This is a genomic window from Pseudomonas paraversuta (genome assembly GCF_904067025.1).
Taxonomy (GTDB): Bacteria; Pseudomonadota; Gammaproteobacteria; order Pseudomonadales; family Pseudomonadaceae; genus Aquipseudomonas; species Aquipseudomonas paraversuta.
In genome coordinates, this window is record NZ_CAJFDA010000001.1 from 225,926 (window position 1) to 337,845 (window position 111,920).

110 protein-coding genes and 1 riboswitch (2 of these 111 running past the window's edge) are annotated in these 111,920 nt (G+C 59.9%); of the genes, 56 read left to right on the plus strand and 54 right to left on the minus strand.

What is annotated here, in order from left to right:
• The 9 genes from JQ848_RS01075 to JQ848_RS01115 form a co-directional block, all read left to right on the plus strand.
• Positions 1–671 carry the 3' end of an OprD family porin gene (locus tag JQ848_RS01075; RefSeq protein WP_003444596.1) on the plus strand. 691 nt of this gene lie to the left of the window's left edge, so 671 of the gene's 1,362 nt are visible here — the last part of the coding sequence; its start codon lies beyond the left edge, outside the window; the stop codon is at positions 669–671.
• Between the two features lie 294 nt (positions 672–965).
• On the plus strand, positions 966–1,604 hold the full coding sequence (locus tag JQ848_RS01080) for a peroxiredoxin (RefSeq protein ID WP_003444594.1): 639 nt from the start codon (positions 966–968) through the stop codon (positions 1,602–1,604).
• Positions 1,605–1,872: 268 nt separating this feature from the next.
• On the plus strand, positions 1,873–2,466 hold the full coding sequence (gene ssuE, locus JQ848_RS01085) for an NADPH-dependent FMN reductase (RefSeq protein WP_003444592.1): 594 nt from the start codon (positions 1,873–1,875) through the stop codon (positions 2,464–2,466).
• A gap of 204 nt (positions 2,467–2,670) precedes the next feature.
• On the plus strand, positions 2,671–3,636 hold the full coding sequence (locus JQ848_RS01090; protein ID WP_003444589.1) for a sulfonate ABC transporter substrate-binding protein: 966 nt from the start codon (positions 2,671–2,673) through the stop codon (positions 3,634–3,636).
• Between the two features lie 31 nt (positions 3,637–3,667).
• Positions 3,668–4,816 carry an FMNH2-dependent alkanesulfonate monooxygenase gene (gene ssuD / locus JQ848_RS01095; RefSeq protein ID WP_003444587.1) on the plus strand — a complete coding sequence of 383 codons (1,149 nt, stop codon included), beginning with the start codon at positions 3,668–3,670 and terminating at the stop codon, positions 4,814–4,816.
• A gap of 7 nt (positions 4,817–4,823) precedes the next feature.
• Positions 4,824–5,630: an aliphatic sulfonate ABC transporter permease SsuC gene (gene ssuC, locus JQ848_RS01100; RefSeq protein WP_161719855.1), complete on the plus strand. Its 807-nt coding sequence runs from the start codon at positions 4,824–4,826 to the stop codon at positions 5,628–5,630.
• Positions 5,627–6,433 (plus strand): aliphatic sulfonates ABC transporter ATP-binding protein, encoded by an 807-nt coding sequence (gene ssuB, locus JQ848_RS01105; protein WP_003444583.1) that lies wholly within the window; start codon positions 5,627–5,629, stop codon positions 6,431–6,433. Before ssuC ends, ssuB begins: the two co-directional genes overlap by 4 nt.
• 35 nt (positions 6,434–6,468) lie before the next feature.
• Positions 6,469–6,684 (plus strand): TOBE domain-containing protein, encoded by a 216-nt coding sequence (locus tag JQ848_RS01110; RefSeq protein WP_003444581.1) that lies wholly within the window; start codon positions 6,469–6,471, stop codon positions 6,682–6,684.
• A 205-nt stretch (positions 6,685–6,889) separates the two neighbouring features.
• Positions 6,890–7,348: an REP-associated tyrosine transposase gene (locus JQ848_RS01115; RefSeq protein WP_039736989.1), complete on the plus strand. Its 459-nt coding sequence runs from the start codon at positions 6,890–6,892 to the stop codon at positions 7,346–7,348.
• Positions 7,349–7,393: 45 nt separating this feature from the next.
• Here JQ848_RS01115 and JQ848_RS01120 read toward each other — a convergent pair whose 3' ends face one another.
• From JQ848_RS01120 to JQ848_RS01150, 7 genes are all read right to left on the minus strand, one after another.
• Positions 7,394–8,020 (minus strand): class I SAM-dependent methyltransferase, encoded by a 627-nt coding sequence (locus JQ848_RS01120; protein ID WP_010657390.1) that lies wholly within the window; start codon positions 8,018–8,020, stop codon positions 7,394–7,396.
• A 40-nt stretch (positions 8,021–8,060) separates the two neighbouring features.
• The gene (locus JQ848_RS01125; protein ID WP_003444575.1) at positions 8,061–8,705 is read right to left on the minus strand and encodes a methionine ABC transporter permease; all 645 of its coding nucleotides are present in this window, start codon (positions 8,703–8,705) and stop codon (positions 8,061–8,063) included.
• On the minus strand, positions 8,695–9,816 hold the full coding sequence (locus JQ848_RS01130; RefSeq protein ID WP_202210192.1) for a methionine ABC transporter ATP-binding protein: 1,122 nt from the start codon (positions 9,814–9,816) through the stop codon (positions 8,695–8,697). Before JQ848_RS01130 ends, JQ848_RS01125 begins: the two co-directional genes overlap by 11 nt.
• 2 nt (positions 9,817–9,818) lie before the next feature.
• Positions 9,819–10,616 carry a MetQ/NlpA family ABC transporter substrate-binding protein gene (locus tag JQ848_RS01135; RefSeq protein ID WP_003444573.1) on the minus strand — a complete coding sequence of 266 codons (798 nt, stop codon included), beginning with the start codon at positions 10,614–10,616 and terminating at the stop codon, positions 9,819–9,821.
• 94 nt (positions 10,617–10,710) lie between these two features.
• Positions 10,711–12,072 carry an LLM class flavin-dependent oxidoreductase gene (locus tag JQ848_RS01140; RefSeq protein WP_202210193.1) on the minus strand — a complete coding sequence of 454 codons (1,362 nt, stop codon included), beginning with the start codon at positions 12,070–12,072 and terminating at the stop codon, positions 10,711–10,713.
• Positions 12,072–13,268, minus strand: coding sequence for an SfnB family sulfur acquisition oxidoreductase (locus JQ848_RS01145; protein WP_003444569.1), 1,197 nt, complete (start codon positions 13,266–13,268; stop codon positions 12,072–12,074). Before JQ848_RS01145 ends, JQ848_RS01140 begins: the two co-directional genes overlap by 1 nt.
• A gap of 14 nt (positions 13,269–13,282) precedes the next feature.
• Positions 13,283–14,524, minus strand: a complete 1,242-nt coding sequence (locus JQ848_RS01150) for an SfnB family sulfur acquisition oxidoreductase (RefSeq protein WP_161719852.1) — start codon at positions 14,522–14,524, stop codon at positions 13,283–13,285.
• A gap of 969 nt (positions 14,525–15,493) precedes the next feature.
• On the opposite strand from JQ848_RS01150, the gene JQ848_RS01155 reads away from it, so the two are divergent.
• Both JQ848_RS01155 and JQ848_RS01160 read left to right on the plus strand, forming a co-directional pair.
• Positions 15,494–16,426 (plus strand): SdiA-regulated domain-containing protein, encoded by a 933-nt coding sequence (locus JQ848_RS01155; protein ID WP_003444565.1) that lies wholly within the window; start codon positions 15,494–15,496, stop codon positions 16,424–16,426.
• 92 nt (positions 16,427–16,518) lie between these two features.
• Entirely contained in the window at positions 16,519–17,418 is a 900-nt protein-coding gene (locus JQ848_RS01160) for an SdiA-regulated domain-containing protein (RefSeq protein ID WP_202210194.1), read from the plus strand.
• 82 nt (positions 17,419–17,500) lie between these two features.
• Here the strand turns inward: JQ848_RS01160 and rpiA are convergent, their stop codons facing one another.
• Positions 17,501–18,172: a ribose-5-phosphate isomerase RpiA gene (rpiA, locus tag JQ848_RS01165; protein WP_003444561.1), complete on the minus strand. Its 672-nt coding sequence runs from the start codon at positions 18,170–18,172 to the stop codon at positions 17,501–17,503.
• 220 nt (positions 18,173–18,392) lie between these two features.
• On the opposite strand from rpiA, the gene ilvA reads away from it, so the two are divergent.
• A complete protein-coding gene (gene ilvA / locus JQ848_RS01170; RefSeq protein ID WP_003444559.1) occupies positions 18,393–19,910 on the plus strand; it encodes a threonine ammonia-lyase, biosynthetic in 1,518 nt (505 codons plus the stop codon).
• Between the two features lie 37 nt (positions 19,911–19,947).
• Positions 19,948–20,376, plus strand: coding sequence for a DUF2269 family protein (locus JQ848_RS01175; RefSeq protein WP_003444557.1), 429 nt, complete (start codon positions 19,948–19,950; stop codon positions 20,374–20,376).
• A gap of 61 nt (positions 20,377–20,437) precedes the next feature.
• Here JQ848_RS01175 and JQ848_RS01180 read toward each other — a convergent pair whose 3' ends face one another.
• Positions 20,438–21,094, minus strand: a complete 657-nt coding sequence (locus JQ848_RS01180) for a histidinol-phosphatase (protein ID WP_003444554.1) — start codon at positions 21,092–21,094, stop codon at positions 20,438–20,440.
• 143 nt (positions 21,095–21,237) lie between these two features.
• Here JQ848_RS01180 and JQ848_RS01185 point away from each other — a divergent pair, with 143 nt between their 5' ends.
• Positions 21,238–21,717 (plus strand): RNA pyrophosphohydrolase, encoded by a 480-nt coding sequence (locus tag JQ848_RS01185; RefSeq protein ID WP_003444551.1) that lies wholly within the window; start codon positions 21,238–21,240, stop codon positions 21,715–21,717.
• A gap of 21 nt (positions 21,718–21,738) precedes the next feature.
• Positions 21,739–24,018 (plus strand): phosphoenolpyruvate--protein phosphotransferase, encoded by a 2,280-nt coding sequence (gene ptsP, locus JQ848_RS01190; protein WP_003444550.1) that lies wholly within the window; start codon positions 21,739–21,741, stop codon positions 24,016–24,018.
• A 63-nt stretch (positions 24,019–24,081) separates the two neighbouring features.
• Here ptsP and JQ848_RS01195 read toward each other — a convergent pair whose 3' ends face one another.
• The gene (locus JQ848_RS01195; protein ID WP_003444548.1) at positions 24,082–24,828 is read right to left on the minus strand and encodes an NRDE family protein; all 747 of its coding nucleotides are present in this window, start codon (positions 24,826–24,828) and stop codon (positions 24,082–24,084) included.
• A gap of 167 nt (positions 24,829–24,995) precedes the next feature.
• Between JQ848_RS01195 and lgt the strand changes: the two genes are divergently transcribed.
• Positions 24,996–25,799: a prolipoprotein diacylglyceryl transferase gene (gene lgt / locus JQ848_RS01200; protein ID WP_010657386.1), complete on the plus strand. Its 804-nt coding sequence runs from the start codon at positions 24,996–24,998 to the stop codon at positions 25,797–25,799.
• 53 nt (positions 25,800–25,852) lie between these two features.
• Positions 25,853–26,824, plus strand: coding sequence for a thymidylate synthase (locus JQ848_RS01205; protein WP_003444545.1), 972 nt, complete (start codon positions 25,853–25,855; stop codon positions 26,822–26,824).
• Positions 26,825–26,945: 121 nt separating this feature from the next.
• Here the strand turns inward: JQ848_RS01205 and cadR are convergent, their stop codons facing one another.
• Positions 26,946–27,395 (minus strand): Cd(II)/Pb(II)-responsive transcriptional regulator, encoded by a 450-nt coding sequence (cadR, locus tag JQ848_RS01210; RefSeq protein WP_161719850.1) that lies wholly within the window; start codon positions 27,393–27,395, stop codon positions 26,946–26,948.
• Positions 27,396–27,443: 48 nt separating this feature from the next.
• On the minus strand, positions 27,444–27,638 hold the full coding sequence (locus JQ848_RS22685; protein ID WP_235972383.1) for a hypothetical protein: 195 nt from the start codon (positions 27,636–27,638) through the stop codon (positions 27,444–27,446).
• Between the two features lie 45 nt (positions 27,639–27,683).
• Between JQ848_RS22685 and JQ848_RS01215 the strand changes: the two genes are divergently transcribed.
• From JQ848_RS01215 to JQ848_RS01245, 7 genes are all read left to right on the plus strand, one after another.
• Complete coding sequence (locus tag JQ848_RS01215) at positions 27,684–29,816, plus strand: heavy metal translocating P-type ATPase (protein WP_039736990.1); 2,133 nt, start codon at positions 27,684–27,686, stop codon at positions 29,814–29,816.
• Positions 29,817–29,832: 16 nt separating this feature from the next.
• Positions 29,833–30,696 (plus strand): LysR family transcriptional regulator, encoded by an 864-nt coding sequence (locus JQ848_RS01220; protein WP_003444538.1) that lies wholly within the window; start codon positions 29,833–29,835, stop codon positions 30,694–30,696.
• Positions 30,697–30,926: 230 nt separating this feature from the next.
• The gene (locus tag JQ848_RS01225) at positions 30,927–32,003 is read left to right on the plus strand and encodes a putative 2-aminoethylphosphonate ABC transporter ATP-binding protein (RefSeq protein ID WP_003444536.1); all 1,077 of its coding nucleotides are present in this window, start codon (positions 30,927–30,929) and stop codon (positions 32,001–32,003) included.
• Between the two features lies 1 nt (position 32,004).
• Positions 32,005–33,729, plus strand: a complete 1,725-nt coding sequence (locus JQ848_RS01230) for a putative 2-aminoethylphosphonate ABC transporter permease subunit (RefSeq protein WP_202210196.1) — start codon at positions 32,005–32,007, stop codon at positions 33,727–33,729.
• Between the two features lie 47 nt (positions 33,730–33,776).
• Positions 33,777–34,799, plus strand: a complete 1,023-nt coding sequence (locus JQ848_RS01235; protein ID WP_003444532.1) for a putative 2-aminoethylphosphonate ABC transporter substrate-binding protein — start codon at positions 33,777–33,779, stop codon at positions 34,797–34,799.
• Between the two features lie 130 nt (positions 34,800–34,929).
• The gene (locus tag JQ848_RS01240) at positions 34,930–36,057 is read left to right on the plus strand and encodes a TIGR03364 family FAD-dependent oxidoreductase (RefSeq protein ID WP_202210197.1); all 1,128 of its coding nucleotides are present in this window, start codon (positions 34,930–34,932) and stop codon (positions 36,055–36,057) included.
• The gene (locus tag JQ848_RS01245) at positions 36,057–36,614 is read left to right on the plus strand and encodes a phosphonate degradation HD-domain oxygenase (protein ID WP_003444530.1); all 558 of its coding nucleotides are present in this window, start codon (positions 36,057–36,059) and stop codon (positions 36,612–36,614) included. The genes JQ848_RS01240 and JQ848_RS01245 overlap by 1 nt, the downstream gene beginning before the upstream one ends.
• Before the next feature lie 135 nt (positions 36,615–36,749).
• On the opposite strand, the gene JQ848_RS01250 is transcribed toward JQ848_RS01245, so the two are convergent.
• Both JQ848_RS01250 and JQ848_RS01255 read right to left on the minus strand, forming a co-directional pair.
• Complete coding sequence (locus JQ848_RS01250) at positions 36,750–38,114, minus strand: GTPase/DUF3482 domain-containing protein (protein ID WP_003444529.1); 1,365 nt, start codon at positions 38,112–38,114, stop codon at positions 36,750–36,752.
• Complete coding sequence (locus JQ848_RS01255; protein WP_202210198.1) at positions 38,107–39,486, minus strand: DUF2868 domain-containing protein; 1,380 nt, start codon at positions 39,484–39,486, stop codon at positions 38,107–38,109. The genes JQ848_RS01250 and JQ848_RS01255 overlap by 8 nt, the downstream gene beginning before the upstream one ends.
• Positions 39,487–39,577: 91 nt before the next feature.
• On the opposite strand from JQ848_RS01255, the gene JQ848_RS01260 reads away from it, so the two are divergent.
• Positions 39,578–40,090: a dihydrofolate reductase gene (locus JQ848_RS01260; protein WP_003444527.1), complete on the plus strand. Its 513-nt coding sequence runs from the start codon at positions 39,578–39,580 to the stop codon at positions 40,088–40,090.
• Positions 40,091–40,140: 50 nt separating this feature from the next.
• Here JQ848_RS01260 and JQ848_RS01265 read toward each other — a convergent pair whose 3' ends face one another.
• On the minus strand, positions 40,141–41,532 hold the full coding sequence (locus tag JQ848_RS01265) for an L-cystine transporter (RefSeq protein ID WP_003444526.1): 1,392 nt from the start codon (positions 41,530–41,532) through the stop codon (positions 40,141–40,143).
• Between the two features lie 218 nt (positions 41,533–41,750).
• On the opposite strand from JQ848_RS01265, the gene JQ848_RS01270 reads away from it, so the two are divergent.
• Positions 41,751–42,806, plus strand: a complete 1,056-nt coding sequence (locus tag JQ848_RS01270) for an HAD family hydrolase (protein ID WP_003444524.1) — start codon at positions 41,751–41,753, stop codon at positions 42,804–42,806.
• Positions 42,807–43,627: 821 nt separating this feature from the next.
• On the opposite strand, the gene ilvD is transcribed toward JQ848_RS01270, so the two are convergent.
• Positions 43,628–45,475, minus strand: coding sequence for a dihydroxy-acid dehydratase (gene ilvD / locus JQ848_RS01275; protein WP_004419765.1), 1,848 nt, complete (start codon positions 45,473–45,475; stop codon positions 43,628–43,630).
• 317 nt (positions 45,476–45,792) lie between these two features.
• Here ilvD and JQ848_RS01280 point away from each other — a divergent pair, with 317 nt between their 5' ends.
• Positions 45,793–47,487, plus strand: a complete 1,695-nt coding sequence (locus JQ848_RS01280) for a DUF4153 domain-containing protein (RefSeq protein WP_202210199.1) — start codon at positions 45,793–45,795, stop codon at positions 47,485–47,487.
• Between the two features lie 147 nt (positions 47,488–47,634).
• Here JQ848_RS01280 and JQ848_RS01285 read toward each other — a convergent pair whose 3' ends face one another.
• Entirely contained in the window at positions 47,635–48,831 is a 1,197-nt protein-coding gene (locus JQ848_RS01285) for a class I SAM-dependent rRNA methyltransferase (RefSeq protein ID WP_004419762.1), read from the minus strand.
• Between the two features lie 201 nt (positions 48,832–49,032).
• On the opposite strand from JQ848_RS01285, the gene JQ848_RS01290 reads away from it, so the two are divergent.
• Together JQ848_RS01290 and mutM are read left to right on the plus strand one after the other, a co-directional pair.
• On the plus strand, positions 49,033–49,845 hold the full coding sequence (locus JQ848_RS01290; protein WP_177412988.1) for an HDOD domain-containing protein: 813 nt from the start codon (positions 49,033–49,035) through the stop codon (positions 49,843–49,845).
• A 17-nt stretch (positions 49,846–49,862) separates the two neighbouring features.
• The gene (mutM, locus tag JQ848_RS01295) at positions 49,863–50,675 is read left to right on the plus strand and encodes a bifunctional DNA-formamidopyrimidine glycosylase/DNA-(apurinic or apyrimidinic site) lyase (protein WP_160626567.1); all 813 of its coding nucleotides are present in this window, start codon (positions 49,863–49,865) and stop codon (positions 50,673–50,675) included.
• Between the two features lie 108 nt (positions 50,676–50,783).
• Here the strand turns inward: mutM and JQ848_RS01300 are convergent, their stop codons facing one another.
• From JQ848_RS01300 to JQ848_RS01320, 5 genes are all read right to left on the minus strand, one after another.
• Positions 50,784–51,035, minus strand: coding sequence for a YfhL family 4Fe-4S dicluster ferredoxin (locus JQ848_RS01300; protein ID WP_004419756.1), 252 nt, complete (start codon positions 51,033–51,035; stop codon positions 50,784–50,786).
• Positions 51,036–51,134: 99 nt separating this feature from the next.
• Positions 51,135–51,617 (minus strand): pantetheine-phosphate adenylyltransferase, encoded by a 483-nt coding sequence (gene coaD / locus JQ848_RS01305; RefSeq protein WP_004419754.1) that lies wholly within the window; start codon positions 51,615–51,617, stop codon positions 51,135–51,137.
• Positions 51,618–51,732: 115 nt separating this feature from the next.
• Positions 51,733–53,328 carry a GMC family oxidoreductase gene (locus tag JQ848_RS01310; protein ID WP_161719838.1) on the minus strand — a complete coding sequence of 532 codons (1,596 nt, stop codon included), beginning with the start codon at positions 53,326–53,328 and terminating at the stop codon, positions 51,733–51,735.
• A gap of 115 nt (positions 53,329–53,443) precedes the next feature.
• On the minus strand, positions 53,444–53,989 hold the full coding sequence (locus JQ848_RS01315) for a twin-arginine translocation pathway signal protein (protein WP_160626573.1): 546 nt from the start codon (positions 53,987–53,989) through the stop codon (positions 53,444–53,446).
• A gap of 13 nt (positions 53,990–54,002) precedes the next feature.
• Positions 54,003–55,433: a coniferyl aldehyde dehydrogenase gene (locus JQ848_RS01320; protein WP_202210200.1), complete on the minus strand. Its 1,431-nt coding sequence runs from the start codon at positions 55,431–55,433 to the stop codon at positions 54,003–54,005.
• Between the two features lie 166 nt (positions 55,434–55,599).
• Here JQ848_RS01320 and JQ848_RS01325 point away from each other — a divergent pair, with 166 nt between their 5' ends.
• Together JQ848_RS01325 and JQ848_RS01330 are read left to right on the plus strand one after the other, a co-directional pair.
• Entirely contained in the window at positions 55,600–56,268 is a 669-nt protein-coding gene (locus JQ848_RS01325) for a TetR/AcrR family transcriptional regulator (RefSeq protein WP_202210201.1), read from the plus strand.
• A gap of 30 nt (positions 56,269–56,298) precedes the next feature.
• On the plus strand, positions 56,299–57,153 hold the full coding sequence (locus JQ848_RS01330) for a sulfurtransferase (RefSeq protein WP_004419746.1): 855 nt from the start codon (positions 56,299–56,301) through the stop codon (positions 57,151–57,153).
• A 45-nt stretch (positions 57,154–57,198) separates the two neighbouring features.
• Here the strand turns inward: JQ848_RS01330 and JQ848_RS01335 are convergent, their stop codons facing one another.
• The 5 genes from JQ848_RS01335 to JQ848_RS01355 all read right to left on the minus strand — a co-directional run bounded on the left by JQ848_RS01335 (position 57,199) and on the right by JQ848_RS01355 (position 62,660).
• On the minus strand, positions 57,199–58,038 hold the full coding sequence (locus JQ848_RS01335; RefSeq protein WP_029612696.1) for an AraC family transcriptional regulator: 840 nt from the start codon (positions 58,036–58,038) through the stop codon (positions 57,199–57,201).
• On the minus strand, positions 58,038–59,027 hold the full coding sequence (locus JQ848_RS01340; protein ID WP_004419742.1) for a hydrolase: 990 nt from the start codon (positions 59,025–59,027) through the stop codon (positions 58,038–58,040). Before JQ848_RS01340 ends, JQ848_RS01335 begins: the two co-directional genes overlap by 1 nt.
• Positions 59,028–59,213: 186 nt before the next feature.
• A complete protein-coding gene (gene rsmD, locus JQ848_RS01345; protein WP_202210202.1) occupies positions 59,214–59,822 on the minus strand; it encodes a 16S rRNA (guanine(966)-N(2))-methyltransferase RsmD in 609 nt (202 codons plus the stop codon).
• Positions 59,822–61,312: a M16 family metallopeptidase gene (locus tag JQ848_RS01350; RefSeq protein WP_004419740.1), complete on the minus strand. Its 1,491-nt coding sequence runs from the start codon at positions 61,310–61,312 to the stop codon at positions 59,822–59,824. Before JQ848_RS01350 ends, rsmD begins: the two co-directional genes overlap by 1 nt.
• Positions 61,305–62,660, minus strand: coding sequence for a M16 family metallopeptidase (locus tag JQ848_RS01355; protein WP_202210203.1), 1,356 nt, complete (start codon positions 62,658–62,660; stop codon positions 61,305–61,307). The genes JQ848_RS01350 and JQ848_RS01355 overlap by 8 nt, the downstream gene beginning before the upstream one ends.
• 355 nt (positions 62,661–63,015) lie before the next feature.
• Here JQ848_RS01355 and ftsY point away from each other — a divergent pair, with 355 nt between their 5' ends.
• From ftsY to rpoH, 4 genes are all read left to right on the plus strand, one after another.
• Entirely contained in the window at positions 63,016–64,494 is a 1,479-nt protein-coding gene (ftsY, locus tag JQ848_RS01360; RefSeq protein WP_202210204.1) for a signal recognition particle-docking protein FtsY, read from the plus strand.
• Positions 64,491–65,162 (plus strand): cell division ATP-binding protein FtsE, encoded by a 672-nt coding sequence (ftsE, locus tag JQ848_RS01365; protein ID WP_004419735.1) that lies wholly within the window; start codon positions 64,491–64,493, stop codon positions 65,160–65,162. The genes ftsY and ftsE overlap by 4 nt, the downstream gene beginning before the upstream one ends.
• A complete protein-coding gene (gene ftsX, locus JQ848_RS01370; RefSeq protein ID WP_004419734.1) occupies positions 65,159–66,181 on the plus strand; it encodes a permease-like cell division protein FtsX in 1,023 nt (340 codons plus the stop codon). Before ftsE ends, ftsX begins: the two co-directional genes overlap by 4 nt.
• 113 nt (positions 66,182–66,294) lie before the next feature.
• Positions 66,295–67,149, plus strand: a complete 855-nt coding sequence (rpoH, locus tag JQ848_RS01375; protein ID WP_004419731.1) for an RNA polymerase sigma factor RpoH — start codon at positions 66,295–66,297, stop codon at positions 67,147–67,149.
• Between the two features lie 71 nt (positions 67,150–67,220).
• On the opposite strand, the gene mtgA is transcribed toward rpoH, so the two are convergent.
• The gene (gene mtgA / locus JQ848_RS01380) at positions 67,221–67,976 is read right to left on the minus strand and encodes a monofunctional biosynthetic peptidoglycan transglycosylase (protein WP_127196533.1); all 756 of its coding nucleotides are present in this window, start codon (positions 67,974–67,976) and stop codon (positions 67,221–67,223) included.
• Positions 67,977–68,020: 44 nt separating this feature from the next.
• Between mtgA and JQ848_RS01385 the strand changes: the two genes are divergently transcribed.
• From JQ848_RS01385 to trmB, 4 genes are all read left to right on the plus strand, one after another.
• Complete coding sequence (locus JQ848_RS01385) at positions 68,021–68,392, plus strand: DUF423 domain-containing protein (protein WP_010656711.1); 372 nt, start codon at positions 68,021–68,023, stop codon at positions 68,390–68,392.
• An 80-nt stretch (positions 68,393–68,472) separates the two neighbouring features.
• Positions 68,473–68,673, plus strand: a complete 201-nt coding sequence (thiS, locus tag JQ848_RS01390; RefSeq protein WP_004419723.1) for a sulfur carrier protein ThiS — start codon at positions 68,473–68,475, stop codon at positions 68,671–68,673.
• A 51-nt stretch (positions 68,674–68,724) separates the two neighbouring features.
• Positions 68,725–69,519 (plus strand): thiazole synthase, encoded by a 795-nt coding sequence (locus JQ848_RS01395; protein ID WP_004419719.1) that lies wholly within the window; start codon positions 68,725–68,727, stop codon positions 69,517–69,519.
• Positions 69,520–69,528: 9 nt separating this feature from the next.
• A complete protein-coding gene (gene trmB / locus JQ848_RS01400; protein WP_004419716.1) occupies positions 69,529–70,248 on the plus strand; it encodes a tRNA (guanosine(46)-N7)-methyltransferase TrmB in 720 nt (239 codons plus the stop codon).
• A 115-nt stretch (positions 70,249–70,363) separates the two neighbouring features.
• Here the strand turns inward: trmB and JQ848_RS01405 are convergent, their stop codons facing one another.
• From JQ848_RS01405 to JQ848_RS01450, 10 genes are all read right to left on the minus strand, one after another.
• Entirely contained in the window at positions 70,364–70,687 is a 324-nt protein-coding gene (locus tag JQ848_RS01405) for a DUF3392 domain-containing protein (RefSeq protein WP_004419711.1), read from the minus strand.
• Positions 70,688–70,696: 9 nt separating this feature from the next.
• The gene (hemW, locus tag JQ848_RS01410) at positions 70,697–71,911 is read right to left on the minus strand and encodes a radical SAM family heme chaperone HemW (RefSeq protein WP_235972384.1); all 1,215 of its coding nucleotides are present in this window, start codon (positions 71,909–71,911) and stop codon (positions 70,697–70,699) included.
• Entirely contained in the window at positions 71,908–72,504 is a 597-nt protein-coding gene (gene rdgB / locus JQ848_RS01415; protein WP_004419705.1) for an RdgB/HAM1 family non-canonical purine NTP pyrophosphatase, read from the minus strand. The genes hemW and rdgB overlap by 4 nt, the downstream gene beginning before the upstream one ends.
• Positions 72,504–72,923 carry a DUF4426 domain-containing protein gene (locus tag JQ848_RS01420; protein ID WP_010656710.1) on the minus strand — a complete coding sequence of 140 codons (420 nt, stop codon included), beginning with the start codon at positions 72,921–72,923 and terminating at the stop codon, positions 72,504–72,506. The genes rdgB and JQ848_RS01420 overlap by 1 nt, the downstream gene beginning before the upstream one ends.
• A 23-nt stretch (positions 72,924–72,946) precedes the next feature.
• Positions 72,947–73,567 carry a methionine biosynthesis protein MetW gene (gene metW / locus JQ848_RS01425; RefSeq protein WP_004419699.1) on the minus strand — a complete coding sequence of 207 codons (621 nt, stop codon included), beginning with the start codon at positions 73,565–73,567 and terminating at the stop codon, positions 72,947–72,949.
• Positions 73,568–73,574: 7 nt separating this feature from the next.
• Positions 73,575–74,714 carry a homoserine O-succinyltransferase MetX gene (gene metX, locus JQ848_RS01430; protein WP_004419696.1) on the minus strand — a complete coding sequence of 380 codons (1,140 nt, stop codon included), beginning with the start codon at positions 74,712–74,714 and terminating at the stop codon, positions 73,575–73,577.
• A 199-nt stretch (positions 74,715–74,913) separates the two neighbouring features.
• Complete coding sequence (locus JQ848_RS01435; protein ID WP_004419693.1) at positions 74,914–75,207, minus strand: DUF167 domain-containing protein; 294 nt, start codon at positions 75,205–75,207, stop codon at positions 74,914–74,916.
• Complete coding sequence (locus JQ848_RS01440) at positions 75,207–75,794, minus strand: YggT family protein (protein ID WP_004419690.1); 588 nt, start codon at positions 75,792–75,794, stop codon at positions 75,207–75,209. Before JQ848_RS01440 ends, JQ848_RS01435 begins: the two co-directional genes overlap by 1 nt.
• A 10-nt stretch (positions 75,795–75,804) precedes the next feature.
• Entirely contained in the window at positions 75,805–76,623 is an 819-nt protein-coding gene (proC, locus tag JQ848_RS01445) for a pyrroline-5-carboxylate reductase (protein WP_004419687.1), read from the minus strand.
• Between the two features lie 33 nt (positions 76,624–76,656).
• The gene (locus JQ848_RS01450; RefSeq protein WP_004419686.1) at positions 76,657–77,343 is read right to left on the minus strand and encodes a YggS family pyridoxal phosphate-dependent enzyme; all 687 of its coding nucleotides are present in this window, start codon (positions 77,341–77,343) and stop codon (positions 76,657–76,659) included.
• Positions 77,344–77,399: 56 nt separating this feature from the next.
• Here JQ848_RS01450 and JQ848_RS01455 point away from each other — a divergent pair, with 56 nt between their 5' ends.
• Complete coding sequence (locus JQ848_RS01455) at positions 77,400–78,398, plus strand: type IV pilus twitching motility protein PilT (RefSeq protein WP_004419683.1); 999 nt, start codon at positions 77,400–77,402, stop codon at positions 78,396–78,398.
• Positions 78,399–78,479: 81 nt separating this feature from the next.
• Here the strand turns inward: JQ848_RS01455 and JQ848_RS01460 are convergent, their stop codons facing one another.
• A complete protein-coding gene (locus JQ848_RS01460) occupies positions 78,480–79,139 on the minus strand; it encodes a C40 family peptidase (RefSeq protein WP_004419681.1) in 660 nt (219 codons plus the stop codon).
• On the opposite strand from JQ848_RS01460, the gene JQ848_RS01465 reads away from it, so the two are divergent.
• The gene (locus JQ848_RS01465; protein WP_235972385.1) at positions 79,123–79,395 is read left to right on the plus strand and encodes a hypothetical protein; all 273 of its coding nucleotides are present in this window, start codon (positions 79,123–79,125) and stop codon (positions 79,393–79,395) included. The genes JQ848_RS01460 and JQ848_RS01465 overlap by 17 nt on opposite strands.
• Positions 79,392–79,808, plus strand: a complete 417-nt coding sequence (locus JQ848_RS01470; protein WP_004419677.1) for an NINE protein — start codon at positions 79,392–79,394, stop codon at positions 79,806–79,808. The genes JQ848_RS01465 and JQ848_RS01470 overlap by 4 nt, the downstream gene beginning before the upstream one ends.
• A gap of 86 nt (positions 79,809–79,894) precedes the next feature.
• Here the strand turns inward: JQ848_RS01470 and JQ848_RS01475 are convergent, their stop codons facing one another.
• From JQ848_RS01475 to gshB, 7 genes are all read right to left on the minus strand, one after another.
• Positions 79,895–81,166, minus strand: a complete 1,272-nt coding sequence (locus JQ848_RS01475; protein ID WP_004419675.1) for a dihydroorotase — start codon at positions 81,164–81,166, stop codon at positions 79,895–79,897.
• Positions 81,163–82,167 carry an aspartate carbamoyltransferase catalytic subunit gene (locus tag JQ848_RS01480; RefSeq protein WP_004419674.1) on the minus strand — a complete coding sequence of 335 codons (1,005 nt, stop codon included), beginning with the start codon at positions 82,165–82,167 and terminating at the stop codon, positions 81,163–81,165. Before JQ848_RS01480 ends, JQ848_RS01475 begins: the two co-directional genes overlap by 4 nt.
• A 12-nt stretch (positions 82,168–82,179) precedes the next feature.
• Positions 82,180–82,683, minus strand: a complete 504-nt coding sequence (gene pyrR / locus JQ848_RS01485; protein ID WP_004419672.1) for a bifunctional pyr operon transcriptional regulator/uracil phosphoribosyltransferase PyrR — start codon at positions 82,681–82,683, stop codon at positions 82,180–82,182.
• An 83-nt stretch (positions 82,684–82,766) separates the two neighbouring features.
• The gene (gene ruvX / locus JQ848_RS01490) at positions 82,767–83,219 is read right to left on the minus strand and encodes a Holliday junction resolvase RuvX (RefSeq protein WP_004419670.1); all 453 of its coding nucleotides are present in this window, start codon (positions 83,217–83,219) and stop codon (positions 82,767–82,769) included.
• Positions 83,219–83,791 (minus strand): YqgE/AlgH family protein, encoded by a 573-nt coding sequence (locus JQ848_RS01495; protein WP_202210205.1) that lies wholly within the window; start codon positions 83,789–83,791, stop codon positions 83,219–83,221. The genes ruvX and JQ848_RS01495 overlap by 1 nt, the downstream gene beginning before the upstream one ends.
• An 80-nt stretch (positions 83,792–83,871) precedes the next feature.
• Positions 83,872–84,771 carry an energy transducer TonB gene (locus JQ848_RS01500; RefSeq protein ID WP_004419668.1) on the minus strand — a complete coding sequence of 300 codons (900 nt, stop codon included), beginning with the start codon at positions 84,769–84,771 and terminating at the stop codon, positions 83,872–83,874.
• Positions 84,772–84,916: 145 nt separating this feature from the next.
• Positions 84,917–85,888, minus strand: a complete 972-nt coding sequence (gshB, locus tag JQ848_RS01505; RefSeq protein WP_004419666.1) for a glutathione synthase — start codon at positions 85,886–85,888, stop codon at positions 84,917–84,919.
• Between the two features lie 296 nt (positions 85,889–86,184).
• On the opposite strand from gshB, the gene pilG reads away from it, so the two are divergent.
• The 7 genes from pilG (at position 86,185) to trhA (ending at position 96,392) form a co-directional block, all read left to right on the plus strand.
• Complete coding sequence (gene pilG / locus JQ848_RS01510; protein WP_202210206.1) at positions 86,185–86,592, plus strand: twitching motility response regulator PilG; 408 nt, start codon at positions 86,185–86,187, stop codon at positions 86,590–86,592.
• A gap of 42 nt (positions 86,593–86,634) precedes the next feature.
• Positions 86,635–87,012, plus strand: coding sequence for a twitching motility response regulator PilH (gene pilH / locus JQ848_RS01515; protein ID WP_127196531.1), 378 nt, complete (start codon positions 86,635–86,637; stop codon positions 87,010–87,012).
• A 10-nt stretch (positions 87,013–87,022) separates the two neighbouring features.
• Positions 87,023–87,562: a chemotaxis protein CheW gene (locus JQ848_RS01520; RefSeq protein ID WP_004419661.1), complete on the plus strand. Its 540-nt coding sequence runs from the start codon at positions 87,023–87,025 to the stop codon at positions 87,560–87,562.
• Positions 87,563–87,615: 53 nt separating this feature from the next.
• On the plus strand, positions 87,616–89,673 hold the full coding sequence (locus tag JQ848_RS01525; protein ID WP_004419659.1) for a methyl-accepting chemotaxis protein: 2,058 nt from the start codon (positions 87,616–87,618) through the stop codon (positions 89,671–89,673).
• Positions 89,673–95,192, plus strand: coding sequence for an Hpt domain-containing protein (locus JQ848_RS01530; protein WP_202210207.1), 5,520 nt, complete (start codon positions 89,673–89,675; stop codon positions 95,190–95,192). The genes JQ848_RS01525 and JQ848_RS01530 overlap by 1 nt, the downstream gene beginning before the upstream one ends.
• Positions 95,185–95,637 carry a chemotaxis protein CheW gene (locus JQ848_RS01535; RefSeq protein ID WP_004419655.1) on the plus strand — a complete coding sequence of 151 codons (453 nt, stop codon included), beginning with the start codon at positions 95,185–95,187 and terminating at the stop codon, positions 95,635–95,637. The genes JQ848_RS01530 and JQ848_RS01535 overlap by 8 nt, the downstream gene beginning before the upstream one ends.
• A gap of 137 nt (positions 95,638–95,774) precedes the next feature.
• On the plus strand, positions 95,775–96,392 hold the full coding sequence (trhA, locus tag JQ848_RS01540; protein WP_004419653.1) for a PAQR family membrane homeostasis protein TrhA: 618 nt from the start codon (positions 95,775–95,777) through the stop codon (positions 96,390–96,392).
• A gap of 74 nt (positions 96,393–96,466) precedes the next feature.
• On the opposite strand, the gene JQ848_RS01545 is transcribed toward trhA, so the two are convergent.
• Together JQ848_RS01545 and JQ848_RS01550 are read right to left on the minus strand one after the other, a co-directional pair.
• Positions 96,467–97,312 carry a formate/nitrite transporter family protein gene (locus tag JQ848_RS01545; protein WP_004419652.1) on the minus strand — a complete coding sequence of 282 codons (846 nt, stop codon included), beginning with the start codon at positions 97,310–97,312 and terminating at the stop codon, positions 96,467–96,469.
• A gap of 158 nt (positions 97,313–97,470) precedes the next feature.
• A complete protein-coding gene (locus JQ848_RS01550) occupies positions 97,471–97,872 on the minus strand; it encodes an acyl-CoA thioesterase (protein ID WP_202210208.1) in 402 nt (133 codons plus the stop codon).
• A 165-nt stretch (positions 97,873–98,037) separates the two neighbouring features.
• Positions 98,038–98,144, plus strand: a riboswitch (S-adenosyl-L-homocysteine riboswitch).
• Positions 98,145–98,166: 22 nt separating this feature from the next.
• On the opposite strand from JQ848_RS01550, the gene ahcY reads away from it, so the two are divergent.
• The 3 genes from ahcY (at position 98,167) to JQ848_RS01565 (ending at position 102,792) form a co-directional block, all read left to right on the plus strand.
• Entirely contained in the window at positions 98,167–99,576 is a 1,410-nt protein-coding gene (gene ahcY / locus JQ848_RS01555; RefSeq protein ID WP_004419650.1) for an adenosylhomocysteinase, read from the plus strand.
• A gap of 192 nt (positions 99,577–99,768) precedes the next feature.
• A complete protein-coding gene (gene metF, locus JQ848_RS01560) occupies positions 99,769–100,614 on the plus strand; it encodes a methylenetetrahydrofolate reductase [NAD(P)H] (RefSeq protein ID WP_202210209.1) in 846 nt (281 codons plus the stop codon).
• 321 nt (positions 100,615–100,935) lie between these two features.
• On the plus strand, positions 100,936–102,792 hold the full coding sequence (locus JQ848_RS01565) for a DEAD/DEAH box helicase (RefSeq protein ID WP_004419646.1): 1,857 nt from the start codon (positions 100,936–100,938) through the stop codon (positions 102,790–102,792).
• A gap of 243 nt (positions 102,793–103,035) precedes the next feature.
• Here JQ848_RS01565 and JQ848_RS01570 read toward each other — a convergent pair whose 3' ends face one another.
• Both JQ848_RS01570 and JQ848_RS01575 read right to left on the minus strand, forming a co-directional pair.
• Positions 103,036–103,611 carry a YceI family protein gene (locus tag JQ848_RS01570; protein ID WP_004419644.1) on the minus strand — a complete coding sequence of 192 codons (576 nt, stop codon included), beginning with the start codon at positions 103,609–103,611 and terminating at the stop codon, positions 103,036–103,038.
• Positions 103,612–103,643: 32 nt separating this feature from the next.
• The gene (locus JQ848_RS01575) at positions 103,644–104,195 is read right to left on the minus strand and encodes a cytochrome b (protein WP_004419642.1); all 552 of its coding nucleotides are present in this window, start codon (positions 104,193–104,195) and stop codon (positions 103,644–103,646) included.
• Positions 104,196–104,482: 287 nt separating this feature from the next.
• Here JQ848_RS01575 and JQ848_RS01580 point away from each other — a divergent pair, with 287 nt between their 5' ends.
• Both JQ848_RS01580 and JQ848_RS01585 read left to right on the plus strand, forming a co-directional pair.
• Positions 104,483–105,889: an adenosylmethionine--8-amino-7-oxononanoate transaminase gene (locus JQ848_RS01580; protein ID WP_004419640.1), complete on the plus strand. Its 1,407-nt coding sequence runs from the start codon at positions 104,483–104,485 to the stop codon at positions 105,887–105,889.
• Positions 105,890–106,023: 134 nt separating this feature from the next.
• The gene (locus tag JQ848_RS01585; RefSeq protein ID WP_004419638.1) at positions 106,024–106,743 is read left to right on the plus strand and encodes a 16S rRNA (uracil(1498)-N(3))-methyltransferase; all 720 of its coding nucleotides are present in this window, start codon (positions 106,024–106,026) and stop codon (positions 106,741–106,743) included.
• Between the two features lie 47 nt (positions 106,744–106,790).
• Here the strand turns inward: JQ848_RS01585 and JQ848_RS01590 are convergent, their stop codons facing one another.
• Positions 106,791–107,756 (minus strand): GlxA family transcriptional regulator, encoded by a 966-nt coding sequence (locus JQ848_RS01590; RefSeq protein ID WP_202210210.1) that lies wholly within the window; start codon positions 107,754–107,756, stop codon positions 106,791–106,793.
• A gap of 192 nt (positions 107,757–107,948) precedes the next feature.
• Between JQ848_RS01590 and JQ848_RS01595 the strand changes: the two genes are divergently transcribed.
• Positions 107,949–108,590, plus strand: coding sequence for an HD domain-containing protein (locus JQ848_RS01595; protein WP_004419632.1), 642 nt, complete (start codon positions 107,949–107,951; stop codon positions 108,588–108,590).
• 30 nt (positions 108,591–108,620) lie between these two features.
• Here the strand turns inward: JQ848_RS01595 and JQ848_RS01600 are convergent, their stop codons facing one another.
• Genes JQ848_RS01600 through JQ848_RS01610 form a run of 3 tightly spaced genes read right to left on the minus strand, consistent with a single transcriptional unit; the run spans position 108,621 to position 111,164 of the window.
• Positions 108,621–109,523, minus strand: a complete 903-nt coding sequence (locus tag JQ848_RS01600; protein WP_004419631.1) for a transporter substrate-binding domain-containing protein — start codon at positions 109,521–109,523, stop codon at positions 108,621–108,623.
• Positions 109,524–109,549: 26 nt separating this feature from the next.
• The gene (locus JQ848_RS01605; RefSeq protein WP_004419629.1) at positions 109,550–109,900 is read right to left on the minus strand and encodes a RidA family protein; all 351 of its coding nucleotides are present in this window, start codon (positions 109,898–109,900) and stop codon (positions 109,550–109,552) included.
• A 31-nt stretch (positions 109,901–109,931) separates the two neighbouring features.
• Positions 109,932–111,164, minus strand: a complete 1,233-nt coding sequence (locus JQ848_RS01610; protein ID WP_127196525.1) for a D-amino acid dehydrogenase — start codon at positions 111,162–111,164, stop codon at positions 109,932–109,934.
• A 108-nt stretch (positions 111,165–111,272) separates the two neighbouring features.
• On the opposite strand from JQ848_RS01610, the gene JQ848_RS01615 reads away from it, so the two are divergent.
• Positions 111,273–111,920, plus strand: partial view of a LysR family transcriptional regulator gene (locus JQ848_RS01615; protein WP_004419625.1) — the 5' portion only. The gene runs 270 nt beyond the window's last position; 648 of the gene's 918 nt are visible here — the first part of the coding sequence; its start codon is at positions 111,273–111,275; its stop codon lies off the right edge, out of view.

Consider the following 111,920-nt stretch of genomic DNA (forward strand, 5'->3'; position numbering starts at 1 on the left):
ACTACTACGGCAATCTGGAAGATTTCTACAAGCAACACTTCCTGGGTCTGACCCACAACTGGTCCATCGGTCCGGGCGTGTTGAAAACTGACTTGCGCTACTTCAACAGCTCCGATGACGGTAAAAACGGCCATGATCCGCTGTATTACACCTCCGGTGACTACGCCCATAGCTCGACGGGCAACGGCAAAGGCAAGGTTGATAACAACCTGTACAGCGGTCTGTTCCTGTACACCGTTGAAGGTCACACCTTCGGTGGCGGTTACCAGGTCAGCAACGGCAGCAGTGACTTCCCTTGGCTGAACCAGGGCGACGGTTCGTCGGCTTACCTGACTACCGACATGCAAATCCAGAAGTTCGCCCGTGCTGGCGAACGTACCTGGCAGGCTCGCTACTCGTATGACTTCGCCAAGCTTGGCGTTCCCGGCCTGACGGCGGGCGCGGTTTACCTGCGTGGCGACAACATCGACACCTACAGCGGCAACAAGCAGACCAGCAATGGCGCTTCCGAGTGGGAACGCGATATCACTGTGGCCTACGTGGTACAGGAAGGCGCGTTGAAAAACCTCGGCTTCATGTGGAAAAACGCCATGTGGCGCAACGACATTGCCAACCAGCGCGACCAGGACGAAAACCGTCTGATCGTCAGCTACTCGATTCCGTTGCTGTAAGCCGGTTGTAGTAACAGGCAAGAAAAATCCTGCCCGGCGCAATGCCGGGCAGGGTGTTTACCGAAGACCGAATCGATCAATTCGCAACACATTTGAATGTCGCAGCTCCCTGCCGCTCCCCTTGCCTAAACCTGAATCCAGAGTGGCCCCATGCCTTGGCCGCGTCCAATGAAACAGTTTTTAATATTCCTTTATGATCTATCCAAATCGATATTTATTCTTTTTAATTAGTTAATGGTGCAGGCAGAGTAAGTCCATCACGCCCTGCCATTCCCTATAAAAAGGAGCTGCACCATGAGCCTCAGACTCGGCGACATCGCCCCCGATTTCGAACAGGATTCCAGCGCCGGCAAGATTCGTTTTCATGAATGGCTGGGCGATAACTGGGGCGTGCTGTTTTCACACCCGGCGGACTTCACCCCGGTCTGCACCACCGAGCTGGGCTTCACCGCCAAGCTCAAGGACGAATTTGCCAAACGCGGGGTCAAAGCCATCGCGCTGTCCGTCGACCCGGTGGACTCGCATCACCGCTGGATCGAAGACATCAACCAAACCCAGAACACCCAGGTCAACTTTCCGATCCTGGCCGATGCCGATCGCAAAGTGTCCGATCTCTACGATCTGATTCACCCCAATGCCAGCGATACCCTGACGGTGCGCTCGCTGTTCGTGATTGATCCGAACAAAAAGATTCGCCTGACCATCACCTATCCGGCCAGCACCGGACGCAATTTCAATGAAATTTTGCGCGTGATCGATTCGTTGCAACTGACCGACAACTTCAAAGTTGCCACCCCGGCCAACTGGCAGGACGGCGACGAAGTGGTGATCGTGCCGTCGCTAAAGGATGAAGACGAAATCAAGAAGCGCTTCCCCAAGGGCTACCGCGCCGTGAAGCCCTACCTGCGCCTCACGCCACAGCCAAACAAATAATCCTCTCCTGTAGAAGCCAGCTTGCTCGCGATCTTTTTGATCTGCACGGCTCGCTCCTGCAGAGTTTCCATCTTCAAGTGCAACAGGGTTTGGGGCCGTTTCGACGGCCCTTTTTTTTGCGCTTTGAATCGTCAAATCTCATATTCATTTAAGGAATAAACAAATGAATAAATATGATTTATAGATATATAAATCACCTGTTAAGGTCTTCTCACTCAAGCGAAAACGCTGACAGCGAATTGCACACATTCACTCAAGGAAATGCCCGATGCTGGTCGTGACACTCGGAGGTAGCCCAAGCCAACGATCCCGCTCCGGGGTGCTGCTGGACCGCGCCAAACACTGGCTCAACCAGCAAGGCGTAGAAGTCGTGAGTTACCAGGTACGTGACTTTGCGGCCGAAGACTTGCTCCACGCACGTTTTGACAGTCCGCAAATCATCAATCTGTTGCAACACATCGAAAATGCCGATGGCCTGGTGATTGCGACGCCGGTGTACAAGGCCTCGTTCAGCGGTGCACTGAAAACCATCCTTGATCTGCTGCCTGAGCGCGCCCTGAGCCATAAAGTGGTATTGCCCATCGCTACGGGTGGCAGCATCGCCCACATGCTGGCCGTGGACTACGCCCTCAAGCCGGTGCTCTCTGCGCTCAAGGCTCAGGAAATGCTGCACGGCATTTTTGCCGATGACAGCCAGATCGCTTACGGCGAAGGCGGCGCACAAGCGCAACTGGTGCCGATCCTGGAACAACGCTTGAGCGAGGCTCTGGAGCAGTTTTACAGCGCCCTGGCCCGCCGTCCTAAACCGCTGGACCCGAACATTCTCAACGAGCGCCTGCGCACGGCTCGCTGGAGTATCTGAACCAATCGATGCCACGGCATCTGTGTGGGAGCTGGCTTGTCAGCGATTGAGGCGCCCCGGATTGCCTGACGCGATGCAGTCATGCCAGCGCCGGCAAGCCAGCTCCCACAGATACAGCCCACAGTTTCAAGCAATTCCGCCTTACCGATCCGCTAACGGCCCGGCAGGTGCAACCCGAATCTCGAACCTTAATAGGAGAGCGCCATGCGCCCTGTCATTTTGCGTCGTGGAGTGGTCGCACTGTTAGCTGCGGCCGTGTCCTTTGGCGTCGTTTTACACGCTCAGGCCGATGCCCTGCGTATCGGTTATCAAAAGTACGGCACCCTGGTGCTGCTCAAGGCCAAGGGCACGCTGGAGAAGCGTCTGGCCGAGCAGGGTGTCGAGGTGCAATGGACTGAATTCCCCGGTGGCCCGCAGTTGCTTGAAGGCCTGAACGTCGGCTCCATCGACTTCGGCGTGACGGGTGAAACCCCGCCGGTGTTCGCCCAGGCCGCCGGTGCCGATCTGCTGTATGTCGCCTACGAGCCGCCCGCTCCGACCAGCGAAGCGATTCTGGTGCCCAAGGATTCGCCGATCAAATCGGTCAAAGACCTCAAAGGCAAAAAGGTCGTGCTCAACAAAGGCTCCAACGTTCACTACCTGTTGGTGCGTGCCCTGGAAGACGCCGGCCTGAAGTACAGCGATATCCAGACCATATTCCTGCCGCCCGCCGATGCCCGTGCTGCGTTTGAGCGGGGCAGTGTCGATGCCTGGGTCATCTGGGACCCGTACCAGGCCGCTGCCGAACAACAGCTGCAGGCACGCACCCTGCGTGATGCCAGCGCGCTTGCCGACAATCATCAGTTCTACCTGGCGACCAAGCCTTACGCCGAACAGCATCCCAAGGTCATCGAGACCCTGATCGAAGAAGTGCGCAATGTCGGTGAGTGGGCCAAAGCCAACCCGGAAGAAGTCACGCAGCAAGTGGCGCCGCTCCTGGGCCTGGCGCTTGATATCACCCGCACGGCGGTCAAGCGCCAGGGCTACGGCGCGCAGTTCTTGACCCCTGAAGTGGTCAACGCCCAGCAAAAAATCGCTGACAGTTTTTACCAGCTCAAGCTGATTCCCAAGCCGCTGGTTGTGAAAGATGTGATCTGGACACCACCGGCCGCTGTGGCCAAAGCCAACTAACGCTTGCCGTACCCATTCAGGAGACAACTCCATGAGCCTCAATATTTTCTGGTTCCTGCCTACCCACGGTGACGGCCATTACCTTGGCACCTCCGAAGGCGCCCGTGCCGTTGATTACGGTTACCTGCAACAAGTGGCACAAGCGGCAGACCGCCTGGGTTTTGGCGGAGTTCTGATCCCTACCGGGCGCTCGTGCGAAGACTCGTGGCTGGTGGCGGCAGCATTGATCCCTGTAACTCAGCGCCTGAAATTTCTGGTGGCACTGCGTCCGGGTATCGTCTCGCCGACCGTGGCAGCCCGTCAGGCCGCGACCCTGGACCGACTGTCCGGCGGACGCGCGCTGTTCAATCTGGTGACCGGCGGTGACCCGGAAGAACTGGCCGGTGACGGCCTGTTTCTGAGCCACGAAGAGCGCTATCAGGCCTCGGTAGAGTTCACCCGCATCTGGCGCCGCGTGCTCGAAGGCGAAACCGTGGACTACGACGGTCAGCACATCACGGTCAAAGGCGCCAAGTTGCTGTACCCGCCGATCCAGCAACCGCGTCCGCCGCTGTACTTCGGCGGCTCTTCGGAAGCTGCGCAGGATCTGGCCGCAGAGCAGGTTGAAATGGTTCTGACCTGGGGCGAGCCACCGGCTGCGGTCGCCGAAAAAATTGCCCAGGTACGGGCCAAGGCTGCCAAACACGGACGTACCGTACGTTTCGGCATTCGCCTGCACGTCATCGTGCGCGAAACCAACGACGAGGCCTGGAAAGCGGCAGACAAACTTATTTCTCATCTGGATGACGACACTATTGCCCGGGCCCAGGCTTCACTGGCGCGTTTCGATTCCGTCGGCCAGCAGCGCATGGCTGCCCTGCACGGCGGCAGCCGCGACAATCTGGAAGTCAGCCCCAACCTGTGGGCGGGGGTCGGTCTGGTGCGCGGTGGTGCGGGTACGGCTCTGGTGGGTGACGGCCCGACAGTGGCAGCACGGGTCAAGGAATACGCCGATCTGGGCATCGACACCTTTATTTTTTCCGGCTACCCGCATCTGGAAGAGTCGTACCGGGTGGCTGAACTGCTGTTTCCGCACCTCGATATCGAGCGCCCGGAACTGCCGAAAAGTTCGGGATACGTGAGTCCGTTTGGCGAAATGGTGGCCAACGATATTCTTCCTAAAGCTGCTGCGCAGAGTTGAGGCGGCCATGAGCAAGGGCAAGGCTTCAAGCCTCAATAGCATCGGCCACAAACTGGCGCCCTGGGCCTTGCCGGTATTACTGCTGGCGGTATGGCAGCTGTCGGTATCGGCGGGCTGGTTGTCGACCCGCATTCTGCCTGCACCTAGTGCCGTATTCGCGGCCGGGGTCGAGTTGGTGCGCAGTGGCGAGATCTGGAAACACCTCGCCATCAGCGGCTGGCGCGCCGGGGTCGGTTTTGTCATCGGTGGCAGCATCGGCCTGGCGCTTGGCTTCATCACCGGCTTGTCGAAATGGGGCGAGCGCCTGCTGGACAGTTCGGTGCAAATGATCCGCAACGTACCGCACCTGGCGCTCATCCCTCTGGTCATCCTGTGGTTCGGGATCGACGAGTCGGCGAAGATTTTCCTGGTGGCGCTGGGGACTTTATTCCCCATCTACCTCAACACCTATCACGGCATCCGCAACGTAGACCCTGCTTTGGTGGAAATGGCGCGCAGTTACGGGCTGTCCGGTTTCAGCCTGTTTCGCCAGGTGATCCTGCCCGGTGCCTTGCCTTCGATCCTGGTGGGGGTGCGTTTTGCCCTGGGCTTTATGTGGTTGACCCTGATCGTGGCCGAAACCATTTCCGCCAGCTCCGGCATTGGCTACCTGGCGATGAACGCCCGGGAGTTTTTGCAAACCGACGTGGTCGTGCTGGCGATTGTTCTGTACGCGGTGCTCGGCAAATTGGCCGATACCGCGGCCCGGGGCCTGGAGCGTGTGTGGTTGCGCTGGCACCCGGCCTATCAAGTGGTTAAAGGCGGTGCAGCATGACGGCTCAACAACCTCCGCGTTTGCGTCAGGGCATTCCGCTGGCCATCAAAGGCCTGCAAAAGTCTTTTGCTGAGCGTCAGGTCCTGCGTGACATCAATCTGCATATTCCTGCCGGTCAATTCGTGGCGATAGTCGGGCGTAGCGGTTGTGGCAAAAGCACCCTGATGCGCCTGCTGGCCGGGCTCGATCAACCGACGGCTGGCCAACTGCTGGCAGGCACGGCAGCGCTGGAAGAAGTCCGCGAAGACACGCGGCTGATGTTTCAGGAAGCGCGTTTGCTGCCCTGGAAAAAAGTCATCGACAACGTCGGGCTAGGGCTCAAGGGCGACTGGCGTGCCAAGGCGCTAAAAGCGCTGGAAGAGGTGGGTCTGGCCGAGCGCGCCAATGAATGGCCGGCGGCTTTATCGGGCGGGCAAAAACAGCGTGTGGCCCTGGCTCGTGCGCTGATTCACCAGCCGGGCCTGTTGTTACTGGATGAACCCTTGGGTGCGCTGGATGCCTTGACCCGCATCGAGATGCAGCAACTGATCGAACGCCTGTGGCGCCAGCACGGATTCACCGTATTGCTGGTGACCCACGACGTCAGCGAAGCCGTTGCGATTGCCGATCGGGTCATCCTGATCGAAGACGGCGAAGTGGGGCTGGACCTCACAGTCGAACTGCCGCGCCCCAGGGTGCGCGGATCGCACCGGCTGGCGGCACTGGAAACAGAAGTACTTAACCGGGTACTTGCCTTGCCTGGCTCGCCCCCTGAGCCGGAACCCGTTGCACCGCTGCCTACGCAACTGCGCTGGGCGCAATAACCGCACTTTTCTATCCCAAGACAGGAATCGACACCATGACCATCAAAGCCATCAACGTTCGCAACCAGTTCAAAGGCCATATCAAGGAAATCGTGCTGGGCGACGTGCTTTCGGAAATCGACGTACAGACGGCATCGGGCATCGTTACCTCGGTCATCACCACCCGTTCGGTCAAAGAGCTGGAGCTGGTAGTGGGCAGCGAAGTAATCGCCTTTGTAAAATCCACCGAAGTATCCATCGCCAAGTTGTAAAGCATGAAAGACCGATCCCCGAGCGGTGTAAGCCCCTCGGGGTTTTTTTATGCTTTATCTGTAGGAGCGAGCTTGCTCGCGAGCCTTTGAAGCTCGCGAGCAAGCTCGCTCCTACAGACCAGACATATTCAGAACTACCATGTGTTTCAGAGCTTTGAGCCCCCATTAGTCTTTGTCTTTTGATACTTATTCAGAGGGTAAAGGAATGTCAGGCTCTATCCATGGATGTCGGCTTCGCACAGGCAGAGTCTCTGAGACGGGTCGGATTTATCTGCTCACGGCCGTGGTGAAAGACCGTGAACCGACTTTCAGCAACTTTCATAGCGCTCGACTTTTAATCAATGAACTTCGCAGAACTCAAAGCGAGGGATTGGTTAAATCACTCGCCTGGGTCGTCATGCCCGATCACTTTCATTGGTTGATCGAACTACAAGACGCCAGCCTAGCGACAGTCATGAGACGGACAAAATCGTGCAGTGCTCGAGTGATTAACGCGGCCTGTAAACGCAATAATCATTTTTGGCAAAAGGGCTATCACGACCGGGCGATTCGTTATGACGAAGATCTGGCAAGCGTCGCCCGCTATGTCGTCGCCAACCCCCTGCGGGCAGGTTTGGTGCAGCGCCTGGGCGATTACCCGCACTGGGATGCCATATGGCTCTAACCCCTGTAGGAGCGAGCTTGCCTCGCGAGCTTTCAAGGCGGGGAGTCAGGCTTTGCGCCACACACTCACCAGCCACGGCTGCTGGTCGCGGGGCAGGCCGGGGGGGCGGTAGTAGTGTTCCAGTTCGACAAAACCCGCCCCGGTGAGCATCGCCTGCCAGTTTTCCAGATCGTGGTATGCCCCGTAACGCTGGCCATTCCAGCCTTCTCGATTGTCCCCGCGCGGGTTGGAACTCAGCAGTACGCCGCCAGGCTTCAGGGTGGCGTGCAGCTTGCCCAGTACTTGCGCAAGCTCTTGGGTCGGTACGTGGAACAACGAGGCGTTGGCGAAGATGCCGTCAAAGTGTTCGGCAGGCAGGTCCAGCTTGAGAAAGTCCTGATGCCATACCTCACAGCCACTGTCCTGGCGGGCCATCTGGGTGAAGCGTTCAGTGCCGTCGAGCCCGACCGCTACATGCCCCAGGCGGGTGAAGGTTTGCAGATCGCGCCCCGGGCCGCAGCCAAAATCCAGAAGGGTAAATGGCGCGCTGCCCTGGATATGCCGCAGTAATGCGTCGATGTTCTGGCTCACATCATGGTCGCGAGTCCCTTCGCGAAAGCCTTCGGCACTCTGCTGATAATGCTCCAGCGTGGTGGCAGCAATCTGTTCGAGGGTTTTTGCATCGAGGGTCATGGCAGGCTCGGTCGGCGGCAGTCTGGCCGCCGACTATACCTCAGCGTTTGTTCAGTACGCGGGCCAGGCGATCACCGCCAAGCTGAATCAACGCCACCAGCACCACCAGCAACACAATCACGGTCAGCATGACCTGGGTGTCAAAGCGCTGATAACCGTAGCGGTAGGCAATGTCACCCAGGCCACCGGCACCTATGGCTCCGGCCATGGCCGATGAGTTGATCATGGTCACCAGGGTGATGGTGAAACCGCCGACAATGCCCGGCAAGGCTTCAGGCAACAGCACGTGCCAAATGATGTGATGGCGTTTGCAACCCATGGCTTGCGCGGCCTCGATCAGGCCGTGATCCACTTCGCGCAGGCTGACTTCGGCGATCCGTGCGAAGAACGGCGTAGCGGCGATGGTCAGGGGTACGACGGCAGCCCAGACGCCGTAGGTAGTGCCGACAATCAGGCGGGTGAAGGGGATCAGCGCCACCATCAAAATCAGAAAGGGAATGGAACGGAACAGGTTCACGAACGCGCCCAGTGCCTGGTTCAGCCTGGGGGCCTGATAAATACCGCCCTTGCCGCTGGTGACCAGAATCACCGCCAAGGGAATGCCCAGGATTAATGCGATCAGTGACGACACACCGACCATTAAAAAGGTGTCGATCACACCCTGCCATAGACGTTCAAATCCCATAACCCACGACCTCGACCTGTTGTGCCCATTGTCCGGCGCGCTTGCGTAATTCGTCCGCCCCCAGAGAGCTGCTGGTCACGCTGAGCAACAGTTGGCCCAGGGCGTGCCCCTGAATCTGCTCAACCCCGCCATGCAGCAGCCGCACCTGACCGCCCAGGGCGCTGAACAACGCACCCAGGTCCGGTTCCTGCTCCTGGCTGCCGGTAAAACGCAGACGCAGAATCACACTCGAATGTGACGATGCCGGCTGCACGCTGATACGGTTTTTCAGGGCTTCGGGCAGGTTGTCCTGCAGCGGTGCGAGCAAGGTTTTGCTGACCTCATGCTGCGGGTCGCCGAACACTTGCCACACCGGGCCCTGCTCGACGATCCGGCCTTGTTCCAGTACCACCACGCGGTGACAGATATCGCGAATCACCGCCATCTCGTGGGTGATGAGGATGATGGTCAGGCCCAGGCGCTGATTGATCTCGCGCAGCAGACCGAGTATCGACTGGGTGGTCTCCGGATCAAGGGCCGAGGTGGCTTCGTCACAGAGCAGGATGGCCGGGTCGTGGACCAGCGCGCGGGCAATGCCAACCCGTTGTTTCTGCCCTCCCGACAGTTGCGCCGGGTAGGCCTTGTGCTTGCCTTGCAGGCCCACCAGCTCCAGCAACTCGCGGACTTTCTGTTCCCGCTGCAGTCTGGGTACGCCAGCTACCTTGAGCGGCAGTTCGACGTTCTGCCACACGGTCTTGGCTGACATCAGGTTGAAGTGCTGGAAGATCATGCCGGTTTGTCGGCGCAGCGCCACCAGCCGGTTTTCATCGAAGTCACCGATGTCGATTTGATCGATCAGTACGCGACCGTTGCTGGGTTGTTCCAGGCGATTGATGGTGCGAATCAGCGAGGATTTGCCGGCGCCGCTGCGACCGATAATGCCGAAAATCTCCCCGTGCTGAATCGCCAGGTCGATATCCTTGAGGGCATCCACCGGCCCCTGTTGGCCGTCATAGGTTTTGCCTACACCGATAAAACGCACATGGGCCTGGCTCAGTTCAGGGTGCAGCCGGGTGTGGGTCGCGCTTGGCTGCGGCTGATCGAGCCGCTCGCGAGCAATTGCCACGTTCATGTTCAGTTATCCCAGCCAGGTTGATACAGGGTGCCGTAGGCCTTATCCAGCGAAGCTTTGACCACAGGCGAATGCTGGTAGATATCGACAAATCTGGCCAGTCGCGGGTCGTCCTTGTTCTTGGGCTGGATCACGAATTGAATGACGTATTCCGGGTGGTCGATGCCGTCAAACAACAGCGCCGAGTTGGCATCGAAGTTTTTCGACAGGCGTATGTAGTGCGGGTACCCCTGCACCAGATCGGCATCGTCATAGGCGCGTACCAGCTGTACGGCTTCGACCTGCAGGATCTTGATGTTTTTCGGATTGGCGACGATATCTTCTTCGGTCGCCTTGTAGCCTACGCCGGGCTTGAGGGTGATGAGGCCGGCCTTGGCCAGCAGTTGCAGGCCGCGTCCACTGTTGATCGGGTCATTGGCGATGGCCACCGTAGCGCCCTGGGGAAGTTGGTCCAGGCTTTTGTATTTTTTCGAGTACAGGCCCACGTTGTTGATGATGCCTTTGGCATAGGGCACCAGGTTAAACCCGCCGGCAGCGTTGGCATTTTCCAGGAACGGGATGTGCTGGAAGTAGTTCACGTCGATGTCGCCGCTGTTGAGGCTGACGTTGGGAGCGATCCAGTCGCTGAACTCGATCAGCTCGACATCCAGGCCTTGCTTCCTGGCTTCGTTCACCGTCGTTTCAAGGGCGGGAGCAAAGGCCGCCGTGGTGCCGACCTTGAGCGGGGCGTCGCTGGCGAACACGATGCCGCTGAACAGTCCGAGCGCCAGAACCAGTGGGGTTAAGTGTTTTTTGTGCATGGGGCAAATTCCATTCAAAAATTCAGAATTCAAATCCTCCAGGAGCGAGCTTGCTCGCGAGCATCAGACGGCTCGTGAGCTCGCTCCTGCAGGGTTATTCGGGTTGGCGGTAAGCGGCGCCCGTATGCCGTGCAGGCAAGTGCGCGTCGCCCTCGGTAAAGAGTTTTTGCCGCAGGCTGCCGGTGTCATATGCGGTCTTGTAGGAGCCCCGGCGTTGCAGCTCGGGGACTACCAGATCGATAAAGTCGACATAGCTTTCCGGCGTCACGATGCGGGTCAGGTTGAAGCCGTCCAGACCGGTCTCTTCGATCCACGATTCGAGCTCGTCGGCCACCTGTTGCGGTGAGCCCACCAATGTCATGTAGCGCCCGCCCAGTGCGTGTTGTTCAAGCAGTTTGCGCCGGGTCCAGTCGTTGTTTTGCAGCACTTTGGTAGCGGACTGGATGGCGTTGTTCTTCACGTACTGGATCGGCTCGTCCAGTTCGTAGTCGGCAAAGTCGATGCCTGTGGAGCTGGAAAAATGCGCCACCCCGGCTTCGGCACTGGCATAGCCCAGGTACTCGTCGCGCTTGGCCCGGGCCAGGGCTTCGGTGGGCGCGACTATCACGTTGAGGCCCATAAACAGTTTGATGTCATCCGGGTTGCGTCCTGCCGCCACGGCGCTGGCGCGAACCTTGTCGACCTGGGTTTTGGTCGCCGCCTTGGTCTGGCCACTGATAAACACGCACTCGGCATGGCGCCCGGCAAACACCAGACCGCGATCCGAACTGCCGGCCTGAAACAGTACCGGCGTGCGCTGGGGTGAGGGTTCGCACAGGTGATAGCCCTCGACCTGGTAGAACTCGCCGGCATGTCTGACCTTGTGCACCTTGTCGGGACGGGCATAGATGCGCTGTGCCGGGTCGTTGACCACGGCGCCGTTTTCCCAGCTGCCTTCCCAGAGTTTGTACAACACCTCCAGGTATTCATCGGCCTGGTCGTAACGCCGGTCATGTTCGACCTGTTCGTTCAGGCCCATGGCTTTGGCCGCGCTGTCCAGATACCCGGTGACGATGTTCCAGCCCACACGGCCGCGGGTCAGATGGTCCAGTGTCGACATGCGACGGGCGAATAAATACGGGGGCTCGTAGGTCAGATTTGCGGTCAGGCCAAAGCCAAGGTTTCTGGTTACGGCCGCCATGGCCGATACCAGCAGCAGCGGGTCGTTGACCGGCAGCTGGATCGACTCCTTGAGCGGCACATCAACCGACTGTTGATAGACGTCGTAGACGCCGACGATATCGGCGATAAACAGCCCGTCAAACAGCCCGCGCTCCAGCAGCTGCGCCAGCTCAGTCCAGTATTCGAGGGTGTTGAACTGGGTGGAGTTGTCCCGTGGATGCGTCCACAGACCGTGGTTGATGTGGCCAATGCAGTTCATGTTGAAGGCATTGATCAGGATTTTCTTTTTGCTCATCAGATGGTCCCCCGCAATGGCGGGTTCGTATCGTTGAGGTAGTAATTGCCCACCGCGTGATATTTCCAGCGCACCGGATCGTGCAGGGTGTGGACCCGGGCGTTGCGCCAGTGGCGATCGAGCCCGTGTTCGGCGAGGGTGGCCTGGCTGCCCGCCAGTTCAAACAGGGTGCTGCCTGCGGCCAGCGAAATCTCGGTGCTGATGGCGCGCGCTTCTGCCACCGCAATCGAGGCAGCTGCCACGGTGCCGGCATGGGTATTGGCCTGGGCGATATCCAGCAGTTCACCGGCGCGCTCCAGCAAGGCTTCGGCGGCATGCAGACGCACACTCAGGCGGCCAAAGCTTTTCAGGGTGAGCGGGTCTTCGCTGGCGATATCGCTGGTGGCGTCGATCCAGGGCCGGGTCTTGGTGCGCACAAAATGCAGCGCGTCTTCAAAGGCGGCGCGGGCGATGCCGGTGTCGATGGCGGCATGGAGGATTTGCGCCAGCGGGCCAACCGGGGTCGGGCGCTCAAAGGCGCTTTGAAACGGAATCACGTCGTCAGCGGCGACGAACACATTGTCGAACAGCACCGAGCCGCTGCCGGTGGTGCGCTGGCCGAAGCCGCTCCAGTCGTCAATCACGGTCAGGCCGTCGCTGTCGCGGGGCACGAACGCCAGGTGCTGTACGCCGTTATCATCCACCACCGAGGTCGGAATACGCTGCGCATACAGGGCGCCGGTGGCGTAAAACTTGCGACCGGTGATGCGGTAGCCGTCTTCGGCCCTGGCCAGGTGGGTGGTACGGTCGTGGGCGGTTTTAGTGCCGATTTCGGCCAGGGCATTACCAAAGCGCTGCCCGGCCAGGACCTCGGCATATAGCCGCGCCTGTTGTGCCGGCGTGCCATTGACCCGCAGTACTTCAAGTGCATAGAAATGGTTTTGCGGAATTTGCCCCAGTGAGGCGTCAGCAGCAGCAATCAATGCCACCACCTGAGCCAGCGTGACATTGGACACGCCGGCGCCACCCCAGGCCTGCGGCACGGTAATGCCCCACAGGCCGGTGTGGGAAAACAGTTCGAGTTCATCAAGCGGCAGGCGTCGATCGCGGTCGCGTACAGCACTTTCGCGTTTGAAATGTGCGGCCAGTTCACGGGCTACGCTCAGGGCCTCGGCATCACTGCGGATGACCGGGACCTGTTTGGATATCAGGGACATGGGTATCTCCGTAGTCAAATCCAGGAATGCCGGGCAGGCAGGGTGCCGTTGAGGCGGTAGGTGCCGATGGCGTGGTATTTCCAGCGGACCGGGTCGTGCAGGGTATGAACCCGTGCGTTGCGCCAGTGTCGGTCGAGGTTGAAACGGGCGAGGGTGGCGCTGCTGCCCGCCAGTTCGAAAAGTTTTTCGCTGGCCAGCAACGACAGCTCGGTGCTCAGCACTTTGGCTTCGGCCACGGCAATCGAGGCCCGGGCGGCGGCCTGCGCGTCAATCGGTGCGGCGCTGACTTCATCCAGTACCCGGCCGGCTTTGCGCAACAAGGCTTCGGCGGCATGCAACTCGATCTTCAATTTGCCGATGTCGGCGATGACATAGGGATCATCGCTGTTGCGCTCGACCCTGGCGTCGATCCACGGCCGGGAACGTTCGCGTACAAAACTGATGGTGTCGGTGATGGCTTCGCGGGCGATGCCCAGATCGATGGCGGCCTGGATCAGTTGCGACACCGAGCCCTGAATGTTCGGCACTTCGCCCAAACGCCAGCTGTCGATGACCAGTTCGTCATCAATGCGCACGCTGTTGAGCAACACGGTACCGCTGGCAGTGGTGCGCTGGCCAAAGCCGGACCAGTCATCGACAACGCGCAGGCCGGGAGTCCCGCGGCGAACAAAGGCCATGACCGGTTTGCCGTCGTCGTTGAGCGCCTTGACTGCAATCCAGTGCGCGAACAGTGCACCGGTGGAGTAAAACTTCTGACCACTGATGACGAAATCATTCTTGTCAGCGCTTATGCGTGCCTTCAAGTCCAGGGTGTTTTTACTGCCGCGTTCAGGCCCCGCATTACCGATGCGCCAGCCCTGCAGCACGCTGCTGAACAGTTGCTCTTTTTGCGATTGACTCGCGGTGCTGGAAATCAGATTGAGAATGCCCACCTGGTTCTGCGGAATCTGCCCCAGCGCCGGGTCGGCGGCCGAAATAATGGCAAACACTTCAGCCAGGGTGACGAAGGAAACCTGTGGCCCGCCGAACTCCCGGGGAATGGAGATACTGCCAAGTCCACTGCGGGTGAACTGCTCAATAAGTGACCAGGGCAATTTGCGTTGCTGATCGCGCCTGGCCGCGTGCTCACGGGCGGTGGCAGCCAGATCGCGTGCGGCTTCAAGGGCTTCGTTGTCGGTGCGCAGGATGTGCGCTGCGAGCAACAAGGGGGCGACATCCAGGTCGCTTTGCAGGTGTGCATTAGCCAGATTCGACATCACTGCTGCTCCTTGGCTGCACGCAATGCCCTGGCGATTTCCACAAGGGTAATTGTGTTACGGACCATACCTACCTCGCATCTCATTGGAGCACCGCTTGAGCGGTGCAGATAAAAGCTGGAAAGTCCGGTGGTCCGGTGCATATACCCTAATTGAGTATAAAAATTAAAAGAACTAACTTTTAGGAATATGGATAGACGATTCGTCCTGGCTGGCTGTTGCGCCAGAGGGGCTGCGGCTTTGCATTACCCGGGGGAGCCCTGCGAGTGCCACCCATGCGCGATATGGATCTGTCCTGTTTGCTGGAACAAGGACCAGTCCGTGAGAGGCTTTTGCCGTATTTGTCCCGTGGTGATTTACAAAAACCGGGGCAGACCAACTCAGCGAACAGAAACGCCGTTAATACACCTTGGTCAGCTACGTCACCCTCGCCGGCTACACCTCTTCAGTTACCTTCTAGTACCCCTCGCTCCTATTTTTAAGCTCTCGTTCGAGAAAGGACGAGCCGCCCTGGCTTGACTATCAAACCAGGGAGGCTTTAAAGATAACGTCCATTACATTCAGGTATTCCTGTAGTCGACACCCGATCGCATAACTAACAGAACGATCCATGAACATAGCCGCACTGAAACTTTAAGTGCGGCTTTTTAATCGGCATGTCTATATATGCTGTGATTTTTTTATCTTTGATTCATGTTGCAAACGTATTTGATCAAACCACTCAAACCCTTTCAGGGGACCCACTGAGCACGATCCAGACGCGCTCCTCAGTGGCGCTAGAAAAACCCTTTGCAAGCCGTGGCAGGCCTGCCTCGTAACATTTTTTCACAGCCCCCCGATTCCGGTGTGTATTTCGCTGCATTTATCATTTATTTCACAACGCATCTGCATAATAGGTTCGAGCCAGGCAGTGGATTTGCCCGCTTTGTGATATTTAGACGTTGCCAAATTTCCCGGAAGATTATTCAAATGGCTTCAGACCCTCAGCTGACCCCGCCTGCACGCTCTCGCTTTAGCCTGCGCTGGTATTACTGGCTTGTACTGCTTGGCGCCGTGCTCTATGGGGTGGCGGCCATCATGCATTGGGATGACCGGGGGGCGTTGTGGGTGCTGGAGCAATTTGAGAACCCGCAAGAACAGAACGAAAGCGTGTGGTTGCCGGACTACACGGCGGTTATTGATGGCAAGCCGTTACCGGGGATGGAAAAGGATGAAGCGTCGGACCTGGCCTATAACCCGCTGAGCAAAACCCTGTTTTCGGTGATGGGCAAGAACCCGTTTCTGGTGGAGCTGACCCTCGATGGCGATGTCCTGCGCAAAATTCCGCTGGTGGGCTGGAGCAACCCTGAAGGCCTGACGGTGATGGAAAATGGTCTGCTGGCCATTGTCGATGAGCGTGAGCACTTGCTGACCATCGTCAATATCGATGCCAACACCAAAACCCTGAATATCGCCGACTTCCCCAAGTACAACCTGGGCCCCTCCAGGAACCAGAACAAAGCCTTCGAGGCCATTGCCTGGGACCCGCGTCGCCAGCAACTGTTGCTGGGCGAAGAGCGCCCGCCGCAGTTGTATGTATGGAAAAGCGACGGCGGCCAGGTCCTCTCTGGAAGCAAGCAGAAGGTGCCTAGCGATGAACTGGATTTGCGCAACCTTTCGGCTTTGAGCATTGATCCGAGAACCGGCCATACCCTGGTGCTTTCGGCGGATTCGCACATGTTGCTGGAGCTCGATGAACTGGGCGAGCAAGTCAGTTTCATGACCTTGCTGCGCGGTTTCAATGGTCTCAAAAACACCATTCCCCGGGCTGAAGGGGTGGCGATCGATGAAAACGGCACCCTGTATATGGTCAGTGAGCCGAATCTGTTTTATCGCTTTGAGAAAACTCCGAAAAAACCTTGAGCCGGTTGCGGCGCAAGACCGGCGGCGTTATTAAGTTTGAGTTCAGCCAGTCGTGGTATTTCACCCGCCTGATTTGTTTAGGGTTCGTCTCAATGCGCCGCTTCAATCGTGCTACCGCTCTTGTGCTGTGCCTGACTCTGCTGGCTGCGGGTTTCGCCGCACAACATTACCGTCTGTTCGAGCACACCTGGTTCAAGGTCAGCCGGCTATGGCAACAGGCCAACCCCGCAGCAATCAATCTGGGCGAGTATCGCGCCGTGCTGCAAGGCCAGGTGATTGAAGGGCTTGAGGACAATGTCTCGGCACTGACCTACGACCCGCTGCGTAAAAGCCTGTTTACCGTGACCAACAAAAAAAGCGAACTGGTGGAGTTGAGCCTGGATGGCCGGATTCTGCGGCGTATTGCCCTGATCGGGTTTGGCGATGCCGAGGCAGTCGAGTTTATTGACGCCAATACCTACGTGATTGCCGACGAACATGAGCAGCGGCTGTTCAAGGTCAAGGTTGATGACAACACTCAGGTACTCGATGCCCGGGAGGCGAAGCAGCTGACGCTGAGGATCCATCAGCGGGGTAACAAGGGATTTGAAGGGTTGGCCTACGACTCGGTCGGCAAGCGACTGTTTGTGGCCAAGGAGCGGGATCCGATGCTGATTTACGAAGTGCGGGGCTTCCCTCAGGACAATCCCCAAACGCCGTATGCCATCCACGTGGTGAGCAATGCGCGGCGCGATGCCCGGTTATTTGTGCGCGATCTGTCGAGTTTGCAGTTTGACGAGCGCAGCGGGCATTTGCTGGCCTTGTCCGATGAGTCGAGGTTGTTGCTGGAGCTGGATATAGACGGGCGGCCCATCAGCACGCTGTCGCTGAAAAAGGGCCGTCATGGCCTGAAAAAAACAGTGCCACAAGCGGAAGGTGTCGCCATGGACGACGAAGGAGCGTTATACGTGGTGAGTGAGCCAAATCTGTTCTACGTGTTCAAAAAACCATAAAACATTAAAAACAAACCGTAGGAGCGAGCTCGCTCGCGAGCTCTTGATGGCGGTTTGAGAAGCTCGCTCCTACAAGTTGGGGTTAGCGGGTCAGGGTTTTCACGCCTTCGGCGGTACCCAGCAACAGCAGGTCAGCCGGGCGGGCAGCGAACAGGCCGTTGGTCACGACGCCGACGATGGCGTTGATCTGACGCTCCAGCTCTACCGGGTTGGTGATCTGCATGTTGAACACGTCGATGATGATGTTGCCGTTGTCCGTCACCACACCTTCGCGGTAAACCGGGTCGCCGCCCAGCTTGACCAGTTCGCGGGCTACATGGCTGCGGGCCATCGGGATCACTTCAACGGGCAGCGGGAACGCGCCCAGTACCGGGACCAGCTTGCTGCCGTCGGCGATGCAGATAAAGGTCTTGGCCACAGCGGCCACGATCTTCTCGCGGGTCAGGGCTGCGCCGCCGCCTTTGATCAGGTTCAGGTTTTCGTCGCTTTCGTCTGCGCCATCGACATAGAACTCCAGGTCGCTGACGGTGTTCAGTTCGTAAACCGGAATACCGTGGCCCTTGAGGCGGGCGGCAGTGGCTTCGGAACTGGCCACGGCGCCGTCGAAGGCACCCTTGTGCAGAGCCAGGGCATCGATAAAGCAGTTGGCCGTGGAGCCGGTACCGACCCCTACAACGCTCTTGTCATCCAGCTTTGGAAGGATGAAGTCGACGGCAGCCTGGGCTACGGCCTGTTTGAGTTGGTCCTGGGTCATGGGGGCTCCGGGCGGGAAGGGGAACAGAAAGGCCGGCATTATAGAGGCAACTAACCGGGGATGTGGACGGCCTGATGTCTGGCGCCATGCTGGTCGCTGGCAAGCCCGCTGCCGCTGGATGGGGGAGCGGGCCAATAAACCTTCCCTTTCGTGTGGTCGGTTGCGCAAACGCTGGGGTAGACTCCTTGGTCCCTGCCAACCCGCCCAGTGAAGCTTTCCGATGCTCGAACAGTACGTTAAGAAAATCCTCACCTCGCGCGTTTATGACGTTGCCGTAGAAACTCCCTTGCAAGCTGCCAACCAGCTCACCGCGCGGCTGGGCAACCATATTTTGCTCAAGCGCGAAGATTTGCAGCCGGTGTACTCGTTCAAGATTCGCGGCGCTTACAACAAGCTCATGCACTTGAGCGACGCCGAGCGCGCCTGTGGCGTAGTCACCGCGTCGGCGGGCAATCATGCGCAGGGGCTGGCCCTGGCAGCCAAGGTACTGGGGGTCAAGGCCACCATCGTCATGCCCAAAACCACCCCCGAGATCAAGGTCGAAGGTGTGCGTTCCCGGGGCGGTATCGTGGTGCTGCATGGCGATACTTTCCCGGAAGCCCTGGCCTACTCGCTGCAATTGGTCGAGAAGGAAGGCTACGTCTACGTTCACCCCTACGATGACCCGCATACCATTGCCGGGCAGGGCACCGTGGCGATGGAGATTCTGCGCCAGCACCCGGCACCGCTGGATGCGATCTTCGTGCCGGTGGGCGGCGGCGGGCTGATCGCCGGGATTGCCGCGTATGTGAAATACCTGCGTCCCGAGATCAAGATCATTGGCGTCGAGCCCGATGATTCCAACTGCCTGCAAGCCGCGATGGCGGCCGGCGAGCGCGTGGTGCTGCCTGCGGTCGGGATTTTCGCCGACGGTGTGGCCGTGGCCCAGATTGGCCAGCACACCTTCGATATCTGCAAAGACTACGTCGACGAAGTCATCACCGTCAGCACCGACGAAATCTGTGCGGCAATCAAGGATATTTTCGACGATACCCGCTCGATCACCGAACCTGCCGGCGCCCTGGGTGTGGCAGGGATCAAGAAGTATGTGGAGCAGCGCGGTGTGCGTGGCCAGACCCTGGTTGCCATCGACTCCGGTGCCAATGTCAACTTCGACCGCCTGCGCCATGTGGCCGAGCGAGCCGAGCTGGGTGAGGGCCGCGAAGCCATTATCGCGGTAACCATTCCTGAGGTGCCGGGCAGTTTCAAGGCGTTTTGCCAGGCCGTCGGCAAGCGTCAGATCACCGAATTCAACTATCGCTACCACACCGGCAGCGAGGCGCACATTTTTGTTGGGGTGCAGACCCATCCGGAAAACGACCCCCGCAGCGCACTGCTGGCCAGCCTGACCGAACAGGGCTTCCCGGTGATCGACCTGACCGAGAACGAACTGGCCAAGTTGCACATCCGGCACATGGTTGGCGGGCATGCAGCCAAGGTCAGCGATGAACTGCTGTTCCGTTTCGAGTTTCCGGAGCGCCCGGGCGCGCTGTTCAACTTCCTGCACAAGCTGGGCGGGCGCTGGAACATTTCGATGTTCCATTACCGTAACCACGGGGCGGCCGATGGTCGGGTCATGGCCGGGCTGCAAGTGCCTGCCGATGAGCGTCATCTGGTGCCTGCCGCGCTGGCCGAGATTGGCTACCCATATTGGGATGAGAGCGATAACCCGGCGTATCAGCTGTTTCTTGGCCGATAGCCGCTACGCTGACTGAACGGCTCAAGGGATTAATCAAATGGAAACGTTCACCGCGTTAAAACTGCTGCATGGCGTATCGACACTGCTGCTGTTGGTCAGCGCCATTGTGTTGCTGGTGGTGGTGATTCGACGCTGGCGGGCAGGGGATAAAGACCTGTCGGGCGGCATCGTCAGACGGCCCTGGGCTTTTGTCTGGGCGCTAATGGCCCTGTGCCTGGTGGCGTTGCCGGTGAGCGGCTGGTTTCTGGTGCATATGGCCGGCTGGCCGCTGAGTCAGCTGTGGTTGCTGGCGGGCAGCAGTTTGTACCTGGTGGGCGGCTTGAGCTGGTTGTGGTTGCTGGTACGGCTCAATCGCCTGCGGTTGGGGCGAGTGGCCAGGCATCCTGGATTTACGCTGGGGCTGGCGATTTTTTGTACGATTTGCTTTATCGCCATTGCCGGGCTGATGGGCGCCAAGCCGGTTTGACCCTGTTGTATCTGCAGGAGCGAGCTCGCTCCTGCAGTAGGTTGTGGGGATGGGTGTCGGATCAGTCGCGCAGCGTCATCACTGGCCAGCCACGTTTTTCGGCTTCGGCCCGCAGGTTCGGATCAGGATCAACCGCCACCGGGTGGGTCACTTGCTCCAGCAGCGGCAAGTCGTTCATCGAGTCGCTATAGAACCAGCTGTCTTCCAGGCTGTAGCCATTTTCTTCGATCCAGCGGTTCAGGCGTGTCACCTTGCCTTCACGAAAGCACGGCACGTCTGTGCTGCGCCCGGTATAGCGGCCATCGACGATTTCGCACTCGGTTGCAATCAGGTGTTCCACGCCGAGCTTTTGGGCGATCGGTGCCGTTACCACGCGGTTGGTGGCCGTGATAATGACCAGCGTGTCGCCTGCTGCACGGTGTTTTTCCAGCAGGGCTTGTGCCTTGGGCAACATCAACGGCTCGATGCAATCGCGCATGAATTCGCGGTGCCATTGATCCAGTTGAGCCATGTCATGCCGGCCAAAGATTTCCATGCTGAAATTAAGGTAGGCGGCGTTGTCGAGTTTGCCGGCCAGGTAATCCTGATAAAAGGCATCGTTGCGCGCCTTGTAAGCGTCGCCGTCGAGAATGCCCCGCTGGCACAAGTAATCGCCCCAAGCGTGATCGCTGTCACCGCCCAGAAGGGTGTTGTCCAGGTCGAATAAAGCCAGTCGCATTGAAATTACCCGCTGAAGTGTCTGTTAAAAGGCCACAAGAATACGGTCTTTTCATAAGAGTGCACATAAGGCGGGAAGGCGCGTTGCTGCTTTCACAACCTTTGTGGAACAATGCGGTGACATGCGTTTGCGAGGTTGTTGCCGTGATCGACCCCGATGGTTTCCGCCCTAATGTCGGGATTATTCTGACAAATGATGCTGGTCAGGTACTTTGGGCTCGCCGAATCAATCAAGACGCGTGGCAGTTTCCCCAGGGTGGTATCAACCCTGATGAGACGCCGGAAGACGCCTTGTACCGTGAGTTGAACGAAGAAGTTGGCCTTGAGCGCGAAGATGTGGAAATACTCGCCTGCACGCGAGGCTGGTTGCGTTATCGTTTGCCGCAACGTCTGGTCCGTACCCATAGCCAACCGCTGTGTATCGGTCAGAAGCAAAAGTGGTTTTTGCTGCGCCTGGTCTCCAACGAGAAACGGGTGCGGATGGATTTGACCGGTAAACCGGAGTTCGATGGCTGGCGTTGGGTCAGTTATTGGTATCCGTTGGGCCAGGTGGTGACATTCAAGCGCGAGGTTTACCGTCGCGCTCTCAAAGAGCTTGCCCCGCGCCTTTTAACGCGCGCCTGACACGGAGTTCGACCCCGAGCCATGCTCAATACGCTGCGCAAGATCGTCCAGGAAGTTAACTCCGCCAAGGATCTCAAGGCGGCGTTGGGGATTATTGTGCTGCGCGTCAAAGAGGCCATGGGCAGTCAGGTCTGCTCGGTCTATTTGCTCGATCCAGAGACCAATCGTTTTGTCCTGATGGCGACCGAGGGCCTGAACAAGCGCTCGATCGGCAAGGTCAGCATGGCGCCCAACGAAGGCCTGGTGGGTCTGGTGGGCACCCGTGAAGAACCTCTGAACCTCGAAAACGCCGCCGATCACCCTCGTTATCGTTACTTTGCAGAAACCGGTGAAGAGCGGTATGCCTCTTTCCTCGGCGCGCCGATCATCCACCACCGCCGAGTGGTGGGGGTTCTGGTCATCCAGCAAAAAGAACGTCGTCAGTTCGATGAGGGTGAAGAAGCCTTCCTCGTGACCATGAGCGCGCAGCTGGCGGGGGTTATTGCCCATGCCGAAGCCACGGGCTCGATCCGCGGCCTGGGACGTCAGGGCAAGGGCATTCAGGAAGCCAAGTTCGTCGGTGTACCGGGTTCGCCCGGTGCGGCGGTCGGTACGGCGGTGGTCATGTTGCCCCCGGCCGATCTGGACGTGGTTCCGGACAAGAGCATTACCGATATCCCGGCTGAAATTGCGCTGTTCAAAACCGCCCTCGAAGGTGTGCGCAACGATATGCGCGCGGTGTCGAAAAAACTCGCCACCCAGTTGCGGCCCGAAGAACAGGCGCTGTTCGACGTGTATCTGATGATGCTCGACGATGCGTCGCTGGGCAGCGAAGTCAAAAATGTGATCAAGACCGGCCAGTGGGCCCAGGGCGCGTTGCGCCAGGTGGTGTCTGATCACGTCAACCGTTTCGAATTGATGGACGACGACTACCTGCGCGAGCGGGCGTCGGATGTGCGTGACCTCGGGCGGCGTCTGCTGGCGTATTTGCAACATGACCGCCAGCAAACCATGGTCTACCCCGACCACACCATCCTGGTCAGCGAAGAGCTGACCGCGACCATGCTCGGTGAAGTACCCGAAGGCAAGCTTGCGGGCCTGGTGTCGGTACTGGGTTCGGGCAACTCCCACGTGGCGATTCTGGCCCGGGCCATGGGGATTCCGACGGTAATGGGTCTGGTTGACCTGCCGTACTCCAGGGTCGACGGCATCCAGATGATCGTCGACGGCTACCATGGCGAGGTCTACACCAACCCCAGCGATGTGCTGCGCAAGCAATATGCCGAGGTTGTCGAAGAAGAACGCCAGCTGTCACAAGGCCTGGATGCCTTGCGTGAGCTGCCGTGCATCACCCCTGACGGGCATCGCATGCCATTGTGGGTCAACACCGGCCTGCTGGCAGATGTGGCCCGTGCACAGCAGCGTGGCGCCGAAGGCGTAGGTCTGTACCGCACCGAAGTGCCGTTCATGATCAATCAGCGCTTTCCGAGCGAAAAGGAGCAGCTAGCGATTTATCGCGAGCAACTCGCAGCCTTCCATCCGCAACCGGTGACCATGCGCAGCCTGGACATTGGCGGCGACAAGTCACTGTCGTACTTCCCCATCAAAGAAGACAACCCGTTCCTTGGCTGGCGCGGGATCCGCGTCACCCTCGACCACCCCGAAATCTTTCTGGTGCAGGCCCGGGCCATGCTCAAGGCCAGCGAAGGCCTGAACAACCTGCGTATTTTGCTGCCGATGATTTCCGGCACCCACGAACTTGAAGAAGCCCTGCACCTGCTGCACCGTGCCTGGGGTGAAGTGCGCGACGAAGGCACTGATGTACCGATGCCGCCAATCGGGGTAATGATCGAAATTCCGGCAGCGGTGTACCAGACCAAGGAACTGGCGCGCCAGGTGGACTTCCTGTCGGTGGGCTCCAACGACCTGACCCAATACCTGCTGGCCGTGGACCGCAACAACCCGCGGGTAGCCGATCTGTATGACTACTTGCACCCGGCGGTGCTGCAGGCCCTGCAATCAGTGGTGCGCGATGCACATGCCGAAGGCAAGCCGGTCAGTATTTGCGGTGAGATGGCGGGTGATCCGGCGGCGGCAATCTTGCTGATGGCCATGGGTTTTGACAGTTTGTCGATGAACGCCACCAACTTGCCGAAAGTGAAGTGGATGTTGCGTCAGGTCAGCCTGAGCCGCGCGAAGGAACTGTTGGCCGAAGTGATGACCATCGACAACCCGCAGGTGATTCGCAGCACCGTGCAACTGGCTCTGAAAAACATGGGCCTGACCCGCATGATGAATCCGGCGGCGATCAAGCCGTATTGATCGTCCCTCTGCAGGACTGTAGGCGCGAGCTGTTAAAAGCTCGCTCCTACAGTGGAATCCGAGTCATCCCTGGATTCTTACCTCTCCCAGGCGCCCACCCAACGGGCCAAAGCTGTGTTCAACCATCAGTCTCGAGCCGTCTGCGTTGACAATCAGCGCGGTGCTGGCGCGGGTGCCGTAGCTGGGGCTGGAAATGAATACGCTCGACAGCAAGCTTTCCGTGGCCAGGCCCACACCGGTATCAGGCAAATCACTGAAGGGCGCCGTCTGGCGATCACTGAGCAGTGCGAGCAGGGCCTGGGGTTGAGGGTCATTGAGAACCTCGGCCAGAGCCGCCCTGGCTTTCAGCAACTTGGGCCATGGCGTATCCAGCCCGGCATTCGACAAGCCATATACCCCTGCGTCGAGCAGCTGCGGTGCGACATCCTGGGAGTTGTAGTGCCAGAGCTGATCGGCAGTGCCCAGTAACAGATTGAACCCGGCATATTCCACAGAACGGCGGCCAACATCGGCGAAATACTCGCCAATTGACTGGTTGCCACTCAGAAAGTCAGATACCAGCTCCCCCCGCGAACGCCGTGAAGGCGGCTTGTGCGGCTCACGAATATTGGTCAGCGCCGCAAAGCGCCCGTTGGCGCCAATGCCCAGCCAGGTGCCCCCGGCCTCCAGATCACGGCCGGCATACACTTGAGGCGTATCGACCCACTGCGCCAGGGGCTTTGCCGGGCGCGCATAGAATTCATCACGGTTGGCCGCCACGACCAGAGGCTGGGCGTGGCCGGGGCGCCAGGCGAACACAATCAGACACATGGGCAGTCCTTAATGTTTTTTTAATCACTGTACTTATAGATTGCCTGAGCCTGTCACGCCATTCACTAGAGCCCAAGGCCTCCCTTCCGTTACCATGCCGATCAAATTTGTATGCGGCGCTGTTGTCCTGTGCCGGTTTGAGTTTCCTGATCTAACAAGGAGTCGCAATGCTGCCTTACCCGCAGATTGACCCGGTGGCACTAGCCATTGGTCCGCTGAAAATCCATTGGTACGGCTTGATGTACCTGATCGGCATTGGCGCTGCCTGGCTGATCCTGTCGCGACGTCTCAACCGCTTCGACCCGACCTGGACCAAGGAGAAACTCTCTGATCTGGTGTTCTGGGTGGCCATGGGCGTCATTGTCGGCGGCCGTTTGGGGTACGTGCTGTTCTACGACCTGAGCGCCTACATTGCCAACCCGCTGCTGATTCTGGAGGTCTGGAAAGGCGGCATGGCGTTCCACGGTGGACTGATCGGCGTGATGCTGGCCGTCTGGTGGTTCGGCAAACGCAACGGCAAGTCGTTTTTCCAGATCATGGACTTCATTGCGCCTGTGGTGCCGATTGGCCTGGGCGCAGGACGTATCGGCAACTTCATCAATGCCGAGTTGTGGGGCAAGGCCAGCGATGTGCCGTGGGCAATGATCTTTCCTACCGATCCCCAGCAACTGGCGCGCCATCCGTCGCAGCTTTATCAGTTTGCGCTGGAAGGTGTGGCACTGTTCCTGATCCTTTGGCTGTACTCGCGTAAACCACGGCCTACGATGGCAGTTTCCGGGATGTTCGCCCTGTTCTACGGCATCTTCCGCTTTATCGTCGAGTTCGTCCGCGTGCCGGATGCCCAGCTGGGCTATCTGGCGTTCGGCTGGGTGACGATGGGGCAAATTCTCTGCATCCCGATGATCCTCGGCGGTCTGCTCCTGATCTGGTGGGCATACCAGCGCGATCCAGCGGCTCATAAAGCTGCGTAATGAATTCGAATCGCAGGGCGTACAGCGCCCTGCATTCAAACGGTAGGAAAACCATGAAGCAATATCTCGACCTCGTCGCCAACGTCATCAAAAATGGCACCTTGCAAGCCAACCGCACCGGGGTGAAGACCATCAGTCTGCCCGGCGCCATGTTGCGCTATGACCTCAAGGAAGGCTTTCCGGCCATCACCACTCGCCGTATGGCGTTCAAATCCGCGATTGGCGAGATGTGCGGTTTTCTGCGCCCGGTGAACAGTGCTGCAGATTTCCGCGCCCTGGGTTGCAAGGTGTGGGACCAGAATGCCAACGAAAACGCCCAGTGGCTGGCCAACCCGTTCCGTCAGGGTGAAGACGACCTGGGTGAAATCTACGGTGTGCAATGGCGCAAATGGCCGGCATACAAGCAAATCGCCAGCAGCAACCAGGCGGCTATCGAGCTGTGCCTGAGCCAGGGTTACCGGCAGATTGCCGAGGGCGAAGAAGACGGCCAGGCCTACGTGGTGCTGTACAAGGCCATCGATCAGTTGCGCCAGTGTGTCGACACCATCATCAACGACCCGGGCAGCCGGCGAATTCTGTTCCACGGCTGGAACTGCGCCCAGCTCGACGAAATGGCCCTGCCGCCGTGCCATCTGCTGTATCAGTTCCACCCGAATGTCGAGACCAGGGAAATTTCCCTGACGCTCTACATCCGCTCCAATGATCTGGGCCTGGGTACGCCGTTCAACCTGACCGAAGGCGCCGCACTGCTGAGCCTGATCGGTCGCCTGACCGGTTACACGCCACGCTGGTTCACCTACTTCATCGGTGATGCCCACGTGTATGAAAACCACCTGGACATGCTCAACGAACAGCTGACCCGCGAGCCGTTCCCGATGCCCAAACTGGTGATTTCGGACCGTGTACCGGAATTTGCCAAGACCGGCGTGTACCAGCCGGAGTGGCTGGGCCTGATCGAGCCGGGTGACTTCAGCCTCGAAGGCTACCAGCACCATGCGCCCATGACTGCGCCGATGGCGGTGTAAACCTCTGTCTCCTGTAGGAGCGAGCTTGTCTCGCGCACCTTACAAAGCTCGCGATCCTTAAAAGGCTCGCGAGGCAAGCTCGCTCCTACAGGTTTTGCTGTTATTGCTGTTATTGCTGTTATCAATGCCCGTGGCTTCTGCCCACATGACTCGGCTCGCCTTCCGGGGCGCTGACTGAGCCGCTGACTTCCAGCTGCTGCAAAATCCCGCAATGTTCGCCGTTCGGCCCTTCACCACAGCGTTGGCGCAGGTCAAAAAGCTGTGCCTGCAAGGCCAGCAAGCTGTCGATCCGGGCCTTGACGTGGTGGATGTGCTCGTCGATCAGCGCATTCACGCTTTCACACTGATCCTGCGGACTGTCCCGCAGGTTCAGCAGGCTGCGAATCTCCTCCAGGGTCATGTCCAGGCTGCGGCAATTACGAATAAACGTCAGTCGCTCTACATGGGCCTGGGTATACAGGCGGTAGTTGCCCTCACTGCGTGCCGGCTCCGGCAGCAGCCCTTCGCGCTCGTAATAACGGATGGTTTCGACCTGACAGTCGGTCAATTTCGCCAGTTCACCAATTTTCATCAGGTTATCTCCGAAAGGGTGCTTGACCCTATAGTGGCTACAGGGTCTTTACTTGGCAACAGGCACCTTTTCGGACGCAACCTGATGAGCGATTCCATTCACACCCACCACAAGCCCCATGCTGATCACGATCACGATCACGATCACGATCACGATCACGATCACGATCACGATCACGATCACGATCACGATCACGATCACGATCACGATCACGATCACGATCACGGCAAGAAAGATCAACATGCCGGTCATGGGCACGGCTGCTGCACTGCGGCCGAAGCTCCGAGCGTGATCAAGCTCAGCGCTGCCCCTACGGCGGGCGCCCGCTTGAGCAGCTTCCGTATCGAAGCCATGGACTGCCCCACAGAGCAAACCCTGATCCAGAACAAACTGGGCAAGCTGGCGGGTGTGCAGCAACTGGAATTCAACCTGATCAATCGGGTGCTGGGTGTGACCCATGACCTGCCGTCCACCGAGCCGATCATTGCGGCCATCAAGTCCCTGGGCATGCAGGCCGACCCGCTGGAATCGGATACGGATGCCGGCCCCGTCACCCCGCCGGCCAAGAAACACTGGTGGCCGCTGGCTGTGGCCGGTGTTGGCGCACTGGCGGCCGAAGTGCTGCACTTTACCGATGCCGCTCCTGCCTGGGTGATTGCCCTGGTGGCGTTGGTGTCGATCCTCAGCGGCGGCCTGACCACCTACAAGAAGGGCTGGATCGCCCTGAAGAACCTCAACCTGAACATCAACGCGCTGATGAGCATTGCCGTGACCGGCGCGGTACTGATCGGCCAATGGCCAGAAGCGGCCATGGTGATGTTCCTGTTTACCGTGGCCGAACTGATCGAAGCCAAATCCCTGGACCGGGCGCGCAACGCCATCGGCGGCCTGATGCAAATGGCGCCGGACAAGGCCACCGTGCAACAGGCTGATGGATCGTGGCGGGAACTTGAGGTCAAAGACGTCGAACTGGGCGCTATCGTGCGGGTTCGCCCCGGCGAGCGCATCGGTCTGGACGGTGAAGTGGTTTCGGGCAGTTCGACCATAGATCAGGCGCCGATTACCGGTGAAAGCCTGCCGATCGAGAAGACTGTCGGCGATAAAATTTTTGCCGGCACCATCAACCAGGCCGGCTCGCTGGAATACCGGGTCACTGCTGCGGCCAGCAATTCGACCCTGGCGCGAATCATTCACGCCGTGGAGCAAGCCCAGGGTGCCCGGGCTCCGACTCAGCGCTTTGTCGACAGCTTCGCGAAAATCTACACCCCGGTGGTGTTCATCTTCGCGTTGGCGGTGGCCGTGATTCCACCCCTGTTTATGGGGGGCGTATGGTTTGACTGGATCTATCGCGCCCTGGTGTTGCTGGTGGTGGCGTGCCCTTGTGCACTGGTGATCTCGACTCCCGTGACCATCGTCAGCGGTCTGGCGGCAGCGGCGCGCAAAGGTATTCTGGTCAAGGGCGGTGTGTACCTCGAAAGCGGTCACAAGCTGGATTTCCTGGCACTGGATAAAACCGGCACCATCACCCACGGCAAGCCGGTGCAAACCGATTACCTGCCACTCGACCCGCTGATGACCGAGAGCGCCGTGTTGCTGGCAGCGAGTCTGGCCAGCCGCTCCGATCACCCGGTGTCTCTGGCGGTGGCCAACGCCGCGGTGGATAAAAACCTGGCGCTACGGCCTGTGGATAACTTCACTGCCCTGGCCGGACGCGGCGTACGCGGTGAAATCGACGGCAAGCTCTACCACCTGGGCAACCATCGTCTGGTTGAAGAGTTGAACCTGTGCTCCCCGGCCCTGGAAGAAAAACTCTTTGCCCTGGAAGAGCAGGGTAAAACCGTGATTTTGCTTTGCGACAGTTCAGGTCCGCTGGCGTTGTTCGCCGTGGCCGATACGGTCAAGGAATCCAGCCGCGAAGCGATCCGCGAGTTGCATGAACTGGGGATCAAAACCCTGATGCTGACCGGCGACAACCCGCATACCGCCAGTGCCATTGCGGCCCAGGTGGGTATCGATCAGGCCCGGGGCAACTTGTTGCCCGACGACAAGCTCAAGGCGATTGAGGCGCTCTACGCCCAGGGGCATCACGTGGGCATGGTCGGCGACGGGATTAACGACGCCCCGGCACTGGCCCGTGCCGAAATTGGTTTTGCCATGGCGGCTGCAGGCACCGATACCGCGATAGAAACCGCCGATGTCGCCCTGATGGACGACGATCTACGCAAAATACCGGCATTCATTCGTCTGTCACGTCAGACCTCCAGCATCCTCAAGCAAAACATTGCTCTGGCACTGGTCATCAAAGGGATCTTTCTTGCGGTAACCTTCCTGGGTCTGGCCACCATGTGGATGGCCGTGTTTGCCGACATGGGCGTGAGCCTGTTGGTGGTGTTCAACGGTTTGCGCCTGTTGCGCAAATAGATCATGAGAGGCCGCAGTGCTGAGTGCCGAGCTGAAAGCGTTTTACCGGGTGGCCCAATTGGGCAGCATTACTCAGGCAGCGAAAAAGCTCGGGCTCAGTCAGCCGACCGTGACCACACAGATTCGCCAGCTTGAAAGCCAGTACGCGGTGGAGTTGTTCTACCGCGGCGGGCGGCGCCTGACCCTCAGCGATGACGGCGTGCGTTTGCTGCCGATGGTCAAGGCGCTGATTCAGCAAGAGGGCGATATCGAGTTTTTTCTACGCAACAGTGGTCAGGGCACTGGCACCTTGCGCATCGCGGCCACTGCCCCGTACTACATCCTCGATCTGGTGAAAAACTTTCGCGAGCGACTGCCGCAAATTGCCGTGTCGGTGGACATCGGCAATTCCCAGCAAGTGCTCGAAGCGCTGGACGAGTACCGGGTTGATATCGCCGCTTCGTCGCAACTGGTGGAGGATCCACGGCTGATTCGCCGGACTCTGGGCACCGACCCGCTGGTGCTGGCGGTGCATCGCAATCACCCGCTGGCCAAGTTCGAACACGTGCCGCTCAGCGCGCTGGCCGGGCATTGTCTGCTGATGCGCGAACAGGGTTCGACCACCCGCAAACTAACGGAGCAGCTGCTGGACGGCGCCGGTGTGGGCTTTGGTCCGCTGCTGGAAATCGGCAGTCGGGAGTCGATTCGCGAGGCGGTGTTGCGCAACATCGGGATCAGCATCATTGCCCGTCAGGAAGTGCCCCACGATCCGCAATTGCGGGTGCTGACCCTCGAAGGTGCGCCGCAGATCGCGGAATACCTGTACTGCCTCAAAGAGCGCAAATCGGCGCGGCTGCCGGCAGCCTTTTTGGGCCTGGCGCAGGAAATGGCCCCGGCCTGAGCACATACAAAAAAAACCGTAGGAGCGAGCTTGCCTCGCGATCGAATCACCCCGTTTTCACTGGTTAACCGAGTTACCTGTATCGCGAGGCAAGCTCGCTCCTGCGGGAATCTATGGGGCTCTGTATCCAAAATCCACCAATACCCCTATCGGCTGATTTTGCGTTCTTGCCACATTCTGTACGCATTGCGTCTCTAGGATGACCCCCATCTGCTTGATGAGGTGCATCCATGAACAGCTCGAACGCAACCGCTTTTACCCAACCGGGCGTACCGATGAAGGTGCGCAATGTGAGCAAACGCTTTGGCGCTTTCAATGCGCTGGATGATGTGTCGCTGGAGGTCGCCGCTGGCGAACTGGTGTGTCTGCTCGGGCCTTCGGGCTGCGGCAAGACCACCCTGCTGCGCTGCATCGCCGGGCTCGAACGCCAGGACAACGGTGTGCTGTATCTGGGTGATCGCGATGTATCTGACCTCGCACCTCAAGCTCGTGATTACGGGATTCTGTTTCAGTCCTACGCGCTGTTCCCCAATCTGACAGTCGAAGCCAACATCGCCTACGGCCTGGCCGGTAGCAATCGCGACGTGGTGCGCAAGCGGGTGGCAGCCATGCTCGAGCTGGTAGGCCTGACCGGCAGCGAAAAGAAATTCCCCGGCCAGCTCTCCGGCGGCCAGCAGCAGCGGGTAGCCCTGGCCCGAGCCCTGGCGCCGTCACCTTCGCTGTTGTTGCTCGACGAGCCGATGTCGGCCCTCGACGCCCGGGTGCGTGAGCATCTGTGTACCGAACTGCGCCAACTGCAGCGCAGCCTGGGCATTACCACGTTGATGGTGACCCACAACCAGGACGAAGCGATGTTGATGGCCGACCGCATTGCCGTGATGAACAACGGCAAGGTCGAGCAATACGCCACGCCGCAGGAAATCTACGACAGGCCGGCGACGCCCTTTGTGGCCGAGTTCGTCGGGCAAGGCAACTGGTTGCCCTTTGAGCGCAACAGCGCCACCCACGCCCAGGTCGGCGGCATGAACATGCGTCTGGCGGACGACGCCGGGCGTGCTGCATCGGGCCGCCTGTTCTGCCGCCCCGAAACCATCAGCGTGAACCCGCTGCTGCATCAGGAGAACCTGTTCCCGGCGCGGGTGCGCGAGATCACCTTTCTTGGCAATCGCTGCCGCATGAGCTTTGAGCTCAATCATTTGCCAGGCCATGCACTCACTGCCGAAGTCGGCACCCAGGATCTGCCGCGCCTTGGCGCTCCGGACATCTTTGTCGCCCTGCCGCCCAACAGCTTGCAGGTGTTTGCCTGAGATGGCCGCTGAAATGGCCCTGCCAGTGCCCGGCAAAGTGATAGCCAAAACCTCCAGCGCTGAACTCGGCGACAGGATTTTCGTGGTCGGCGGCAAGCTGCTGCTCTTGCTGCTGCTGGGTGTGGCGGTATTGATGCCATTGCTGGCGATCTTCTGGCGCGGCTTCAGTGCCGAAGATGGCCAGGGTGGTGGCTGGGTGGCAGCGCGGGAGCTGGTTACCAGCGATAATTTTCACTGGCTGGTGGGTAATAGCCTCAAGGTATCCCTGAGTGTGGCGGCGATTGTCGTCCCGCTGGCCTACCTCTTTGCCTACGCGCTGCAACGCACCATGATCCCCGGCAAGCGCATCTGGCGCGGTCTTTCGCTGCTGCCGCTGATGGCGCCGTCGATGTTGCCGGGCATTGCCCTGGTGTACCTGTTTGGTAATCAGGGCATGTTGCGCGGGCTGATTTCGGACAATATCTATGGCTTCTGGGGCATCGTGCTGGGCGAGGCGATTTACACCTTCCCCCACGCCCTGATGATTCTGCTGTCTGCGCTGTCCCTGGCTGATGCGCGTTTGTTCGACGCCGCAGCGAGTATGGGGGCGGGGCCCTTCAAAGCCTTTCGCAGCATCACCTGGCCGGGTACCCGCCAGGCGGTGTTCGCCGCCTTCTGTCTGGTGTTCACCCTGACCATCACCGACTTTGGCGTACCGGTGGTGGTGGGGGGCGATTACCAGGTGCTGGCGCTGGAAGCCTACAAGGCTGTGGTCGGACAGCAACAATTCGGCCGCGGTGCCTTGATCGGCATGGTGCTGCTGTTGCCCGCGCTGTTCAGCTTCGCCGTGGATGCCTGGCTACGCCGTCAGCATGGCGACTCGATGAGCGGTCGGGCCCAGGTCTTCAAGCCGCTGCCCTCTAAAGTCCGCGACCGCTGCTACCTGGCCATTGTGCTGCTGATTTGCGCCATCCTGGTGCTGGTGTTCGGCATGGCGGTGTACTCGTCACTGGTCAAGTTCTGGCCGTACAACCTGTCGCTGTCGCTCAATCACTACCAGTTCAACGATACGGCAGGCGGGGGCTGGCTGGCCTACCGCAACAGCGTGACCATGGCGTTGTGCGCGGCACTGATCGGTAGCGTGCTGATTTTCACCGGCGCCTACCTGATGGAAAAGAGCAAAGGCCAGAAAGGCCTGAACCTGGCGCTGCGCATGCTCAGTTTCGTACCCATGGCGGTACCGGGGCTGGTCCTGGGTCTGGGCTACGTGTTCTTTTTCAACCTGCCGGGCAACCCGCTGCATGTGCTCTACGGAACCATGACGCTGCTGGTGGTGTGCACCATTGCTCACTATTTGACCACCGCACAAATGACCGCGACCACCGCGCTGCGGCAACTGGACAGTGAGTTTGAAGCGGCCGCGCTGTCACTGAAGGCGCCGCTGTATCGCCACTACTGGCGCGTCACCGTTCCCATCTGTCTGCCCGCGTTGCTCGACATCGTGCGCTACCTGTTCGTCTCGGCCATGACCACGGTGTCGGCGGCGATCTTTCTCTACAGCCCCGACACCATCCTCGCGGCGGTGGCGGTGCTGAACATGGACGACGCCGGCAATGTTGGCGGCGCGGCGGCCATGTCGACCCTGATTCTGTTCACCTCGGCGGGCGTGTCCCTGCTGCTGGCCTGGGCTTCACGCGGCTTGTTACGCCGCTCCCAGGCCTGGCGCCAGGGCGTACCTGCGCAATGATCCGCGCCCCTCAAAGCCTGCCCTCTACAACCAAAAGGAACCGCACCATGTTCAAGCCACTTGCCCTTGCCGCTGCTGTCCTCACTGCTTTTAGCTTCAACGCCTTTGCTGCCAAAACCGAGTTGACCGTGTACACGGCCCTCGAAGCCGAGCAGCTGAAAACCTACAAGCAGGCTTTTGAGAAGGCCAACCCGGACGTTGAGATCAAGTGGGTGCGCGACTCCACCGGCATCATCACCGCCAAGCTGCTGGCGGAAAAAGCCCGCCCGCAAGCCGATGCGGTATGGGGGCTGGCCGCCTCCAGCCTGGCGATACTTGATCAGCAGGGCATGCTGCAAAGCTATGCACCCCAAGACCTGGCCAAGATCGGCGCCAACTATCGCGATCCAGCCAATCCACCGGCATGGGTGGGGATGGACGTGTGGGCCGCGACCATTTGCTTCAACACCATCGAGGCACAAAAACAGGGTCTGAGCAAACCGGTGAGCTGGCAGGACCTGACCAAACCGGAATACAAGGGCAAGATCGTGATGCCCAACCCGGCGTCCTCTGGCACGGGTTTTCTGGACGTAAGTGCCTGGCTGCAAACCTTCGGCGAGAAACAGGGCTGGCAGTTCATGGATGACCTGCACCAGAACATCGGCCAGTACGTTCACTCCGGCTCCAAGCCATGCAAACTGGCGGCTTCTGGCGAGTTCCCGATCGGTATTTCGTTCGAATACCCGGCGGTGCAACTCAAGCGCCAGGGTGCTCCGCTGGATATCGTGTTGCCCAAGGAAGGCCTGGGCTGGGAAATCGAAGCCACTGCGGTGATCAAGGGCACGCCCCATGAAGAGGCGGCGAAAAAGCTGGCCGACTTCTCTGCCAGCCCGGCAGCGATGGAGCTTTATAAAGAGAACTTCGCCGTACTCGCGCAACCCGGCATCGCCAAGCCTCAGACCGAACTGCCAGCGGACTACGAACAGCGCCTGATCAAGAACGACTTCGCCTGGGCCTCGCAGAATCGTGACAGCATCCTGGCCGAATGGCGCAAGCGCTATGACGGCAAGTCCGAGAAAGTGGCGCAGTAATTTCTCAGCAAATAAAACCCGTAGGAGCGAGCTTGCCTCGCGAGCTTTTAATCGCGGTCATGAAGAGATCGCGAGCAATCGCGCGTCGACCGGCTGCTCCTACAGAAGCCCGCTCCATCAGGACATGCTTATGACTCAAACAATCCTTATCGTCGGCGCCGGTATTCTGGGGCTGTCCCACGCCTATGCGGCGGCCAGGCGCGGGCTCAAGGTTCAGGTCTTCGAGCGCACCAGCACCCCGCTGGGGGCCTCGGTGCGCAATTTCGGCATGGCGCTGGTGACGGGCCAGCCGCCGGGCGTGATGCTGGATCTGGCCCGCGCCAGCCGTGAAATCTGGACCGGCTGGGCGCAGCATGCGGGCTTTGATCTCAAGCAAAACGGTTCGTACCTGTTCGCCCGTACCGAGGCCGAAGAGCATCTTCTGCACACCTTCTGCCAGGGCCGTGGCCCTGAATTCGGCTACCGCGCCGAACTCCTGCGCGGCGCCGATATGCAGCGCCTCTACGGTGGCCAGTTCAGCCATCATCGCGCCGCACTGCACGGGCTGGATGACCTGCAGCTGTACTCGCGCGAAGCGATCCCGGCGTTGATCCAGTACCTGCAACGGGAGCTGGGGGTCGACTTTCACTTCTCGACCCTGGTCCGCGAGGTCGAACCAGGCTTGGTCCATACCACTGCCGGCAGCTTTAAAGGCGCTCAGGTGATTGTGTGTTCGGGGCATGACTACCTGACCCTGCTGTCTGAACCGCTGGCCCGCCTCGAGCCGCAGATCTGCCGTCTGCAAATGCTGCGTGTACGACCAAAAATTGATTTGCAGCTGCAACATGCGCTGATGACCGGCCTCAGTTGCGTGCATTACGGCGCCTTTGCCGACTTGCCGGAAGCGGCAGCGGTACAGGCCCAGATCCTGCGCGACAGCCCGCATCTGGACCGGCACGGGATTCATCTGCTGGTCAGCCCGACACCTTACGGCGAATTGATCATCGGTGATTCCCACGATTACGGTGGCGATCCATCACCGTTCAACGGCGAACAGGTGGACAACTGGATGCTGCAACTGTGCGAGCAAACCCTTGGCTGTGAAGTGCAGGTGGTTGAACGCTGGCAGGGGGTCTATGGTGCCCGGGGGGCCAAACCGTTCACCTGGCTGGAGGTAGCCCCCGGCTTGAATGCCGCCCTGATGCAAACCGGAGTGGGCATGAGCGTGGGCCCGGCCATGGCCGAAGGCAATATTGCCCGGCTGCTGGAGGAGGTGTGATGAGCGAGGCGCAGCAAGTGGTGGAAGAGGTGTTTGGCCTGTACCGCCAGTACGGCGCTGATGATTACATTGGCGAGCCGGTGTCGCAGATCGAACACATGTCCCAGGCCGCACAGCTGGCGTTGGCTGAAGGCTGTGACGATGAAGTGGTGCTTGCTGCGTTCTTTCACGATATCGGGCACTTGTGTGGCAAAGATGCGAAGAACATGGGCGGTTATGGGGTGGTCAGTCATGAACGGGTCGGGGCTGATTACTTGCGCCGCGCAGGCTTCAGCGAGCGGATGGCGAAGCTGGTGGAGTACCACGTGCAGGCCAAGCGCTACCTGACCCTGCGTCAACCGGGCTATTACCAGCTGTTGAGTGAAGCCAGCATTCGTACCCTGGGCTACCAGGGCGGGGTGATGAGCGAGTCAGAAGCCGATGCCTTCGAGCAAGACCCGCTGTGCCAGCTCAGCTTGCGGATGCGGGTCTGGGACGAACAGGCCAAGCAGATGCAGGTGCCGGTCATCGACCTGCAAATTCTCAAGGACAAGGCAGTGCGGCTGTTGGCCAGCTGACCTTTTGACCTTTTGACCTTTTGACCTTTTGCCCATGACCTGTAGGAGCGAGCTTGCCTCGCGAGCTTTTAATCTGCGGTCATGAAGAGCTCGCGAGCAATCGAGCGTCGACCGGCTGCTCCTACAGGGGTTTGTTCAGATCTGTTGGGCCAGCAGCCCGATCTGCTCCTGGCGCTCGCTCTGGCTCAGTTTCGGGTGCGGGTTGAGCGATGACCACTGCGGGTGCGCACGGGCTTTGTTCAGCTCTTGCGGCAGTTTGCCTTCACGCCAGGTCTTGTCCTGCGGGGTGGCAACCTTGATGCTGTCCACCGCCGCATGCCCACGGGCATTCAATGCATGCAGCAGTTGGCGCTGGCGCAGAGCCAGCAACCGCAGCACGCTGTCGTCCACGGTCAGTTCGCGCTGGCCCTTGAATTTACCCAGCAAGCGGCTGCCATAGCTGCGCGCGGTCTGCAGGGCGCCGCCAGCTATGGCTCCGGCCAGCGCTGCCGCACCCAGCGTCAGGCCGCCGACCATCAAGTCCACTCCCGCCCCGGCTGCAGCGCCGGCGGCAATCCCGCTGCCCACGCGAACCCCCAGTTGCTTGAGCGTTTCGGGATTGAACAGGTCATCGCCCCAGCGGCCGTCCAGCAACGGCAAATCACTGGCCGCAGCATCGCTGGCGCGAAAGCCGTAGAGTTTGAGCAAGGCTTCAACGCAGCGCTGTTCCCGCTGCCGGATTGCCTGGCGCAGTTCGTTGATGGCCTGTTGCTCGGCGGCTTTCTCGCTGACCACACTGCGTCGACAGGCGGCGCAGTCGATCAGCAATTCGGCAATCAGGCGCAGGGCGCTGTGCTTGCGTGCCTCGCGCTGTGCCTGCTGGTCGGTAATCAGGCGTTGCAAGGCCTCGCGTGAATGTTCCAGCAGCAGCGCCAGGCTTTCGTACAGTCGACGCTCGCCGTCTTCGGGCGGGGCCACGCTGTCAAACCGCACCAGTGCATGCAGACCAAGGCGGGCCAGGGCTTCGCGCCATTCGGGTTCGCGATGCTGGGGGCTGCTGACAAAATTCAGCACCGGCAGCAGCGGCTTGCCGCAACTGGCCAGCACACTGAGTTCGTCGCGGTATTTGGCCAGCACCGGCTCGCGGGCGTCGATCACATACAGACCGGCGTCCGAGGCCAGCAGCTGGCGCAGGACTTTGGCTTCCTGCTCAAAACGCTGGCGCGCCTCGCTGCCTTCCAGAAACCGTGCCACCCGTGCCGGGCCATCGAGGCGTTCGCCGGGACGGTCGAGGCGCTCCAGATAGTCGAGCAGGGCGATGGCGTCTTCCAGGCCGGGAGTGTCGTACAGCTCCAGCAGCGGTTCGCCGTCCACCGACAGCCGCGCGCCTTCGACATGGCGGGTGGTGCTGGGCCGATGGGAGACCTCGCCAAAGCCGACATCCCGGGTCAGAGTGCGCAGCAACGAGGTTTTGCCGACATTGGTATGGCCGACCACGGCCAGGGTCAGTGGCTTAGTCATGGCCTGTCTCCAGCCAGTTCAGGGGGGCGCTGGTGGCGAACGGCAGCTCCAGTTGTTGCAATGCGTTATGCCAGTCGCTCAGGCGGTCAGCGTCCAGCGCCTGGCCGGACGGTGCCTGCAGCAGCCAGATGCGGGTCTGGGCGGCACTGCGTGCCAGTTCGCCAATCAGCGCCAGGCTGCCGCGATCCGGGGACCGGCGCGGGTCGCAGGCAATGGCCAGGCGGGCCGGCGGGAAGCGGGTCATTTGCTCCAGCAGCCTTTGCCGGGATTCGCGGCTGTCGAGGATGCCGGCGTCCTTGACCGTGGCGGGCAGTTTGGGCGGCCAGGGGTGTTGATCGTCCAGTTCGATGGCCACAATCAGCGCGCCATCGGTTTGCAAGTCGGTATGCCCGGCCTGCACGTTGTGCAGTTGTTCGGGGGCCAGATCGTTGACGCCGAGGCGTTCGCTGCTGGGCATCAGGCGCTCGCGCAGCTGGTTGTAACCCGGCAGGTTGAGGTCCAGTTGCAGGGCGTTGCGCCCGTGGTTCCAGCGCCACAGGCAGAACGTCGCCAGCAGCAGACGCGGTATTACCCCGTAGAACAGCACGATGCCCACCAGCCAGACCGCCCAGGCCTGACGCAGCAATTCGCTGTTGTAGCGGGTGTCAGTGCTGACGCGGATCATCTCATCCGTCGGTACACCGAACCCCAGCCAGCCCGGCAGTGCGCCGAGGCTGCGGGTCACCGCCACAAACACATCCGGGCTCAGAATGGTGGTCTCCCAGATGAAGCCATACCGGCGGGTGGCCATGAGCAACAGCATCATCAGCAGTGCGCTGAGCATTGCCAGCAGCCACAGGCCATTGACCAGCGAGCCGAGTGCCCAGCGATTGAGCCTGTGGCGTTGCAGCAACAGCAGCAACGCCGGCGCCAGTTGCGCGGCCTTGGCGTCGCGGGCGAATTTTTCGCTCAGCCACAACCAGAGGCGGCCCAGACTGGCGCCGTGTTCGCCGGCAAACAGCAGGCCCAGCGCCCAGCTCAGCAGCAGAATCAGATTGAACCCGAGCAGGCTGCCCAGTGCCCAGAACACATTGACCGGGTTTTGTCCGTCGCCCAGGGCGGCAAAGGCCAGCCCGGCGCCACTGATCACGGCCAGTACGGCCAGCACCAGTAACGCCAGCCGGGCACCTTGCAGCCAATGCTGCATGGCGCTGAGTAAACCATCGCGTTCGGCCAGCCACAGGGCCCGGTTTTGCAGGCGTGTGGATAAATCACCGCCGCCCGTGCGGGCGCGGCGACTGGCTTCAAGATCATCCAGCGGGCCAGCGTGTTCTTCGCGCAGGCGCACGGTTTCGGTCAGCCAGAGGCGGTGCAGGGGGGAAAGTTGAGTCACGCGACATTCCATTCAAGTGAGCCAAGAGCATACCCGCTGTTACGTCGGACCGGGTACTGCTGGCGCGGGCGGCTCTGGTATCCTCGCGCCCATGAAAAAATCACTCCCCCTCAGCCTGATCGCGGCACTTGGTGAAAACCGCGTGATCGGCGTCGACAACAGCATGCCGTGGCATTTGCCGGCGGATTTCAAATATTTCAAGGCCACCACCCTGGGCAAGCCGATCATCATGGGGCGCAAGACCTGGGATTCCCTGGGCCGCCCGTTGCCGGGCCGCTTGAACCTGGTGGTCAGTCGTCAGACCGGTCTGCAGCTCGAAGGTGCCGAAGTTTTTGCATCACTGGAGGCCGCGGTTGAGCGCGCTGAAGAGTGGGCCAAAGAGCAGGGCGTGGGCGAGCTGATGTTGATCGGTGGCGCGCAGCTGTACAGCCAGGGGCTGGCAGATGCCGACCGCTTGTACCTGACGCGGGTGGGGCTGAGCCCGGAAGGCGATGCGTGGTTTCCCGAGTTTGATCAGGCGCAGTGGAAGCTGGTATCGAACGAGCCGCACCCGGCGGTGGATGACAAACCGGCGTTCAGCTTTGAGGTGTGGGAAAAAATCTGAGGAGTTGCACCTGCCCTGCAGGAGCGAGCTCCTGCAGGGCGATGCGGTGTTCAGGCGTGGGCCAGGTCACCGTGATCGTCTTCAGCCAGAATGGCCTTGTCGGTCTGGTGCAGGATCTGGCTGGTCACCGTACCGGCTACCATCGAACCGCTGACGTTGAGTGCCGTACGGCCCATGTCGATCAAGGGTTCGACCGAAATCAGCAACGCCACCAGCGACACCGGCAAGCCCATGGCCGGAAGCACGATCAGGGCGGCGAAGGTAGCACCGCCCCCTACGCCTGCCACGCCGACCGAACTCAAGGTCACAATCGCTACCAGCGACGCGATCCACACCGGGTCCAGCGGGTTGATGCCCACTGTCGGCGCAACCATTACCGCCAGCATGGCCGGGTACAGACCGGCGCAGCCGTTTTGACCGATGGTGGCGCCAAACGAGGCGGCAAAGCTGGCGATCGAGGACGGAATCCCCAGGCGACGGGTTTGTGCTTCGATACTCAGCGGGATGCTGGCCGCGCTCGAACGGCTGGTGAAGGCAAAGGTCAGAACCGGCCATACCTTGCGGAAGAAGCGCAGCGGGTTAACCCCGGATATCGACACGATTACGCCGTGGATGACAAACATCAGCGCCAGGCCGATGTAGGACACCACCACAAAACTGCCTAGCTTGATGATGTCTTGCAGGTTGGATGTGGCGACCACCTTGGTCATCAGGGCCAGCACACCGTAAGGGGTCAGCTTCATCACCAGGCGCACCAGGCGCATTACCCAGGCTTGCAGGGTGTCGATGGCGCTGAGGATTTTCCCGCCTTTTTCCGGCTCGTCCTTGAACAGTTGCAGCGCTGCAATCCCCAGGAACGCAGCGAAAATCACCACGCTGATGATGGACGTAGGCTTGGCCCGGGCCAGGTCGGCAAACGGGTTCTGCGGGATGAACGACAGCAGCAGTTGCGGCACATTGAGGTCCGAAACCTTGCCCGCATAATCGCTCTGGATCACGTGCAGTCGGCTCATTTCAGCCGCGCCCGCCACCAGGCCGTCGGCCGTCAGGCCGAACAGGTTGGTCAGGCCGATCCCGACCAGGGCTGCGATCATGGTGGTGAACAGCAGAGTGCCAATAGTCAGAAAGCTGATCTTGCCCAGGGAAGAGGCATTATGCAGTCGCGCCACGGCGCTCAGGATCGAAGCGAACACCAGCGGGATCACGATCATTTGCAGCAATTGCACGTAGCCGCTGCCGACCAGATCGAACCAGCCGATGGAGGTCTTCAGGGTCGTGCTGTCGGCACCGTAGACCAGGTGCAGGCCCAGGCCGAACAACACGCCGATAACCAGCGCCAACAAGACTTTTTTCGCCAGGCTCCACGCGGTATGGCGGGTCAGCGACAAGCCGAACAGCAACGCGAGGAACACCAGCAGATTGAGGATCAGCGGGAAATTCATGAAAGCTCCGAGGGACGACTTGTACCAGTCTTGAGTTGTAGCGATTTCGAACCGGAAATCCTAACAGGTTGATATATCTGCAAATATACCGTTGTGGAATGAGTACCTAGGTTTTGGGAATAAGGCGGTGGCGCTATTAGAACGTCAACGGTCGCGCTCACGTTAAAACTGTCACGCAGGTTTGTTAGCGTCGATGCCTTTAAATAGGAGCATAGCTGATGAACCTGAGTCTAAAGTTGATCGCTGCAACCCTGTGTCTGGGCCTTGCCGGCCAGGCCCTGGCCACTGATTTGAAGCACTGGCCGGCTGATCAGGCCAAACAGCTGGACGCGATGATCGCCGCAAACGCGAACAAGGGTAACTTTGCAGTTTTTGACATGGACAACACCAGCTATCGCAACGATCTGGAAGAAGCGCTGCTGCCCTATATGGAAAACCGCGGCCTGATCACCCGTGACAGCCTTGACCCGTCACTCAAGCTGATCCCTTTCAAAGACACGGCCGAGCACAAGGAGAGCCTGTTCAGCTATTACTACCGATTGTGCGAAGTTGACGACATGGTCTGCTACCCCTGGGTGGCGCAGGTGTTTTCCGGGTTCACCCTGCAGCAACTCAAGGGCTACGTTGACGAGTTGATGGCCTCGGGCAAACCGGTGCCGGTGACTTACTTCGAAGGTGACGCGCTCAAGACTTCAGAGGTACAGCCGCCCAAGGTGTTTACCGGCCAGGTCGAGCTGTTCAACAAGCTGATGGAGAATGGCATCGAGGTGTACGTGATGACGGCCGCCTCGGAAGAACTGGTGCGCATGGTCGCGGCAGACCCCAAGTACGGGTACAACGTCAAACCGCAGAACGTAATTGGCGTGAGCACCTTGCTCAAAGACCGCAAGACCGGCGAGCTGACCACGGCCCGTAAACAGATCAGCGCGGGTACCTACAACGAAAAGGCCAACCTCGGACTGGAACTCACGCCTTATCTCTGGACCCCGGCTACCTGGATGGCGGGCAAGCAGGCGGCGATCCTGACCTACATCGACCAATGGAAAAAACCGGTGCTGGTGGGCGGCGACACCCCGACCAGTGACGGCTACATGCTGTTCCACGGGGTGGACGTGGCCAAAGGCGGGATTCATCTGTGGATCAACCGCAAGGACAAATACATGACCCAGCTGGAAGGCATGATGGCCCAAAACGCGGCGGCCCAGGCCAGGGAAGGGTTGCCGGTGACTGCGGACAAGAACTGGGTGATCGTCAAACCGGATCAGATCCAGTAACAGGCTTGCACAACCCTCGCTCGGGTCGCGGTGCTGCTATCGCCGGCAAGCCGGCTCCCACAGTGGATTCATGCTGAACATAAAAGCAGGGACTCTGCCTACCCTGTGGGAGCTGGCTTGCCAGCGATTGAGGCGATCGGGTCGAGGTGCTGCTATCGCCGGCAAGCCGGCTCCCACAGTGGATTTGTTCTGAACATAAAAGCAGGGACTCTGCCCTCCCTGTGGGAGCTGGCTTGCCAGCGATTCGGGCGATCGGGTCGCGGTGCTGCTATCGCCGGCAAGCCGGCTTCCACAGTGGATTTGTCCTGAACATAAAAGCAGGGACTCTGCCCTCCCTGTGGGAGCTGGCTTGCCAGCGATTCAGGCGCTCAGATCGCGGTGCTGCTATCGCCGGCAAGCCGGCTTCCACAGTGGATTTATGCTGAACATAAAAGCAGGGACTCTGCCTACCCTGTGGGAGCTGGCTTGCCAGCGATTGAGGCGATCGGGTGCGGTGCTGCTATCGCCGGCAAGCCGGTTCCCACAGTGGATTTGTCCTGAACATAAAAGCAGGGACTCTGCCTACCCTGTGGGAGCTGACTTGCCAGCGATTCGGGCGATCGGATCGAGGTGCTGCTATCGCCGGCAAGCCGGCTCCCACAGTGGATTTGTCCTGAATATAAAAGCAGGGACTCTGCCCTCCCTGTGGGAGCTGGCTTGCCAGCGATTCGGGCGATCGGGTCGCGTGCTGCTATCGCCGGCAAGCCGGCTCCCACAAATGGATTTGTATCGGGCATAAAAAATCCCGGCACATGGCCGGGATTTTTGTTTGACGCGTCGGCTTATGGCACCAGCTTGTCCAGCAGGGCCTTATCACGTACCGCGCCTTTGTCGGCACTGGTGGCCAGCAAGGCGTAGGCCTTGAGGGCGGTGGTGACTTTGCGCGGACGCACTTCCACCGGCTTCCAGCCTTTGTGGTCCTGGGCGACGCGGCGAGCGGCCATTTCTTCGTCGCTGATCAACAGGTTGATCGAGCGGTTCGGAATGTCGATCAGCACTTTGTCGCCGTCCTGTACCAGACCAATCGCGCCACCGGCAGCCGCTTCCGGCGAAGCGTGACCGATGGACAGGCCCGAAGTACCCCCCGAGAAGCGGCCATCGGTGAGCAGGGCGCAGGCTTTGCCCAGGCCTTTGGATTTCAGGTAGGACGTCGGGTAGAGCATCTCTTGCATGCCCGGGCCGCCTTTCGGACCTTCGTAACGAATGATCACGATGTCACCGGCTTTGACTTCGTCAGCCAGGATGCCGCGCACGGCGCTGTCCTGGCTTTCGAAGATTTTGGCGTTGCCTTCGAACACGTGGATCGATTCGTCGACGCCTGCGGTTTTGACTACGCAGCCATCCAGCGCAATGTTGCCGTACAGCACGGCCAGGCCGCCTTCTTGCGAGTAGGCGTGCTCAACACTGCGGATGCAGCCGTTTTCACGGTCGTCATCCAGTGTTTCCCAACGGGTGGACTGGCTGAACGCGGTTTGCGTCGGGATACCGGCCGGGCCGGCCTTGAAGAAGGTGTGAACAGCTTCATCGTCGGTCTGGGTGATGTCCCATTTGGCGATACCTTCGGCCATGGTCTTGCTGTGCACGGTCGGCAGATCGGTGTGCAGCAGGCCGCCGCGGGCCAGCGAACCGAGAATGGAGAAAATGCCGCCTGCGCGGTGCACGTCTTCCATGTGGTATTTCTGGATGTTCGGTGCCACCTTGCACAGCTGCGGTACGTGGCGCGAAAGACGGTCGATGTCTTTAAGGTCGAAGTCGATTTCGGCCTCTTGGGCTGCTGCCAGCAAGTGCAGGATGGTGTTGGTCGAACCGCCCATGGCGATGTCCAGCGTCATGGCGTTTTCAAATGCCTTGAAGTTGGCAATGTTGCGCGGCAGTACCGCTTCGTCGTTTTCGACGTAGTACTGACGGCACAGGTCGACGATGGTGCGGCCTGCCTGCAGGAACAGTTGCTCGCGATCGCTGTGGGTCGCCAGCGCCGTGCCGTTGCCCGGCAGCGCCAGGCCCAGGGCTTCGGTCAGGCAGTTCATCGAGTTGGCGGTGAACATGCCGGAGCACGAACCGCAGGTAGGGCAGGCGCTGCGCTCGTACTCGGCAACCTTCTCGTCAGAAGCGCTGGAGTCGGCGGCGATGACCATGGCGTCTACCAGGTCGAGGCCGTGGCTGGCGAGTTTGGTTTTGCCCGCTTCCATCGGCCCGCCGGAGACGAAAATCACCGGGATGTTGAGGCGCAAAGAAGCCATCAGCATGCCAGGGGTGATTTTGTCGCAGTTGGAAATGCACACGATGGCGTCGGCGCAGTGAGCGTTGACCATGTACTCGACGGAGTCGGCGATGATCTCGCGGCTCGGCAGCGAATACAGCATGCCGTCATGGCCCATGGCGATGCCGTCATCCACGGCAATGGTGTTGAATTCCTTGGCAACGCCGCCGGCGCGCTCGATCTCGCGGGCTACCAGTTGCCCCATGTCCTTGAGGTGGACGTGGCCGGGTACGAACTGGGTAAAGGAGTTGGCAATGGCGATGATCGGCTTCTTGAAGTCGGCATCTTTCATCCCCGTGGCGCGCCACAAAGCGCGGGCACCGGCCATGTTGCGGCCGTGGGTGGAGGTTTTCGAACGATAGTCAGGCATGGAACAACTCCGGGCGGCTAATCAGGTAACAAACAGGGAAGTGAGCTTCTAATGACTGGCGGACTACACAGAAAATGACCACGTGTCAGCAAGCTGCCGTTAACGCTGCGGGATCGCCGCGCGTCAGGGCCTGAGCTCATAAACCCGCCGGGGATGATTGGCGATGAATCCGTCGATTCTACACGGCTGGCGGCGGGAGGGAATGGGGTAGAGGGTTGGCTGCCTGCGTGAGGAGTCATTGCATTTGGCGGGCCGGTAGGCGTTGGCAGTGTTCAGGCTATAGAGTGCAGGCATGATTTTTCGATAAGGACATTCGTATGCTGACCCTCAACCGATCCGTGCGAACCTGCCTGGCCATTGGCCTGGCGCAAGGGCTGCTGCTGTGGCTGGCGAGCGCCCTGACCGAGCCGGGGCTCCAGTTTGCCCTGGCCACTGCGGTATTGGTCGGCGGTATCAACCTGGTGCTGCTGGGGCCGGACGTGCGTCAGCGCGGTACGGCCTGGCTGGTGCTCGGGCTGACGCTGGTGATGAGCGCCATCAGCGCCTGGGTGTACTGGGAGGGCGGCGACAGTTTGCGCAGCAGCAGCTGGCTGACCGGCACCTGGGTCTGCTTTGCCGTGGTGATCACTTATATAGTGACGGCTTTCATCCTCAGCTGGCCGAGCCGCGAAGGGCGCTTCCTGCGCTACGAAGACCTGTTCCGCCACGCCTGGGACACGGTGTTTATCGTGTTGCTGGGCTTGCTGTTGAACGGCGTGTTCTGGGCGCTGCTGCTGTTGTGGGGCAGCCTGTTCAAGATGCTCGGGATTGTGGCGCTCAATCAGTTGTTTTCCACCACCGGGTTTATCTGCATCAGTTCGATGATGGTGTTTGCCCTGGGCCTGCAGATGGGCCGCGACAACGATCGTGTCATCGGTCTGTTACGCGGCATTTTGCTGACCTTGTGCCGCTTTCTGCTGCCCCTGAGTTCGCTGATTGCCATTGTCTTCACCCTGGCCCTGTTATTTACCGGGCTGCAGCCCATTTGGGCCACCGGCTATTCGACGCCGATCATGCTGTGTCTGGTGGCGGCCAATCTGTTTCTGCTCAATGGCGTGTTCCAGGTCGGCGAGCAGAGCAGCGGTTATCCGCGATGGCTGTTGCGCATGGTTGACCTGTGCCTGCTGTGCTTGCCGGTACTGGTGCTGCTGGCGGGGTATTCGAGCTGGCTGCGAATCGAACAATATGGCCTGACCCCCAGCCGCATTCTGGCGATGTTGCTGGTGGCGGTGATGCTGGTTCATACCCTTGCCGCGGCCTGGGCGGTGGTGGTGCCTCAGCGTCAGTGGTTGTGGAGCCTGCGCATCAGCAACCCGCTGATTGCGTTGCTCAGCGTGGTACTGCTGTTGGCGATTCATACCCCGTGGTTCAGTCCGTTGCAGATCAGCGCCAGCAATCAGGTAAAGCGCTTGCTGGAGGCTAAAAGTCCGGTAGAGAGCTTTGATGCCGACACTTTGCTCTATCGCTTGGGGCCACCGGGCAAGCAGGCGTTCGAGGCATTGCTGGAGCAAGTCGAGCAGGGCCGGGTGTTGGCAGAACCCGCGCGCGAAGTTTTGTTGAAGCGGCTCAAGGATGCCCAGGCCGGTAAAGGTGCGCGGGACTCCGATGGGCGGCTTCTGGAGTGGATCGGGCCTGTCGTGGAAGGCAGCGAGCAGTTCAACGACCCCGGCATTGGCGGGCAGCAGTGCCTGTACCCGGGATGTGCCATGTGGGCGGTCGATCTGGATCAGGACGGGCAGGACGAAGTGCTGCAGTTACCCAAATACAGCTGGTCTGATCCGCTGTACTTCTTCAAGCGTGATGCGCAGGGCAAATGGCAGCGTGCAGGCACCTATACAGGTGTCGAAAACCCGCTGGAGATGATTGAGATGATTCGCCAGGGCAAGGTGAAAGTGGTGAAGCCGCGTTATCAATCGCTGCAGGCCGGGGATGAACAACTGAGCCCGCAACCGGAGATACCGCCGCAGCCTTAACTAGGACACCCCTGTGGGAGCCGGATTTCCGGCGAGGCAGGCGACTCGGTTTGCAGGATGTTGAGTCATCGCCGGCAAGCCGGCTCCCACGAGATATGCTCAGGGCATTTCCACTGTGGGAGCTGGCTTGCCAGCGATTCAGGCGTCTTAGCTGTTAGGCAGCAAACGGCAGGTGATGCTCTTGATGTAGCGCGTTTCTGCAATCGCCGGGTGCACCGGGTGATCCGGGCCCTGGCCGCCGCGTTCCAGCAACTGGATGTTGCGGTCCAGGTGGCGGGCGCTGGTCAGCAGGATGTTCTGCAGGTCGTCTTCCGGCAGGTGCATCGAGCACGATGCGCTGACCAGAATCCCGTCCTTGCTGAGCAGGCGCATGGCTTGCTCGTTAAGGCGGCGGTAAGCACCTTCGCCGTTCTTCAGGTCCTTTTTGCGTTTGATGAAGGCCGGAGGATCGGCCACGATCACGTCGAAACGCTCTTCGTTGGCCTTGAGCTCTTTCAGGGCTTCAAATACGTCGCCTTCCATGCAGGTGACTTTCTCGGCAAAACCGTTCAACGCAGCGTTGCGCTCAACACCGTCCAGGGCGAACGAGGAGGCGTCGACACAGGTCACTTCGCTGGCGCCGAAAGCGGCAGCCTGAATACCCCAGCCACCGATGTAGCTGAACAGGTCCAGAACCTTTTTGCCTTTAACGTACGGCGCCAGGCGGGCGCGGTTCATGCGGTGGTCGTAGAACCAGCCGGTTTTCTGGCCGGCCATGACCGGCGCTTCGAACTTCACGCCGTTCTCTTCCAGTGCAACCCACTCTGGCACCAGACCGAAGACGGTTTCGACATAACGCTCAAGGCCTTCAGCGTCACGGGCAGCCGAGTCGTTCTTGAACAGGATGCCGCTTGGCTTGATGACTTGTACCAGTGCCGCGATCACGTCGTCTTTGTGCTGTTCCATGGTGGCCGAGGCCAGCTGAACCACCAGAATGTCGCCGAAACGGTCTACGACCAGGCCCGGCAGCAAGTCGGAATCGCCGAAAACCAGGCGGTAGTAAGGCTTGTCGAACAGGCGCTCGCGCAAGGACAAAGCCATGTTCAGGCGGTGTACCAGCAGCGATTTGTCCAGCGGCAATTTGATGTCGCGCGACAGCAGGCGAGCGCAGATCAGGTTGTTCGGGCTCATGGCAACGATGCCCAGCGGCTTGCCGCCGGCTGTTTCGAGCACGGCCTGGTCGCCGGCCTTGAAGCCGTGCAGCGGGGTGTTGGCTACATCAATTTCGTTGCTGTAGACCCACAAGTGGCCGGCGCGCAGGCGTCGATCGGCATTGGCTTTAAGGCGCAGGCTTGGCAGGGACATGACGTCGCTCCGGGTATTGAAAAGGGCGCGATTATAGCCTTAGACGCACCCTGCAAGCTCAGCTGATTCGCGGTATTGCGTCGGATTACGTGCGCAAATGGCCAGAAATTTCCGCTAGACTCGCCGTCCAATTCAGAGTGCGTCGTTATGCCCCCAGAGCTTTCATCCGAACAGATCAGCCTTGCCCTGCAAGGCATCAGCGTGCCGCCTCAACCGCAAATCATGGTGGATTTGCAGATGGAGCAATACATGCCGGACCCGGATCTGGAAGTGATAGCCGGCCTGATCGCCCAGGACCCGGGGCTGTCCGGGGCACTGCTGAAAATCGTCAACTCGCCGTATTACGGCCTGAGCAACAAGATTGCCTCGATCCGCCGTGCAGTCACGGTGCTCGGCAGCCGGACCGTGATCAACCTGATCAACGCACAGTCGATCAAGGGCGAGATGACAGACGACACCATCGTGACCCTTAACCGGTTTTGGGACACGGCCCAGGACGTGGCAATGACCAGCCTGACCCTGGCCAAGCGCACGGGCACCCAGGCGCTGGATGAAGCCTATGCCCTGGGGCTGTTTCACGATTGCGGCATCCCGTTGATGCTCAAGCGCTTCCCGGATTACATGCGGGTACTGGAACAGGGCTACGCCAATGCCGGGACCGGCAGCCGTGTGGTTGACACTGAAAACCGGCATTTCAATACCAACCATGCGGTGGTCGGCTACTACACGGCAAAATCCTGGCGTCTGCCTGCGCATCTCACAGAGGCGATTGCCAATCACCACAATGCCCTGGCGATTTTCAGCGACGACTCTTCGCGCAACAGCCAGCTTAAAAACCTGCTGGCGATCCTCAAGATGGCCGAACATATCTGTGCCTCGCACACAGTGCTGGGCAACCAGCGTGAAGACCATGAATGGAACAGCATCCGGCACCTGGTGCTGGACTACATTGGTCTGTCCGACTACGACTTTGACAACCTTAAAGAAAGCATTCGCGAATTGGGTGCCCACTAGTCTCGCAGGAGCCTCCCGTGCCTGAATTACCTGAAGTCGAAACCACCCGCCGGGGCATTGCCCCGCACCTTGAAGGTCAGCGGGTCAGCCGGGTGATTGTGCGCGAGCGCCGTTTGCGCTGGCCGATCCCGGAAGACCTGGATGTGCGTCTGTCGGGGCAGAAGATCGTGCTGGTGGAGCGGCGCGCCAAGTATCTGCTGATTAACGCCGAAGTCGGGACGCTGATCAGCCATTTGGGCATGTCGGGCAACCTGCGCCTGGTAGAGGCCGGGCTGCCGGCGGCCAGGCACGAGCATGTGGACATCGAGCTGGAGTCGGGCCTGGCATTGCGCTACACCGACCCGCGACGTTTCGGTGCGATGCTCTGGAGCCTCGACCCGCTGAACCATGAATTGCTGCTGCGCCTTGGGCCGGAGCCACTGACCGATCTGTTTGACGGTGACCGGCTGTTTCAGCTGTCGCGCAAGCGCTCGATGGCCGTCAAGCCGTTCATCATGGATAACGCAGTGGTGGTGGGCGTGGGCAATATCTACGCGACTGAAGCGCTGTTTGCTGCCGGCATTGATCCGCGTCGCGAAGCCAAAAGCATCTCACGGGCGCGCTATTTGAAGCTGGCGATCGAGATCAAGCGGATTCTGGCCGCGGCGATTGAGCGTGGAGGCACCACCTTGCGCGACTTTATCGGGGGCGACGGACAACCCGGCTACTTCCAGCAAGAGCTGTTTGTTTACGGGCGTGGCTACCAGCCCTGCAAGGTCTGTGGCACCGAGTTGCGCGAGGTCAAGCTGGGCCAGCGCGCCAGCGTGTTCTGCCCGCGCTGCCAGAGCTGACAGGAACACAGCAGGCGCTGGCCGGCTGTCATCGCGGGAGCTGGCTGACCAGAGATTCAGGCACTGTGGCTTTTCAGGTTCGGCGCATTAAAACAATGGCCGACAAGGTCAGGCCTTGCCGGTGATTGCCTTGTATTTGGCCATCAGCTGTTCTTCGGTTTCCGGGTGGGCTTCATCCAGCGGGATGCAGTCAACCGGGCAGACCTGCTGGCATTGCGGCTCATCGTAGTGGCCCACGCACTGGGTACACAGGTTCGGGTCGATCACATAGATCTCTTCGCCCTGGGAAATGGCAGCGTTCGGACACTCGGGTTCGCAGACGTCGCAGTTAATGCAATCGTCGGTGATTATCAGGGACATGGGTACTCCTGCCGGGGCGCTCGGCCCGGGCAACTGAAATCGAATGCGGCAATTGTGCCGCATTGGCGCCCGCAGTGCACGCGGGCGCCGCTTCAGCGGTCACTTCTTGCGAAAGCGCTCGGTGAGGGCATCGGCCACGGCCGGGTGCACGAATTTGTTTATATCGCCACCTAATGCCGCGATTTCCCGGACCAATGTCGACGAAATGAACGAATAACGCTCTGACGGCGTGAGGAACAGACTTTCGACGTCGGGGGCCAGTTGGCGATTCATGTTCGCCAGCTGGAACTCGTATTCGAAGTCCGACACGGCACGCAGGCCACGCAGAAAGACATTGGCGTTCTGTTCTTTGGCAAAGTGCGCGAGCAGCGTCGAGAAGCCGACTACCTCCACATTGGGCAGGTGTTTGGTGACTTCACGTGCCAGCTCCACACGCTGTTCCAGAGGGAATAGCGGGTTTTTTTTGGTGCTGGCAGCGACAGCAATGATCACGTGATCGAACAGGCGCGAGGCGCGTTCGACCAGATCGCCGTGGCCCTTGGTAATAGGGTCAAATGTACCTGGGTACAACACTCGGTTCATCGCGTCGTCCTGGCGGGAATCCGTTGGGGAGTCGGATGGTATCGCAGCATTCCCGGTCGGCCAAGTCGCCATTCGCAGAAGAAAGCACTATAGACGTGGCCAATTAACTACTTTTTCACGGATTTTTCAGGCGCGCGGCCAGCTCTGTTGCCAGTTTCGCCGTGAGCCCGTACACCGACAATTGCGGGTTGGCCCCAATGCTGGTGGGGAATAAAGAGCCATCGTGGACCGATACATTACCCAATTGATGATGGCGCCCAAGGCTGTCGGTGACGGCCAGTTGCGGGTTTTCGCCCATTGCACAGCCACCCATGACATGGGCACTGGCAAGGCGGGTGCGATACAACTCAAGGCTCAAACTGTCGATTCGGTCACGTGTCTGGCCAAGGCTGGTCATGTATTGCGCATCACTGTGCAGCGGCATGACGGCGCTGGCGCCTGCCGCGAACTGGATCTCGGCCATGCTGTGGAGGGCACGCTTGAGGCCGTCCCAGACGTAGGGCGTGAGGCTGTAATCGAGCACCGGACTGCCATCAGCACGCAACTCGACACTGCCGCCGGGGCTGTCGGGATGAAAACCGTCGCGCATCAACGCCAGCATCATATGGGTATTGGGCAGTTGCGCCATGTGCCCGGCGCTGGTCTGGCCAAAGCTGGCAAAAATTGTGGCTGCCAGGGCCGGATGCAGCGGCGGCACCTCGAGTTTGTAGCCCATGGGCCCGCTGGTGCCGTCTTTCCACTGAAAATGATCGGAGTAAATCGATTGCGGGGCGCCGTAAAACGGATTGATGGCCGCAGGAAACTGCGCCGCAGAAAAGTTGACCAGGTGCAGAAACGTCCGTTTACCGAGTCGTCCGTGGGGGTCGGGTGCCTCGGAACGCAGCAGCAGGCCGGGGGTGTTGATGCCGCCGCCGGACAGCACATAGTGCCGGGCCTTGACCATGATTGTGCGGCCGGTGGGCGCCACGCAGCGGCTGTCCATGGCCTGGCACTCCAGCCCGGTAACCTGGTCACCGCTGATCAGCAGCCGCCGGGCGCGGGTCAGATACAGCAATTCGCCGCCCTGTTCGAGGGTGGCGGGGATGGTGGTCACCAGCATCGATTGTTTGGCATTGGTCGGGCAGCCCATGCCGCAGTAGCCCAGGTTCCAGCAGCCGCGCACATTGCGCGGGATCACATGCCAGCTGTAGCCGAGCTTTTCGCAACCGGTGCGGATCACCTCGTTATTGGCGTTGGGCGGGATCAGCCAGGGCGCGACGCCAAGCCGCAGTTCCATCTGCTCGAACCATGGTGCCATCTGCGCCTCACTGTGGCCGGCGACCGCGTGTTCCCGGGCCCAGTGCTCCAGGGTGGGGGCGGGGGTGCGAAAGCTTGAAGTCCAGTTGACCAGGGTCGTACCGCCCACGGCCCGGCCCTGGAGGATGCTGATGGCGCCGTCTTTGCTCATGCGCCCGACGCCTTCCTGATAAAGACTGGAGTAGGCCTCGTCTTCCAGCAGCCTGAAATCACTGCTGGTCCTGAGCGGGCCCTCCTCGATCAGCAAGACCCTGTAACCGGCGGCACTAAGAATCTCGGCTGTGGTGCCGCCGCCTGCACCGCTACCGACAATCACCACATCGGCTTCGAGCGTCAGGTCGCTGTCGAGTTGCGAGCCATCCCGGGTTTTCCAGCCTCGGGCCATGCCTTCGCGGAACGGATCAGGTACGGGCATAAAGGACTTCCATGGTGGCAATGGGGTTTGTAGGAGCGAGCTTGCTCGCGAGCTCTTCGTCGCCGCGTTTAACAGCTCGCGAGCAAGCTCGCTCCTACGGGTTGTTCGGGGTCAGTCAGATCTTCGGCGGGCCCGGATACCCGCACCCGGCCCAGGACTCGGGGCGTTCGTACCAGCTCATCATCACCAGTTGCACCAGCGAGCCGTGGCCCATGCGCAGCAGGTTCAGGCTGCTGTTTTGCCAGCGTTGCAAAAAATCCTGAATCTGTTCGGGGCTGGCGCTCTCCCAGCCACCCCAGACCCCGGTCAACGGGCCCCGTGTTACCGGCATGGCCAGTACATCGAACAATTGCCGAGTCAGCTTGAGCAGTTCGGGGGACAAGTGAGCAAGGTTGTGGTCCAGCTGATGCAAGGTGGCATCGGCCGCACCGGGAACAGCCGGGGCGCCCACGCTACCCGCAAGCATCACCGGGATCAGTGCCCGCAAAAAAGTCAGATCACTGCTGCGCAACAACGCGAAGCCGCTGGCGCTACTGCCGGGCGAGCAGCCACTCAGACTGGCGCCGAGCCCGGCGCAGGTCAAAAATGCACTGGCCCACAGGCCGACTTTGAGTACGCCCCGACGCGATAGCAGAACCTCTTCAACCCTCAATTCAGGCATGGGCCACCTTCGACTAGCGGATAAACAGCTTCTGGATCAGGCGTACCAGTTGGCGGCCATAAGGCGGGTAAATCATCAGCGAGCTGTTGAGGCGCTGTTTAACCAGCACCCCCTTGGCTTTGCTGAAGGTCACAAAGCCTTCATGACCGTGGTAATGGCCCATGCCGGAATGCCCTGCACCGCCAAACGGCAGGTCGTCGATGGCCACATGCAGCAGGGTGTCATTGATGCACACGCCGCCAGAGTGGGTGTGCAGGATGACCCGTTGCTGCTCGGGCTTGTTGTAGCCGAAGTAGTAAAGCGCCAGCGGGCGCGGTCTGGCATTGATGTAGTCCAGCGCTTGCTGCAGGTCGCCGTAGGCCACGACGGGCAGCAGCGGGCCGAATATTTCGTCCTGCATCACCTGCATCTCGTCGTTTACATCCAGCAGCAGGGCGTGGGGCATGCGCCGCCCCTGGCCTTGCTCGTACAGCGGTATCAGGCGTGCACCCTTCAGAGTGGCATCGGTTTGCAGGCGATCAAGGCGCGCCAGTTGGCGTTCATTGATGATTGCGGTGTAGTCCGGGTTGTCGATCAGGGTCGGATAAAAACTGTGCACGGCCTGGCGGTAGGCCTCAACAAAGTCATCGACCCGGTCTCGCGGCACCAGCACGTAATCCGGAGCGATGCAGGTCTGCCCGGCGTTGAGGGTTTTGCCCCAGGCGATACGTTGGGCAGCATCCTTGAGCGGTACATCGGCCGATACGATGGCTGGCGACTTGCCGCCCAGCTCCAGGGTTACCGGGGTCAGGTTGTCGGCAGCTGCCCGCATGACCTGCTTGCCTACGTGGGTCGAGCCGGTGAACAGCAAGTGATCAAATGCCAGGCCGGAGAATGCCACGGCCACATCGGCTTCACCCAGTACTACGGCAACCATGTCTTCGGGGAAGATGCGCCCCAGCAAGTTCTTGAGCCAGTGCCCTGTGGCCGGGGTGAACTCGCTGAGTTTGAGCATTACCCGGTTACCCGCCGCCAATGCCCCGATCAAAGGGCCCATGGCCAGGTACAGCGGGTAGTTCCACGGCACGATAATGCCGATTACGCCCAGGGGCTGATACACCACTTTGGCGCTGGCCGGCTGGAACATCACCCCTACGCTGCGGGACGAGGGCTGCATCCAGCGCTTCAAATGCCTAAGGGTGTAATCAATGCTGTGCAGGCTGGGCATCAGCTCGGCAAACAGGGTTTCGTCAGGGCTGCGGTGGCTGAAGTCCTGGCTGATGGCGTCGATCAGCACTTCGCGCTCATCACTCAGTAACTTGCGCAAACTTTTCAACCATTGCTGGCGCTGGGCGAGTGGCGGATAGGGGTGAGCCGCATAAGCCAGACGTTGGGTGTCGAGCAGGGAATGGAGATCGCTCAGCACGGCTGAGGCGTCTTGGCGGGGGGCGCTGTCGACAGACATGGTTTGCTCCGGGCGGAAGGCTTGCGGGTTATTTTTATTTGAGAGCAATCATGCTTTTAGAGCCTATGCTCTAAGCTGTCAATGAGGGGCGCTTATCCGTGTGGTTTAACGATGACGGGTAAGGTCGTAAGATGTCTTTCGTTTTTCATTAAAGCCCAAGAAGCCCATGGCCCCACGAATAAAAACCAGCCAGCGCATCGTCAATAGCAGTCTGGAGCTGTTCAATCAGCTGGGCGAGCGCAGTGTGAGCACCAACCACATTGCCGCGCACATGGAAATTTCACCGGGCAATCTGTATTACCACTTCCCTAACAAGCAGACGATCATCTCGGTATTGTTCAGCGAGTATGAGGCGTTGGTGTTGAGGTTTCTGCGCCCGCCCGAAGGGCGTATGGCCAGTGTTGAAGACAAGCGTCAGTACTTGCAGCAGTTGCTGGATGCCATGTGGCGCTATCGCTTTTTGTACCGTGATATCGAGCACTTGCTGCACAGCGACACTGAGCTTGCCGCCCGTTACCGGGTCTTTTCCCAGAACTGTCTGCGTCAGGCGCAAGCGATTTACCGCGGTTTTGTCGATGCCGGGCTTATGTGCATGACCCCTCTGCAAATCGAGTCGCTGACCCTTAACGCGTGGATCATTCTCACCTCATGGGTCAGTTTTCTGTGTACTACCCGGGAGAACAACGATCAGCTCAGTGAGCAGGCCATCAAGCGCGGGGTGTATCAACTGCTGGTCCTGGAATCGGGCTTTGTCACCGCTCAGGGCCGGGCAGACTTCGATGAACTGATCAAGGATTACTACGTCCCGCTGGAGCACGCGCTGCACGTTCAATAAATGCATTTCACCCCCTCACAGGAGTTCCCTATGCCCGTCGCGCAACTGATCAGCCCCCAAGCCCTGAGCGAACGCCAGGAACTGCCCGGTCTGGTTATTCTGGATTGCCGTTTCGCCCTTGAAGACCCCGACTATGGTCGTTGCAGCTATGCCGAAGGGCATATAGCCGGTGCGCAATTTGCTGACCTTGAACGTGATTTGAGCGGCCCCGTGATCAAAGGTGTAACGGGCCGTCACCCGTTGCCCGAGCCACAGGTGTTGCTTGAGCGACTGCGCGCATGGGGCATCAATGACGACAGCGATGTGGTGCTGTATGACGACGGTCCGGGGGTCTATGCCGCCCGGGCATGGTGGTTGCTGACCTGGCTGGGCAAGCGCGACGGCGTGTTTATCCTCGATGGCGGCCTCAAGGCCTGGCATGGCGCAGGTTTCCCGCTGAGTCTGGATGCTGTGGTCAAGCCCCGTGGCAACCTGGAAGGCAAGCTCGACAAGCGTTTGCTGGTCGATGCCGAGCACTTGCACAAGCGCCTGGGCGATCCGGACCTGACCTTGATCGACGCCCGTGCCCGACCACGTTTTCGCGGCGAAGTTGAACCTATCGACCCTGTTGCCGGGCATATTCCGGGTGCGCAATGTGCAGCGTTCAGCGAGAACCTCGACAGCAGCGGGCGTTTTTTACCTGCCGATCAACTCAAAAAGCGTTTCGCCGAGCAGCTCGGCGGTCGTTCTGCGCAAGAGCTGGTGGCCTACTGCGGCTCCGGCGTGACGGCGTGCCATAACCTGTTTGCACTGGGGTTGGCCGGTTATCCGCTGGGTAAGCTCTATGCGGGGTCGTGGAGCGAATGGATCAACGATCCTGAGCGGGGCATTGCTACCGGCGATTGATGCCCGCGCTGTAACCTGGTCGCTGCCCAGGCGCGAAGGCTGCGACTACGGGTGTTTATGGGCACTGGCTGCGCGATAGGCGCCGGGGCCCACACCGTAGACTTTCTTGAATTGCCGGCTCAGATGGCTTTGATCGGCAAAACCCAATTGCGTAGCCACTTGCAGCGGCAAACAACCCTTTTTCAGCAAGGCTCTGGCGTGGGCAATACGTTGCTGCATCAGCCAGGTGTGCGGTGGCATGCCCGTCGCGCGTTGAAACACCCGGGCCAAATGAAACGCCGACAGATTGACCGCCGCTGCCAGCTGTTCCAAGGAGGGCGGTTCGGCGAGACGGGCCTGCAGCAGCTCCTTGGCCTGACGTACGGCGCGATGTTCAATGCCCGGCTTGGCCGGCATTGGCAGGCGGGCATGGCGATTGAGCAGCGCCAGCATCATTTGTCGCCAGACCGTTTGTTGATGCAGTGCCGACTCCGGGCCTTCGAGCAATTGGTGCAGCCGGCACAAGCCGTTGAACAGGTCGGGGTCGTGAATCAGGGTGTCATTGAAGGTCGGCAAGTGCATGCCGGGCAAGCCGAGCTCTTCCAGCAGGCCGTGCAGTTGCGCGTTGTCGGGATAGAACGCCCGGTAGCGCCAGCCGGCATCATGGCCTTTGTGCCCGTTGTGCACTTCGTCCGGGTTGATCAGTACCAGGGTGCCGGAACAGGCCAGATGCTCAGCCCCGCGATAACGATAGCGCTGGGCCCCGTCCATGATCATGCCGATCACAAAACCATCATGCACATGGGGTACGAAGCGGTGTTCGATATAGCGCGCGGTGAGCAACTCGACACCTGTCAGCGGTGGCGTTTGCCAGAACCGGATCGACTCACCCTGCTCGCTGCTCATTACCCGGGCCCGGGCCTGAGGCTCGCCAGCCATTGCGGGATGCGCCGTTCGAGGTAGTAGCCCGGGGTTTTAAGGGAGCCTTCGATAAATCCGACATGGCCCCCCCTGGCATGCAGCTCAAGTGTGGTGCACCCGGACAGTTCGCTGGCCTCGGGGATGCTGTGTTTGAACACGAACGGGTCGTCCACGGCGTGGATAATCAGGGTCGGAGTGTCGATGGCGGCCAAAAAGTACCGGCTGGAGGCGCGACGGTAGTAGTCATCGACATTCAGGTAACCGTTGAGTGGTGCGGTGACCCGGTCATCGAACTCCCAAAAGGTGCGCATTTTGCGCAGCGATTTCAGGGAGCCCAGGTTGTCCAGCGTGGCCAGCGGCTCATGCCGGGCATCGTGGCGAAACTGCCGCTGCTTGTTCGTGACATAGACCAGCATTTCACGCATGAAATGCGCCTGGTAGACCTTGGAGAAACCCTGGCCAATCCGGTCGGCGCACTGGTCGAGGCGAAACGGCACCGACACCGCCACCGCACCCTGCAAGCCACTTTCGTTGCCGCTTTCACCCAGGTATTTGAGCAATACGTTGCCGCCCAGTGAATAGCCGACGGCGAACAGCGGGGCCAGCGGATGGGTGGCGCGCAAGTGTGCCACGGCTGCCGCCAGGTCTTCGCTGGCGCCGGAGTGATAACTGCGCGCCAGCAGATTGGGTTCGCCGGAGCAGCCGCGCCAGTTCAGGGCGACACTGGTCCAGCCTTGCGTGGCGAGGGCCCGTTGCTGGCCGGCGACATAGTGCGACGCCGATGAGCCGGTCAGGCCATGCAATACCAGCACTATGGGTGCATCGGTTGAAGGGGTGCCGTGCCAGTCCAGATCGAGAAAGTCACCATCTGCCAGCCACAGGCGCTCGCGGCGGTGTTCAACCACCGGCCGTTTGCGCCACAGCGGGCCCCACAGGGTTTGTAAATGGGGATTGCGCAGGCCATGGGCCGCCATGAACGATTCAGGAAGTGATACAGGGGCAGCTAAGGATGGCACTGGAATTCTCTTGCGCTAACTGATGCAGTGATTGGCTAGCTTGCCACAACAGCGGCCCGGGACTGTAGTAGTCGACGAAGTAAGAGGCGGTGAACGCGCCTGATGCACCACGGGGTTTGAATAAACCCCGCGGGCATGGCGTTGTTACTCTGCGGCGGTTGTTGGCGCTGCTTCGCGCTCCCACAGGGCGTAATTCACGCCGCCGGCCTTTTGTTCACGGTGCAGGCGCCAGTTGGCAGGCAGGCCCAGCTCCGAAGGGCGGCGCTCGCTTTCGGTGTAGATCCAGGCGTTGTCAGCCAGCCAACCGTTCTGTTCCAGCAGGTCGCATGCCGGCTTGAGCAGGTCCAGGTTGAAGGGCGGATCGAGGAACACCACGTCAAACACTTCGGTCGCAGGCGTCGCCAGGTAGTTCAGGGCGTTGGTCTGCTGAACTTCGCCGGTGGTGCAGCGCAGGATGCCCATGTTTTCGCGGATGTTGGAAATCGCATCGCGGTTGCTGTCCAGAGCTACGCCTTTGGCTGCGCCGCGTGACAGTGCCTCCAGGAACAGCGCGCCGCTGCCGGCGAACACGTCCAGCACCTTGGCGCCGACGATGTCCGGGGTCAGCCAGTTGAACAGGGTTTCACGTACACGGTCCGGCGTCGGGCGCAGACCTTCTACGTGGGGGAAGTCCAGCTTGCGGCTGCGCCATTCCCCGCCAATGATGCGTAACTGACCAGCACCCGAGTGCGATGTGTTTTTAGGCTTTGCCATTAATGCTCCGGAACCCCAAGAGGTTGCTCTGAAGGTTTATCGGTAGGAGGTGGCAGTGGTTTTTGCGGCACAGTTGGTCCGGCGGTCACCACGACCAGTTTGTCGGCGCTCAGGTGCTTGTTCATGGCGTCCTTGACCTGCTCTTTAGTCAGGCTTTGGGACTGCTGCATGAAGGTTTCCAGATAGTCCAGAGGCATATCATAGAAGCCCATTGCGCCCAGTTGGCCGACGATTGCCGCGTTGCTGGCATTTGACAGCGGGAAGCTGCCCGCCAATTCACGCTTGGCATCGTCGAGTTCTTTTTGCGTCGGACCGTTTTTCAGGTAGTCAGCCAGAATGTCTTGCACCAGTTTGAGCGTACCTTCGCTCAATTCGGCACGGGTCTGCAGGTTGATCATGAACGGCCCGCGTGCCTGCATCGGGCTGAAGCCGGAATACACGCCGTAGGTCAGGCCGCGTTTCTCGCGTACTTCAGTCATCAGGCGCGTACCGAAGCCACCGCCACCGAGAATGCTGTTACCCAGGGCCAGTGCGGCATAGTCCGGATCGTCGCGGTCAATTCCAAGCTGGGACAGCAGCAGGTGGGTCTGCTTGGACGGAAATTCGATGTGGGTCTGGCCAGCCTTGGGTTCGCCGGGCTCTACGGTTTTGGCGACTGCAGGGCCTTTGGGCAGCGCGGCGGATACTTGAGCGGCCATGGCTTCGGCTTCTGCGCGAGACAGATCGCCAACGATCGCGATCACCGCGTTGCCGGCGGTGTAAGCCTTGTTGTGGAACGCCTTGAGCTGATCGATGGTGACCGCAGCGATGCTTTGAGCGTTGCCATCGCTGGCGTGGGCATAAGGGTGATTACCGTACAGACGCTTGAACAGTTCATCGCTGGCCAGCTTGCCCGGGTCCTGCTTCTGGTATTCAAAGCTGGCGAGCAACTGGTTTTTGATCCGCGCCAGGGAGTCGGCCGGAAAGGTTGGCTGGCCAACCACTTCGGCAAACAGGTTGAGCGCCGGTGTGCGCTTGGCCGGGTCACTCAAGCTGCGCAATGACACTACAGCCATGTCGCGATAGGCCCCGTTGCCGAAATCCGCACCCAGGCTTTCAAAGCCCTGGGCGATGGCCCCGACGTCCTTGCCTGCCACGCCTTCATTGAGCATGGCGTTGGTCAGCAGTGCCAGGCCCGGGGTGTTTTCGTCCTGGCTGCTGCCGGCGGCGAAGGTCAGGCGCAGGTCGAACATCGGCAGCTCGCGGGCTTCAACGAACAGAACTTTGGAGCCTTCGGCGGTTTTCCAGGTTTGTACATTCAATGCGCGATGGCTGGGGGCCTTGCCGTCGAGTTCGGCCAGAGACTCGAGCTTGTGCTCGGCCTTGGCCTGATCCAGTGCCTGGCTGGCCACGGAGACCGAGGGGCTGACGAAATAGTAGCCGAGTACGCCGGCCAGTATTGCAGCGCTCAGGCCGAGCAGGGCGTAGCGGGAACCTTTACGCTCACTCATGGGTTTTCTCCTCGGGCAGTACATGCGCAACGCTGAGGCGGTCGCGAGTGAAATAAGTGCGGGCGGCTTGCTGGATATCGGCCGGGGTGACCTTTTGCAGGTCTTGCAGCTCGGTATCCATCAGCTTCCACGACAGGCCCACGGTCTCCAGCTGGCCAATCGAGGTGGCCTGGCTGGTGATCGAGTCGCGCTCATAAACCAGACCTGCGATCACCTGGGCGCGCACTCGCTCCAGTTCCTGTGGCGATGGCGGGGTTTTTTTCAGGTCATCGAGCATGCGCCACAAGCCGGCTTCGGCCTGGGCCAGGGTGACTTTTTTCTGGCTGTTGGGCATTGCCGAAAGCATGAACAGGCTGTCGCCACGGGTGAAGGCGTTGTAATTGGACGAAGCGCCGGACACCAGCTCTTCGCCGCGCTCCAGCTGGGTTGGCATACGTGCACTGTAGCCACCGTCCAGCAGTGCCGAAATGAGGCGCAGGGCGTTGGCAGTAACCGGGTCTTTGGCGGTGGCAATGCTTGGCACGTTGAAGCCCAGAATCAGGCTTGGCAGTTGGGTCTGCACGTGGATCTTGAGCAGGCGCTCACCGGGGGTCGGCAGTTCCAGCGGGACTTTGGCGACAGGCACTTCGCGTTTGGCCACCTGGCCGAAATAGCGCTGGGCCAAGGCTTTGACTTCATCCGGTGTTACGTCTCCCACCACCACCAGGGTGGCGTTGTTCGGTGCGTACCACTCCTCATACCAGGCGCGCAGTTCGCCAACGCTCATGCGCTCCAGGTCCACCATCCAGCCGATGGTCGGCGTGTGATAACCACTGGACGGGTAGGCCATGGCGCTGAACAGTTCGAAGGCCTTGCTCATCGGCTGATCGTCGGTACGCAGGCGGCGTTCTTCTTTAATGACCTCGATCTCGCGCTTGAACTCTTCAGGCGGCAAGCGAAGGCTGGCCATGCGGTCAGATTCGAGCTCGAAGGCAACCGCCAGGCGGTCGCGGGCCAATACCTGGTAATAGGCGGTGTAGTCATCGCTGGTAAAAGCGTTTTCCTGGGCGCCGAGGTCGCGCAGGATCAACGAGGCTTCGCCGGGGCCGACCTTGTTACTGCCTTTGAACATCATGTGCTCAAGAGCATGGGACAGGCCGGTCTTGCCCGGGGTCTCGTAACTGGAGCCCACTTTGTACCAGACCTGGGACACCACCACTGGCGCGCGATGGTCTTCGCGCACGATGACCTTCAGGCCATTGTCCAGGCGAAACTCGTGGGTGGGTTGCTGGTCGGCCGCCAGGGCCGAAAGCGGGAGCAAAACTGTGCTGAGCAACAGGCCAGCAGCGCGGCGGGCTAGAGCATTCATTCGTTTTTAAACCTGTTGGGCTGCCCGCTTGGCCTTAGCGTCAGCGGGTGAGGAGGTGCTAGGATACTGATCCGTTTTACTGGCGGCCACGCCTATCAGGCCTTTGACGATCAGACGACGATTGATCGGGCAGTATAGGAGCCAGCCTGGAAGTGTGAATGTATCCCGGTAAATTTAGCTTTTTTGCCGATTTTCCCGTTCCAGTTCCGAGTTAAGACGAAGTTTCAGGGGTGTGCTTTACCCTCTGATCAAGGTGCGTGCGAACGAGCTGACAAAAAAACAGTCTGTTTCACACCGAATATTATTTGCCGGGGCGCCACAGTGGCGCTTCGCTACGATGAGATAGCCGTCCTCCATGTTTGGTTCCAACGACGACAAGAAGAACCCAGCTGCGGCTGGCGAGAAAAAAGGCCTGTTCGGATGGCTGCGCAGAAAGCCGCAGGAAACCGTCGTTGAGCAGCCTGCACCCGCACCCGAAATCACCCCTGAGCCGTTGATTGAGGCCACTGCGGTGGTTGTCGAGCCAACGCCTGAAGTGGTTGTGGTTGCACAGGCGCCTGCTGTTGAATCGCCAGCCGCTGCCGAGCCATGGCCGCCGCTGCCAGTACCCGAGGAACCCGTTGCGCTGGTCAAGGACCTGCAGGCGCCGTATATCGTGCCTTCCATTCCGGAACCGGAGATCGAGGTCGCGGTCAGCGCCCCGGTCATCGCGCCGGAGCCTGTGGTCGAAGTGCTTGAAGTGCTTGAAACCTTCGTCGAGCCTGTTGCACCAGAGCCAGAGCCAGAGCCAGAGCCAGAGCCGGTCGTAGTTGTCGAGCCGCAAGCTGTTGCTGCGCCTGTGGCCCCTGCGCCAGCAGTTGCGGCTCCGGTGGTGGTAGCTGAAGCTCCAGCTGCGCAAGCCAAGGTCGGCTTCTTTGCCCGCCTCAAGCAGGGGCTGTCGAAAACCAGCGCCAGCATCGGCGAAGGCATGGCCAGCCTGTTCCTGGGCAAAAAAATCATCGATGACGATCTGCTCGACGAGATTGAAACCCGCCTGCTCACCGCAGACGTTGGTGTTGAAGCCACCTCGGTGATTATCAAAAACCTGACTCAAAAGGTTGCGCGCAAGCAGCTGACCGACGCCGATGCACTGTACAAGTCGTTGCAGGCCGAGCTGGCTGCCATGCTCAAACCGGTAGAGCAGCCGCTGAAAATCGAAGCGAAAAACAAGCCATTCGTCATTCTGGTGGTCGGCGTCAATGGCGCGGGCAAGACCACCACCATCGGCAAGCTGGCGAAAAAGCTCCAGCTTGAAGGCAAAAAAGTCATGCTCGCCGCCGGCGATACGTTCCGTGCCGCCGCGGTCGAGCAGTTGCAGGTGTGGGGGGAGCGCAACAATATCCCGGTGATCGCCCAGCACACTGGCGCCGACTCGGCTTCGGTGATTTTTGACGCCGTGCAAGCCGCCAAGGCGCGGGGCATCGACGTGTTGATCGCCGATACTGCCGGACGCCTGCACACCAAAGACAACCTGATGGAAGAACTGAAAAAAGTTCGCCGGGTGATCGGCAAGCTCGACGAAGACGCCCCGCACGAAGTGCTGCTGGTACTGGATGCCGGCACCGGGCAGAACGCGATCAGCCAGACCAAGCAGTTCAATCAGACCGTGGCCCTTACCGGCCTGGCGCTGACCAAGCTGGATGGCACGGCCAAGGGCGGGGTGATCTTCGCCCTGGCCAAGCAGTTCAATATTCCTATTCGTTTTATCGGTGTCGGCGAAGGCATCGATGATCTACGGGACTTTGAGTCCGAACCCTTTGTCCAGGCTCTGTTTGCGGAGCGGGAGCGTCCATGATTCGTTTCGAGCAGGTCGGTAAGCGCTATCCAAATGGACACGTGGGCCTGCACGAGCTGAGCTTTCGGGTCCGTCGCGGCGAGTTCCTTTTTGTAACCGGTCATTCCGGCGCAGGTAAAAGCACCCTGCTCCGGCTGTTACTGGCTATGGAGCGCCCGACCACCGGCAAACTGCTGCTGGCGGGGCAGGATCTGGGGCAGATCAGCAACGCGCAAATTCCTTTCCTGCGCCGTCAGATCGGTGTGGTGTTCCAGAACCACCAACTGCTGTTTGATCGCACGGTGTTCAATAACGTGGCCTTGCCGCTGCAGATTCTCGGGCTGTCCAAGCCTGAAATCGCCAAGCGTGTCGACTCGGCACTTGAGCGTGTGGCGCTGTCGGACAAAACCGATCTGTATCCCGGTGACTTGTCCACTGGCCAGCAACAACGCGTCGGTATTGCCCGGGCCATCGTTCATCGTCCAGCCTTGCTGCTGGCCGACGAACCCACCGGCAACCTCGACCCGCGTCTGGCGGCGGAAATCATGGGCGTATTTGAAGACATCAACCGTTTGGGCACCAGCGTACTGATCGCCAGCCATGACCTGGCGCTGATTGCACGCATGCGCCACCGCATGCTCACCCTGCAGCGCGGGCGATTGATTGGCGACGGGGAGGCCGCGCAATGAGTGCGACACGCGGCTCCAAGGTTTCCGAACGTGTAGCACCCAAGGCCGCAGATCCGCAGCCGGCCAGGAAAAAGCATGACGATGACGATGGCCCGGGTTTCTCGATGTTGTTCCGGGCCTGGGTTGAGGCCCATCGCGCCAGTTTGCTCGACAGCCTGAAGCGTCTTGGCAAGCAGCCGATTGGCAGCTTCTTCACCTGCCTCGTGATGGCAGTCGCGCTGAGCTTGCCAATGGGGCTCTCGCTTTTGCTTAACAACGTCGAGCGTCTGGGCGGTTCGTGGCAGCGTGCGGCGCAGATTTCGCTGTACCTGCAACTGGATGCCGACAGCTCGCAAGGCGAGCAATTGAGTAATCAGATAAAAGGTATGGCTGGCGTGGCTGACGCTGAATTCATCAGCCGCGAAAAGGCCCTTGAAGAGTTCCAGCAGCAATCCGGCTTGGGGGAAGCGCTTAAAGAGCTTCCGGATAATCCGTTGCCGGGCGTGGTGCTGGTGACCCCCAATGAGGTCGATAAAGCCACCCTCGAGGCTCTGCGCGAGCGTCTTTCGGAGTTGCCGAAAGTGCAACAGGCGCAACTTGATCTAGTCTGGGTCGAGCGTCTGGCGGCCATTCTGAAATTGGGTGACCGCTTTGTGTTTGGCTTGACGGTCTTGCTGGTATCGGCTTTGCTGCTGGTTATTGGTAATACGATTCGTTTGCATATCGAGAATCGTCGTATCGAAATCGAAGTCATCAAGCTGGTCGGCGGCACTGACAGTTATGTGCGCAGGCCTTTTCTTTATATGGGTGCGCTTTATGGTTTTGGCGCCGGGGTGCTTTCCTGGGGCGTACTGGCATTCGGCTTGAACTGGCTCAACGACGCGGTAGTCGGGTTGGCCGGGTTGTATGGCAGCAGTTTTGCCCTGGCCGGTGTGCCAGTAGCCGATGGTCTGTCTCTCTTGCTTGGCGCGGTGCTGTTAGGGTATATCGGTGCATGGATTGCAGTAGCGCGTCACTTACGTGAGCTTTCGCCTAAGTAGTTTCTTTTTGCCTGTTGACCTTTTCAGCTTTTTTTGGGAACTTTTTCCTGAGTTTCCGGTCAACTTTCGCAGTGCTGAACTGCACGAGTTATGTGAGACGGAGGTTTATTCGTATGACCACTTCTTTGCAACCTGCGTATGCGTTGGTCCCTGGTGCGAACCTTGAGGCCTATGTAAACACGGTGAACAGCATTCCACTGCTGACACCGGAGCAGGAGCGTGAACTGGCCGAGAGTCTCTACTATGAGCAGGATCTTGGGGCGGCTCGGCAGATGGTGCTCGCCCACCTGCGTTTTGTTGTACACATTGCCCGTAGCTATTCGGGCTATGGCCTGGCTCAGGCTGACCTGATCCAGGAAGGCAATGTCGGCCTGATGAAGGCGGTCAAACGCTTTAACCCTGAAATGGGCGTGCGTCTGGTGTCGTTCGCCGTGCACTGGATCAAGGCAGAGATCCACGAGTTTATTCTGCGTAACTGGCGGATCGTGAAAGTTGCGACCACCAAGGCCCAGCGCAAACTGTTCTTCAACCTGCGCAGCCAGAAAAAACGTCTGGCCTGGCTGAACAATGATGAAGTTCATCGTGTGGCTGAAAGCCTCGGTGTAGAGCCTCGCGAAGTTCGCGAGATGGAAAGCCGTCTGACTGGCCATGATATGGCGTTCGACCCGGCAGCCGAAGCTGACGACGACAGTGCATTCCAGTCGCCAGCCAACTACCTGGAAGACCACCGGTACGATCCGGCACGTCAACTGGAGGATGCTGACTGGACTGATAACTCCACCAGCAACCTGCATGAAGCGCTGGAAGTGCTTGATGATCGCAGCCGCGACATTCTGTATCAGCGCTGGCTGGCTGAAGAGAAAGCTACGCTGCATGACCTGGCACAGAAGTACAACGTGTCTGCCGAGCGAATTCGTCAGCTGGAAAAAAGCGCGATGAACAAGCTCAAACTGTCGATTGCCGCCTGAACGGGCTCGACAAAAAAACGCCCCGGCTCTAACGAGTCGGGGCGTTTTTGTTTGTCCCTGCGGGAGCCGGCTTACTCGGCCCAGGGCGCCTTGCGCGAAGTGTTCAGGGTATCGAGGTAGCTGTCGCCGCCCAGCTGGCGCATTTGTCGCTGTATCCAGCTGGCGCGGCGGCTGACGTACGGGCTAGGTCGACCGGCACTCCAGTTGCGCGGATTGGGCAGTACGGCGGCCAGGTAGCTGGCTTGCTGACGGCTCAATCTGGCGGCACTCACGCCAAAGTGATGCTGGGCCGCGGCCTCTGCACCAAATACTCCCTCATCCCACTCTGCGCTGTTGAGGTACACCTCGAGAATCCGCTGCTTGGGCCAGAGTACCTCGATCAATCCGGTGAACCAGGCCTCCAGCCCTTTGCGCAGCCAGCTTCGACCCGACCATAGAAACAGGTTTTTCGAGACTTGCTGGCTCAGCGTGCTGGCGCCGCGTAACGTCCCGCCCCGTTCGTTATGAGCGAAAGCGGCGCGGATGGCGCTGAAGTCAAAGCCCCAGTGCTCGGCGAATTTCTGATCCTCGCCAGCAATGACCGCGACTTTAAGTTCGTCGCTGATTTCATCCCACGGTCGCCAGCTGCGTTGCAGGTCAATGGGCTCGCCGTCGAACCATGATTCGACCTTGCGCTCGACCATCAGCGCAGTGCCGGGCGGCGGGACCCAGCGAAAGATCAGCACCAGCAATGCGCTGCCCGCTGCGAACCAGAGCAGGGCTTTGAGAAAGCGATGAACAAGAATACGCAGCATAGATGGCTTGGCCGAACCCGTTGAGCGGGCCATTATACAGACCCTGCGCCATTCCATAGTCCTGACGGGAGTTATCCATGTTGCGCGTGTTTCTGATGCTGGCCGCCTTTTTCGGCTTCACCGGTGTGGCCCTTGGCGCATTCGCGGCCCATGGCCTGAAAAGCCGCCTGAGCGAGCAATACCTGGCCATTTTTCATACAGGGGTTACCTACCAGCTGGTGCATACCCTGGCCCTGCTCGGTGTAGCCCTGCTCGCCACTCAGCTGCCGGGTCGCCTGGTGACGTGGTCCGGTGTCTTTTTCGCCCTGGGCATCGTACTGTTTTCCGGCAGTTTGTATCTGCTGACCCTGACGGGTATCAGCAAACTGGGGATCATTACGCCCATCGGTGGTCTGGCTTTTCTGGCCGGATGGTTATGCCTGGGCATTGCCGCCTGGCGCTTGAGCTAAGTCCGCAAGATGAATGGCTTGGGTCGACCTGACTGATCGGGATAGAATGCTGGCCCCTTAAAATGAAGGCAGCGTCGCGCATGCGCATTCAGTTGAACGGTGAACCTTTTGAACTGCCGGACGGCGAGACCGTCGCCAGCCTGTTGGCGCGCCAGGAACTGACCGGGCGTCGAGTGGCTGTCGAGCTTAACCTGGACATCGTCCCGCGCAGTCAGCACGCCGGGACGGTGCTCAAAGAAGGTGACCAGGTCGAAGTGGTGCATGCCATCGGTGGTGGCTAGTCCCCCCGCTTGACCCATTCCCGCGGTGCACACAATTACAGAGGATTCCCGATGAGCAATGTTCGCAGCGACAAGCCTTTTATCCTGGCTGGCCGTACTTATCAGTCGCGCCTGTTGGTGGGTACTGGCAAGTACCGTGACATGGAAGAAACCCGCCTTGCCATCGAGGCATCGGGTGCTGAAATCGTCACCGTCGCCGTGCGTCGTACCAACATCGGGCAAAACCCTGGCGAGCCGAACCTGCTCGATATCCTGCCACCGGATCGCTATACCATCCTGCCGAACACGGCCGGTTGCTATGACGCGGTAGAAGCCGTACGCACCTGCCGCCTGGCCCGTGAGCTGCTCGACGGCCACAATCTGGTCAAGCTGGAAGTACTGGCGGATCAGAAAACCCTGTTCCCCAATGTGATCGAAACCCTCAAGGCCGCAGAGATCCTGGTCAAGGAAGGTTTCGACGTGATGGTGTACACCAGCGATGACCCGATCATCGCCCGCGAGCTCGAGGCCATGGGCTGCATCGCCGTGATGCCGCTGGCCGGGCTGATTGGCACCGGTTTGGGGATCTGTAATCCCTACAACCTGCGGATCATCCTTGAAGAAGCAAAAATCCCGGTGTTGGTGGATGCGGGCGTGGGTACTGCCTCCGACGCCACCATTGCCATGGAAATGGGCTGCGAGGCGGTGCTGATGAACTCGGCCATCGCCAATGCCCAACACCCGATCATCATGGCCGAAGCCATGAAACACGCCATTGTGGCGGGCCGTCTGGCGTATCTGGCCGGACGCATGCCGAAAAAACTCTATGCCAGCGCCTCTTCGCCGCTGGATGGTCTGATCAAGTAAGAGCCACTGATGACTGAATCACTCGACACCCCAACCCCGGAAGAAGGCGAAGATCGCCAGCACCGTCGCATCAAGAGTTTTGTGATGCGCGCCGGGCGTATGACCGAAGGCCAGCAACGTGGCCTTGACCAGGGCACGCCGCTGTACGTGCTGCCGCTGGCTGATGCGCCGGTCGATTTCGACCAGGTATTCGGCCGCTCGGCGCCGCGGACCCTCGAAATCGGTTTCGGCATGGGCCACTCCTTGCTGGAAATGGCGGCAGCTTCGCCTGAGCAGGACTTTATCGGGGTTGAGGTTCACCGTCCGGGTGTCGGCGCGCTGCTCAATGGCGTACTGACCCAAGGGCTGACCAACCTGCGGGTTTACGATTGCGATGCGATCGAAGTACTGACCCGTTGCGTGGCCGACAACAGCCTGGATCGCCTGCTGCTGTTCTTCCCGGACCCGTGGCACAAGAGCCGTCACCACAAGCGCCGTATCGTGCAGGCGTCCTTTGCTGAGCTGGTGCGTTCCAAGCTCAAGGTCGGCGGTGTGCTGCACATGGCCACCGATTGGGAACCCTATGCCGAATACATGCTGGAAGTGATGAACGTCGCGCCGGGCTATCGCAATCTGGCCGAAGATGGCCGTTGTGTACCGCGTCCGACCGAGCGTCCGGTGACCAAGTTCGAACGCCGCGGCGAACGTCTTGGGCATGGCGTGTGGGATCTGAAGTTCGAAAAATTGTAAGCGCCAACCTTTGTGGGAGCTGGCTTGCCAGCGATAGCATCAACGCGGTCTGACTGTAAACCGCGTCGTCTGCATCGCTGCCAAGCCAGCTCCCACAATGTTTTCAGTCTTCGCATCAGCGCCGGTCAGCCACAACCCCGATCAACACCAGCACCACCAACAACACCGGCGCCAGGCTGTAGTTGTTGAACTGGCCGAGGCCGCGTTCGACCCAGGGCGTGGCGTAAATCAGAGCCGCACCGCTGCCCACCAGGCACAACAAGGCCATCAGGGGCACACGCAAGGCACCGGCAACACTTCCCAGACGTTGTTCGACCCAACCTTTGAAGTCGGCACCGAACAGCACCAGCAAGCAGCCGATCAGGGCCAGCGAGATCTCCGAGAGGTGGCTGCGGCTCCAGCGCGATACGGTAGCAAGCAGGTCTAGTACCAAGTCCATTCGAGTTCCTTAGATCAGAAAGTGCTGCAGCAAGTCGTTGAGAAACAGCTGGCCCCGGGCAGTTGCTGCCAGGCGTGACGGTTCGACCTGCAATAGGCCGCTTTGTTCGGCAGCATCGCGTCCGCTTTTCAAGCTTTCGAGTGCCAGCCCGGTACGCTCGGGGTAGAGCGCAGCATCGACGCCATCGGTCAGGCGCAAGGCGTTCATCAGAAACTCAAACGGTAGCTCTTCGGCAGTCAGAACTTTCTCGCCCGCCTGGAAGTTTTTGCCCGGGTTCAGGTAATCCTTCGGCAGGCGGGTTTTCCAGGTGCGGATTATGCGGCCATCGGGATGGCTCAATTTGCCGTGGGCGCCAGCACCGATACCGATAAAGTCGCCAAAGCTCCAGTAGTTCAGGTTATGCCGCGCCGGGCGACCCGGCTGGGCGTAAGCCGAAACTTCGTACTGGGCATAGCCGTGTTCGGCCAGCAGTGCCTGACCGGCTTCCTGAATGTCCCACAGAGTGTCGTCCTCAGGCAGGACCGGCGGCTGGTTCCAGAACACCGTGTTGGGTTCCAGCGTCAGTTGATACCAGGACAGGTGTGTCGGCTGCAGGGCTATAGCCTGGCGCAAGTCGCTCAGGGCGTCGTCCAGCGACTGATCGGGCAAACCGTGCATCAAGTCCAGGTTGAAGTTATCAAAGCCGGCCAGGCGCGCCATACCGGCCGCACGTACGGCCTCGTCACCGTTGTGGATGCGGCCCAGTGCTTCGAGCTTCTCTTGCTGGAAGCTCTGGATACCTATCGACAGCCGGTTGATCCCCAGCTTGCGGTAAGCCACGAACTTTTCCTGCTCGAAAGTACCGGGGTTGGCTTCCAGGGTGATTTCGATATCGCTGGCGAACGCAATTCGCGCTTCGACACCCTTGAGCAGGCGCCCCAGGGACCGGGCGCTGAACAGGCTTGGTGTGCCGCCGCCGAAGAAGATCGAACTCAGCTCGCGGCCATACACCGCGTGCAGGTCCTGATCGAGGTCGGCCAGCAGTGCGTCGACGTACTCGTCTTCAGGCAGCACCGGGCTGGCGGTGTGGGAGTTGAAGTCGCAATACGGGCATTTGCGCACGCACCACGGAATATGGATGTACAGCGACAGGGGCGGCAATTGCGGCAACGGCGCGCGTGGCGCCTGCTGAGTAAAGCCAGCCGCACCCAGATAGAGCGGCTGTGGAGGAGTGTCGTGGGTCATTTCAGGCCCAGACGCTGACGCAGCAAGACCATGGCACGGGCCCGATGGCTCAGCTGGTTTTTTTCGCCCGGGCTGAGGTCGGCACTGGAGCAATTGCGCTCCGGAACCCAGAACAACGGATCGTAACCGAAACCGTGCGCACCGCTGGCGGCAGGCAGGATGCGCCCGTGCCACAAGCCTTCGCAGATAATCGGCAACGGATCTTCGGCGTGCCGGACCAACGCCAGCACGCAGACAAATTGCGCGCCGCGTTCGGCTTCGGGTACGTCTTTGAGGGCCTCGAGCAGCTTGGCGTTGTTGGCCGCATCACCCTTGCCGTCGGCGTAGCGGGCCGAGTAAATACCCGGCGCGCCACCGAGAAAATCCACCGCCAGCCCGGAGTCGTCGGCCAGTGCCGGCAAACCCGAGATACGCGCGGCATTGCGCGCTTTAAGAATCGCGTTTTCAACGAACGACAAGCCGGTTTCTTCCGGTTCAACGCTGCTGAATTCTCCAATCGAGCGCAACTGCACCGACTCGCCGAGCATGGCCTGAAGTTCTTTGAGTTTGCCGGCGTTGTGGCTGGCCAGTACCAGTTGCGTGAAGTTGATCATTAGAGCGGAGCGACCTCTTGGGAGTAATCGATGGATTTGGTTTCGCCGTTGACCTTGAGCTCGATATCGAAAATGAAGGTGGCAGGCTGATTGACCGGGAATTGAGCGAAGTAGTCGATCGCACCCTTGTCATCAATCACTTGCTTGAAGGTCAGGGGCCGGGCCTTTTTCTCGCCTTCGACGCGCACGGTACCCTTGACGGTGGTGGCGACTTTTTTACCGGCGGTGTCCAGATTGATATTCAGGCCACCCAGTTGTTTGCTGCGTTCCAGTTTGTATTTGGCTGCAATTTCAGGCGACAGGAAGTCCGACATATAGGCGTTGTAATACACCTTGGTGCCGCCGACCGTGGCCTGGCCAGCCGCCATGGCCTGCATGGCGAAGCACATTGAAAGCATTAGTAATCCAATACGACCCATCGTCTTTCTCCTTGAGCGCTGATTTAAACCGCGACCTGATGATCCTGAAGGCCGGGGCTGCTGACACGATAAATGCCAATCTCGCCCAACAGGTTAGGCCATAACTTGCTGGCCCACCCGTGGCGGTGCTGCTGATCGACAGCAAGGCGGTTGATCACCCGGGCTTCGCGGCCTCGGCACAGCTCCTCAAAGTCTTCGAAGGTGCAGAAGTGGATGTTCGGCGTGTTGTACCAGGTGTAGGGCAGAAACTCGGATACCGGCATCCGGCCCTTGCTGGCCAGGTACCAGCGGCAGCGCCAGTGGCCGAAGTTCGGAAAGGTAATGATGCACTGGCGCCCGACGCGCAGCATTTCGTCGAGAATCCGGTCGGGGTAGTGCACGGCCTGCAGCGCCTGGGTCATGACCACGATATCGAAACTGTTGCTGGCGAAGTTGCCCAGCCCCTTGTCCAGATCCTGCTCGATGACGTTGATGCCCTTGGCGACGCACTCGGCGATATTGTCCGGGTCGTTTTCCAGGCCATAGCCGGTGACTTGCTTGTTGTCGCGCAGCCAGCTCAGCAGTTCGCCATCACCACAACCAAGGTCGAGCACGCGGCTGCCGGCGGGGATCCAGTCTTGGATGATTTCCAGGTCGGCTCTCATGGCGTTCTCACAGTTCTATGCGGTTCATGTAATTACTGAAGGCTTGCAGGTATCGCGGGATCGGGATCAGGAAGGCGTCATGGCCTTGCGGAGCATCGATCTCCAGATAGCACACGTCTTTCTTCGCCGCCATCAGGGCATCCACCAGTTCCCGTGAGCGCGCGGGCGAGAAACGCCAGTCGGTGGTGAATGACATCACGCAAAAGCGCGCCTTGGCTGAGGCGAAGGTTTTGGCCAGGTCGTCATCGAAGTTGGCCGCCGGGTCGAAGTAGTCCAGCGCCTTGGTCATCAGCAAATAAGTGTTGGCGTCAAAGCGCCCGGAGAACTCTTCACCCTGATAACGCAGGTAGCTTTCAACCTGGAACTCCACGCTGTGGAAGTCGTAGTTGAGGTTTTCGTTCTTCAGGCCACGGCCAAATTTCTCGCCCATCGAGTCATCGGACAGGTAGGTGATGTGCCCGACCATGCGCGCCAGCATCAGGCCGCGCTTGGGAATTACGCCCTTTTCCTGGAACGAACCACCGTGGAACTCGGGGTCGGTGAGGATGGCCTGGCGAGCGACTTCGTTGAACGCGATGTTTTGCGCCGACAGTTTTGGCGCCGAAGCGATGGCCAGGCAATGACGCAGCCGGTCCGGGTAGCTGATGCTCCACTGCAGCGCCTGCATGCCGCCCAGGCTGCCACCGATGATGGCGGCCCACTGGTCGATGCCCAGCCGGTCAGCCAGGCGTGCCTGGCTGTGGACCCAGTCTTCAACGGTGAGTACCGGGAAATCGGCACCAAACGGGCGACCGGTTTCTGGATTGATACTGCTGGGGCCGGTAGAGCCATTGCAGCCGCCGAGATTGTTCAGGCTGACGACGAAGAACTTGTTGGTATCGATAGGCTTGCCGGGCCCGATGCAACTGTCCCACCAGCCGGGCTTGCGCTCATCGATGCTGTGGTAGCCGGCAGCGTGATGGTGCCCGGAGAGGGCGTGACAGATCAGCACGGCATTGCTGGCCGTGGCATTGAGCTGGCCGTAGGTTTCGTAAATCAGGTCATAGGCAGGCAATGAACGGCCGCAGGCTAAAGCCAGGGGTTCGCTGAAGTGCGCCATTTGTGGCACAACCAGACCAACGGAATCGGGGGGAAAGGCGGCTGGCATCGACCCTGCTCTCTTTAAATGAGGCGTAAGTCTAATGAGCGGGGGAGTGGGCGGCAAGCAATGCTCCGGGCTGATTTCGGAGGTGCTCGAAGACTGCCTTTGCGGGAGCTGGCTTGTCAGCGATGCAGCCGACAACTTCGGCCTGGAAACCGCAATGATGCAATCGCCGGCAAGCCGGCTCCCACAGAAGAAACAGTATTCAGGCTGGCTTTGTCAGCCCCGGCAAATCCGGCAGTTTTTTCGGCGCGTGCAAACGCACGCGTTTCTGCCGGTTGAGTTCACCGCTGATCAGGCTGACCTGACTTTTGGCTATACCGAACGCCTTGGCCAGAAAGGCCAGCAGATGGGCGTTGGCTTTGCCTTCTACCGGTGGGGCGGTGAGGCGGATCTTCAGACGTTCACCGTGCAGGCCGGCGAACTCATCGCTGCTGGCCTTGGGTTGCAGGTGGCAGTCGAGAATCAGGTCCTCGCCGTCCCAACGGAAGTAGCTCATCAGATCAGGCCGAACAACACGACCGGCATGCCGACATACATGGCCAAAGGCGGGATCACGTAGCTCTGGATCAGCTGAATTACCATGAACGCCAGGATCGGCGAGATATCCAGCCCGCCCATGCTTGGCAGCATGCGGCGGAACGGCGCCAGGGCCGGCTCGGTGATCTGGTTCACCAGTTCGGCGCCCGGGCTGGTGCTACCAGGAGCAACCCAGGACAGGATCACGCTGATGATCAGGGCAAAGAAGAACACCTTCAAGAACAGCGCAGTCACGCCAATGATGGCCCAGGCCAGCAGCCCCAGAATGTTGAACGACATGTAGCTCAGGGTCAGCACTATGGCGAAGATCACCATTTGCACCAGAATCGCCAGCACCAGCGATGACATGTCCAGGCCAAACAGGCTCGGGATCACACGGCGCAGAGGCTTGAGCAGCGGCTGCGTGGCTTTGACCGTGAACTGGCACAGCGGGTTGTAGAAGTTGGCCCGTACCAGCTGCAGGATGAATCGCAACAGGACGATCAGCAGGTAGAGGCTACCCAGGGTTTGAATTACGAAAATGGCAGCGCCATTAAGTCCAGACATCATGTGCTCCTTATTGACCCAGTTGTTCGGCCATTTCGGCCGAGCGGTGCGCGGCGGCACTCAATGCTTTTTCGACCGAGGCTGCAAAACCGTCGGCCTGGAATGATTTGATCGCAGCTTCGGTGGTACCGGCGGGCGAGGTTACGCGGCGGCGCAGCTCGGCGGCATCGACATCACTGGCCACGGCCATGTGCGCCGCCCCCAGCGCTGTCTGCTCGGCCAGTTGCTTGGCCACTTCGCGTGGCAGGCCGAGTTTGACCCCGGCGTCGGCCATGGCTTCGATCAGCAGGAAGAAATACGCCGGACCGCTGCCGGACACAGCCGTGACGGCATCGATCTGGGCTTCGGTATCGACCCAGACCGCGATCCCGACGGCTGACAGCAAATCTTCAGCCTGCTGGCGCTGTTCGGCGGTAACGGCGGCAGTCGCGAACAGGCCGCTTACACCTTTACCGAGCAATGCCGGAGTATTGGGCATGCAGCGTACCAGCGGCTGGTTGCCCAGCCAGTTCTGCAGGCTGGTGCAGGTGATGCCTGCGGCAATCGAAATAAGCAACTGATGCGGTTCGAGATGCGCGCGCAGGTCCTGGCATACGGCTTTCATGACTTGCGGCTTGACCGCAATGACAATCACGTCAGCGTCCTGAACCGCCTGCGCGTTGTCGGCAAACAGTTCTATACCGTGCTCGGCCGAGACCCTGGCCCGGGTTTCGGCGCCCGGATCGCTGGCGCGGATCTGTGCGGCATCCAGACCTTTGGCCAGCAGGCCGCCGATCAGACTGGAAGCCATATTCCCGGCCCCGATAAAGGCAATACGCATGTTGCTCATAACAGATCCTTATAAAAATTGAGGTCGGTCTTATCAGGCCTGGCCGTAGTCGCGGGCACCAAACAGCGCGGTACCGATGCGTACCCAGGTGGCGCCTTGGGCAATGGCCGACTCCAGGTCGTGGCTCATGCCCATGGAAAGTGTATCGAGCCCCAGGTTCAGGCTTTGTTGCAGATCACGCACTGTTGCAAAGGCCGCGTCCTGCTCGGCCCGGTCCTCAGTGGGCTCCGGTATCGCCATCAAGCCGCGCAACTTCAGGCGCGGTAAGCCGTTGATGGCGGCTGCCAGTGCAGGCAAATCCTGCGGGGTACAGCCGGACTTGCTGGCTTCTCCACTGACGTTGACCTGGATGCAGATATTCAGTGGTTCCAGGTCTGCCGGGCGCTGTTCAGACAAGCGCTGGGCAATTTTCAGGCGGTCCACTGAGTGCACCCACGAAAAATGCTCGGCGATATCGCGGGTCTTGTTCGATTGAATGGGGCCGATGAAGTGCCAACTCAAGGGCAGGTCGGCTAATTCGACCTGTTTGGCACGGGCTTCTTGCAGGTAGTTTTCGCCAAAATCGCGAACCCCGGCGGCATAGGCTTCGCGCAGCGCTGCAGCGGGTTTGGTCTTGCTGACCGCGAGTAAGTGAATGCTCGTCACATCACGTTGCACAGCCAGTGCCGCGGCACGGATGCGTGCCTCAACTTCAGCGATGTTGTCAGCTATCGTGGACATTCGTTAAGCCCGCCGTTGTGAAAGTCTGCGGCATTCTACTGGAATTGGGAGGGGGGATGGATATCGCCGACCTGTTGGCATTGAGTGTCAGTAGTGGCGCTTCGGACTTGCACCTGTCAGCAGGTGTCGCACCCATGCTGCGGGTCGATGGTGAGATGCAGCAGTGCGGGCTGCCGGTGTTCGGGCCAGATCAGGTGCGGGGGCTTATCCACAGCCTGATGACAGACGCGCAGCGCAGCGCTTTCGAAACCGGGCATGAAGCCGATTTCTCTTGTGCACTTGCCGGGCTGGGCCGGTTCCGGGTCAACGCTTTCGAGCAACAGCGTGGCGCGGGGGCAGTGTTGCGCAGCATTGCCCAACGGGTACCGAGCCTTGAGTCACTGGGGCCGGGCGAGGTGTTTCGTCAGCTTTGTCGCCTGCCCCACGGCCTGATATTGGTCACTGGTGCCACCGGCTCCGGTAAATCCACGACCCTGGCCGCGATGATCGACCACCTTAACCGTAGTCGTCAGCAGCACATACTCACCATTGAAGACCCGATTGAATTCATCCATCAGCCGGCCCGGTGCCTGATCAACCAGCGCGAAGTGCACCGTGACACCCACAGTTTTTCGGCAGCGTTGCGCTCGGCGCTGCGCGAAGATCCGGACGTGATCATGCTGGGCGAAATGCGCGACCTCGAGACCATCCGGCTGGCCCTGACGGCAGCTGAAACCGGACACCTGGTACTGGCTACGCTGCATACGTCTTCGGCGGCCAGAACCATCGACCGGATGGTGGATGTGTTCCCGGCAGAAGAAAAGGCCATGGTGCGCTCCATGCTGTCCGAGTCACTGCAGGCGGTAATTTCCCAGACGCTGGTCAAGAAGGTTGGCGGGGGCAGGGTAGCGGCTCACGAAATCATGCTGGCGACACCGGCAATCAGGAACCTGATACGGGAAAACAAGGTTGCGCAGATGGTCTCGGCGATCCAGACCGGTGGGGCGGTCGGCATGCAGACGCTGGAGATGAGCCTTGGCAGGCTTAGTGAGGCGAGGGTGATCGAAACGTTGTAGGGGCTGTGGATGAAAAAAGGCTGCGATCTTCAAGATCGCAGCCTTCGTGCCTCGATAGCTCCAGCGAGCAGGTTGGCGCTCTTAGCGCTGAACAACCTGCAGACTGGCTTTCTCTTTCGGCAGTACGCGCTTGGCGACTACGTAATGGCTCTGCCAGTAAGGCTTTTTCAGGGTGTCGATGGTGACCGACTTGCCGCGACGTGGCGCGTGGATGAACCGGTCGTTGCCCAGGTAGATGGCAACGTGGTTGACCTTGCGGCTCTTGATGTTGAAGAACAGCAGGTCGCCGGGTTTCAGATCCTTGCGTTCGACCTTTTGCCCGTGGCCGCTGGCCATTTCGCTGGAGGTACGTGGCAAATCAACCGCTGCAACGTCATTAAAGGCGTATTTCACCAGCCCGCTGCAATCAAACCCTTTACTTGGGCTGCTGCCGCCCCAACGATAAGGGGTGCCCAGCACGTTGACGGCGCGGCTCAATACCGTGCTGCTCTGCATGTTGGCGGCGGTCAGCGAAGCATTGGCGATTTTGCCAGGCGCTTTGCGATGAGCCTTGCTGGACGCAGGACGTGCTACGGTTTTGTTGCTGGTCTTGCTGTTAGAGGCGACATAAGCAGCACCCGCAGATGATTTTGCGGTGTAGCCGGTGAAGCCCGAAGGAAGATGTTGCTCACGATTGGTGGCGTGGGCGGCCAGTGGCATTAACAGGCAAATGGTTAGCCATGTCTTGAATAAAGGACGCATTCGGCAGGGCTCTATGGTGGTAAGCGCGAAACTTTATAACAGCTTTTTTGTCCTTTCTCAGGCCGTTTGTCGATTGGGCCTGGGGGTGAAAAAGCACAAAAGTACTGGCAAATTGTCCCATGGCAGCAGCGCAGGTCAGGTGGTACAAGGCTTTGCGCCATTTTTTGTAAGACACTTTTACCTGTTGCGTGACAGTAAAAAAGTCACAAAAAAATCCACAATATTTTTCTATCAGCACCAAAGAGGGCATTTATGAGCGGCTATCGAGACGATGTACAACGCGATACCCACAGCAAGGTGCTGGGTTATTTGCTGTGGATTTTCGGATTTCTGGGGGCGCATCGCTTCTATTACGGCAAGCCGGTGACCGGGACGATCTGGTTTTTCACCCTGGGCTTGTTGGGAATTGGCTGGCTGATCGACCTGTTCCTGATTCCGAGCATGGATCGCGAAGCCGACCTGCGTTTCACCTCGGGTGAAACCGACTACAGCGTGGCCTGGATTCTGCTGACCTTCCTGGGTGTGCTCGGTGTGCACCGCATGTACATGGGCAAATGGATCACCGGGATCATCTACCTGTTTACCGGCGGGTTCTTTCTGATCGGTATCCTTTACGACTTCTGGACCCTGAACGAACAGATTTCGATCAAGAACGCCGAACGCCGTTAAGGCACAGCGCAAAACATGCAGAAGCGGTCTTGCTCGCGATCTTTTATGTGTTCAAAAGATCGCGAGCAGCCCGCTCCTGCAGATGCTTAGCCTTCGTAGCTGATCCGGCCATCCACCAGCGTGTAACGCACGGCACTTGGCAGGCAATGGCCAAGGAACGGGCAGTTGTCGCCTTTGGAAAGCCATTTCTCACCGGCCACGGTGGAAGCTGCCGGGTCGAACAGCACCAGATCCGCCGCGCAACCCACCGCCAGGCGTCCGGCCGGCAGGCGCAAGGCATCGGCCGGGCCAGCGCCCAGGCGAGCCAGCAAGGTCGGCAAGTCCAGCAAACCGTCTTCTACCAGGGTCATTGCCAGCGGTAATAACAGCTCAACGCTGCTCATGCCCGGCTCGGTGGCACCGAAGGGTGCAAGCTTGGCATCGCGTTCGTGGGGCTGGTGATGGCTGGAGATGGCTTGCACCACGCCCGACTTCACGGCTTCGCGCAGACCGTCACGGTCGGCCCGGGTCCGCAGCGGCGGTTGCACGTGGTACAGGCTGGAGAAGTCCACCAGCGCCTCATCCGTCAAAATAAGCTGATACAGCGCCACATCGGCCGTCACCCGCAAACCGCGAGCCTGGGCCTGGGCAATCAGGGCCACGCCCCGGGCGCTGGTCAGCTGGCTGAAGTGGGCGCGCACGCCACTTTGCTCAACCAGCAGCAGATCACGGGCCAGCGCTACGGTTTCGGCGGTTTCAGGGATGCCCGGCAAACCGCGGAAGGCGGCCATCGGACCGTCGTGGGCAATGCCGCCTTCAGCCAGATCGCGATCCTGGGAGTGGAAAATCACCGTCAGGTCGAATGTAGCCGCATATTCCAGCGCCCGGCACAGGGTGCGGGTGTTGGTGAAACTGCTGAGACCGTTGCCGAAGGCGACGCATCCGGCGTCACGCAGAGCGATCAATTCGGCCAGTTGCTCGCCTTCCAGGCCTTTGCTCAGGGCGCCAATCGGGAACACCTTGCAGTTTCCGGCTTCACGGGCGCGGTCGAGGATCAACTCGGTGACGGCCGAGGTGTCCAGCACCGGTTTGGTCTGAGGCGGACAGCACAGGCTGGTCACGCCACCGGCAGCGGCAGCGCGGGTTTCGCTGGCGATGGTGCCTTTGCGGCTGTAGCCCGGCTCGCGCAGGGCAACGTTCAGGTCAACCAGCCCGGGAGCGGCCACCAGGCCTTTGGCTTCGATGGTTTGAGTCGGGGTAAAACCTGCCGGGGCAGCGCCAATGGCAATGATTTTGCCGGCTTCCAGATGCAGGTCGGTCACTTGATCCAGCTTGCTGCACGGATCAATCACGCGGGCGCCGAGAATGCTGAGCTTCACTGGGCGTTCTCCTGTTCGAATTGGCGCTGGGCCGTTTGCCCGCTCATGGTCATGGACAACACCGCCATGCGCACGGCGATGCCATAGGTTACCTGGTTGAGAATCACCGAATGCGGGCCGTCGGCCACCGCCGACTCAATCTCCACGCCACGGTTGATCGGGCCCGGGTGCATGACGATGCAATCGGGCTTGGCCCCCGCCAGGCGGGCCGTAGTCAGGCCGAACAGGCGGTAGAACTCGCCTTCGCTCGGCAGCAGGCCGCCGGACATGCGCTCGCGCTGCAGGCGCAGCATGATCACCACGTCGACGTCTTTCAGGCCTTCGGTCATGTCGGTGTAGACCTTGACCCCGTATTGCTCGATGCCGATCGGCAGCAGGGTTTTCGGTGCAATCACGCGGATATCCGGGCAGCCCAGGGTTTTCAGGGCAATCATGTTCGAACGCGCGACCCGCGAGTGCAGGATGTCGCCGACTATGGCTACCGACAGGTTTTCGAAGCCGCCCTTGTGGCGACGGATCGTCAGCATGTCGAGCATGCCCTGGGTCGGGTGCGCGTGCCGGCCGTCGCCGCCGTTGATGATCGCCACCTGCGGGCACACATGCTCGGCAATGAAGTGCGCGGCCCCGGAGTCGCCGTGGCGTACCACGAACATGTCGGCGGCCATGGCTTCAAGGTTGCGCAGGGTGTCGAGCAGGGTTTCGCCCTTGCTCGCGGACGAAGTCGACACATTGAGTGTGATCACGTCGGCGGACAGGCGCTGTGCGGCCATCTCAAAGGTGGTGCGGGTGCGGGTGGAGTTTTCGAAGAACACATTGCACACGGTTTTGCCGCGCAGCAACGGGACCTTCTTCACCGCCCGGGCGCCGACTTCGAGGAACGAGTCGGCGGTATCGAGTATTTCAGTCAGCAGCTCGCGGCGCAGTCCATCGAGGGACAGAAAGTGGCGCAGCTGGCCCTGATCATTGAGCTGTAGCGGGCGCTTGGCGTCTATGGGCGTCATCGCAAAGGTCTCTTAGGCAAGGTCTTGAAGTTCGAGGGTCAATGGCGCCGGGCCGGACAGTTTTACCCGCTCGGTCGGTTTCAGGGGCAGGGTCGCACCCACCACGTCGGGCCTGATCGGCAGTTCGGCCGCGTCCAGATCCAGCAGGCTGACCAGTGTCACGCTGGCTGGACGACCATAGTCGAACAGTTCGTTAAGCGCGGCGCGAATGGTACGACCGCTCATCAGCACGTCATCGATCAGGACCAGATGCTGGCCTTCAATTTCGAATGGCAGCTCGGAAGGGCGAACCTGCGGGTGCAGCCCGTTCTGGCTGAAATCGTCGCGGTAGAAAGACACATCCAGCGTGCCCAGTGGCGAGTCGCTGTCCAGCGCGCGCAGCAGTGCCTGGGCAACCCAGATACCGCCAGTACGAATGCCAATGAAGCGCGGCTCGGTGATGCCGCGCCGGGCTAGATGGGCCTTGAGGTCGAGGGCCATCTGGGAGATCAGTTCAGCGGGAACAGGCAGGATCATGGTGGCTCCTTAAAAGGCCCGCGAGGCGAAGCCTGCAGCGGCGGGCGCAAACAATGGGGCGCGTCAGTGATACAAACGCAGGGTCAGGCTTTGGATTGAGACTTGGCCAGGAACTCGTCGATCCAGCTTTGCAGCACCAGCCTGGCGGCAATGGCATCCACAGGGTTGTCACGAAAACTGCCGCGCTGGCCGCCCTGGGCCATACGCTCGCCCTTGGCCTCAAAAGTGGTCAGGCGTTCATCGTGCTCATAAGCGGGCAAATTGAAACGGCCATTGAGCCGATTGGCAAATTTTTTGGTCCGTGCGCACAGCGGGCTTTCGCTGCCATCCATGTTCAGGGGCTTGCCGACAATCAGCACGTCGGGTTTCCACTCTTTAATGAGCTTTTCGATCTCTTCCCACTTCGGAATGCCGTTCTCGGCTTTCAGGTTGCACAGTTCACGGGCCTGGCCGGTGATCATCTGGCCAACGGCGACCCCGATGGAGCGGGTGCCGAAGTCGAAACCGAGCACAAGACGAATGTCGTGCCCGGCCATCAGGAATGGCCTGCTTGGGTGCTTAACAAATTGAGGTTCACTCCGAGGTGTTTGGCGGCGGCGTCGAGGCGCAACTCGCTAGAGGTGTCAAACAGGACGTGGGCTGAGTAGGGGCAGGTCAGCCAGGCATTGTCGGCCAGTTCGGCCTCCAGCTGGCCGGCGTCCCACCCGGCATAGCCCAGGCAAATCAGGCTGCGTCGCGGCCCGCGCCCGTCAGCAATACTGAACAGCACGTCGGCAGAGGTGCTCAGGGCCAGTCCGTCCTCCAGCTCGACGGTGGCGTCAAAGCTCATGCCGACCGGGTGCAGGACAAAACCGCGATCAACCATCACCGGGCCGCCGCCGTAGATCGGCACATGCTGGCACAAGGGTGCGCAGGCCGTATCAGGGCGCAGTTGCTCAAGAATGTCCGCCAGACTCAGATCCATTGGCCGGTTGATCACCAGGCCCATGGCACCATTGGCCGTGTGCTCGACGATGTAGGTCAAGGTGTGTGCAAAGTTCGGGTCAGCCATGTGGGGCATGGCGATCAGGAATTGATGCTTGAGGTAGGTCGGTGCGTGCTTTTTCATGAGCCTTAGTGTGGCGCTGGCAAGGTGAACTGACAAGTTTGGCGGATGAAGATTGCTGACTCTGCAGGAGCGAGCCTGGCTCAATTGCTCGACAACCTGTCGCCCTGGGCAAACTTCCAGGTGCGGATGATCTCCAGCCGGTCGATGTCTGCCAGATCGCCAGTGAATGGCGCAAAAGGCGCCGCCAGCCTTACGATTCGTTGCGCCGCCTGATCCAGCAGCGGTTGCCCGGAGGACTCAAGTACCAGCACTTCGTGCAGTGAGCCGTCGCGATTGATCGACACCAGCAGCCGCAGCTTGCCGTAGATCTTTTCGCGACGGGCCTGTTCGGGGTAGTTGAGGTTGCCGACGCGTTCGATTTTTTTGCGCCAGTCCTCTTTATACCAGGCACCCTTGTCGCGCATGGTCGAAGCGGCACTCATGCGGTAGATCTTGGGGCGCTTGGCATACAGCTGCTGCTCGTTGGCCAGTTCGGCTTCGAGGCTGGAAATCTCGCTGGACAGCTGTGAGCTGTCGAACGTGGGAACGCTGGCCTTGGGCGCCGCTTCGGTTTTGACCTTTTGCGGTTCGCGCGGGGCCTTGTTCGGTTTCGGGGCGACGGTGGTGACTGCCGCCTTGGGCGCTGCCTTTGGCTGTTCGGGTCTGGCAGCGGGAGGCGGGGTGACCTTTTTGACCGTATTGTCCTGGAACGGAGCGACCTCTGTGGTCTTGGGCACGGCTTTCTTGTCCAGCGTACCGCTGCCTTGCTGGTTGTCCTGTGCCAGGAAGTCCGCTTTGTCCGGAGCTTTCTCGCTTTTGAACGTCGAGAGGGTGATTTCCAGGGTTTTACTGATTTTCCTGGGCTCGCTCATGCTGAAACCCACACCCAGAATCACTGCGATATGAATCAGCGCCGCGACCATCAGGGTAAAACCCAGGCGATCGGCCGCTCTCACGCCTTTATGGCTGAGTTCGGGGGGCAGGTCGCTGGGGAGTGTCATGACAGAAAGACCAACATTGCGCGTTACACAGGTCGCGCATGATAGCGCAATGTTGGTTTTTAGCTGCAAGGAGGGAAGGGGCAAGCCTCAAGCGGCAAGCTAAAAGCGATACGCCCCAAACTTGCCGCTTCGCTACATTGCGCCTTTAAACTTTCGGCTTGGCGCTTGAAGCTTGCAGCTTCGATGCAATCGCATCCATCAACAGGGCGCCGATATTGGTGCCGAAAGCATTGTCGATCTCGCGGATGCAGGTCGGGCTGGTGACGTTGATTTCGGTCAGGTGTTCACCGATCACATCCAGGCCGACGAACAGCAGGCCTTTCTCCCGCAGGGTCGGGCCGACCTGGGCTGCGATCCAGCGGTCTTTGTCACTCAGTGGCCGTGCTTCACCACGGCCGCCTGCGGCCAGGTTGCCACGGGTTTCGCCTGCGGCCGGAATGCGCGCCAGACAATAGGGTACGGGCTCGCCGTCGATCATCAGGATGCGCTTGTCGCCGTCCTTGATCGCCGGCAGGTAGCCTTGGGCCATGATTTGTTGAGTGCCGTTGGCGGTCAGGGTTTCGAGAATCACCGACAGGTTTGGATCACCCACCCGATGGCGGAAAATCGAAGTGCCGCCCATGCCGTCGAGCGGCTTGAGGATCACGTCACCGTGGGTGGCGGCGAATTCGCGCAAGACATCGGCGCGGCGGCTGACTACGGTCGGCGGCGTGCACTGGGTGAATTGGGTGGCGAACAGCTTTTCGTTGCAGTCACGCAGGCTCTGGGGCTTGTTGACGATCAATACGCCGTCGCGCTCGGCTTGTTCCAGCAAGTAGGTGGAGTACACGAACTCCATGTCGAAGGGCGGGTCCTTGCGCATCAGGATCACGTCCAGATCGCTCAGGGCGGTATCGGCTTCGGCGTCCAGCTCAAACCATTTTTGCGGATCGGCGAAGACCTTGAGCGGCTTCATCCGCGCCCGGGCCTTGCCTTCGCTCAGGTAGAGGTCTTGCTGCTCCATGTAGAACAGGGTCCAGCCGCGATCCTGTGCGGCCAGCAACATGGCCAGCGAGCTGTCCTTCTTGTAGGAAATGCCCGCAATGGGGTCCATGACAATCCCGACTCGAACGCTCATGGCGAATTCCTCATATAAAATTGGCGAAGATCTCACCCGTAGAAAAGTTCGCGAGCAAGCTCGCTTCTGCGGGTTAGTAAAAGGCTTTTAAAAGTGGCGCCAGAGTGGCGCTGAGCGGGGGCCCGGTCAAGGAAAAACCACCTGCCCCGCGTCACGCCGGGTCGCCCGATAGATTGCAGGTCGTGACTGTGCTAAAAAGGCTCGCACAGTACTTTCAGCCCTTGTCCATCAAGGAGTTGGGTTTTCAAGCCGCACATTTGTAACAAAACGGGTCGCCACGCGACGGTAGAGCACATATGGAAAAGCAGTCCAGCGCCTTGAGGGTGATGGTGATTGACGATTCAAAAACCATTCGCCGTACCGCCGAAACGCTGCTCAAAAACGTAGGGTGCGAGGTCATCACGGCCATCGACGGTTTTGATGCCCTGGCCAAGATTGTCGATCACCATCCGCATATCATCTTTGTCGATATCATGATGCCGCGCCTGGATGGTTATCAGACTTGCGCACTGATCAAGAACAACCGGGCGTTCAAGTCGACGCCGGTAATTATGTTGTCATCCAAGGACGGGCTGTTCGACAAGGCCAAGGGGCGGATAGTGGGTTCTGATCAATTTTTGACCAAGCCCTTCAGCAGGGACGAACTGTTGAGTGCGATCAAGGCTCATGTGCCCGGTTTCAATATTGTCCCGAACGCTCAATGATGCCCGGCCAGCCGGCCGCTTACCTTTTTTATGGGGAACACCATGGCTCGCATTCTGATCGTCGATGACTCGCCGACTGAAATGTACAAATTGACCGGCATGCTGGAAAAGCACGGTTACGTCGTGCTCAGGGCTGAAAACGGCGCGGACGGCGTCGCCCTGGCGCGTCTGGAAAAACCCGATGCGGTCTTGATGGATATCGTGATGCCGGGCCTCAACGGGTTTCAGGCGACCCGACAGCTGACCAAAGACTCCGAAACCAGCCATATCCCGGTGATTGTCGTCACCACCAAAGACCAGGAAACCGACATGGTCTGGGCTACCCGCCAGGGTGCCAAGGGCTATCTGACCAAGCCGGTCGAAGAAGAAAAGCTGATTTTGAAGCTCAAACAAGTACTCAAAGATAACCCTCCAAAATGACGGAGGCCCTGTGCCGGACTCTCTGACCGCCTTCGAGTTGCTGCTGGAGATAGATCAGCGCTGTCGCTCGCTGGCGGCGGGTCTGGCACCTGCACAAGTCCAGGCCGACAACTGGAGCGGTATCGGTTTCCGGATCGGCGAGCATTGTTTCGTGGCGCCGATGGGGGAAATCGCCGAAATCCTCCATGAACCGCGCTTTACCTTGCTGCCGGGAGTAAAACCCTGGGTCAAGGGCGTGGCCAATTTGCGCGGGCAGCTGCTGCCCATCCTCGATCTGTGCGGTTTCTTCGGCGTGGAACTGTCACCTCTGCGCAAGCAGCGCCGGGTGCTGGTGCTGGAATACCAGGAGATATTTGTCGGACTGCAGGTAGATGAGGTGCTGGGCATGCAGCACTTCGCCCAGGCCGACCTCGATACCGACGTGCAGGCATTGCCCCACCCCATGTTTGCGCCCTACGTGCAGGGGCATTTTGCCGGCAGCCCGGTATGGTGGGTCTTCAGCCCCTTTGCCCTGGCCCAGGCACCGCAGTTCTGGGCGGTGGCGGTGTGAGCCGCCGCCACTTTGTACCTTCAGCAATGACACGGGACCCCGGGACCTGATCGATGACCACAGCCAATACCGCTAAACCAATGGAAGGGTCGCGCAGTCGCTCCCAGATCATCGTGCTTTTTATCGCCCTGATCGTGTTCATCATGCTGTTGTTCGCCAACTTTGCTTACCTCAATACCCAGTCCAACTACGACAAGCAGTACATCAGCCATGCGGGTGAGTTGCGGGTGCTTTCGCAGCGTATCGCCAAGAACGCCACTGAAGCGGCTGCCGGCAAGGCGGCGGCGTTCCGCTTGCTCAGCGATGCGCGCAATGATTTCAGCCAGCGCTGGGGCTTCCTGAAAAAAGGCGACCCGGCCACTGGCCTGCCCCCGGCGCCCCATGCCGTGCACAAGGAAATGCAGGCGGTGCAGCGCGACTGGGAGCAATTGCTGGACAACACCAACGCCATTCTGGCCAGTGAGCAAACCGTCCTGTCGCTGCATCAGGTCGCCGCCACCCTGGCGGAAACCGTGCCGCAGTTGCAGGTCGAGTACGAAAAGGTTGTGGAAATCCTCTTGCAGCGTGGCGCTCCTGCCAGCCAGGTGGTGCTGGCGCAGCGTCAGTCCTTGTTGGCCGAGCGCATTTTGGGCGCGGTCAACACCGTGCTGGCCGGTGATGAGAATGCAGCGCAGGCCGCAGGTGCCTTTGGCCGCGATGCCAACCGTTTCGGGCAAGTGCTCAACGGCATGCTGGAAGGGAGTGAGGGGCTGAGAATTACTCAGGTCGAAGACAAGGACGCACGTACCCGCTTGCTGGAAATCTCGGAGCTGTTCCAGTTTGTATCCGGTTCGGTGGACGAGATTCTCGAAACCTCCCCCCAGCTGTTCCACGTGCGCGAAGCGGCGAACAATATCTTCAGCTTGTCGCAGACCTTGCTCGACGAGGCGTCGAACCTGGCCAACGGCTTTGAAAACCTGGCCAGCGGACGCTCGCTGGACATCATCGGCGGCTATGTATTGGGCCTGCTGGCGCTGGCGTCGATCATCCTGATCGGGATGGTGATGGTGCGCGAAACCAATCGCCAGCTGCGGGAAACCGCTGAAAAGAACGAGCGCAATCAAAACGCGATCATGCGCCTGCTTGATGAAATCGAAGACCTGGCCGACGGCGACCTGACCGTGACGGCCTCGGTCACGGAAGACTTCACGGGCGCCATTGCCGACTCCATCAATTATTCCATCGACCAATTGCGCGGACTGGTGGCGACCATCAACCTGACTGCGGGTCAGGTGGCGGCGGCGGTGCAGGAAACCCAGGCCACGGCCATGCAACTGGCAGAAGCCTCGGAACATCAGGCGCAGCAGATTGCAGAGGCATCGGGGGCGATCCAGCAAATGGCCCACTCCATCGATCAGGTTTCGGCCAACGCCTCAGAGTCCTCGGCGGTGGCGGAGCGCTCTGTCGCCATTGCCAACAAAGGCAATGAAGTGGTGCACAACACTATTCACGGCATGGACAACATTCGTGAGCAAATTCAGGACACCGCCAAGCGGATTAAACGCTTGGGCGAGTCTTCCCAGGAGATCGGCGACATTGTCAGTCTGATTGATGACATTGCCGATCAGACCAATATCCTGGCCCTGAACGCGGCCATCCAGGCTTCGATGGCCGGTGATGCCGGACGCGGGTTTGCCGTGGTGGCTGACGAAGTCCAGCGCCTGGCAGAGCGCTCTTCGGCGGCCACGCGGCAAATCGAAACCCTGGTCCGGGCCATTCAGGCCGACACCAATGAAGCGGTTATTTCCATGGAGCAGACCACCACCGAAGTGGTGCGCGGTGCTCGCCTGGCACACGATGCCGGTGTGGCCCTGGAAGAAATCGAAGGTGTATCGCAAAACCTTGCCGATCTGATTCAAAGCATTTCCAACGCCGCGCAACAGCAGACCACCTCGGCGGCGCAGATTTCCCTGACGATGAACGTGATTCAGCAAATCACCAACCAGACCTCATCCGGTTCCACTGCCACCGCCGACAGCATTGGCAACCTGGCCAAAATGGCCAGCCAGTTGCGGCGTTCAGTGTCCGGGTTCACCTTGCCCGCCACGCAAAAACCACGTGAGCCACAGTAATGGTTGACCGGCACGACTACGTAGCCCTCGAATGGGTCAAAGGCGATATTGCCGACACCTTGAAACAGGCACGCGTGGCGCTGGGAGAGGACGGGCAGCCGCCCACTGCCCAGATGCTGGAACAGTGCCTGGACTGTATTCATCAGGTGCATGGCAGCCTGTTGATGGTGGAGTTCTACGGCGCCGCCTTGCTGGCCGAAGAGATGGAGAAACTGGTGATTGCCCTGCAGCAGGGCCGTGTCAGCCAGCTCGACGAAGCCTTGCGCCTGTTGCAGCAAGCGTTCAGGCAGTTGCCCTTGTATCTGGACCGTGTGTGCAGTGCCCGGCGTGACTGGCCGCTGGTGGTGCTGCCGCTGCTCAATGATTTGCGCACCGCCCGAGGTGAAGCACTGCTCTCGGAAACCAGCCTGTTCAGCCCGCCCTTGCAGCACTTGCCCGAGCTGGACCAGGCCGCATTGGCCCGCTTGCTGCCGCCACAATGGCCGCATCAGCTGCGGGCCCTGCGCCACACCTTGCAATCCGCGCTGCAGGGTTTGCAGCGTGAAGAAGAGGTGCAGGCCAGTCTGGAGCTGATGGCGGGGGTGTTCGCCCGCCTCGAAAGCATGTGCCACGGCGCGCCGCTCAATGCACTGTGGAAAATCTCCGCGGCGCTGGTGGATGGCATGCTCCGCGGGCGGGTGGCCAACAGCCCGGCGTTGCGCAGCCTGTTCAGTGAATCGGACAAAGAACTCAAGCGCCTGCTGGAACAAGGCATAGACGGCATCAACCAGCCTGCGCCCGAAGAACTGCTGACCAGTTTGCTGTTTTACATCGCCAAAGCCGAACAGCCGACCACCAAAATGCTCGCGCTGAAAACCCGCTATGAGCTGGACGAAGCCATGCCCGACGCGGCCATGGTGGATGAAGAGCGTGCGCGGCTGGCGGGGCCCGATCGCGATGCCATGCGTTCAGTGGTGGCGGCATTGTGCGAAGAGCTGGTGCGGGTCAAGGAGCGTCTGGACCTGTTTGTGCGCAGCGACCGCTCCCACGTGTCGGAGCTGAGCAGCCTGATGGCGCCTTTGCGGCAGATCGCCGATACCCTGGCCGTGCTGGGTTTTGGTCAGCCGCGTAAAGTCATCATCGACCAGTTGGCCGTGGTCCAGAGCCTGGCCCAGGGGCAGCGTGAGCCCACCGATGCGGTGTTAATGGATGTCGCTGCGGCCTTGCTCTATGTCGAGGCCACGTTGGCCGGCATGGTCGGCAATGCTGAACCGTCGCAGCGCGAAGAGAGCCGTCTGCCCACCACCGATCTGATGCAGATCCATCAACTGGTGATCAAAGAGGCGCGCATCGGCCTCGAAGAAGTCAAAGACCTGATCAGCGACTACCTGGCGGCAGATTTTGATCGCCAGCATCTGCAACCACTGCCCGAACTGCTGACGCAAATCCGTGGTGCCCTGGCGATGATCCCGCTGACCCGTGCCGCCAGCCTGCTCGAGGCCTGCAACCAATACTTGGGCGAACAGCTACTGCTGCCAGCCAGACCGCCGTCTGCGCAGCAGCTTGAACAACTGGCGAATGTGCTGATCAGCATCGAATATTACCTGGAGCGCCTCTCCCAGGACCCCGGGGCCAGCGGCGAACAGGTGCTGGATCGGGCCGAGCACAGCCTCAATGAACTGGGCTATGCCCCGGCAGAGCGCCAGGTGCCAGTGCTCAATGACCGCCTCAGTCCGGCCGAAGTGCTGGCCATGCAGATCTCTCAGACCCTGGAAGGGCCCCTGGTGGCGCAGAGCCTGGCCGATGTTCTGGCCAGCCCGGTGTCAGCGCTCAACCCGCCGGCACAACATATTCCCGGCAGCTTGCTACCGCCCCCGGTAAACGAGGCAGCAGTCGATGAAGAGCTGCTGGAAGTCTTTCTTGAAGAGACCGACGAGGTTCTGGTCGCCCTGCATGACTATTTGCCCCAGTGGATAGCCAACCCGGCCGACAGTGCTGCACTGGCCGAACTGCGGCGGGCCTTTCACACGCTTAAAGGCAGCGGGCGCATGGTCCGGGCGCTGGTGCTGGGTGAGCTGGCCTGGGCTGTCGAGAATCTGCTCAACCGGGTGATTGAGCGCAGCGTGGCGCCAGGGCCGCAGATCTATCAGTTGCTGGAAGAGGTACTGGTGATTATCCCGGAGCTGGTGCAGGAGTTTGCCGAGCTTAGCCAGCGTCAGCGCGAAGATGTCGACCGATTGGCCGCACGGGCCCACAGCCTGTCAAAAAGTAAGCCGTTGCCGTTGCTGATCGAGCAGGACAGCAGCGGTACTGATCCGCAACTGCTGGATATCTTCCGACAGGAAGCACAAACCCACCTCGGCAGCCTTGACCATTTTCTCGATCAGGCCAGCCAGCAATTACCGTTGCCTGCCAGCGACGACCTGCAACGCGCCATGCATACCCTCAAGGGCAGCGCCCACATGGCCGGTATGTTGCCGATGGCGGAGCTGGCCACGGCCCTGGATCATCTGGTTCGCGAGTACAAGGGGCACCAAATCTGCCTGGACCGGGATGAAATCGAACTGCTGCTGGAGGCTGACAGCTTGCTGCATCGCGGCCTCAAGCAACTGGATGTCGACCCGCAGGCTGAAATCCATGGTGCCCGGCCCCTGATCAAGCGTATCGAGCAATTGATCGCCAGTCGTGTGGATGAATTGATCAATGCTCCCGGGGGCGGTCTGGAGCCCAAGCGCGATCCTCAGCGCATCGCCGAGTTTCTGGCCGAAAGCATGGACAGCCTGTTTGACGCCGAAGACCTGCTATTGCACTGGCGCGAGAACCCGCACGAGCGTCAGGGGCTGGATGGGTTGCTCGAGCATCTGACCGGCCTGGCCGAGTCCGCGCATCTGCTGGACTTGCAGCCTTTCGACGCGCTGTGCGAAGCCTTGCTTGATCTATATGGCGCCGTTGAAGAAAGCAGCCTGGCGGTCAGTGAGCGTTTTTTCACCGAGGCCAATAACGCCCATGAAGCACTGATCAACATGCTCGACCAGCTGGCGGCGGGGCAAGAAATCACCCCGCAGCCGGTGCTGATCCAGACCCTGCACGACCTGTTGCATGAAGGTCTGGCACCTGAAGCCACGGGCCTGATCCGTCGGGAGGGCACCAAAACCCTGGAGATTACCGAGTTGGGCGCCGCCACGGCGCAGCTGGGTGCCAGCCAGGGGCCGGCGAACAGCATTCAGTCCGACGCGGCCCAAGGCAATGGCGACCCTGAGTTGCAGGACATCTTTCTGGATGAGGCTTTCGACATTCTCGAAAGCTCGGGTGCGGCCTTGGTGCGCTGGCAAGCCGACCCGCAGAACCATCTGGAAGTCGAAAACCTGCTGCGGGACTTGCACACCCTCAAAGGGGGCGCGCGCATGGTTGAAGTTGCGGCCATCGGCGACTTTGCCCACGAGCTGGAAACCCTGTTCGAAGATATTTCCGTGGGTTTTCTGGCGCCCGGTGCGGACCTGTTCACGTTATTGCAGCGCTGTCATGACCAGCTGGCGCAAATGCTTGATGCCTTGCGCAGTGGTCAGCCGTTGCCCTCGCCACAGGTGCTGATCGAGCGCATCCGGCAGATCGAGCGCAGCACCCGGCAACCTGGCCCGAGTGCTGTGCCGAGCAAACCGGAGCCGGCTGGCGCGGTGGTGCCGGAAGGCGAGCGTACCGGGCTGGACACGGTCAAGGTGCCGGCCGAACTGCTGGAGGACTTGCTCAACCTGGCGGGGGAAAGTTCGATCATCCGCGGGCGTGTGGAGCAGCAAGTCAACGATGCCCAGGTCGCCCTCAACGAAATGCAGACCACCCTGGAGCGGATGCACGATCAGTTGCGCCGGCTCGACAGCGAAACCCAGGGGCGCCAGCATAATCGTCAGCAAACCGAGGGTGACGGGGTGGCCTACGATGAGTTTGATCCGCTGGAAATGGATCGCCATTCGCTGCTGCAGCAATTGTCCCGGGCACTGTTCGAGTCGGCATCTGACTTGCTCGACCTCAAGGCCACCCTGGCCGCGCGCAATCGGGATGCCCAGGGCCTGCTGCAAAAGCAGGCGCGGGTGAACACTCAGTTGCAGGAAGGTCTGATGGGCACGCGCATGGTGCCATTCGAGCGGGTGTTGCCGCGCCTTAAACGGATTGTCCGGCAAGTGGCCAGCGAGCTGGGCAAGCAGGTGGACTTCAGTGTCATCAATGGCGAAGCCGAGATCGACCGCAATGTGCTGGAGCGGATGGTGGCCCCCCTCGAACACATGCTGCGCAATGCCGTCGACCACGGCCTGGAGCCGGCGCATGTGCGCCGGGCCAGCGGTAAACCCGAGCAGGGGCTGATTACCCTTGAGCTGTCCCATGAAGGCGGCGATGTGGTGTTCGACATGCATGATGATGGCGCCGGAGTGCCCCTTGAGGCGGTGCGGCGCAAGGCCATCCTGCGCGGGCTGCTCGACCCGGCTTCCAGCATCTCGGACCGCGACGTGTTGCAGTTCATCATGCAGCCGGGCTTTTCCACGGCGGAAAAAATCACCCAGATTTCCGGGCGTGGCGTGGGCATGGACGTGGTGCACGAAGAAGTGCGCCAGCTGGGCGGTAGCATGACCATCGACTCGGTGGCCGGCCAGGGCGTGCACTTTCAAATCCGCCTGCCGTTCAGTGTCTCGCTCAATCGGGCGCTGATGGTGCAGTGCGCCGACGAGCAGTACGCCATCGCCCTCAATACTGTCGAGGGCATTGTGCGGGTCATGCCCAATGAGCTGGAGGGCTACTACCAGCTCAACCCGCCGCTGTATCACTACGGCGGCCAAACCTACGAATTGCGTTATCTGGGTGAACTGCTGCAAACCGTGGGCAAGCCGAGGCTGGCGGGCGAAAACCATTCGGTACCGGTGTTGCTGGTGCATTGCCAGGACCAGCGGGTGGCGCTGCAAGTCGATGCGCTGGCAGGGTCGCGGGAAATCGTGGTCAAAAGTCTGGGGCCGCAATTCACCGGGGTTCAGGGCTTGTCCGGTGCCACCATTCTGGGCGACGGGCGAGTGGTATTGATCCTTGATCTGCTGGCCTACATTCGCGCCCACCAGGCGCGCCTGCCTTTGTTGCAGGCGCAACAGCGGGCGGTCGGTGCCCTGGAGTTCTCCCCGGCGTTGCGCCCGGCGCTGGTGCTGGTGGTCGATGATTCGGTCACCGTGCGTAAAGTCACCAGCCGTCTGCTGGAGCGCAACGGCATGAACGTGATCACCGCCAAGGACGGGGTTGATGCCATGAGCGTGCTCGAAGAACACACCCCGGACCTGATGCTGCTGGACATTGAAATGCCGCGCATGGATGGCTTTGAAGTCGCCACCCGCGTGCGCAACAACCCTCGTCTTAAAGACCTGCCGATCATCATGATCACCTCGCGTACCGGGCAAAAGCACCAGAACCGGGCCATGGCCATCGGCGTCAACGACTATCTGGGCAAACCGTATCAAGAGTCGGTGTTGCTGGAGCGCATCGCCTACTGGAGCAAGTTCAATGCTTGATCACCGTGTGGGCAGCCTGACCGGGCTGCTGCTGCCGCTGGCGGACCGTTACCTGCTATTGCCCAACGTTGCCATAGCGGAGCTGATCGACTGGCAGCGCGGCGAACCCAGCAGCGACTCGCCGCCCTGGCATCTGCGGCAGATCACCTGGCGCGACCGTGAATTGCCGCTGATCAGTTTCGAAGCCGCGTGCGGCAGCCCGCTGGTGATTGGCGAGCGGGCACGCATCGTCATTCTCAATACGTTGGGGGGCAATCCGCAGCTCAAGTTCATCGCCATGGTGGTGCAGGGCATCCCCCGCTCCTACAAAGTCGATAGCCAATTGAGCTTTGTCGACGTGCCGCTGTGCCCGCTGGAGCGTGCGGCGGTGCAAGTGGGAGATCACGTGGCCAGGATTCCGGATCTGCTGGCGCTGGAGAGATTGGTGATGGGGGAAGAGGTTTAACTGCGCCAGCAAAGTTTCAGCAGGAGCAGCCTTGCACTTCTCGACGATCGCCGCATTGCCCTTTAAGGTCGCAGCCTTGACCCTTATCTCGTAACAAGGTGACACGGTCGCACTATCGGATCTTGAGGGAGTTGCACATGTATCACGGTGAAAAACTCAACGCCTGGACTCATCTGGTGGGGGCGTTGCTGGCGACGGCAGGCAGTATCTGGTTGCTGGTGATGGCATCTCTGGACGGCAGCCCGCAAAAGATTGTCAGTGTGGCGATCTATGGCGTGACGCTGGTGTTGTTGTACAGCGTTTCGACTGTTTACCACAGCGTGCGCGGGCGCTCGAAAGTGATCATGCAGAAGTTCGATCACCTGTCGATTTACCTGTTGATCGCCGGCAGTTACACCCCGTTCTGTCTGGTCACGCTACATGGGCCGTGGGGCTGGTCGCTGTTCGGCATAGTCTGGGGCATGGCGGTGATCGGCATGCTGCAAGAGATCAAGCCGCGCTCCGAGGCGCGCATTCTGTCCATCGTGATTTACGCGGTAATGGGCTGGATTGTGCTGGTGGCGGTCAAACCATTGCTGGCGGCGCTGGGTACCGCCGGCTTTGTCTGGCTGGCCACGGGTGGGGTGATGTACACCGTGGGCATCATATTTTTTGCCCTCGATCACCGCCTGCGCCATGCCCACGGCATTTGGCATCTGTTTGTGATTGCCGGCAGCGTGCTGCACTTTGTGGCGATCGCGCACTACGTGATCTAGCCCTGATATCTGTAGGAGCGAGCTTTGCTGCTTTGAAAAAGCTCGCGAGCAAGCTCGCTCCTACAGGATTTGGCTCAGGTTTTTTGCGGTTTTTTGGTGTCGCTGCGGATTTGGGCGTGGCTGATCAGGGCGAAAATAAAACTTCCGCCGATGATGTTGCCGGCCAGGGTCGGGCCGGCAAAGATCAGCCAGAAATCTTTCCACGGCAACTCGCCGGCAAACACCAGGTATGAGACCTCGGCCGTACCGACCACGATGTGGGTGAAGTCACCCAGGGCCATCAGATAGGTGATGAGGATAATGATCCACATCTTGGCGCTCTCCATCGACGGGATCATCCACACCATGGTGGCAATCATCCAGCCCGAGATAATGCCTTTGGCGAACATCTGGCTGGAGTCGTTTTCCATGACCTTGCGCCCGATTTCGAGAAAGGCCTTGTCGGTCTGACTGTCGAAAATCGGCAAGTGCAGCATCGTGTAGGCAACCAGCAGCGTGCCCAGCAGGTTACCCACCAGCACCACCGCCCACAGCCGGAACAGGCGTGCGAAATTATTGAGCGTGGGTTTGCTCATGATCGGCAATACGGCGGTCAGGGTGTTTTCGGTGAAGAGTTGCTGGCGGGAGAGGATGACGGCCAGAAAACCTGCGCAGTAACCGAAGCTGGCAATGACCTTGAACGCTTCGCCGTCCGGCAGGCGCGAGTTGAGCAAGCCCATGGCCATCAGCGACAGGCCCATGGTCAGTCCGGCAGCCAGTGCCGACCAGAACAGGGCGGCAATGCTGCGCTCCAGTTCCATGTCGCCCTGCAGGCGAATGATTTCATGCAGCACGGCTGCCCGTGGCGGCTGGTTTTTGGTGACGTCGTGCTCTTCTTCAGCCGACAGGTTGGGGGTTTTACCGCTTTTTTGAGTGTCCATCGGGCTCGTCACCGTAAGCGTGTGTAAAGCTACGACACGCTGGATTGCAAGCTGTTCACTCAGGATTGCTGCATGGCAGGTGGGAGCTGGCTTGCCAGCGATGCGGTCTTGATCATGCATTCGCCGGCAAGCCGGCTCCCACAAGGCCCGATGTCCGGTCAGGCCTGCTCGTCATCCTGGAACTGGTCTTTGACGTATTTGATCTCGGTGCGCCCGTGGGGAGCCGGCAAGCCGTCCTCACCCAGGTTGACGAAGACCATCTTGTCGACCGTCAGGATGCTTTTACGGGTGATCTTGTTGCGCACTTCACAGGTCAGGGTGATCGAGGTACGGCCGAACTCTGTGGCGGTGATGCCCAGCTCGATGATGTCGCCCTGGCGCGAAGCGCTGACAAAGTTGATTTCGGAGATGTATTTGGTCACCACGCGCTGGTTGCCCAGTTGCACGATGGCGTAAATGGCGGCTTCTTCGTCGATCCAGCGCAGCAGGCTGCCACCGAACAGGGTGCCGTTGGGGTTGAGGTCTTCGGGTTTAACCCACTTGCGGGTGTGGAAGTTCATGGCGGCTCCAGGTTTGAGTGTGGCCCCCAGCTTCAAGTTTTAAGCGACAAGCTGCAAGTAGAAGCCGATTCGCTCTTGCTTGCAGCTTGCCACTACCCGGATAAAGACAGCTATAATCCCCCCCGCTTCAAAACGGTCATATTTACCCAGTACCGTTCCCGCCACCTGTCCGAGGGGCGCTGCAGCAGGTTCAACCTGTCAGGCTCGGATGGGGCGTTGTTTGTTCAGGGCTCCCTGTTCAGGCACTAAACGCACAACGGCGCCCATTCGCGATTAAACGAATGGAGGCTCTTGATGAGCGCTGTAAACACGCCTGCAGGTTTTACTGACTATAAAGTCGCTGATATGTCCCTGGCCCAATGGGGCCGCCGCGAAACCTTCATCGCCGAGTCCGAAATGCCGGCTTTGATGGGGCTGCGTCGCCGCTATGCAGCAGAACAACCGCTCAAGGGCGCGAAGATTCTGGGCTGCATCCACATGACCATCCAGACTGCCGTGCTGATCGAAACCCTGGTTGCCCTGGGTGCCGAAGTGCGCTGGTCGTCGTGCAACATCTTCTCGACTCAGGATCAGGCTGCTGCCGCTATCGCTGCTGCCGGTATCCCGGTATTTGCCTGGAAAGGCGAGACCGAAGAAGAGTACGAGTGGTGCCTTGAGCAAACCATCCTCAAAGATGGCGCGCCTTGGGATGCCAACATGATCCTCGACGACGGCGGCGACCTGACCGAGCTGTTGCACAAGAAATACCCGGACATGCTGAAAAAGATCCACGGCGTGACGGAAGAAACCACCACCGGCGTACACCGTCTGCTGGACATGCTGGCCAAAGGCGAGCTGATGATCCCTGCGATCAACGTCAACGACTCGGTGACCAAAAGCAAAAACGACAACAAGTACGGCTGCCGTCACAGCCTGAACGATGCCATCAAGCGCGGTACTGACCACTTGCTGTCCGGCAAGCAGGCGCTGGTGATCGGCTACGGCGACGTGGGCAAGGGTTCGGCTCAGTCCCTGCGTCAGGAAGGCATGATCGTCAAGGTTTCGGAAGTTGACCCGATCTGTGCCATGCAAGCCTGCATGGACGGTTTCGAAGTGGTTTCGCCGTTCATCAATGGCCAGAACGACGGCACTGCCGCCAGCATCGACGCTGCGCTGCTGGGCAAGATCGACCTGATCGTGACCACCACCGGTAACGTCAACGTGTGCGACAAGAACATGCTGGCTGCGCTGAAAAAACGCGCTGTAGTGTGCAACATCGGCCACTTCGACAATGAAATCGACACCGCTTTCATGCGCAAGAACTGGGCATGGGAAGAAGTGAAGCCACAGGTTCACAAGGTTCACCGTACTGGCCTGGGCGAATTCGACCCGCAGAACGACGACTACCTGATCCTGCTGGCCGAAGGTCGTCTGGTGAACCTGGGCAACGCCACCGGTCACCCGAGCCGCATCATGGACGGTTCGTTCGCCAACCAGGTTCTGGCCCAGATCTTCCTGTTCGCCCAGAAATACGCAGACCTGCCAGCCGAGCTGCAAGCCGAGCGTCTGACTGTAGAAGTGCTGCCGAAGAAACTTGACGAAGAAGTGGCCCTGGAAATGGTTCGCGGCTTTGGCGGCGTAGTTACCCAGCTGACCAAGCAACAGGCTGACTACATCGGCGTTACCGTCGAAGGCCCGTTCAAGCCGGACGCTTACCGCTACTAATAGCAGCTGCAAGCTTCAAGCCTCGAGTTGCCAGCAAAGCAGATTGCTTTGGCTTGTAGCTTGAGGCTTGGGGCCAGCTATTGAGTGTAAACAATAATAAGCAGTTGCAAATTGTAAGCCTGCAGCACAAGAGCCTGGCGCATCGCCCTCTTGGCGCTTGAAGCTTGTAGCTTGCCGCTGGAGGTTGCCTCCATGTCTCAAGACCGTCGTTACAGCTTCGAGTTCTTCCCGACCAAGACCGATGCTGGACATGAAAAACTGATGAACACGGCTCGCCAGCTGGCGACCTATAACCCGGATTTTTTCTCCTGCACCTATGGTGCCGGTGGCTCCACCCGTGACCGCACGATCAATACCGTGCTGCAACTGGAGAGCGAAGTAAAAGTACCTGCCGCCCCGCATTTGTCATGTGTGGGTGACAGCAAGGCTGACTTGCGCGGCCTGCTGACCCAGTACAAAGCTGCGGGTATCAAGCGCATTGTTGCGCTGCGTGGCGACCTGCCTTCGGGTATGGGCATGGCCAGTGGCGAGCTGCGCCATGCCAATGACCTGGTGAGCTTCATTCGTGAAGAGACCGCTGATCACTTCCATATCGAAGTGGCTGCCTATCCGGAAATGCACCCGCAAGCGCGCAACTTAGAAGACGATATCAACAACTTCGTGCGCAAGGCCCATGCCGGCGCCGATAGCGCAATTACCCAGTACTTCTTCAACGCAGACAGCTACTTCCGTTTTGTCGAGCGTGTGCGGGCGGCTGGCGTCACGATTCCAATCGTGCCGGGCATCATGCCGATCACCAACTACAGCAAGCTGGCGCGCTTCTCGGACGCCTGTGGCGCTGAAATTCCGCGCTGGATTCGCAAACAGCTGGAAGCCTACGGCGACGACATCCAGAGCATTCAGGCATTTGGCGAACAGGTCATCAGCGAAATGTGCGAACGCCTGCTCGACGGCGGCGCCCCGGGCTTGCACTTCTACACCCTGAACCAGGCCGAGCCCAGCCTGGCGATCTGGAACAACCTCAAGCTGCCTCGCTGACACACACCCCCTGCGGGAGCGAGTGTGCTCGCTCCCGCAGGGAATGTGCCGTACAGCTCTGCAAAGCCGTTCAGCAGCATGAAATCGGCGCGCCGTGATTGCTCTGTTATACTCCGGGCTTTCCGCCAGGCTTACGCCCGGCCGCTCGTCCTTGTACAAGGCATTCAACCCGGCTACAGCGCAGCTTTCAGCCAGCGCGAGCAGTTTGAATGAGCCTTCAGGACTGGAGCAGGACCGGACGGGATTGCGTCACCTTAAACGCCATTCACGCCAGGCAAGACTATCCCTTTGGGCCAAGCCCTAACTAGAACAGGATTACTCATGTCCTTTGCTTCCCTCGGTCTCTCCGAGGCTTTAGTCCGCGCCATTGAAGCTGCGGGCTATACCGAGCCTACTCCGGTGCAACAGCGGGCCATTCCCGCCGTGTTGCAAGGTCGCGACCTGATGGTTGCGGCTCAGACAGGTACTGGCAAAACCGGCGGCTTCGCTCTTCCGATTCTGGAAAAGCTGTTTCCCAATGGCCACCCGGACAAATCCCAGCGCCACGGCCCACGCCAACCACGCGTGCTGGTCCTGACCCCTACTCGCGAACTCGCCGCCCAGGTGCATGAGAGCTTCAAGCTCTATGCCCGCGACTTGAAGTTCGTCAGTGCCTGCGTCTTTGGCGGTGTCGGTACGAACCCTCAGGTACAAGCACTGGCCCGCGGTGTCGACGTACTGGTTGCTTGCCCGGGCCGTTTGCTCGACCTGGCCGGCCAAGGCAGCGTTGACCTGTCCCACGTTGAAATTCTGGTGCTCGACGAAGCCGACCGGATGCTCGACATGGGCTTCGTCCATGACGTGAAAAAAGTCCTCGCCCGTCTGCCGTCCAAGCGTCAGAACCTGCTGTTCTCGGCGACGTTCTCCAAGGACATCACCGATCTGGCCGGCAAGCTGCTGCGCAACCCGGAACGCATCGAAGTTACGCCGCCGAACACCACGGTCGAGCGTATCGAACAGCGCGTTTTCCGTCTGCCGGCTACCCACAAGCGTGCCTTGCTGGCGCACTTGATTACCGCAGGCGCCTGGGAACAGGTTCTGGTCTTCACCCGTACCAAGCACGGTGCCAACCGTCTGGCTGAATACCTGGACAAACACGGCCTCAGCGCTGTGGCCATCCACGGTAACAAGAGCCAGAACGCGCGGACCAAAGCCCTGGCCGATTTCAAGGCCGGTGCCGTACGCATTCTGGTAGCCACCGATATCGCCGCTCGCGGTCTGGATATCGATCAGCTGCCACACGTGGTCAACTTCGAGCTGCCAAACGTCGATGAAGATTACGTTCACCGTATCGGCCGTACTGGCCGTGCCGGTCGTTCGGGCGAGGCGATCTCGCTGGTCGCTCCGGACGAAGAAAAACTGCTGAAAAGCATTGAGCGCATGACCAAGCAGAAAATCGCCGATGGCGACCTGATGGGTTTTGACTCCAGCACAGTAGAAGCCGAAAAGCCTGAAGTACGTGAGCGTCCGGATGTGCGTAACCCGCGCAACCCGCCTCGCGGTCCACGTGGCGACGGTCCGGGTAACCCGGGCGGTGGCGGTGGTCGTAAAGACAAGGGCAAGGAAAAGAGCAAGGAAAAACCGGCAGCTGCTCGCGGCGAACGTCCTGCCCGTGAGCAAAAGCCACGGGAAGCGCAACCTGCCCGTGAACAGCGTCAGCCTGCTCCGCGTTCGGACGCCAACCGCGCGCCGGACGAGTTCCGTGATGACGACGTAGACAACTTTGGTAACCGCGCTGATTACGTCAGCCCGTACCAGAACAAGAACAACCAGAGCCGTGGTCGCCGTCCGGGCGCACCTGCTGCTGGTACCGGTGCTGCACCTGCCCGTACCGGTGGTGCTTCTCAGGGTCGCCAGAACGGCCCGCGTACCGGCAGCGGCGCCAGCACTGGCACTCCGCCAGCCAAGCGCAGCGGCCCACGCAGTGGTGCTCCGCGTGACGGTCAGGCCCGTCGCGAAAACCGTCCGGCCCGTGACGATGCCCGTCAAGAGCCAGCGGTTAAAGGCCCGCGCGAGAACCAGCCGAAGATCATGCACAAGGAGTCGAAAAGCGATCGCTTCCCGACACCTGAGCAGCTGGATCAATTGCCGAACCGCCCTCGTGGCGAGAAGCCAGCGCTGTTGACTCGCAACCGCTGAGTTAACACCGCCTGAAAAAATGCCCCCGATCGAGAGATCAGGGGCATTTTTTTATGCGCGTCTGGCGAGGGTTCTGCAGGAGCAAGCGCCTTTATTCTCCCCGCCATTGTGGGAGCCGGCTTTCCGGCGAGTGCGTCAACAGGGTTTAACCTGCAGACCGAATGGGTACAGGTTTATTCCGTACACAAAAAAACGCCCCGGCTCTTGCGAGTCGGGGCGTTTTTTTGCCGTATGAAAGCGCGATTACTTGGCTTTCACGCCTTCCAGCGAGATGTCCAGGCTCAGAGTCTGGTCCTTGCTTGGGGATTTGATACCGAAGTCCTGCAGGTTGATGGTGGTGGTCGCGTTGAAGCCAGCGCGCTCGCCGCCCCATGGATCCTTGCCTTCACCGTTGAACGTGGCCTTGAACGTTACCGGTTTGGTCACGCCGTGCAGGGTCAGGTCGCCGGTCACGTCAGCAGTCGTGTCGCCGGTTGGCACCACTTTGGTCGACTTGAAGGTCGCTTCCGGGTACTTGCTCACGTCCAGGAAATCTTTGCTGGCGATGTGCTTGTCGCGTTCGGCGTGGTTGGAGAACAGGCTTGCGGTTTTCAGGGTAACGTCAATTTTGCTGTCTGCAGGCTTGGCTGCATCCCACGAAAAGGTGCCGCTCCAGTCCTTGAAAGTACCGTGAATGAAGCTGAAGCCCAGGTGGCTGATTTTCCAGTCGATGAAGGCGTGCTGGCCTTCCTTGTCGATGGTGTAGTCAGCAGCCATGGCCTGGCCGGCAGTCAGCAGGGCAGTACCGAGAGCCAGTGCAGCGAGGGTCTTTTTCAACATGCGTTCTATTCCTTTTGAGTTGAGGTTGAGCATCAGGCTTTGCGTCCCAGCATACGAGTCAGGGTCGCATCACGATCGATAAAGTGGTGTTTCAAGGCGACCAGGCCATGCAAACCGGCAAAAATCACCACGGCCCACGCCAGCCACAGATGCACGACACCGGCCACATCGGCCTGATCGGGCAAGTTGGAAATCAGAGCGGGTACTTCAAACAGGCCGAAAAACGGAATACCGACGCCTTCGGCAGTGGAAATAAGGTAGCCGGCAAACATCACGGCGAACAACCCCAGATACAACAAGCCATGGCCGAGTTTGGCACCAATGCGCGTTGCCCGGCTGTAGCTTTCAAGTGCCGGCGGAGCGGGGCTGATCCAGCGCCATAGCACCCGTAGCAACATGACGGCGAACAGCGTCAGGCCAATGCTTTTATGCAGGTCCGGTGCTTCCTTGCGCCACGGGCTGTAGTAGTCGAGGCCGACCATCCACAACCCCAGGGCAAACAATCCGAACACCGCCAGCGCAACGGACCAATGCATGAAAATACTGACCGCACCATAGCGAGAAGACGAGTTACGTAACTGCATTACCGACATCCTGTGGGAACTTGCGCCTAAGACTAATGATTTACCTATCGAATGAAAGCGCATTTATTTGCTGTAAGGCATCGATAAATGCGATCAGTAGCCTGAGAGTGGAAAGTTAAGCAAACGTTAACGATGTTTTATGTCGCTCTTGTATGCCCGTGAGCGTCTCAAAGTTCAACACCCCGGGCTTTGGTGAATAGTAATGGGTTGTTACACGCACGCGCATTGCATAGGCTTGCGCGATTGTTTGCCCGCACACGCCGGGAGCCAGCGCCAGGAGAGTGGATATGGGCCTGAATAATCAGTGGATGCAGCGTGACCTTGCCGTGTTATGGCACCCCTGCACCCAAATGAAAGATCACGAGCAGCTGCCGCTGATTCCGATCAAGCGCGGCGAAGGCGTATGGCTGGAAGACTTCGAAGGCAAGCGCTACCTGGACGCTGTGAGTTCGTGGTGGGTCAACGTGTTTGGCCATTGCAACCCGCGTATCAACCAGCGCATCAAGGATCAGGTCGACCAGCTTGAGCATGTGATTCTTGCCGGCTTCAGCCATCAGCCGGTGATTGAGCTGTCCGAGCGCCTGGTCAAGATGACACCTGAGGGCCTGACCCGCTGCTTCTACGCGGACAACGGTTCGTCCTGTATCGAAGTCTCGCTGAAGATGAGCTTTCACTACTGGCTGAACCGTGGCCAGCCGGAAAAAAAGCGTTTCGTGACCCTGACCAACAGCTACCACGGTGAAACCATGGCGGCGATGTCGGTGGGTGACGTGCCGCTGTTCACTGAAACCTACAAAGCGCTGTTGCTCGACACCATTAAAGTGCCGAGCCCCGATTGCTACCTGCGCCCCGAGGGCGTGAGCTGGGAACAACACTCGCGCACGATGTTTCTGGCCATGGAGCAGACACTCGCCGAGAACCACGACACTGTGGCTGCGGTGATTGTCGAGCCGCTGATTCAGGGCGCGGGCGGCATGCGCATGTACCATCCGGTATACCTGACGCTGCTGCGTGAAGCCTGCGACCGTTATGGCGTACACCTGATCCTCGATGAAATTGCAGTGGGTTTTGGCCGTACCGGCACCATGTTCGCCTGCGAGCAGGCCGGCATCACGCCGGACTTCCTGTGCCTGTCCAAGGCCCTGACCGGCGGCTACTTGCCGCTGGCCGTTTGTGTGACCACCGACGAGGTCTACAGCGCGTTCTACGATGACTATCCGACTCTGCGCGCCTTCCTGCATTCCCACAGTTATACGGGCAACCCGCTGGCTTGCGCGGCCGCTCTGGCGACGCTGGATATCTTCGAGCAGGACAATGTGATCGAGAACAACAAAGCCCTGGCCCAGCGCATGGCCAGTGCGACGGCGCATCTGGTTGACCATCCCCATGTCTCGGAAGTGCGTCAGACGGGTATGGTGCTGGCCATTGAAATGGTCCAGGACAAAGCCAGCAAAACCGCTTACCCATGGCAGGAGCGGCGCGGTTTGAAAGTCTTCCAGCACGCACTGGAGCGCGGCGCCTTGTTGCGCCCATTGGGCAGCGTGGTGTATTTCTTGCCCCCTTACGTGATTACTCCGGAGCAGATCGACTTTCTGGCCGAAGTGGCCAGTGAAGGGATCGACATTGCGACCCGCAGTGATATCAGCGTGGCCGTGCCGTCGAACTTCCATCCCGACTTCCGTGACCCCGGCTAAGCCCTGTTTTGTAGCCGCAGGCGCAGACGGCGACAAGGGCCGAAGGACCTTCGTTTTTAAAACGGGGTCGCTGCGCAACCCATCGCAGCCTGCGGCACCGGCGACATAAGTCATTTAATTTTCAGAGAACCTACATGAGATTGTCCCGCTTTTTTATCGATGCACCTTTGAGCCTCGGTGAACACGAATTGCCTGAAGCCCAGGCGCATTACATTGGCCGCGTGCTGCGCATGGCCGAGGGCGATGCCCTGCAGGTGTTCGATGGCTCGGGACATGAGTTCACCGGGCGCCTGCTGGAAGTCGGGAAAAAACGGGTGCGGGTGTTGCTCGACGAAAGCTTTGCCGGGCAAATTGAATCGCCACTGGCCATTCATCTCGGCCAGGGTTTGTCCCGTGGCGAGCGTATGGACTGGGCCATTCAGAAGGCCACCGAGCTGGGGGTCAACGAAATTACCCCGATCATGAGCGAGCGCTGTGAAGTGCGGCTCAAGGACGAGCGCGCCGAGAAGCGCCTGTCGCACTGGCGCCAGGTGGCAATCAGCGCGTGCGAGCAATGCGGTCGTTCGCGGGTGCCGGTCATTCACCCGCCGGTGTTGCTCAGTGAGTGGATCAAAACCACCGAGGCTGATCTCAAGCTGGTGCTGCACCCGGTGTCCGAGCCGTTGGCCAGCCACGCCAAACCCGGGCGTCTGGCATTTCTGATCGGGCCAGAAGGCGGGCTGACCGACAATGAAATCGATCAGGCCCAGGCCTCGGGTTTCCAGCCTGCGCGCCTTGGTCCTCGGGTACTGCGTACCGAAACGGCACCGGTTGTGGCCCTGGCCGTGGCCCAGCAGTTGTGGGGCGACTTCTGATTGCGCGCTGATCCCGGTTTTGGCGCGGGCAAGCTTGCGCCTGTGGTTTAAACCATCGGTGCAAAATTCATCCGGAACTGCTGGGGCGATACCCCCAGCCGGCGCATAAACACGCTACGCATATGGTGCGCATCGCGAAAGCCGCATTCGTATGCCACCGTCTTGAGCGCCAGGGTGGCGTTTTCGAGCAGGGCCCGGGCAGCGTCCACCCGGGCTCCTTCCACGAACTGCGCGGGTGTGGTCCCTGTTTCCCGGGCAAATATCCGAGAGAAATTACGTGGGCTCATGGCGGCAGCCTGTGCCAGCTCGGCGATGCTCAGGTCGGTACGCAGATTCTGCAGCACCAGGCCTTGTACTGCCGCGACCGCTGAAGCGGTATGGGGGGTTGCGGTCAGAAACGGGCTGAACTGCGACTGCCCGCCTGAGCGCTGGGTAAAGACCACCAAGCGTCTGGCCACATTCAGCGCCACCTGCGGGCCGTGATCCTGAGTCAGTACATATAACGACAGATCAATCCCCGCCGTGACCCCGGCTGAGGTGTACAAATTGTCGTCCTGCACATACAGGCGATCGACCTCAAGCACGGCGTCGGGGCACAGACGGGCGAGGGCAGCGACATCACTCCAGTGCGTGGTGACACGGCGCCCGCCCAGCAACCCGGTCCGGGCGAGCATCAATGCGCCATTGCAGATCGAGCCATAGCGTCGCGACCGCCGGCATATACCGCGCAGCCAGGTGTAAAACTCCGCGCCGAAATCCTGCCCGGGCAAGGCCGGTCCTCCTGCACATAACACCAGGTCATAGCTGTCTGGTGCTGCAGAAAAATGCCGGTGGGCCTGAATCGACAGCCCGTTCGAGCACCTCAGCAGCCCTGACTCCAGCCCCACTACGTCAAGCCGGTATTGCTTGTCGGGGGCCAGAAAGGCATTGGCTTCGGCAAACACATCCAGGGGGCCGGTCACGTCCAGTGCCTGCACGCCAGGAAATACGATCAATGCTACGGTCAGGGTCATCAGAGTCGGCCGTCAGGTGGGTAAGAGATGAAATACCGTAGTCCGCTGATGTGGACAAGCGCCTGCAGGACGATGGCCGGCATTGCAACCTGATTGGCACGAATCGTCACTGTCCGCTGATTGTTGCCATTGGGGTATGCGCCCACACTAAACATCACGGCGCCAACCCGGCGCTCGCTCGAGGGGTTCGCCATGAGTCAGACCATCGCAGGCATCGTCATCCCGGACAGCGCCCTGGCCAAAGCTACCACCGAATACATCCGCGACGTCGAGTCCGATTTGCTCTACAACCACTCGCGCCGGGTATTTTTGTTTGGCGCCCTGAGCGGGCAGCGCCAGCAACTGGCCTATGACCCGGAACTGCTTTATGTGGGGGCGATGTTTCACGACCTGGGGCTGGTCGAAGGCCACCGTACTGAAGACGAGCGCTTTGAAGTGGACAGTGCCAACAATGCCAAAGCCTTTATGAAACCGTTCGGCCTGAGCGATGACGATGTGGAGCAGGTGTGGTTATCCATCGCGTTGCACACCACGCCGGGGGTCACGCAGCACCTGCGCCCGACTGTGGCGCTGGTGACGGCGGGGGTTGAAATGGATGTGCTGGGCATCGATTACGCGGCGTTCCCTGCCGCGCAGCGTGAAGCCGTAGTCCATGCTCACCCGCGGGGCGAAGGTTTCAAAGAGTGCATTCTCTGCGCCTTCGCCAACGGTTTTAAGCATCGTCCGCAAACCACCTTTGGCACGGTTAACGCCGACGTACTGGTGGACTGCGACCCAGGCTTCAAACCGCTGAACTTCGTCGAAATCATCCGTAAATCGCCCTGGGCTTCTTGATCGGGCACAAGATGGAGTGGGGGCCGGCTTCTACTCAACCGGGTCACTCACCGGCGTGGCGATGATCTGTTTCAACTCGGCGGTCATCGGGAATTCGAGATTCAGGCCGTTGGGCGGGATTGGCTGTTCAAACCAGCGCTGGTAGATGCCGGTAATTTCCCCGGACTGGTATAAATCGGCCAGGGTTTTGTTTACCACTGCCAGCAACTGCGGGTCGTCCTTGCGCACCATGCAGCTGTAGATTTCCCGCGATTGCTCGTCGCCCACCACAACCCAGTTGTGCGGGTCGCGGGCTTTGGCGCGTTCGCCGTAAAGCAGCGCGTCGTCCATATAGAACGCCGCAGCCCGACCGGTCTCCAGCATCTTGAATGCTTCGCCGTGGTCCTTGGCACTGATCACGTTCATGTTCATCTTGTGGTCAGCGTTATAGCTTTTGATGAAACGTTCGTTGGTGGTGCCGGCGGTGGTCACCACGTTTTTGTCGCGCAAGTCATCAAAGCCTTTGATGCCACTGTCCTTGGCGGTCAGCAACTGGCCTTTGACGTAAATGAAGCCGTATGAAAACGCCACCTGTTTTTGCCGCTCGGCAGTCACCCCCGTAGACCCGCACTCCAGGTCGACGGTGCCGTTTTGTACCAGCGGGATACGGGTTTGCGAGGTCACCAGGTTGTATTTGACCTTCAGCGGCTGGTCGCCCAACTGCTGCTGAATGCGCTGGACGATCTTGTTCGCCAGCTCCACCGAATAGCCCATGGGCTTGCCGCTGTTGTCGCCCACATACGAAAACGGCACTGAGGCGTCGCGATAACCCAGGGTAATGCTTCCCGAGTCGGCAATTTTCTTCAGCGTGCCCTGTAATGGCGCTTCGCTGGCGTGCAGTGAGTGGCTGAGCAACAGACCCAGCGTACAACTGATCAAAGTGAGTTTTTTCATCTTCTTGTTCTCCGGTTGCAAACAGGTCAGTGGCGAACGGCAATCACGCTGATTTCTACCAGCACCTGAGGCCGCGCCAGTTCGGCTTGCAGGGTGGTGCGTGTCGGCGCCTTGCCCGCCGAGAGCCAGGCCGACCACACGGCATTCATGGCCGCAAAGTCGCGCTCAATGTTTTGCAGGTAAATCGTGGCGTTGAGGATGTGGTCTTTGTCGCTGCCGGTCTCGGCCAGCAATGCGTCGATCTTGGCGAGAACTTCCTGAGTCTGCGCGGAAATATCTGTGCTTTGGGTGGGAACCTGTCCCGACAAAAATACCAGCGCCTCGAAGGTCGCAGCGGCGCTTAAACGGTCATTGCTGTTGAGGCGGTGAATCGTCATCGGGGATTTCCTTGTACGTTGAGTTAGGTATTCAGGCGCAGAGACCCTGCATGTCGATGGCGGGTTTACGTTGTCCGATCAGGTCGCTTAACAGGCGCGCGCTGCCGCAGGCCAGGGTGAAGCCCAGGGCTCCGTGGCCGAGGTTGAGCCACAGGTTGCGATATCCGCTGGCACCGAGGACAGGCACGCCGCCAGGTGTTGCAGGACGCATGCCGGCCCATTCGATGGCGTCGTGATAGTTGCCGGCATCCGGGAAGGTGCTGGCGGCCAGTTGGCGCATTTGTGCCAGACGCTTGGGGTCCAGGGAAGTATCGAAACCGACGATGTCGACCATGGCCGCAATTCTCAACTGCTCGCCAATGCGGGCGTAGACGATTTTACGGTCGTAATCGGTGATGCTCACATTCGGCGCTTTTTGCGGGTCGCTCAGGGGCAGGGTCAGGCTGTAGCCCTTGAGCGGGTAAAGCGGCAAATTCAACCCCGGCAAGCTCAGGGCCGGGCTGGTGTGTCCTGCTGAGAGCACCAGTTGATCCACTGGCAAATGCTCATCGCCCATTTGCACGGCACTGACTGCGCCGTTGGCGTGATGGATACGGGTGACGGTTTTACCCAGCAAAAAGGTGCAACGGCCGCTGGCTTGCAAACGGGCGACCAGTTGCTGGCAGAAAGCATGGCAATCACCCACTTCCTCGTCGGGGGTATAGATGCCGCCGATAAACGCCGAGTCCTTCAGGCCTGGTTCAAGGGTTGCGCATTCGCTGGCAGACAGTGCTTGTTGAAATGGGCTGTGGGCAACTCTGGCCCGCGCCTTGTCGAAGCTTTCCGGGTTGCGGAAGGTCACCAGCTTGCCGTTGCGCCGCCACTCAAAACCGCTCAATTGATCTTCTTCACGCCACTGCTGCAAGGTGGCCTGACTCAGGAGCGCCAAGCGCAGCAAGTGCGCAGCATTGCGCTGATTCACCGAGCCCCGGCAGGCGGCGATAAATGACGCCATCCAGCGCCATTGGGCCGGGTCCATGCGGGGCCGCAACTTGAGTGGCGAGTCGCCGCGCAACATCCAGCCCATCGCTTGCCAGGGCACCCCGGCATCGGCCAGCGGTGCCACATAGCGATAGGAAAGCTGGCCGCCATTGGCGAAGCTGGTCTGGCTGGCGAGCGTGGGCCGGGCTTCGATCAGGCTCACTGAAAATCCGTCGCGCACCAGCGCATACGCAGTTGCCAGCCCGATAACGCCACCACCGATGATGCAAACCCGCTGTCCCATGTCAGTCCTTAGCCCAATGTTGTTCGGGCTCAGATTAGGGGTAGGTGACAGAGGCTGAACAATGAATAAAGATGCCTTACCCATAAACAAAGGTTATGGACTACCGCCATGCGTTTGCGACATATCGAAATCTTTCAGGCCATCCGTCAAACCGGCTCGGTGAGTGCCGCCGCGCAACTGCTGCATGTCTCGCAACCGGCGGTGAGCAAAGTGCTGCAGCACGCAGAGCTGCAACTGGGGTTCCCGCTGTTTTTGCGGGTACGCGGCAAACTGCAGCCCACCCCTGAAGCCCTGCTGCTGGAACGCGAAGTCGAGAAGGTCAGCGAGAGCCTGCAAGGGGTACAGCGACTGGCCGAAAGCCTGCGCCGTGCCCCCGGGCACCGCTTGCGCATCGGCAGTACGCCGGCATTGGCGCTGTCGCTATTGCCGCCGGTGATCAGCGAGTGGACCCGGCGCTACCCGGATATCAGTTGCGAACTGGCCAGTGCCCATAGCCGGGAGCTGGTGCAGAACCTGTTGATGCGCGAGCTGGACGTGGCCCTGACATTCAAGCTGCCTGACCATCCAGGGCTCAAGGCCCAGGCGTTGGCCCACGGCGTATTGGTGGCGTTGGCGCCGCGGGGTTACTGGCCGGATGAGAGTGAGGGAGAACCGCTGGCGCTGCATGAACTGGCAGATGCGCCGTTGATCGGCCTGAGCAATGCCGACCCGTTATTCGCGCGTCTGGACAGTTATCTGAAAACCATTGAGCCACCG

Coding starts and splice junctions, on each gene's coding strand:
- pilH (WP_127196531.1), top strand. CDS start 86,635: ATGGCTCGCATTCTGATCGTCGATGACTCGCCGACTGAAATGTACAAA.
- JQ848_RS01310 (WP_161719838.1), bottom strand. CDS start 53,328: ATGCCCGTACCTGATCCGTTCCGCGAAGGCATGGCCCGAGGCTGGAAA.
- JQ848_RS01385 (WP_010656711.1), top strand. CDS start 68,021: ATGTTGCGCGTGTTTCTGATGCTGGCCGCCTTTTTCGGCTTCACCGGT.
- JQ848_RS01455 (WP_004419683.1), top strand. CDS start 77,400: ATGGATATCGCCGACCTGTTGGCATTGAGTGTCAGTAGTGGCGCTTCG.
- JQ848_RS01355 (WP_202210203.1), bottom strand. CDS start 62,660: ATGAATGCTCTAGCCCGCCGCGCTGCTGGCCTGTTGCTCAGCACAGTT.
- pilG (WP_202210206.1), top strand. CDS start 86,185: ATGGAAAAGCAGTCCAGCGCCTTGAGGGTGATGGTGATTGACGATTCA.
- rpoH (WP_004419731.1), top strand. CDS start 66,295: ATGACCACTTCTTTGCAACCTGCGTATGCGTTGGTCCCTGGTGCGAAC.
- JQ848_RS22685 (WP_235972383.1), bottom strand. CDS start 27,638: ATGTTGATCTTTCTTGCCGTGATCGTGATCGTGATCGTGATCGTGATC.
- trmB (WP_004419716.1), top strand. CDS start 69,529: ATGACTGAATCACTCGACACCCCAACCCCGGAAGAAGGCGAAGATCGC.
- ahcY (WP_004419650.1), top strand. CDS start 98,167: ATGAGCGCTGTAAACACGCCTGCAGGTTTTACTGACTATAAAGTCGCT.
- JQ848_RS01565 (WP_004419646.1), top strand. CDS start 100,936: ATGTCCTTTGCTTCCCTCGGTCTCTCCGAGGCTTTAGTCCGCGCCATT.
- JQ848_RS01575 (WP_004419642.1), bottom strand. CDS start 104,195: ATGCAGTTACGTAACTCGTCTTCTCGCTATGGTGCGGTCAGTATTTTC.
- JQ848_RS01325 (WP_202210201.1), top strand. CDS start 55,600: ATGGCCCCACGAATAAAAACCAGCCAGCGCATCGTCAATAGCAGTCTG.
- JQ848_RS01225 (WP_003444536.1), top strand. CDS start 30,927: ATGAACAGCTCGAACGCAACCGCTTTTACCCAACCGGGCGTACCGATG.
- JQ848_RS01120 (WP_010657390.1), bottom strand. CDS start 8,020: ATGACCCTCGATGCAAAAACCCTCGAACAGATTGCTGCCACCACGCTG.
- JQ848_RS01435 (WP_004419693.1), bottom strand. CDS start 75,207: ATGAGCTACTTCCGTTGGGACGGCGAGGACCTGATTCTCGACTGCCAC.
- JQ848_RS01280 (WP_202210199.1), top strand. CDS start 45,793: ATGCTGACCCTCAACCGATCCGTGCGAACCTGCCTGGCCATTGGCCTG.
- JQ848_RS01495 (WP_202210205.1), bottom strand. CDS start 83,791: ATGAAAAAGCACGCACCGACCTACCTCAAGCATCAATTCCTGATCGCC.
- JQ848_RS01145 (WP_003444569.1), bottom strand. CDS start 13,268: ATGTCCCTGATATCCAAACAGGTCCCGGTCATCCGCAGTGATGCCGAG.
- hemW (WP_235972384.1), bottom strand. CDS start 71,911: ATGACCCACGACACTCCTCCACAGCCGCTCTATCTGGGTGCGGCTGGC.
- JQ848_RS01175 (WP_003444557.1), top strand. CDS start 19,948: ATGGAAACGTTCACCGCGTTAAAACTGCTGCATGGCGTATCGACACTG.
- JQ848_RS01590 (WP_202210210.1), bottom strand. CDS start 107,756: ATGACCCTGACCGTAGCATTGATCGTATTTCCTGGCGTGCAGGCACTG.
- JQ848_RS01240 (WP_202210197.1), top strand. CDS start 34,930: ATGACTCAAACAATCCTTATCGTCGGCGCCGGTATTCTGGGGCTGTCC.
- ssuC (WP_161719855.1), top strand. CDS start 4,824: ATGAGCAAGGGCAAGGCTTCAAGCCTCAATAGCATCGGCCACAAACTG.
- JQ848_RS01480 (WP_004419674.1), bottom strand. CDS start 82,167: ATGACGCCCATAGACGCCAAGCGCCCGCTACAGCTCAATGATCAGGGC.
- JQ848_RS01500 (WP_004419668.1), bottom strand. CDS start 84,771: ATGACACTCCCCAGCGACCTGCCCCCCGAACTCAGCCATAAAGGCGTG.
- JQ848_RS01545 (WP_004419652.1), bottom strand. CDS start 97,312: ATGGACACTCAAAAAAGCGGTAAAACCCCCAACCTGTCGGCTGAAGAA.
- JQ848_RS01470 (WP_004419677.1), top strand. CDS start 79,392: ATGAGCGGCTATCGAGACGATGTACAACGCGATACCCACAGCAAGGTG.
- JQ848_RS01115 (WP_039736989.1), top strand. CDS start 6,890: ATGTCAGGCTCTATCCATGGATGTCGGCTTCGCACAGGCAGAGTCTCT.
- JQ848_RS01265 (WP_003444526.1), bottom strand. CDS start 41,532: ATGAATTTCCCGCTGATCCTCAATCTGCTGGTGTTCCTCGCGTTGCTG.
- ilvD (WP_004419765.1), bottom strand. CDS start 45,475: ATGCCTGACTATCGTTCGAAAACCTCCACCCACGGCCGCAACATGGCC.
- JQ848_RS01140 (WP_202210193.1), bottom strand. CDS start 12,072: ATGAGCAAAAAGAAAATCCTGATCAATGCCTTCAACATGAACTGCATT.
- JQ848_RS01595 (WP_004419632.1), top strand. CDS start 107,949: ATGAGTCAGACCATCGCAGGCATCGTCATCCCGGACAGCGCCCTGGCC.
- JQ848_RS01080 (WP_003444594.1), top strand. CDS start 966: ATGAGCCTCAGACTCGGCGACATCGCCCCCGATTTCGAACAGGATTCC.
- JQ848_RS01270 (WP_003444524.1), top strand. CDS start 41,751: ATGAACCTGAGTCTAAAGTTGATCGCTGCAACCCTGTGTCTGGGCCTT.
- JQ848_RS01605 (WP_004419629.1), bottom strand. CDS start 109,900: ATGACGATTCACCGCCTCAACAGCAATGACCGTTTAAGCGCCGCTGCG.
- JQ848_RS01395 (WP_004419719.1), top strand. CDS start 68,725: ATGAGCAATGTTCGCAGCGACAAGCCTTTTATCCTGGCTGGCCGTACT.
- JQ848_RS01245 (WP_003444530.1), top strand. CDS start 36,057: ATGAGCGAGGCGCAGCAAGTGGTGGAAGAGGTGTTTGGCCTGTACCGC.
- JQ848_RS01300 (WP_004419756.1), bottom strand. CDS start 51,035: ATGTCCCTGATAATCACCGACGATTGCATTAACTGCGACGTCTGCGAA.
- JQ848_RS01320 (WP_202210200.1), bottom strand. CDS start 55,433: ATGTCTGTCGACAGCGCCCCCCGCCAAGACGCCTCAGCCGTGCTGAGC.
- JQ848_RS01285 (WP_004419762.1), bottom strand. CDS start 48,831: ATGTCCCTGCCAAGCCTGCGCCTTAAAGCCAATGCCGATCGACGCCTG.
- JQ848_RS01130 (WP_202210192.1), bottom strand. CDS start 9,816: ATGAACGTGGCAATTGCTCGCGAGCGGCTCGATCAGCCGCAGCCAAGC.
- JQ848_RS01450 (WP_004419686.1), bottom strand. CDS start 77,343: ATGTCCACGATAGCTGACAACATCGCTGAAGTTGAGGCACGCATCCGT.
- coaD (WP_004419754.1), bottom strand. CDS start 51,617: ATGAACCGAGTGTTGTACCCAGGTACATTTGACCCTATTACCAAGGGC.
- JQ848_RS01205 (WP_003444545.1), top strand. CDS start 25,853: ATGAAGCAATATCTCGACCTCGTCGCCAACGTCATCAAAAATGGCACC.
- rpiA (WP_003444561.1), bottom strand. CDS start 18,172: ATGACCCAGGACCAACTCAAACAGGCCGTAGCCCAGGCTGCCGTCGAC.
- JQ848_RS01250 (WP_003444529.1), bottom strand. CDS start 38,114: ATGACTAAGCCACTGACCCTGGCCGTGGTCGGCCATACCAATGTCGGC.
- JQ848_RS01440 (WP_004419690.1), bottom strand. CDS start 75,794: ATGTCTGGACTTAATGGCGCTGCCATTTTCGTAATTCAAACCCTGGGT.
- metX (WP_004419696.1), bottom strand. CDS start 74,714: ATGCCAGCCGCCTTTCCCCCCGATTCCGTTGGTCTGGTTGTGCCACAA.
- JQ848_RS01550 (WP_202210208.1), bottom strand. CDS start 97,872: ATGAACTTCCACACCCGCAAGTGGGTTAAACCCGAAGACCTCAACCCC.
- thiS (WP_004419723.1), top strand. CDS start 68,473: ATGCGCATTCAGTTGAACGGTGAACCTTTTGAACTGCCGGACGGCGAG.
- JQ848_RS01610 (WP_127196525.1), bottom strand. CDS start 111,164: ATGGGACAGCGGGTTTGCATCATCGGTGGTGGCGTTATCGGGCTGGCA.
- JQ848_RS01230 (WP_202210196.1), top strand. CDS start 32,005: ATGGCCGCTGAAATGGCCCTGCCAGTGCCCGGCAAAGTGATAGCCAAA.
- ftsX (WP_004419734.1), top strand. CDS start 65,159: ATGAGTGCGACACGCGGCTCCAAGGTTTCCGAACGTGTAGCACCCAAG.
- ftsY (WP_202210204.1), top strand. CDS start 63,016: ATGTTTGGTTCCAACGACGACAAGAAGAACCCAGCTGCGGCTGGCGAG.
- JQ848_RS01195 (WP_003444548.1), bottom strand. CDS start 24,828: ATGTGTCTGATTGTGTTCGCCTGGCGCCCCGGCCACGCCCAGCCTCTG.
- JQ848_RS01235 (WP_003444532.1), top strand. CDS start 33,777: ATGTTCAAGCCACTTGCCCTTGCCGCTGCTGTCCTCACTGCTTTTAGC.
- ruvX (WP_004419670.1), bottom strand. CDS start 83,219: ATGGCCGGGCACGACATTCGTCTTGTGCTCGGTTTCGACTTCGGCACC.
- JQ848_RS01110 (WP_003444581.1), top strand. CDS start 6,469: ATGACCATCAAAGCCATCAACGTTCGCAACCAGTTCAAAGGCCATATC.
- ssuD (WP_003444587.1), top strand. CDS start 3,668: ATGAGCCTCAATATTTTCTGGTTCCTGCCTACCCACGGTGACGGCCAT.
- JQ848_RS01260 (WP_003444527.1), top strand. CDS start 39,578: ATGAAAAAATCACTCCCCCTCAGCCTGATCGCGGCACTTGGTGAAAAC.
- JQ848_RS01585 (WP_004419638.1), top strand. CDS start 106,024: ATGAGATTGTCCCGCTTTTTTATCGATGCACCTTTGAGCCTCGGTGAA.
- JQ848_RS01180 (WP_003444554.1), bottom strand. CDS start 21,094: ATGCGACTGGCTTTATTCGACCTGGACAACACCCTTCTGGGCGGTGAC.
- JQ848_RS01530 (WP_202210207.1), top strand. CDS start 89,673: ATGGTTGACCGGCACGACTACGTAGCCCTCGAATGGGTCAAAGGCGAT.
- JQ848_RS01535 (WP_004419655.1), top strand. CDS start 95,185: ATGCTTGATCACCGTGTGGGCAGCCTGACCGGGCTGCTGCTGCCGCTG.
- JQ848_RS01135 (WP_003444573.1), bottom strand. CDS start 10,616: ATGCACAAAAAACACTTAACCCCACTGGTTCTGGCGCTCGGACTGTTC.
- pyrR (WP_004419672.1), bottom strand. CDS start 82,683: ATGATCCTGCCTGTTCCCGCTGAACTGATCTCCCAGATGGCCCTCGAC.
- JQ848_RS01460 (WP_004419681.1), bottom strand. CDS start 79,139: ATGCGTCCTTTATTCAAGACATGGCTAACCATTTGCCTGTTAATGCCA.
- JQ848_RS01570 (WP_004419644.1), bottom strand. CDS start 103,611: ATGTTGAAAAAGACCCTCGCTGCACTGGCTCTCGGTACTGCCCTGCTG.
- JQ848_RS01405 (WP_004419711.1), bottom strand. CDS start 70,687: ATGGACTTGGTACTAGACCTGCTTGCTACCGTATCGCGCTGGAGCCGC.
- JQ848_RS01315 (WP_160626573.1), bottom strand. CDS start 53,989: ATGCCTGAATTGAGGGTTGAAGAGGTTCTGCTATCGCGTCGGGGCGTA.
- cadR (WP_161719850.1), bottom strand. CDS start 27,395: ATGAAAATTGGTGAACTGGCGAAATTGACCGACTGTCAGGTCGAAACC.
- ilvA (WP_003444559.1), top strand. CDS start 18,393: ATGCTCGAACAGTACGTTAAGAAAATCCTCACCTCGCGCGTTTATGAC.
- mtgA (WP_127196533.1), bottom strand. CDS start 67,976: ATGGCCCGCTCAACGGGTTCGGCCAAGCCATCTATGCTGCGTATTCTT.
- JQ848_RS01335 (WP_029612696.1), bottom strand. CDS start 58,038: ATGAGCAGCGAGCAGGGTGAGTCGATCCGGTTCTGGCAAACGCCACCG.
- JQ848_RS01525 (WP_004419659.1), top strand. CDS start 87,616: ATGACCACAGCCAATACCGCTAAACCAATGGAAGGGTCGCGCAGTCGC.
- JQ848_RS01330 (WP_004419746.1), top strand. CDS start 56,299: ATGCCCGTCGCGCAACTGATCAGCCCCCAAGCCCTGAGCGAACGCCAG.
- JQ848_RS01600 (WP_004419631.1), bottom strand. CDS start 109,523: ATGAAAAAACTCACTTTGATCAGTTGTACGCTGGGTCTGTTGCTCAGC.
- JQ848_RS01340 (WP_004419742.1), bottom strand. CDS start 59,027: ATGGCGGCCCATGGCCTGCGCAATCCCCATTTACAAACCCTGTGGGGC.
- JQ848_RS01350 (WP_004419740.1), bottom strand. CDS start 61,312: ATGAGTGAGCGTAAAGGTTCCCGCTACGCCCTGCTCGGCCTGAGCGCT.
- lgt (WP_010657386.1), top strand. CDS start 24,996: ATGCTGCCTTACCCGCAGATTGACCCGGTGGCACTAGCCATTGGTCCG.
- JQ848_RS01150 (WP_161719852.1), bottom strand. CDS start 14,524: ATGTCGAATCTGGCTAATGCACACCTGCAAAGCGACCTGGATGTCGCC.
- rdgB (WP_004419705.1), bottom strand. CDS start 72,504: ATGATCAACTTCACGCAACTGGTACTGGCCAGCCACAACGCCGGCAAA.
- metF (WP_202210209.1), top strand. CDS start 99,769: ATGTCTCAAGACCGTCGTTACAGCTTCGAGTTCTTCCCGACCAAGACC.
- rsmD (WP_202210202.1), bottom strand. CDS start 59,822: ATGGCAAAGCCTAAAAACACATCGCACTCGGGTGCTGGTCAGTTACGC.
- gshB (WP_004419666.1), bottom strand. CDS start 85,888: ATGAGCGTTCGAGTCGGGATTGTCATGGACCCCATTGCGGGCATTTCC.
- JQ848_RS01160 (WP_202210194.1), top strand. CDS start 16,519: ATGCGCCGCTTCAATCGTGCTACCGCTCTTGTGCTGTGCCTGACTCTG.
- trhA (WP_004419653.1), top strand. CDS start 95,775: ATGTATCACGGTGAAAAACTCAACGCCTGGACTCATCTGGTGGGGGCG.
- proC (WP_004419687.1), bottom strand. CDS start 76,623: ATGAGCAACATGCGTATTGCCTTTATCGGGGCCGGGAATATGGCTTCC.
- ssuB (WP_003444583.1), top strand. CDS start 5,627: ATGACGGCTCAACAACCTCCGCGTTTGCGTCAGGGCATTCCGCTGGCC.
- JQ848_RS01420 (WP_010656710.1), bottom strand. CDS start 72,923: ATGGGTCGTATTGGATTACTAATGCTTTCAATGTGCTTCGCCATGCAG.
- metW (WP_004419699.1), bottom strand. CDS start 73,567: ATGAGAGCCGACCTGGAAATCATCCAAGACTGGATCCCCGCCGGCAGC.
- JQ848_RS01125 (WP_003444575.1), bottom strand. CDS start 8,705: ATGGGATTTGAACGTCTATGGCAGGGTGTGATCGACACCTTTTTAATG.
- ftsE (WP_004419735.1), top strand. CDS start 64,491: ATGATTCGTTTCGAGCAGGTCGGTAAGCGCTATCCAAATGGACACGTG.
- JQ848_RS01090 (WP_003444589.1), top strand. CDS start 2,671: ATGCGCCCTGTCATTTTGCGTCGTGGAGTGGTCGCACTGTTAGCTGCG.
- JQ848_RS01580 (WP_004419640.1), top strand. CDS start 104,483: ATGGGCCTGAATAATCAGTGGATGCAGCGTGACCTTGCCGTGTTATGG.
- JQ848_RS01155 (WP_003444565.1), top strand. CDS start 15,494: ATGGCTTCAGACCCTCAGCTGACCCCGCCTGCACGCTCTCGCTTTAGC.
- ssuE (WP_003444592.1), top strand. CDS start 1,873: ATGCTGGTCGTGACACTCGGAGGTAGCCCAAGCCAACGATCCCGCTCC.
- ptsP (WP_003444550.1), top strand. CDS start 21,739: ATGCTCAATACGCTGCGCAAGATCGTCCAGGAAGTTAACTCCGCCAAG.